The following is a 113069-nucleotide window of genomic DNA, read 5'->3' on the forward strand; positions in this document are numbered from 1 at the left end:
GGCTCGGCGTGCTGACCCGCACCTGTCCCCAACTGCGGCAACACCGCGGCCCAGATCCTGACCAAGCGGGTCACCAAGTTCAGCCTGTTCTTCATCCCGCTCTTCCCGGTCCGGACCCGGTACGAGACGCAGTGCACGTTCTGCGGCGCCGCCTACGGTGTCTCCAGGAGCGAGGCGGACCAGCTGGCGGTGCGCTGAGCCCGGCCGCCCGGACCGCTTCCCCGCCCTGGGCGCCCACGCCGGCGACCCGATCGTCGATGATGGGCGGACGTCACCGCGCGCCCGGGCCGGTCCGACCGTCGAAGGGCTCGCCCGGCACGCCCCCCTCGCTTCAGGAGACCGTGTGAAGATCACCTGGGACGGTGCCCTCGCCTGGCGGATGAACAGGCAGATGCTGGAGAGCCCCGAGACCGACGACCCCGTGGCGATCGTGAGCCGCCTGTGCGGCGTACAGGCGCAGGTCGCCTCCTCCGCCAGGACCGCCGTGGGGGTCCGGCAGCGCGAGCCCCGGCGCGGAAGCGTCGACGAGGCGCTGGCGGACAGGCGGCTGGTGAAGACCTGGGCGATGCGCGGGACGCTGCACCTGCTGCCCGTCGAGGAGGCCACCGCCTACCTGAGCCTGCTGGCGGCGACCCGGAGCTGGGAGAAGGCGTCCTGGCAGCGCACCTTCGTCACCAGGGACCGGCTGGAGGCCATCGGCGAGGCGGCCCGTCACGCCCTGGACGGCCACGTGCTCACCCGCGAGGAGCTGACCGCGCAGGTGATCGGCAAGACCGGTGACGAGAGCATCGCCGAGCACCTGCGATCGGGCTGGGGCGCCGTGCTGAAGCCGCTGGCCTTCCAGGGGGTGCTCTGCCACGGGCCGTCCGACGGCGCCACGGTCACCTTCACCCGGCCCGACACCTACCTGCCCGCGTGGCGCGGCCCGATGGACCCCGCCGAGGCCGCCGGGATCGCGATCCCGGCCTACCTGGCCGCCTACGGGCCCGCGCCGATCGAGGGCTTCGACCAGTGGCTCTACCGCGGCACCCTGAGGAAGGCCGACCTGCGCGCCTGGGTCGCCGCGCTGGGAGACCGCATCACCACGGTCGAGATCGAGGGCCGGACCGCCTACGTGCGGGCCGAGGACCTCGACGACCTGGGTGCGGCCACGCCCACGGACACGGTCCGCCTGCTGCCGGCCTTCGACCAGTACGTGCTGGGCCCCGGAACCAGGGAGACCACGGTCGTGCCCTCGTCCCGGCGCGGCGAGGTCAGCAAGGCGGCCGGGTGGATCTCGCCGGTGGTGGTGAGCCGGGGCCGGGTCTGCGGCACCTGGGCCGCCGAGGAGGACGTCCTGTCGGTCACGGTGTGGAAGGAGTGCGACGTGCCCCGCAACGGGCTGGAGGCCGAGCGCGACCGTCTCGGCGTCGTCCTGGGACGCGACCTCACGCTGAGCGTCCGGACCGGCTGACGCCCGGTGCCCGGCCCGCCGTTCGGCAGCGGGCCGGGCATCGAGGACCGGGGATGGAGCGGGCCGGGCTCAGCCGGTGCGGCGGATCCGGATGCCGTGGGCGTCGGCGCGCTGGACACCGGAGGAGTCGAGGTTGGAGATCGGGATCAGGCCCTCGACCTTGCCCTGCTTGCCGTTGCCGTTCAGCTTGATGATGAGCATGCCCGGGTTCGTCCCGTGCGAGGAGTGCGGGTCGCCGGAGAGCGGGTTCGGCCCCCGCGTCGAGGCGAAGGCCCACTTCTCGTCGGGCGAGACCGCGAAGAGGTCGACCGTCGGGTCCGCGCTGAACGGGGAGGTCAGGTCGACGGTGCCGACGTGGGCGCCGCTCGTGCCGTTGAAGACCTCGGCGACGTTGGCGTCACGGTCGCCGACCCAGACGTGGCGCTCTTCGCCCGCGACCAGCACGCCGTGGGCGTCGCGCTCGGGCGAGTCGTCGTCGAAGAGCCGCTGGACGGCCGGGGTGTTCGGCGAGGCGATCGACGAGTAGCCGCTCATCGGCAGCCGGAAGACGCTGAACTGGTCGAGGTTGCCGTGCACGCCGCCACCGCCGTTCCCGAAGACGGTTCCCGCCGCCTCGATGAAGCCGCAGCCGTTGGCCGGGACCTGGGTCACGTCGTACTCCCCCACGATCGACATCGGCGTGGTGCGCCAGTCGACCACCAGCAGCCCGCCGCCGCGGAGGCTGACGAAGACCGGGCCGTTGTCGGAGGCGATGAACGGGCAGATCGGCGCGTTGTCCGGGCGGATGGCCGGGGCCTGGCAGGGCAGGCCGTTCGGCGTGGTGCACCCGGCCATGTCCAGCGTGGCGGCCGGTTGCGTCGTGAAGACGCCGGAGGCGTAGTCGGTGGTGATGCGCTCCAGCTTCTTGCCGTTCTGGTTGGCGACGATCAGGTACCTGTCGTCCTCGGTGGGCCAGACGGCGTGGGCCTGCCGGGCCCCGCCCGCCCCGGGTTCGGTGCGCAGGCAGGCCAGCGGGGCGCGGGTGGCGGCGTTGAAGACGACCACGTGGCCGCTGGCGACGAAGGCGAGCGCGGCGTGGGTGTCGGCCTTGTTGAAAACGATCATGTGGGGGCGTACCGGGACGCTGCCGGTGCTCGCCAGGCAGAGGGCGGAGGTCGCGCCGCCGAGGTCGATCACGTGCGCGGGCCGGGCTGCCGACAGCCGCGTGGTGACGTCCGGCGCCGGAGTACACGTGCACGGCGCCGCCGTGGGCCAGCCCCGGGCTGTTGGACTGGTCGACGAGCCAGATCTCGTACGCATCCTTGGCGACCGTGCCGGTCGTGCCGGTCGTGCCGGTCGCGCCGGTCGTGCCGGTCGCGCCGGTCGCCGCCTGTGACCCCGCGGCTCCCAGGACGAGCGACATAAGCACCGCGACGACCGCGGCTCCCCACTTTCTCATGCACCCTCCACGAGCGCTCCGGCCGGGCTTCCCCCGCATCACTGTCGAACAGATGTTTCCCACTTTTATCGCTTCGTCAGTAAAAATCACGAAATTACGGACTTATGAAACAAAGGAGTATGGAGCGTTCTACGGGCCGGGAGAACGGGGAGGGTGCGAAAGATGGCGTCGTCCGGTGAGAGCCGACGACGAGGGGCGACGGAACATGTCGTACACGTATCACCGAGCTCATTTCCCGCCCTGCGGGACCGGCCGTCCTCGACCGGCCGAGGGCAGGACGGGACGGCACGGGGAGTGAAACGTTCAGGACCACCGGCCTCGCGCCGATCGGACGGCGACGCCGGGCGGCCTCGGCCCCCACTCCGTATTCTCGCTGGTGGAAGGGCCGATGTCCTTCGCGGGAGGATGCGCTGCCGGTGGGTCACCGCATCCGCGCGGAGGCGAGACGCCAGAAACCTTTCAGTCGCGTCCTTGACAACTTTCGGCCCCTTTCCCACACTTGGTTGCCGGGCGGGACCCACCACCGTCGCACGATTGTTAACGCAAACATACCGTGATCGCTCATCTCGGGCCGACGACGGTCGTCGCGGCGATCACGTCCGGGACGGTGACGGCGAGAAGGAGATCCCGTCGTCGGGCCGAGCACGCAGCGGGACGAACAGCCGTAGCAACCATTGAGCCGCCTCGGTCGGACCGGCCCCACCTGCCGGCAGCGTCCGGACGGCACGATCTCGGGAGGGTCCGTGACACGGATCGTCATGGCAATCGCTCTTCTCGGCGCATCACTGGCGGCCGTGAACGGGCAGGGCGCGGCAGGGCAGGTCGCGGCCCGCGCCGGTCATCACCGTTTCGGACGGTGTGCGCTACCAGGAGATGGACGGCTTCGGCGTCTCCACGGCGTTCCGCCGGGGTGAACTGCTGCGCAACCTGTCGACGGCGCAGCAGAACGACGTCTTCCGCCTGTGGTTCGACCGCGAGACCGGCGCGGGGCTCAGCATCCTGCGCCTGGGCATCGGCGCCTCGCCGACCGGCAGCCCGTACGACAAGATGGTCTCCATCCAGCCGCAGAACCCGGGTGGGCCCGACGCGCCGCCGAGGTACGTGTGGGACGGCGACGACGGCGCCCAGGTGTGGACGGCCAAGGTCGCCCAGTCGTACGGCATCAAGCGTTTCTACGCCAACGCCTGGAGCGCCCCCGGCTACATGAAGGACAACGGGAGCGAGAACAACGGCGGCACCCTCAAGCCCGAGTGGCGCGCGGCCTACGCCCGGTACCTGGCGCAGTACACGAAGTTCTACGCGCAGGAAGGCATCAAGATCACGGACTTGGGGTTCACCAACGAGCCCGACTACACGTCGACCTACGAGTCCATGCGCTTCACCCCGGCCCAGGCCGCCGCCTTCGTCAAGGTCCTCGGCCCGATCGCGACCGACGTCAAGCTCGCGTGCTGCGACGCCTTCGGCTGGGACCAGGCCAAGGCGTACACCAACGCCATCGAGGCGGACCCCGAGGCCCGCCGCTGGGTGTCCACCTACACGGGTCACACCTACGCCAGCCAGATAACGAGCCCGCAACCCGGGAACAAGCGCACCTGGATGTCGGAGTGGGGCCCCGACGGGAGCACCTGGAACGAGAGCTGGTACGACGGGAGCAGCCAGGACGGCTTCACCGTGGCCCAGGCCATCCACCAGGCCCTCACCGTCGGCAACGTCAGCGGTTACCTCTTCTGGCTGGGGGGCTCCTCGGGAGCCACCCGGGCGCTGATCCAGATCGACCCGGCGGCGCGGACGTACCGCGTGTCCAAGCGGCTGTGGGCGATGGCGGCGTACAGCCGGTTCATCCGGCCGGGCGCGGTCCGGCTCGGCACGTCGACGGGCAACTCGTCGCTGAAGGTGTCGGCGTTCCTCAACTCCGACGGATCGAAGGTCGTGGAGGTGCTGAACACCGGCACCTCGGCCGTCACCTGGGACGGCCTGCAGGGCGGCACCACCGCGTACGTCACCGACAACTCCAACTCGCTCACGCGCGCGCCACGGTCACGGGCGGTGCCGTCACCCTCAGGCCGCGCTCGCTCACGACCGTCGTGATCGACGCGCCGACCCCCCACTCCCACGCCGACGCGCCTACTCCCACGCCGACCCCGACGCCGACCCCGACTCCCACCCCCACGCCGACGCCGACGCCGACGCCGACGCCGACGCCCGTCCCCGGTGGATGCGCGGCGACGATCCAGACGACGAACGCCTGGGGCGGTGGCTTCCAGTCCAGCGTCACCGTGCGTGCCGGCGCCGGTGCGATCAACGGCTGGGCGGTGGGCTGGACCTGGCCCGGCTCACAGTCCATCACCCAGCTGTGGGGAGGCGTGCGGTCCGGCTCGGGAGCGAACGCCACCGTCCGGAACGAGACCTGGAACGGCCAGCCTCGCCGCCGGGGCCACCCACCACGTTCGGATTCACCGCCAACGGAACCGCTGTCACACCGGTACTGACATGCGAGGCCTCCTGACCTGACGACGGCGCCCCGCTCCCCCGCGCAAGGGGAGCGGGGCGCCGTCGTGTGCGGTGAAAACCGAGTCGCGGCCCTGCCGCCGATCACCCGGGAAAACGATCAGGTCCGCCGGGGTTGGACATCCCGCGCATGCCATGAAAGCCGTCAAAGAGATCTCGAAATGTTTCGGTACGTCGGCCAAGATTTGATCATGAAAAGGAAGCTTTCATCGGTCGATCCCGGACTCGATCGGCAGAGCGAGCTCAATGAACAGGCACAACGCTCCCTCGATGAATTCTTTTCAAGATCATATTACCGATACATTTCTGAAAGTTGTTGACAGTTCGACGGGCCAAATCCACACTCTCACCATCGACAGCCCCTGACCGCCATTGGTCAGGGGCACCCACCACGCGGGCCTGGCCCTCCGGTCGCCGACCGCCCGACGACCGGCCGGCCTGCCGCGGTGCACCACTTCCCACGCACGGTGGACCTCACCGGCCCCACCGTGGCCACCACCGGCCCCGCCGGTCGTATCACGCCGTCTGCCCCAGCGCTCACGAGGAGGAAGCACGACATGAACACTGCCCCCGCCCCCCGGAGGGGCCGCGGACGTGGCGGCACCAGGCTGCTCGTCGGCCGTGTCTGCGCCGTGGCGCTGGCCATGGCCCTGGCGGTGCTGCCCGGTCCCGCCCACGCGGCCGTCACCACCAACCAGACCGGCACCAACAACGGTTACTTCTTCTCGTTCTGGACCGACAGCCAGGGAACCGTCTCCATGGAGCTGGGATCCGGCGGCAACTACAGCACCTCGTGGAGGAACACCGGGAACTTCGTCGCCGGTAAGGGCTGGAGGACCGGCGGACGCAGGACCGTGGACTACTCGGGCAGCTTCAACCCGTCCGGCAACGCCTATCTCACCCTCTACGGGTGGACGAGGAATCCGCTCGTGGAGTACTACATCGTCGACAACTGGGGCACCTACCGGCCCACCGGGACGTACAAGGGCACGGTCACCAGCGACGGCGGTACGTACGACATCTACCAGACGACGCGGGTCAACGCCCCCTCCATCGACGGCGTCAGGACCTTCAACCAGTACTGGAGCGTCAGGCAGTCGAAGAAGACCGGCGGGACCATAACCTCCGGCAACCACTTCGACGCCTGGGCCCGCAACGGCATGAGCCTGGGCAACCACGACTACATGATCCTCGCGACGGAGGGTTACCAGAGCAGCGGGAACTCCAACATAACGGTCGGCGGCTCCTCCGGTGGCGGTGGAGGCGGTGGTGGAGGCGGCGGGGGCGGCGGTTGCACCGCGTCGCTCTCCGCGGGAGAGCAGTGGAGTGACCGCTACAACCTCAACGTCTCGGTCAGCGGTTCGAGCAACTGGACCGTCACGATGAACGTCCCCTCCCCCGCGAAGGTCCTCTCCACCTGGAACGTCAGCGCGAGTTATCCCAGTGCCCAGGTGCTGACCGCCACGCCCAACGGCAGCGGCAACAACTGGGGCGTGACGATCCAGCGCAACGGCAACTCGACCTGGCCGACGGTCTCCTGCAGCGCGAGCTGACCCCGGCACATCCGGAACACCGCGCCGGCGGCGTGGCGGTCCCCACCGCCGCGCCGTCGGGCCGCCGCGCGCCGTCGGGCCGCCGGGCCGGTGCGGCGCCTCAGACCGACGCGGCGCGCACGGTCAGCACGTCCGGCAGGTGGCCGGCCACCGGGAACCAGCTCTCCCCGTCGTCCCAGGAGCCGTACACCTCGCCGTCGCGGGTGCCGAAGAACACCCCTCCGGCCGAGGCGCACATGGCGTCGCGCAGCACGGCGGCGTGGACCGGCCCGGTGGGCAGCCCCCGGTCCAGGGCCCGCCACGATCCGCCCGCGTCGTCGCTGCGGAAGACCCGGCAGCGGTGGCCCACGGGCGTGCGGTCATCGTCGCCGTGGAGCGGGAAGACGTAGAGCGTGTCGGGCCGATCGGGGTGCACGACCAGCGGGAAGCCGAAGTCGGAGGGAAGGCCGCCCCCGATGGACGTCCAGGAGTCGCCGAAGTCGTCACTGCGGTAGACGCCGCCGTGGTGCTGGAGGAAGAGCCGCTCGGGCCGGGAGGGGTGCATGTCCACCTTGTGCACGCACTGCCCGAACTCCGGGTACTGCGCGCCCTCGGGAAGGAACGGGGCGCGGATCCCCCGGTTGGCCGCCTCCCAGGAGACGCCTCCGTCGCCGGTGCGGTAGACGCCGGCCGCGGAGACCGCGACCACCAGGGTCTTGGCGTCACCGGGGTGGGACAGCACGGTGTGCAGGCAGAGCCCGCCCAGACCGGGTTGCCACCGTGACCGGTGCGGGTGGTTCCACAATCCCTCCACCAGCTTGAACGTGGCGCCGCCGTCCTCGGAGCGGAACAGCGCCCCCGGCTCGGCGCCGGCCCAGACCACCTCCGGCTCCGACGGGGAGGGCTGGAGCTGCCAGACACGGGTGAGCGTCGCCGCGGTGGCCTCGGGAAAGGCGATCGGGACGGCGGAACCCTCCTGCCAGCTCTCGCCGAGGTCGTCGGAGCGCAGCACGGACGGGCCGAAGTGGCCGTACTCGATCCCGGCGAGGATGCGGGGCACCGGGCCGCGGGTGTCGATCGCGACCGAGGGGACCCCGACGGTGGAGAACCGGACCGGATCGACCTCGAACGGGCCGCCGCCGGAGGAACGGGCCAGGAACAGGCCCTTGCGAGTGCCGATCGCGAGAAGCACGCCGCGCATGCCCGTCTCCCTCCGTCTTCGCCTGCCCTGATGTCCTGCCCGCGGGGTGACGTCGGCCGCCTTCGCCGGCACGCGCACCCCGGATTCGAACCTATGTTCCACCGGTACGCCCGTCAAGGAAGATCACGGCGTGTCGCGCCGCAGGTGACCGGCCCGCCGGGCCCGCCGGATCCGGGATCCGGGATCCGGGACGGGATCCGGGGCGGGGACGGCCGCTATATTGGCGCGCATGAACGCGCTGGTCAGGAGTCCCCTGGGGCGGAGCGGCCCGGCCGTGACGCCGGTCGGCCTGGGGCTGGCCGCGCTCGGCCGTCCCGCCTACATCACGCTCGGCCGCGCCGAGGACCTCGGCGCCGACCGCGACGTCCCCGCGATGCGGGCGCGCACCTGGGCCGTGCTCGACGCCGCGTGGGCCGCGGGTGTGCGCTACCTCGACACGGCGCGCTCGTACGGGCGCGCGGAGGAGTTCCTCGCGGGCTGGCTGCGGGAGCGCGGGATCGCCCCGGACGCGGTCGCGGTCGGCTCCAAGTGGGGGTACGCCTACGTCGGCGGCTGGCGCATGGACGCCGAGCGGCACGAGGTGAAGGAGCTCACCGCCGACCGGTTCACCGTCCAGCTGGAGCAGACCCGCGTCCTGCTCGGTGACCACCTGTCGCTCTACCAGATCCATTCGGCGACGCTGGAGAGCGGCGTTCTCGACGACGAGGACGTGCTCGGCCGGCTGCGCGCGCTGCGGGCCGAGGGGGTGGCGGTCGGCCTGTCGACGAGCGGGCCGCGCCAGGCCGAGACGATCGACCGCGCGGTCGGCATCGGGCTCTTCGACACCGTGCAGTCGACGTGGAACCTGCTGGAGCGCTCGGCCGGTGAGGCGCTCGCGCGGGCGCACCGGGCGGGTCTGGGCGTCATCGTCAAGGAGGGGGTGGCGAACGGGCGGCTGACCGCCCGCGCCGCACCGGCCGCGCTCACGGCCGCCGCGCGCGAGCGGGGCGTCACCCCGGACGCGCTCGCGCTGGCGGCCGTCCTGGCCCGCCCGTGGGCCGGGACGGTGCTGAGCGGCGCGGTCTCGGCCGGGCAGCTGCGCGACAACCTGGCCGCGGTCGGCGTCGTCTGGGACGCCGGGCTCGACGAGCGGCTGGCCGGGCTGGCCGAGGAGCCCGGGAGCTACTGGGCCACCCGGGGCACGCTGCCCTGGAGCTGAGCCTTCGTCACCGTCAGCGGGGCGCGCAGAGCGAGGTGCGGTCGAGGCCGGCGGTCAGCTCGGGCAGGGAGCCGAAGACCTGGTCCGCCCCGGCCTCGCGCAGGTCCTCGACCGGGAACCCGCCGGTCAGCAGGCCGATGCCGGGGACACCCGCCTTGCGGGCGGAGACGAAGTCCCAGGACGAGTCGCCCACCATGACCCCGGAGGTCCCGTTGACCTTGTCCAGCGCCACCTTCAGCAGGTCGGGCGCGGGCTTGGTGGCCTCGACGTCCTCGGAGGTGGTCCAGGCCGCGCAGTGCGAGCGGCCGTCCACGAGGTCGAGGAAGCGCTCGACGTGCTGGGGCTTGCCGGACGAGGCCAGCACGACGGTGAACCCGCGCCTGCCCAGCTCGTCCAGGAACGCGGTGGCGCCCTCCAGCGGCCTGATCTCGTCGAGGAAGACGTCGAACTCCTCCACCCAGGCGTCCCGCAGGGCGTCGCCGTGCCGCCGCTCGACCTCGTCCCCGGCGACCGCCGCCACCAGCTGGTCCCCGCCCATGCCGATGTGCCGGTGGATGCGCCATAACGGCGGCCACACGTCGTAACGGCCGAACGCCCGGGACCAGGCCAGCGCGTGCTGATAGTTGGTGTCGACCAGGGTGCCGTCGACGTCGACGATCGCGGTGTCAGCCATGGGCAGGCTGTGCCCCGCCCGTACGGCGCTATTCCGGAGATCGTCCATGGAATCGGAAAAAGCTCTCCCGGACCGGACGCGCGACTCCGCGCGGTCCGCAGGTCGGCGAGGAGAGGCGGCGGCCGTGGCGTTCCGTGACGGGAGACATCACCTATGAAGTTTCGGTCATCTCCACCTTTACGGATATATCGACTCATATATACAGAATGAGCAATAAACACAATTTGCCACGTTCATCAGGCGTGTGATAGTTACCATCTTCCCTATTCCGCGCGAACACCTCACGAATGGACTCCACCCTCATGAGTACCGCTCGCGAATCCGACCGGCGAACCGTGGAGCTCGACACCGAGCATCCGCATTCGGCGCGCATCTGGAATTACTGGCTGGGCGGAAAGGACAACTACCCCGCCGACCGGGAGGCCGGGGACATGGTGGAGGGTCTCATTCCCGGCATCGTGGATTCGGCCCGCGCCGACCGGGCGTTCCTCGGCCGCTGCGTCCGCCACCTCGTCACCGAGGCCGGGATCCGCCAGTTCCTCGACATCGGCACCGGCCTGCCCACCGCCGAGAACACCCACCAGGTGGCCCAGCGGATCGCCCCGGAGTCCCGGATCGTCTACGTCGACAACGACCCGCTGGTCCTCGCCCACGCCCGCGCCCTGCTCACCGGTTCGCCCGAGGGCGCCACCGACTACATCGACGCCGACCTCCGCCGGCCGGGGCACATCCTGCGCGAGGCCGCCTCCACCCTCGACCTCGGCGAGCCGGTGGCCCTGATGCTGCTGGGCATCCTGCACCACATCGTCGACGACGACGAGGCGAGGGAGGTCGTACGGGAGCTGGTCGAGGCCGTCCCCTCCGGCAGCCACCTGGTGATCGCGCACGCCACCGCCGAGGTGCACGGCGACGCCATGCACGAGGCCATGCGGCGGTTCATGGAGCGGGGCGGGACGCCGATCGTGGCCCGCTCGCGCGACCACGTCGCCACGTTCTTCGACGGCCTGGAGCTGCTGGAGCCCGGGGTGGTCTCCTGCTCGCGCTGGCGCCCGGAGCACGATCTCCCGGGCGAGCCCGCTGAGGTCTCCCAGTTCTGCGGCGTGGCCCGCAAGCCCTGAGGGGGAGCGCCGGGCCCGGTGTGACGGGTGAGTTTCGGGTCATGACATGCGGGCATGTGGGACATGCCGATATGAACGCGGCATCAACACATCCTCAAGGCGCGGCCGTCTCGGCGCCGGGTCGCGTGAGCGATCCGTCCGCGGGCCGCGTCTCCCAGGGAGCGGAGGAGCCACGAACCCCACCCAGGATCCCGCCGCACCGGCTCCCGGTGCCGCGCTGCTCGTCGTCATGGGCGTGACCGGCTCGGGCAAGACCACCGTGGGCGCAGCTCTCGGCCAGCGCCTGCGGCTGCCCTTCGCCGACGCCGACGACTTCCACAGCGAGGCCAACGTCGCCAAGATGTCGGCCGGCATCCCGCTGGACGACGACGACCGGCTGCCGTGGCTGCGCGCCATCGGCGACTGGCTCGCCGACCACGTCGCCACCGGTGGCGTGGCCAGCTGCTCGGCCCTCAAGCGAAGCTACCGCGACCTGCTGCGGCAGGCCGCGCCGTCGGTCACCTTCGTCCACCTGCACGGCGACATCGACGCCGTACGGCGCAGGGTGGCCGGTCGTCCCGGGCACTTCATGCCCACCTCGCTGGTCGACTCGCAGTTCAGGACGCTGGAGCCCCTGGAGCCCGACGAGCGCGGGATGGTCCTCGACTTCTCGCTGCCCGTCGACGACCTCGTGGAGGCCTACCTCGACGCCGCGAACGTGACCGGCCGCGACCCGTCGTCCGCCGATCCGGCCGGACCCCGGAACACCGGCGAGCCCGGGAGCGCGCGATGACCACCGTGCTGGCCGTACTGGCCGCTCCTCCCCCCGCCCCGGCCGGCAGGCTCATCCCGGCGGCGCTCATCGGCATCGCGCTGATCGTGCTGCTGATCACGTACTTCAAGCTGCACCCCTTCCTGAGCCTGACCATCGGCTCGCTGGCCGTGGGAGCCGTGGCGGGCCTGTCGATGGCCGACACCATCTCCGCCTTCACCGACGGGTTCGGCAGCACGGCCGCCGGGGTCGGCACCCTCATCGCGCTGGGAGCGATGTTCGGCAAGCTGCTCGCCGACTCCGGCGGGGCCGACGAGATCGTGGACACGATCGTCGGCCGCTCCAGCCCTCGTTCGCTGCCCTGGGCGATGGCCGCGGTGGGCGCCCTGATCGGGTTGCCGATGTTCTTCGAGATCGGCCTCGTGCTGCTGATGCCGGTCATCTTCCTGGTCTCGCGCCGCTCCGGCGTCTCGCTGATCCGGGTGGGCATCCCCGCGCTCGCCGGCCTGTCGGTGATGCACGGCCTGGTCCCACCCCACCCCGGGCCGCTGGTCGCCATCGACGCCCTCAAGGCCGACCTGGGCATCACGCTGGGGCTGGGCGTGCTCATCGCCATCCCGACCGTCGCCATCGCCGGGCCGCTGTTCTCCAAGTACGCGGCCCGCTGGGTGGACGTCCCGGCGCCGGAGCTCTACGAGACCCGGCCCGCGGCCGAGGACACCCGCAGGCCCTCGTTCGGCGTCACCCTCGCCACGGTGCTGCTGCCCGTGGTGCTGATGATGGGCAAGGCGCTCGCCGCCATCCTCCTCCCCGAGGGGAACGCGATCCGCTCCGTCCTCGACTTCCTCGGCACGCCGCTGATCGCGCTGCTCATCGCCGTCATCGTGGCGATGTTCACCCTCGGTCTCGGCGCGGGCATGGACCGGAAGGCGGTCGCGAAGTCCCTGGAGCAGTCGTTGCCCCCGATCGCGGGCATCCTGCTGATCGTGGCCGCGGGCGGCGGTTTCAAGCAGACCCTGATCGACACCGGGATCGGCGGCCTCATCGCCACCTGGGTGCAGAACAGCGGCCTGTCGGTGCTGCTGCTGGCCTGGTTCGTCGCCGTGCTCATCCGGCTGGCCACGGGGTCGGCGACCGTCGCGACCGTCACGGCCTCCGGCATCCTGGCGCCGCTGGTCGCCAACCTCAGCGTCGGCGAGACCTCGCTGCTCGTGCTCGCCATCGGCGCCGGCTCGCTGTTCTTCTCGCACGTCAACGACGCGGGCTTCTGGCTGGTCAAGGAGTACTTCGGGCTCACCGTGGGGCAGAACATCAAGACCTGGTCGGTGATGGAGACGATCATCTCGGTGACCGGCCTGGTGTTCGTCCTGCTGCTCAGCCTGTTCCTATGACGCGCGCTCCCCGGCCTCCGGGCCGGGGAGCCGTACCGTGAGAAGGGGCACCTCGTGGCCCGGCGTCGCGCGGTGCGCCGGCAGGATCATCCGTCACCGCGCTTCGCGGAGCCGGAGGATGTACGTCGCGGTGAGCGCGACGGCACGGTCCTCGTCACGGGACAGCTCGGCGAGGGCCCGCGACGCCGTGGCCCCCGGGACGTCCGCGAGCGCCTGGGTCAGCCGTCGGCGCGCGGGCGGTTCCACACCCCCGTGGGCGAGGCGGTCGACGAGCCCGGTGGCGATCCGGTCCGCCAGCGCGGGACGGCTCGCCAGCGCCCCCAGGGCGTCGGCCGCGTCCACGTCGTTCGTCCCCTCGACGACGGTGTCGACGAGCACCGGGATCGCGTCGGCCACCCCCCGTGCCCCCAGCGCCAGGGCCGCGTACCTGCGCACCACGGGGTCGGGGCTCGCGAGGGCCTCGCGCAGCAGCGCGGTCGCCCGGTCGTCCGGGATCTCGGCGATGGCCCGGACGGCGCGCTCGCGCACCTCGGCCGAGGGTGAGCCGAGTCCCCTCGCCAGCAGCGCCGGGCCGTCGTCGCCCGACCGCGCCAGAGCCCAGCGAAGGGCCCCGGCGACGTTCGGGTCCGTCTCGCTCAGCGCCGCCTCGACCAGTGCCTCCACCGGCACCGCGGCCTCCTCGACCGAGGACAGGGCCGCGCGCTGCCGCCTGCCCGCGCTGGCCGACCCCAGCTCCTGCAGGAGCGCGACGATCTGCAGGACGTCCTCCCAGCCGGCCGGTTCCGCGGCGTCGATCCGGCGCAGCCGCGTGAGCAGCTCCGTCTCGGCCGCGATGCGCTCGCGCGTCCGGCGGATGAGGTCGTCGACGAGATCCGCGGGCGTGAAGGCGGGATCGTCGAGCGCGCGCCCGACGTCGCGCAGCGACAGCCCCAGGGAGCGCAGGCTCTCGATGTGGAAGATCCGCCGGATGTCCTCCTCGGAGTACTCGCGGTAGCCGGCGCCGGTACGACCCGTCGGCCGCACCAGGCCGAGCGTGTCGTAGTGCCTGAGCATGCGGGCACTGACCCCGGACCGCCGCGCCACGTCACCGATCAGCACTGGCCGTCACTCCTTCCGGCCGGTGTCGCCGAGGGCGACGACGCGCTTGGCCTCCTCGATCGCGAACGCGAACCCGGCCTCCGGGTCGCGCAGCAGCCGTTCCGTGGCGATCGCGTGCGCGCGTACGCGAGGGTCGGGATCCTCCGCGGCGGCGCGCAGGGTCGGCACGATCATCTCACCGAGCGCGACCAGTGCCCGGCCGAGGCTCAGCTGCGTGTCGCGTCCGCCGCGTCCGAGCTGTGCCGCCAGCGCCGCGGCCAGCTCGTGCTCCTCGCCCTCGGGCACGAGCACGACCGCCGCCCGCCACGCGCTCCGCGCCACCTCGTCGTCGGCGTCGGACAGGAGCTCCCGGGTGATCGCCGGCCACGCCCGCCGGTCCCCGATCTTGGACAGCGTGTGCAGCGCCTGGCTCCGTGCCTGCGCGCGCTCCGAGCGGAGCTCCCCGAGAAGACGCGGGAGCGTCAGGGAGGCCGGGTGCCGGGTGAGCGCCCAGGTCAGCATGTCGCGCACGTGGAACTCGGGTTCGACCGCGCACCGTTCGACGAGCGGGCCGACGAACCGCGGGTCGGGGGTCGTGCCGATCGCCATCGCCGCCCGCAGCCGCACCGACGCGCGGCCGTCCTCCAGCGCCCGGATCATGTCCGTGTCCTGTTCCTGCATGGTCATCGGGACCACCTCCTCGACCACAGTGAAGACCTTGTCACCGTGTCAGGGTCAAGCGTGTCCTCTGGTCCCCTGGCCTTCGGTCCCCGGAGCGGCCGGACCGGGCCGGTCAGCCCGGACGGTCAGCCCGGACGGTTGGCCGAGACCGTGTCGCGCAGGCCGCGCACCGCGGAGTCGACCCGCTCCAGGCTCTTCTCCTCGCAGAACGCCGGATCGGCGGGTTCCCGCCCGGCGCGGACGTCCCTGGCGAGGTCGTCCAGGCGACCGGCCAGAGCCTGGACCGCGGTGTCCGGGGGCGGCGGCGCGCCGCGCTCGGTCCGCGCGACCGTGGCGACGGTCGCGTTCGCCACCTGCTCCAGGGCGGTCATCGCGGGCATCCAGGTGGTGACGCGCCGGCTGACCACGGCCGGCTCGGTCATCGCCCGCTGGAACACCGTCCGCAGGTCGGCCAGGGCGTCGTACACCCCCCGGCGGAGCAGCGCCCTGCCGGTGTGCCCGGGGTCGAACGCGTGCCGGAGGTAGTTCGCGGTGGCCGAGACGGCGTCGGCGAACCGCGGCCCGACCGGCGCCTCCCAGCTGGTCGGCCACGGCAGGTAGCCCAGCAGCAGGACGATCAGGCATCCGGCCAGCGTGTCGACCAGCCGGATGACGCCCAGCCCGGGCCCCCCGCGGGTCAGCAGGTCCACCAGGAGCAGCACCAGCGGCGCCTGGAAGGCCGAGAGCAGACCCCAGTTGCGCTGCACGCCGTACGGCAGCAGCGCCGCGCACACCGCGACGGGCACCAGGAGCGGCATCCCGTACGGGACCACGACGAGCATCAGGGTGCCGATCAGCGTGCCCGCGACGGTCCCGAGCGCGCGCTGCACGGCGCGGGCGAACACCGAGCCGAAGTCGGGCTTGAGCACCAGCGCGACGGTCAGCATCATCCAGTAGGACCGCTCGAACCAGCCGAACCTGCCGATCGCGGCGGCGACGCCCATGCAGAGCCCGAGCCTGACCGTGTAGACGCGGACGAGGTGGCCGTACCACATGTCCTTCAGGGCGGCCCGGAGCCGGGCCCGGCGGCCGATCCTCTCGTACGGCAGCTGCTCGGCCGCCACGTCGCCGCCGGAGGCCAGGGCCACGGCGCCCTCCACCGCGGAGCACAGGGCGCGCACGGCGGGCGAGTCGCACTCGTGGCGCAGCGTCCGCGGCGCGGGCCCGCCGGTGAGCGAGGCGGTGACCTCCTCGACGTCCGCGACGAGCTCCGCGGGCGGTTCGCGTCCCTCGTGGGAGAGCGACAGCAGCGCGTTGCGGATCAGCGAGGCCTGGTTCAGCAGGGCGACCAGCCGGGTGCGTCCCGCGTCCAGGCCCGCCGCCGGGGAGCGTGCCGCCAGGACGGTGTCGTACCCGCTCTTGAGGGCGGCGTCGAACGCGGTCAGCGCGCCGGTTCCGGTGTCGTCGGCGGAGCGCGTGCGGGCGGCGAGGAGGGTGCCCAGGGCCCGGTAGACCGTGACCACCGCGGCCTCCTCGGGCGCGCGGGGATGGAACGGCCACTCCGCGGCCCCCAGGGCGATCACCCATCCCACTCCCAGCAGGAACGCCAGCGCGTTCAGCAGGGGCGATCCCGGCAGCGCTATGCCGATGGAGAGCACGGTCATGACCAGCAGCTGCAGCCCGGCCGCCGATCCGGTGGCGCCGCTCGTGCTGATCAGCGCGGACACCACGGAGACGGCCACCACGACGAGCACCGCCCACCAGCCGTGGTCGCGGATCGCGGCGCCGACGAGGTACCCGACCGCTCCGGCGGTACCGGCCGCCGCCATCCGGATGACCCTGACCCGGTACGGCCCCCCGCGGTCGGCCATGCCGGCGTTCATCGCGCCGATGGCCGGCAGCAGACCGGCCACGACGTGCCCGGTGGCGAACCCCGCGGCGAGAGGGGTGGTCACCGCCACCGCCATGCGCAGCATCGGCCACCATTCGAGGGCCGCGGGCGCCGGCCGTACCGTCTCCACCAGCCAGCCGGGGGCGGCGTCGGTCAGCCGGTCGGCGGCCCGCCGGAGGAACGGGAGCGACGGGAACGACGGGGACACCGTTCGCCGTGCTCAGTACGCGGGCACGCCGGGCGTGTCCGGTGCCGGGATGGTCTCCTGATCGTTCACGGAGCGTCCGTACCCGCGGGGTCGCCCGGACTATCCCCGGGTTCACCGACGAACGCTTGACCTCGGCGCCTTCCCCTCGGCCGGGCCCGTCCGCGGGCCACCGGCCAGGAGGGCGGCCGCTCATCCGGGCACCGGTCGGGGGCGTCAAGGGTGTCGGGGACATCAGGGACGTCGGGGACCTCGGGAGCGTCAGGGGACGATGGCGTCGACGTACCCCCCGTCGACCCGGAGCGCGCCGCCGGTGGTGGCCGAGGCCTGCGGGGAGCTGAGGTAGACGACCATGGCGGCGATCTCCTCCGGTTCGATCAGCCGTTGCAGCAGCGACTGGGGGCGGTGTCCCCGCATGAAGGCGCGCTGGGCCTCCTCCCAGGGCAGGTCACGTTCGACGAGCTCGTACACGAAGTCCTCCACCCCCTCGGTGTGCGTGGGACCGGCGATGACGGAGTTGACCGTGACGCCGCTGCCCGCGGCCTTCTTGGCGAAGCCGCGCGAGACCGCCAGGAGCGCGGTCTTGGACATCCCGTAGTGGATCATCTCCAGGGGCGTGACGATCGCGGAGTCGCTGGCGATGTACTGGACGCGGCCCCAGGAGCGCGCCGTCATCCCCGGCAGGTAGGCGCGGGTGAGGCGGATCGCCGCCAGGACGTTCACCTCGAAGAAGCGCCGCCACTCGTCGTCGGTGATCTCCAGGGCGTCCTGTGTCCCGAAGACGCCGAGATTGTTGATCAGGATGTCGACCTCCGGTACGAGGCCGACGGCCCGGTCCGCACCCGCCTGGGTGGCGAGATCGGCGGCGACCGGGACGACCCGCGCGCCGGGGACCTTCAGGCGCAGCGCGCCGACGGCGGCCTCCACCGTCTGGGGGGTACGGCCGTTCACGGCCACCGTCGCGCCCGCCCGGGCCAGGCCGGTGGCGATGGCCGCCCCGATCCCCTGGGTGGATCCGGTGACCAGCGCCGTCTTGCCGGTGAGATCGATGTGCATGCGTCACGTCCTTGATGCCCGTCGTGGAACCGCCCCCGCGTGCGCCGCCCGGCCGGACGGCGGGACGGGGCGCCGCTCCACCGTGTCGCCCGGCAGGGTCCCTGGCGCGTCGCCCCGCCCACCGGGGCGTCTCCGTCCCCGCGCCGGGCGGCGTGAACGCGGGATCGTGGTCATTGTGCGGGAGCGGACGCGGGGGACGGCGTTCTCCCCGCCGGGTGACGGTGTCCTGACGGGGAGTTGGGGAACTCTTGGACGGGCGCGCGGGCACCCGGCGGGCGGAGCGACCTGACCGGGTCCCGCCGGTCGCGGTTCTGTCGGTCCCGGCCCGTAGTCTGCCGGTCCCGTACGACAGGAAGGTGGGGATCGTGGATCCTGACAACCCGGTGATCAAGCTCTGCGCCGAGGGCATGGAGGCCGAGGCCGACGGCCGCCCCGAGGACGCGCTGCGGTTGTTCGAGCAGGCGTGGCTGGAGCGGGCCGACGACTTCGACGCCTGCGTGGCGGCCCACTACGTCGCGCGCCACCAGGAGTCCGCCGAGGAGACCCTGCGCTGGAACGAGATCTCGCTCAAGCACGCCGACGCGGTGGCGGACGAGCGGGTGCTCCCGTTCTATCCCTCGCTCCACGTCAACATGGGAGCCGCCCACGAGCTGCTGGGCGATCCCGACGAGGCCCGCCGTCACTTCCGGCTGGCCTCGGACCGGGTCCACGACCTTCCCGAGGGTGCGTACGGTGACATGCTCCGTCAGGCGATCACCGACGGTCTGAGCCGCCTGAACTGACGCCTGGCCTGGGCCGCCTGGCCTGGGCCGCCTTGCCCGGGCCGTCCGGTCAGGCCTCTCCGCCGTCCCAGGCAAAGGCGCTCATCTGGGGGTCGAGGGGCGCGTCGACGAGCCGGTTGGCGAACGTGGAGATGGTGTAGGCCCCCACCCCGAGAACGACCTCGAGCGCGTTCCGCGCGGTGTGGCCGGCGTCGAGGAAGGCCCGCATCTCCTTCTCGTCCACGGCACCCTGGCGGTCCATGACCGCCAGGGTGAAGAGCCGTACCGCCTCCAGCCGCGTGTCGGCCAGGGGCGTCCGGGACCGTAGCGCCTCGACGACCTCCGGCGGGGCGTCCAGCCCGGCCAGCGTGGCGGTGTGGAGCGCCACGCAGACATGGCAACGGTTCCGGGTGGCGACCGTCAGGATGACGATCTCTCGTTCGAGCGGGCCGAGGGTGGACTGCTCGAACGACGCCGAGGCCGCCAGGAACCCCTTGAGCAGCTGCGGGGACCCGGCCATCAGGGCCACCGCCGAGGGAAGGTGACCGAACTTCCGCGTCACGCCCTCGACGGTGGGGCGGATCTCGGGCGGCGCGCTCTCGGCGGTGTGGGCGACGAAGACGTCGGAGGGCATGGGGACCTTCTCTCTGCGGGGCTCGCCGGGCGCCGGAGCCGGGGTCGGCGTCCGCACGCGCCAGAAACAGTCAACGTGGTTGTCCATACCGTAAACATGGTTGACCATTTTGGCAAGGCCGGGGCCGCGCACCACAACGGCCGTGAAGGGTTCCACCGGGCACCGCCGATTACCCTCGAAGGTGTCACCGATCGCGACAGGAGGCCCGACCGTGACGGACCGCAAACCGCCCGGGGTCAGCTTCGAGACGTGGATCGACCGGCAGATCCGCGAGGCCACCGAACGCGGGGAGTTCGACAACCTGCCGGGGGCCGGCAAGCCCCTCCCCGACGCGGGCAGACAGCCCGACGAGATGTGGTGGGTCAAGCAGAAGATGAGAGCGGAGAACCTGTCGTTCCCGCTTCCCGGGACGCTCGCGCTGCGCAAGGACGCCGAGGAGGCGCGGGCGGCCGCGGCGGACGCGCGGACGGAGGCCGAGGCGCGCCGGATCATCGAGGAGATCAACGGCCGGATCCGCGAGAGCCACGGCAGGACCCTGTCGGGCCCGCCGCTCCTCCAGCCGCTCTTCGACGTGGACGAGGTCGTCGCCGACTGGCGGGCCCGCCATCCCGTCGTGGAGAGACCGGCCCCCGAACCCCCTCCCCGGCGACGCTCCCTCCTGCGCCGGTTCATGCGCGGCTGACTCACCGGTTCGTGCGCGGCCGGCTCGCCCGTTCGTGCACGGCCGACTCACCGGCTCATACGCGGCCGGCTCGTGCGCGGCCGACTCCCCCGTCGGCTCATGCGCGGCCGGTCGGTCACGCGACCGGAATCCGGGCCCGGGGCACGCGACCGGCCGGGTGCCGGGAGGCGTCTCATCCATGGAATCGATCCCGGAAACCCCTGGACCGTCCCTTCCTCCAGCACCCCGCACCGACGGCTTCCGGAAATAACACCTGTTAAGAACATATTTCCTGCTTGACCGGAAAGACGGTCGTACAGCAACCTGGTGCAATCGATTCCGTAAAATCTGCAGATTGCTCCTCGCACCGACCCCCGGGAACCCCATGGACCGCGACGACGTCACCTGGCACGGCTACTGGCCAGCCGCCCCCACCCCCTTCACCGCCGACGGCGCGCTGGACGAGGGGGCCTGGCGGGCGCTGCTCCGGCTGTACGCCGCCCAGGGGGTGCACGGCGTCCTGGTCAACGGGAGCACCGGCGAGTGGTTCAGCCAGACGCCGGCCGAGCGCCGCCGCGTCACCGAGATCGCGGTACAAGAGGTCGCCGGCCGTTTTCCGGTGGTCGTCGGCGTCACCGCCTACACGCCCGGCGAGGTGATCGACCTCGCCCGGCACGCCGCCGAGACCGGCGCCGACGGCCTGCTCGCCACACCGCCTCCGTACGTGCATCCCGGCCCCGAGGAGATCGTGGCCTTCTACGACCGGGTCAGCTCGGCCACGGACCTGCCGTTCATGGTCTACAACTGGCCGCGCGGCGTCGCCGTCGACATCTCCGCCCATCCGGGGCTGACCGGACGGCTGGCCGACCTCGGCAACGTGGTCGCGATCAAGGACAGCACCGGCGACTGGATGAGGATGCTCGGCACGGTCGAGGCGGTCTGCGACCGTGTCCGGGTGTTCGGCAGCTTCCTGCACCGGCGCGGCCTCGCCGTCCTGCTGGAACTCGGCGGTGACGGCAACATCGACGGCGGCGGCGTCGGGGCGCCGTTCGCGGTCCCCTGCTACGAGGCGGTGGCGGCCGGCGACCGCGAGTCCGCCCGCGCCTGGGCCGACCGGTACGCGGTCCTGTCCGGCCGTCTCGTCGCTCCCGACTACAGCGGCGTGTACGGCTCCCCCATCGCCCAGCTCAAGGCCGCGATGTCCCTGCTCGGCCAGCCCGGGGGGCACGTGCGCCCGCCCCTGCTGCCGATCTCCGACCCGGGGACGCTCCGCGCGATCAGAACCGTACTGGAGGAGTCCGGCCTGGTCGCGGCACTGGAGGAGTCCGGTCCGGCCGCGCGGGAGTCCGGTCCGGCCGCGCGGAAGCCTGGTCCGGTCGCCGCGGTGGCGGCGACGCCCGGTGCCGGCGCGGCCCGCGAGGAGACCCCCGCGTGACGGGCTCGGCGGGCCGGGCAGGCTCGGCGGACCGGACGGGCCTGGCACCCGGACCAGGCTCGGCACGCGGAGCGAGTCCGGAGCGGGGAAAGGGCTCGGCGGACGGGACGGGGCCGGTGACCGCCAGGAGGGCGGCGATCGTGGTCGACGGGCGGGTGATCAGCGCCGTCGAGGGCGTCACCCTGGCCGCCGCCCTCGTGGGCGAGCGCCACTGGACGCTGGGCCGCAACCCGGTCGACGGCGCGCTCCGTGGGCCGTTCTGCGGGATGGGCGTGTGCTTCGAGTGCGAGGTGACCGTGGACGGCCGGGCCGGGGTCCGCGCCTGCCTCACCAGGATCCACCCGGGCATGCGGGTCGACACGGCCGCCCCCGCGGAGGGTTCCGATGGCGGCTGACGTCGACGGCGGGGTCGTGCGGCGGGACGTGGTGATCGTCGGGGGCGGCCCGGCCGGTCTGACCGCGGCGGCCCGGCTGGCCGCGTCCGGGCTGACCGTGACGATCCTGGACGAGCAACCCGAGCTGGGCGGCCAGTACTACCGGCGTCCCGCACCCGAGGTCGCGCGGGTGTGGGGAGACCACCGCCCCGAGGGCGGGCGGCTGATCGGCCGGGTGCGCGCGGCGGGCGTCGAGTGCCGCACCGGCCACCTGGTGTGGGGGGTGGCCGACGACGGGCGCACGCTGCTGGCGTCCGACGCGGCGGGCCGGGCGGTGCGGCTGCGCGGCCGGTACGTGATCCTGGCGACCGGGGCCTACGAGCGGGTGTTCCCCTTTCCCGGCTGGCGGCTTCCCGGCGTGACCACTCCCGGTTTCGCCCAGCATCTGGCCGCCGACCACACCTCGGTCGGCGACCGGGTGGTGCTGGCCGGTTCGGGTCCCTTCCTGCTGCCGGTCGCCTGCTCGCTGCTCGCCCTCGGGGTGACGGTCGCGGGGATCGCCGAGGTCGGCGCGCCGTACCGTCCGGGTCCGCGCGCGTCCGGCGCGCTGCTGCACCCGGCCCGGCTGCGCGAGCTCGCCGGGTACGCGGCGCGGCTCGCCCGCGCCCGGGTGCCGCTCTGGCAGAGGACCGTGGTGCTGCGCGCGGACGGCCGGGAGCGTGTCTCGTCGGTGACGCTGGCCTCGGCCACGACACCGGGACGCCCGATCCGCACCGTCGAGGTGGACGCGCTCTGCGTCGGGTACGGCTTCCGGCCGCAGACCGACCTCGCCCGCATGCTGGGCTGCGCGACCGGCACCGACGCCGTGACCGGGGAGGTGTCGCCGCTCACCGGCCCGGCCGGGCGTTCCTCGCGCGACGAGGTCTACGTCGTGGGCGAGGCCGCGAGCGTCGGCGGGGTGCACGCGGCCGTCGCCCGGGGCATGACCGCCGCCCACGACATCCTGGCCCGGGAACACGACACCCCGACCCGGGAACACGACACCCTGACCCGGGAACACGGCACCCTGACCCGGGAAGACGGCACGCCGACCCGGGAGCACGGCACCCTGGCCCGGGAGCACGGCGACACCCGCGGACACGACGACGCCGGAGGCCGCGGTGGCCCGAGCGCCCCGGCCCTCGGGAAGGGACGGGAGCCGGTTCCCGCCTCCGAGATCCGGCGGTGGGCCAGGGCACGGCGGCGGGCGGAACACTTCGCGGCCCTCACCGGCTCGATCTACCCGGGTCCCGCCCTGCTCCTGGACACGCTGGCCGCCTCCGTACCCGACGAGACCCCGGTCTGCCGGTGCGAGGCGATCACCGCGGGAGAGATCCGCGAGACCGCGGCCGCGCGTGCCGGGGGCGACCTGAACGCCACCAAGGCGTGGACCCGCGCCGGGATGGGTCCCTGCCAGGGCCGCGAGTGCGGCTTCGCGGTCTCCGCGCTGGTCAGGGCCACCCGGCCCGGGGAGACCGCGGACCGGCCGGTGGAGGCGTTCCCCTCCCGGACACCGGTCCGGCCCGTACCGGTGGCGACACTGCTGGAGATCGCGGAGAGCCGCGCCGGCAACGGCGCCACCGCCGACACTGACGGCAGCGGTGCCGGTTCCGGTATCGGCAGGGGCCTTCACGGCGGCGACGTCACCGGCACAGGCACCCGCGGCGACGTCATCGGAGACGACGAGGACACCGGCAAAGGCAGCGACAGGGACAGCGACGACGGGACGACGACGTGAGGACGTCGGACGTGGTGATCGTCGGCGCCGGGGTGCTGGGCGCCGCCACGGCGAGCCGGCTGGCACGCGACGGGCATCGGGTGACGGTGCTGGAACGCGGGGCCCCCGGCCGCGAGGGGTCGGGCACCACCGCGGGCAACCTGCACATGCAGGCCGTGCACACCCGCCGCCCGGGGCAGGCCGTACCGCTGGACAGCGCGCGGTTCCTGCCGTTGCAGCGGGCCGCCAGCGACCTGTGGGAGACCGTCGAGGACGAGCTGGAGACCTCCGTCGAGCTGCGCCGCAGCGGCGGGTTCACCATCGCCGAGACCGAGGCCCAGGTACGGGAACTGCACGACAAGCACGGCTGGGAGACCGCGGCCGGGATCGCGACCGAGGTCATGGACGGCGACGCGGCCCGTTCGGCGCTGCCGTCGCTGGGCCCGACCGTCGCCGCGGCCACCTGGTGCGGCCTCGACGGGTACGCCAACCCGTTGAAGGTCACCCCCGCCTACCTGGCCGACGCGGCGCGGCACGGGGCCCGGCTGGTGCCGTTCGCGCCGGTCACCGCGGTCACCCGGAGCGGCGGGACCTGGCGGGTCGAGGCGGGCGGGGAGGTCGTCCAGGCCCCGGTGGTCGTCGACGTCGCCGGTCCCTGGCTGGGCGGGATCGCGGCGATGGCCGGGATCGGGCTGCGGATGACACCGGTGGCGATCCAGATGCACGCCACCGTGCGCTCGGCCCCCGTCCTGCCGCACCTGGTCCAGCACATCGGCGAGGGCCTGTCGGTCAAGCAGGTCACCGCGGGCAACCTGCTGGTCGGCGGCGGCTGGCCGGCCAGGACCATGGACCTGGACGGCCGCAGCGAGGCGGGCGTGGACGGTCTGGTCGGCAACATGGCGCTCGCCGTGCGGATCCTGCCGTTCGTCAGGGACCTGCGGCTGCTGCGCATGTGGGCGGGACCGCTGGCGGCCACCCCCGACGAGATGCCGGTGATCGGCGAGGTGCCGGGCGCGCCGGGCTTCCTGGTGGCGGGCGGCACGTACTCCTTCACCTTCGCCCCCCTGTGGGGCGAGACGCTGCGCCACCTGGTCGCGGGGACGCCACCGCCGGTGAACGTCGCCGACCTGGGCCCGGACCGGCTGATGCGAGACCCGCTCGACCCGCTCGCCGCGAGCCCTCGCGGCGGCCGGAGCACCCGATGAAGGAGGACCAGGTGGAGAGTCTGCGCATGTTCGTCAACGGTCAGGCGATGTCGGGCGGCAGCCTGAACGACGCGCTGGCCGGGGCGAGGTTCCTCGGCCCGGCCGAGACCGCCCCCCGCTACCGGTTCTACTCGGTACGCGACGAGTTCCCCGGCCTGTCGCCCGTCCCCGACGGCGGGCACGCGGTGCCCGGCGAGCTGTACGAGGTGACCTACGAGATCCTGCGCGAGCGCCTGCTGCCGGGGGAACCGCCCGAGCTGGAGCTGGGGGTGATCGAACTGTCGGACGGGAGCGGGTCGCTCTGCATGCGGATGCGCGCCGAGGCGATCTCCGCGCCGGGAGTGACCGACATCAGCGAGGCCGGCGGCTGGCGGGCCCACCTCGGGCGGAGCTCCCGGTGAGGGCCTCGCTGGTGGTGCGCGGCGGCACCGTGGTGGAGGCCGGGTGGTCGGCGCGGGCGGACGTGTTCGTGGCGGGCGGCGTCGTCGTCGCCCTGGCCGAGCCGGGCACGCCCGCCCCCTCCGGCACCGTCGAGATCGACGCGGGCGGCGCGCTGGTGATGCCCGGCGGCGTCGACCCGCACTGCCACGTCGGCTTCACCTCCGGCGACTTCACCTCGCTGGACGACTACGCGCGGTGCACCACGGCGGCGGTGTTCGGCGGCACCACCACGATCGTGGACTTCGCGATCCCGCGCCCCGGCCAGAGGCCCGCCGACGTGGCATACGCCCAGCGGGCCAAGGCGTCGCAGGGACTGTGCGACAGCGCCCTGCACGCCTGCGTGGTGGAGTGGGACGCGACCGTGCCCGACCAGCTCGCCGCGCTGGTCGCCGACGGCATGCCGACGGTGAAGATGTTCACCACCTACCGCGGCGAGACCATGGCGAACGAGGACACGATCCTGCGGACCATGACGGTGCTGCGCGACCTGGGCGGCCTGGTGGTGATCCACTGCGAGGCCGACCACATCATCGGGGACGCCCAGGAGCGCTGCGCGGCCTCCGGCCGGATCGGCGCCGAGCACATGGCGGCGACCCGGCCGGAACTGGCCGAGACGGCGTCGGTGGCCGAGGTGCTGGCCATCGCCGAGTCGCTGCGCGCCCCGGTCTACTTCGTCCACCAGTCGACCGCGGAGGCGGTGGAGCTGGTGGCCGCCGCCAGGCGCCGCGGGGTGGCCGCCTTCACCGAGTCGGTCGCCCACCACCTGGTGCTGGACGACGGCCTGTACGGCGGGCCGGTTCCGGAGCGGTTCGTCTGCTGCCCTCCGCTGCGTCCCCGCGGCGCGGTCGACGCGCTGGCCCGCCACCTGTTCACCGGGGAGATCACCACGATCGGCAGCGACCACTGCTGCTACGACGTGGCGCAGAAGGAGTCGCGCCGCTCCGACGTGCGGGTCATGCCGAACGGGCTGCCCGGGGTGGAGACCAGGCTCCCGGTGATCTTCTCGGAGTTCGTCGCGGGACGCGGGCTGCCGGCCACCCGGTTCGTCGAGCTCACCGCGGCCAACCCCGCCCGGACGAACGGCCTCTATCCCCGCAAGGGCACGCTGATGCCGGGGGCGGACGCCGACATCGCGATCTGGGATCCCTCGGTGCGCTGGACGGTGACCTCCGGCGACCTGCACATGGCCACCGACTACACCCCGTACGAGGGCATGACGCTGACCGGGCGCCCGCGGACCGTGCTGGTGGGCGGGCGGGTGGTGGTGCACGACGGCATGCTCGCCGACGCGGCCCCGCGCGGGCGGCACATCGCGGCGGGACCGGTCACGCTGACCCCGTCCCTCCTCTGACCCTGCTGCGAGCCCGTCCCTGCTCTGAACCCGTTCTTGCTCCGAGCCCGTCGACGCCGCCGTTCCTCACCGGGGCGTCGCCCGGCCTTCGCCCTCCCCCACCGCCGTCCCGGCCGCGCCGCGGGCGGCGGTGACGAAGTCCGCGATGAGCCCGGCGTCCTTGACCCCGGGCGCGAGCTCCACCCCGCTCGACACGTCCACCCCCCACGGACGGGCGGCGGCGATCGCCCCGGCCACGTTCGACGGGTCCAGCCCTCCGGCCAGCATCCAGCGGCCCTGCGGGCGCCCGCGCACCGCCGACCAGTCCCACGGCTCCCCCGAACCGGGCCTGGGCGCGTCGACGATGAGCAGGTCCTCGTCGAAGGCGCCGCAGCGCAGGTCGGTGCCGGCCGCCCCGGCCCGGACCAGGGTGAGGCCCAGGTCCTTGAGCGCGGTGAAGTCCTCGTGCGGGTGGTCGCCGTGGAGCTGGATCCCGCGCACGCCCGCCTCCAGCGCGGCGGCGCGGACCTCCCCGGACGGCTCCCCGGCGAACACCGCCACGGTCAGCACGTGCTCCGGGACCGCCGAGGCCAGCTCCCGCGCCCGCGCGGGGGTGACCCGCCGCGAGCTCTTGGTGAGGACGAATCCGATGGCGTCGGCACCCGCCTCGACGGCGGCCGTCACATGTCCGGGCTCGCGGAGCCCGCAGATCTTCACGTACACCCTGTGTACGGTAGCCCGTCCCCCGTCCGCCCGCTCCCGCCGTCGTGACGGGCCGGGGTCGGCGCGGGAGGGGGTCACAGCGCGTTCAGGAACCTGGCGGCGAGCGGTGCCGCGACCTGTCCCCCGGCGCCGCCGTGCTCCACGAACACCGCGAAGGCCAGAAAGTCCCGGTACCCGATGAACCAGGCGTGGTCCTCGCCGCCCTCGACCTCGGCGGTGCCGGTCTTGCCCGCCGTACCCGCGGGCAGGCCTGCCTGGGCGGCCGTGCCGCGGGCGACCACGGCGTCCATCATCGTCCGCAGGCCCCCGGCCACGCCCTCGTCCAGCGGCACCGGCTGCGGCGAGTCCGCGGGAGGCCGCTCGGTCATGATGGCGGGCCTCCAGACACCGCTCGCCACCGCGGCGGCGGTCTCCGCCATGCAGAGCGGGCTGGCCTGTACGGAGTTCTGGCCGATGGCGTCGGACCCCAGCTCGTCGGGGGTCGTGTACGGCCGGATCCGGCAGGTGCTCAGTCCCGGCTTCTCCCGGAAGCCGAACCGGTCGGCGGCCTCCGCGCGCAACCGGTCGTCGCGCAGCCGCTCGTACGTCTGCTGGGCGAAGGTGGTGTTGCAGGACAGCGCGAAGGCCGTGCCGAGGGGGACGGTGCCGTGGTCGATCCCGTCGGAGTCGGTGAAGGGCCTGCCGTTCGGGAGGGTGTAGGAGGCCGGGCAGGCGACCGGTGAGTCCGGGCTCAGTCCGGAGCGCAGCAGCGCGGCGGCCGTCACCACCTTGAACGTCGATCCCGGGGGGTACAGGCCGTTGAAGGCCTTCCGGCCGCCCAGCGAGTCCGCCACCGCGCGCACCTGGCCCGTCCGGACGTCCACGGCCACGATCGCGGAGGGCCGCACGCTCCCGTCCAGGGCCCGGGCCGCGGCGGCCTGCACGGGCTGGGAGATCGTGGTCCTGGTCCCGGAGCGCTTCTCGGGCCGGGAGGACTGCAGCGTCCTGCCCGACGGCTCCTCCAGCAGCTTCACCTCGACGGCGATCCCGTCCAGGCCGGTGAAGTAGTCGCCCGCCCTGCTCTCCCGGGGGAACGGCCGTCCCTCGCGGGTGAGCGTGGCCGGGGTCCGGACCTCCCTCTCCTTCAGCCGCAGGCTCCCGCCGTCCCTGAGCGAGGGGTGCATCGTCTCCGGGGCCCAGAGCACCTTCCACGTCCCGTCGCGCAGCGCCAGACGCAGCACCGAGACGAAGGGCCACCGGCCCAGCCCGGTGACCTCCCGTACCCCGTTGAAGGACAGCTCGGCCGTCTCCGCCTCCTGCGCGCGCAGCTCACCCGCGGTGAGGGAGAGCGAGGTGACCCGCAGCTCGGTGTCGAACCGGCGGTGCCGGTCGGCGAAGTCGGCCGGGGGGTCGGCGACCAGGGCGGTCATGGCGGCCAGATCACCGGCCTGCCAGGCGGTGAGGTAGCCCCGCCCGGCCCACTCGGGTCCCTCCTGCGGGGCGGGCGTGACCGGGTTCGGCGTGAGCGGGGCCGGCGTGAGCGGGGTCGACGGGGGTGGGGCCGGCGAGAGCGGGGCAGCCGCCGCGGAGGACGGTGCCCCCTCGGCCTCCTCCGCCTCTCCGTTCTCCTCGGCGTCCCCGGCCGCGTCTTCGGCGGCCCCGGCCGCGTCGGCGGGCAGGGGACGGGGCGACGGGGAGGCCACGCCCCTGCCGGGAGCCGCCACCACCGCGTACGCACCGAAGATGACGATCATGACCGCTGACACGATCAGCGCGAGGAGCCGTCGATCCCGCATACCGTTTACTCCCCTGGGTTTCCACGGTTGCTCACCAGAGAAAAGATCGTAAAGGCGGGCGTCATGGCGAACCAGGCTTTTCCGGACATCGGTACCGGAGCGTAGCTTCGGCGTGCCCGGCCGTCCCCCGGCCTAGGACGGTCAGGGACGATGGGGGACGGCTGGGGACGCGACCCTCAGCGGAGGCCGTCGAAGAGGTCGTCCTCCTGGTCGGCCGCCCCGGGAACGTGGTTGATCACGCGGATGAACGCCTCGGTCCCCAGGACCTGCTGCTGCGCCTCGGGGGGCATGCGCAGCATGAAGATGCTGTCCCCCTGGCTCGCGTGCGCCTCCAGGGCCTTGCGCTTGCGCTCCACGTACGGCGCCACGTCGATCATCGCGGTGATCTGCTCCCGCGGGACCCCGAAGTCGTCGGGAAGCTCGAGCTCCTCGGACGGGACCCCGGCCGCGCGGAGGAGCTCGAACAGCTCGGCGATCCCCTCGCGGGGCACCGCGGTGTAGTACAGCTTGGCGGGGATCTTGCAGGCCTCGGTCGCGGCCATGGCGATCCGGTGCGCCTGGATGTGGTCGGGGTGGCCGTAGCCGCCGTTCTCGTCGTAGGTGACCACGACCTGCGGGCGGTAGTGCTTCATCAGCTCGGCCAGCCGCGCGGCGGCCCGCTCCACCGGGACGTTGGCGAAGGCGTCCTCGGCCTTGTTCCCGTCCCAGCCGTCCATGCCCGAGTCGCGGTAGCCGAGCAGTTCCACGTGCTCGATCCCCAGGTGGGCCACGGACGCGCGGAGCTCCTCCAGGCGCAGCGCGCTCACCGCCGCCTCGTCATGGCCCGGCTCGCCGGGCTTGACCCCGCCGGGGGCGTCCCCCTGCTCCCCGTTCGTGCAGGTGACCAGGACGGTGCGGACGCCCTCCTCGGCGTACCGGGCGAAGATCCCGCCCGTCCCGAGGACCTCGTCGTCAGGATGGGCGTGCACCGCCATCAAGGTCAACTTCTCGCTCATGATCTCCACCCGTTCGTTCGAGAAAGCGCTGCGGATCGGCCCACTCTACGGCGGCCCTCCGACAACCCCGGGCGGCAGGTGGAGCACCTGAACGACGACGGCCGGTCACACCCCGGCCGGGAGGCGCCGTTCCCGGTGAGGACGGGCCGGATCGGTGGCCGATGCCGGATGCGGCGACGACGCCCACCCGGGCGCCGCGCCGGCCGGGCACGGCCCGGGAAACCCCACCCGGCCGTCGGCGGCTCACCGTCAGTCGTCGATCGCCTGGTAGAGCGTGGTCCAGAAGTCGTGGATGACGTGAGCCGAATTCGGGACGGACATCCCGACCTGGGTGAGCAGGATCCCGGTGAGCCGGTTCTCCGGGTCGGCGTAGGTCGAGGTGCCGCTTCCGCCGTCCCAGCCGAACTGGCCGACGGGCGCGTAGTCACCGCGGTGGGTGCGCACCGCCATCCCGAAGCCCCAGCCGCCGTGCTGGCCCTGGCCGAACGACAGATGGACGTTGTTGACGGCCATGGCGTGCCGGGCGGCCTGCTGCTCGGCTGTGAGGCGGTTGGTGGTCATCAGCCGGACGGCGGGCCGGGACAGGATCCGTTCGCTCCCGTGCATCCCCTGGTTCAGCAGCATCCGGAAGTAGGCGTGGTAGTCGTCGGCGGTGGAGACCAGCCCGCCGCCGCTGCCCTGGAACGCCGGAGGGCTGCTCCAGCGTCCGCCCTCGGCCTCGTCCCACACGTGGAACTCGCCGCTCTGCGGGTCCGGGGCGTACAGGACCGGCAGCCGGTCGATCTTGTCGGCGGGCACGTGGAAGGCGGTGTCCTTCATGCCCAGCGGGTCGAGGACGCGTTCGCGCAGGAACGTCTCGAACGACCGGCCGGCGACCCTGGCCACCAGCACGCTGAGCACGTCGTGGCTGATCTGGTACTGCCAGTGCTCCCCGGGCTGGCGCATCAGCGGCAGTGTGCCCAGGCGGCGCATCCACTCGTCCGGCCCGGGCATCGGCTCCGGGAGATCGGGCGTGAGCCCCTGCTCGAAGATCGCTCCCATGATCGGGGCGCCCAGCGCCGTCATGTCCATGCCGAGCCCGAACGTGGAGGTCAGCAGGTCCCGTACGGTGATCGGCCGCCGCGCCGGCACGGTGTCGTCCAGCGGGCCGTCGATCCGCTTCAGCACCCGCCGGTCGGCCAGCTCGGGCAGCCACGGATCCACCGGGTCGTCCAGCCGCAGCCTGCACTCGTCCAGCAGGACCATCGCCGCCGCCATCGCGACCGGCTTGGACGTCGAGGCCATCCGGAAGATCGTGTCCCGGCGCATCGGCGCGCCACCGTCGTGGCGCATCGTCCCGATCGCTTCGACGTGCGTATGGTCGCCCCGGCCGACCAGGGCGACGAGCCCGGGGACCCTCCCGGAGTCGACGTGCCGCGTCAGCACCTCGCGCAGCCTGCGCAGCCCCGCTTCGGAGAAGCCGCCGTTGCCCTGTCCCATCATGAATCTCCTTGCGTACAGCGTTCGGTCCGCCGGGCCCGCCCCAGGCCTGGCGCTCGTGGCTTGGACGAGCGGCGCACGGGGTCGGGTCGAACTCGGTCACGAGATCCCCGGGCGGCGCCACCGGCGTCCACCGTCGTTCGGGAATCCCTGAACGTCTATGACGCTACATTGCGTTTATAAATTCGTCAACATAGAAGGGAGGGCATGACTTCCGCTTTATCTGGGGAATCGATCCGTCTTTGCAATGAGTGTGGAGCTGAATGCAATGATCAAGCCGGGCTTGCATTGCAATGAGGTGCGCGTGAATGCATACTGTGCAGCGAGCACGCGGGCACAGAAGCCCCGAGCGTGCCGACAGACAGGAGACGAGCGCCGATGCCCGGAGGCAGACTCACCGACGAGGACCGACGGCACATCACCGCGGGACTGGCCGAGGGACTCGGATACGCGGAGATCGGCCGGCGCCTGGGACGCCCCGCCTCGACCGTCATGCGGGAGGTCACCCGCAACGGCGGACCCGACGGCTACAGCGCGGACCGGGCGCAGGAGGCCACACGGCGTCGCGCGCGCCGTCACGGGCAGGCCCGGCCTCCGGCGCCGCCGATCCCCGACAGCGGCCACGGGCGGGACCCCCAGGCGGTCCAGGACTTTGCGGAGTCCTTCACCGCCCTCCTCGTCCAGCAGGGGCTGCCCCGGATGGAGGCCAGGGTGCTGGCCTGCCTGTACACCGCCGACTCCGGTGCCCTCACCGCCGCCGACCTGGTCCAGCGGCTTCGCGTCAGCCCGGCGTCGGTCTCGCACGCCGTCGCCTACCTCGAACGGCAGGGCATGCTCCGCCGGGAACGGGATCCCGGCGTACGGCGCGAACGCTATGTCGCCGACGATGAGATCTGGCTCCGGTCCCTCCTCGCGGCCCTGCAGATGAACGAGGCCCTTGCGGCCGTATCACGGCGCGGAGCCGAGATTCTCGGGGCCGCGACCCCGGCGGGCGCCCGCTTCGCGTCCTCCGCCGAGCTCCTTCTCCTCGTGAGCGAGGCCTTCCGGCAGGTCATCGAGCAGTGGCGGCGGAGCCCGGCCGCGCGGAGCGTCCGGCAGCCGGGTGGCGGAGACGGCGACGACTCCTCGGAGCCGTCCCGGTGTGAGGACACCCGCCGTCCCGAAGCCTGAGATCAAGAGCGCCGGCGCGTCCGTCACACCGGGCCGCGCCGCGCGAGACCGCTGTTCGTCAGCCTCCGGCACGGACCTGCCGGCCGGGGCCCGACAGGTGACGCGCGGTGGCACCGCCCTGCCGGCCGGTGGCGCCGACGACCGGGGCCGCGCTCACGACGTCATCACCGGGGTGGTCTGAGCCAGTGCGATCCGCCAGGTGCCGTCCTCTTTGACCAGCACGAACGTCAGTGCTCCGGTACGGCCGTCGTTGACGTGCTTGATCAGGCCCGCGATCGCCACGTCCGGTCGCAGGAAGGTGACGTCGAGCAGCTCGTTCCTGGTCAGCACGTCCTTCAGCGGGGTGCGCAGCGCCGTGGCCATGGCCTCCCTGACCCGGTCGCGGCCACGCAGCCGGATCCCGACGAAGTTGACCAAGGACACCTCCTCGGTCAGCAGCCCGGTGAAACCGGCCACGTCGCTCTGCAGCTCTTCGGCGTCGCGGACGACGTGCTCGATCGCCTCGATGTCGGGGTTCATGTCGCATCTCCTCAACTAACGGAGCGATTCGCTCCGCTTTGAAGGTATATCGGAGCGAATCGCTCCGCAACTGTTAGACTCCGTGGCGATGACCACACGCAAAGACCTCACGGAACGCAACGACCGCGCACTGCTCCAGGCCGCCCGCGACGTGCTCGCCGAAGACGGCGCGCACGCCTCCGTCGCCGCCATCGCGACCCGGGCGGGCGTCGGCATCGGCAGCCTCTACCGCCGTTACAAGACCAAGGAAGAGCTGTTCCAGCAGCTCAGCCTCCTCTCCCTCGACCACTGGAACGAAGCGGCCGAGCAGGGCCTGGCCGACTCCGACCCGTGGGCGGGGCTGGCGGTCTTCATCCGCGGCTGCGTCGAGTTCGGGCAGGGCTCGCTGGCGCCCGTGGCCGGCACCATCGAGGTGACCCGGGAGATGAGCGCCAAGGCCCGCCGCGGCGACGAACTGCTCGACGAGCTGGTGCGGCGAGCGCACCGGGCCGGCGTCCTGCGCGGGGAGGTGACCTCGGTCGACATCTCCCTGCTCATCGAGCAGCTCGGTCGTTCCCCGCTGGTCGATCAGCTGCGCAAGCAGGGCAGGGACGACCTGCTGCCCGCCGCCGCCGAGGCTCGTCGACGTCTGATCGCGATAGCGCTCGACGGGTTGCGACCGGGACATGACCCGCTGCCCGGTTCACCTCCGGGCGGGGAACTCTTCACCGACCGCTGGTCGCAGCAGTAGAGGCCGTACGGGGCGACCGGTGCGCTACCGGCGGGCGATGGGACGCGGGGCGCGAGCCGCTCGGGGGACGGCTCGCGCCCGTCACGCCTCACCGATTGTGCAGGGTGAACGTCACGATGGTCCGGTCGTCGCGCACCCTGTCCACGTCGTTCTGCACGCGGACCTGCTTGGTGACGCCCTGGCCCGGCCAGATCAAGGATCTGGACATGGTCCCCACGCCCTTCAGCGCGTTGGTCTCCGCGCTGTCACCCTCGAAGAACCTGACGCTGATGTTGTCCAGCGTCAGCACGTGGCCGGAGCGCTGGAGCCGGTAGTGGATCTCGGTCCGGATCTCCCCGCCGCACTTCCCGAAGTAAAAGTGGTTCACCGGCGGTCCGCCGATGCGTCCGGTGTTGGTGATCGGGATTCTGTGGGTGCACCGCTCGTTCCTGCCGAACCGCTCGTAGTCCATCATGTCGAACACGACGGTGCCGGTCGCGTGCCAGTTCTGCTGCGAGGTCGCCCGGGCGGTCGTCGCCGTGGCGCTCTGAGCGAGAATGCCCAGGGACAGGACCCCGGTGGTGGCGCTGATTCCGAGGAAGCGGATGGTACGGTTCACCGGGTCTCCTTCGGTGAGGACGACGCCGTCCGTGGTGAACCGGTGGGCCCGGCCGCGGACGACGTGTCGTCGGGTTCTGTCCACAGTGGTAACCCGGTCCGCCTGCAGCGCGCTTTCAGTCTTCTTGTCCACCGCACGTGTGCCGGAGGCGAGGCCCACGGCCGACGCCGACCGGTGCCCGGGTCAGCCGCAGGAGTCTCCCCGATCGGTCCGCGGGTCGCCCGTGGGCCGTCGTGACGGCCGCCCGCGCGGTGGGTCAGCCGCCCAGGCAGTACACCTGGACGTAGCGCTGCGAGCCGTCCGGGCCGGTCACCACGTAGAGGTCGTAGCCGATGCCGAGCGGCGGCTGGACGTGCCGGACGAACTGCGCGCCCTCCGGGGCACGCTCCGGGCAGCGCGGCCCGGAGGGCAGGCTGACGACGGCCTCCTGGGCGGACGTACGCGCCGTGGTGGCGTGCGCGGGAGCGCTCGCGAGCATCGCGCCGATCGAGAGCAGGGCGACAACGACATACCGCATGAACCGACTCCTCGGGTGAGATGAGAGCGGACGCCCCCGGGATCAACGCACCGGGGGCGGATGCCGACGACTATAGGCAGTTCCCCGCCCGTCCCCGAGGGGTCGGCCCCAAGCTGCCGGACGGCGTGCCGACCGGCAGCAAGCTGCCGGTGGCGTGCCTGGCGGTGCCGCCCACGACCGCCTGATATCGCTCGATATCACCAAATATCGTGAGACGTCGTGTCCGGCCTCTCGCCCGGAGTCAGCCCGCGTGCCGGGTGCCGCCGTCCTCCAGCAGGACGGGAGCGCCGCTCGCGGCGGACAGGTTGGCCGAGACCCCGACCATCACGCTGGCGACACCGGCGCGGTGCCCGGCCTGGCGGCCCAGGGGGTCCTCTCCGGCGCCGCGGAAGATGTCGTTCAGCATCAGGGCGTCGCCGCCGCCGTGGCCGCCCGCGCCCGAGGAGATGGCGATCTCCTCCGGCTCGTTCCAGTGCCGGTGCAGGACGAGCCGCTCGGAGGCGCCGGGGGCGCGGGACTTGTCGGCGGCGGTCGGGTCGATCGCGGCCTGCGGCGGGGTCCAGGCGCGTTCGACGACCTCCAGCTCCAGCCGTCCCCCGGTGCCGTTGACGGCCACCCGGTAGCCCTCGAAGGGGCCGTGGGCGTTGAGGGAGTAGGTGAGCATCGCCCCGCGGGAGTAGCCGACGAGGACGGCCATGTTGTCCTCGATGGTCACGCCCTCGCCGAACACGTCCTGGTCGCGGTGGTAGCCGTCCTCGTGCTCGGCGTCCAGGTACAGGCGCTTGAGCCGGGGGTCGGCGGAGATGTCGAGCAGGTAGGGGTCGGTGCCGAGCCCCGGCGCGCCGGCGGCGCGTTCCGGGCGGTCGCCCAGGCCGCGGGCGCGGGCGTTGTCGGCCCCGTAGAACCGCAGCGCCGAGCGGGCGTAGACCGAGGTGGCGGTGTCGGCCAGCCACCAGTTGGCCAGATCGAAGTGGTGGGTGGACTTGTGCACCAGCAGGCCGCCGGAGCTGGCCTTGTCGCGGTGCCAGCGGCGGAAGTAGTCGGCGCCGTGGATGGTGTCCAGGACCCACTCGAAGTGCACGGAGGTGACGTCACCGATCGCCCCGTCGGCGATCAGCCGGCGGACGGCGCTGTTGCGCGGGGAGTAGCGGTAGTTGAAGGTGACGACGAGCCGGCCGGTGCTCCGCTCGGCGGCCTCGACGATGGCCGCGCAGTCCTCGGCGGTGGTGCACAGCGGCTTCTCCACGATGACGTTCTTGCCCGCCTCCAGCGCGGCGACGACGTAGCGGGCGTGGGTGGCGTCGACGGTGGCGACCACGACCGCGTCGGCGAGTTCGAGCATCTTGTCGAACTCGTGCGGCGCGAAGGACGGGACGTCGTGGCCGATGCGGTCGAGGTAGTAGCCGATCCGGGTCCGGTTGACGTCGCAGAGGGCGACGATCTCGCCGGTGTCGCTCCACTCCCCGAGCAGCGCGTCGATGTACAGCTGTACCCGGTGGCCGAGTCCGACGAAGGCGTATCGCATCAGAACCCCATGAAGAGAATGGTGGAGACGACCGTGCCGTACGGCTCGGTGTGAGCCGTACGGCACGTCAGGCGGGAATCATCGTCACTTGGTGAGGGTGGCGTTGGCCTCGGTGATGAAGGCCTTCGCGGCGTCGTCCGCGGTGGCCTTGCCGAAGAGGACGGAGTCGGTGGCGCGCTTGAGGATGTCCTCCATCTCCATGGCGCCCTTCGGCGGAACGGTGATCGGGCTCAGCTCGCTCTTGATCGAGTCGATGAAGGTGAGGACCTTCTGGTCGGCCGGGGTCAGCTTGTCCTTGATGGCGGTGACGACCTTGGCGTTGGTCGGCATGCCGCGGTCGCTGAGCAGGATGCCGCCCGCCTCGGGGTCGTTGACGAGGAAGTCGACGAACTTCTGGGCGGCGTCGGCCTTCTCGGTCTTGGCGGAGATCGTGTAGTACATCGCGGGCTGGAGGAACATGCCGGCGGTGGTCGCACCCTCGGACTTCGGCATCCGCAGCAGGTCGAGGTCCTGGCCGGCGCCCTTGCTCAGCGCGGTGAGCTGGTTGCTCCACCAGCTGCCGAACGCACTGGCGTTCGTGGCGAGCAGGGCCTGGTCGACCTTGGTGCCGGTCTCCAGCATCTGGGCGGCGTCAGGGCCGGCCTTGGTGGAGATGATCTTCTGAAGGAGGGTCCACCAGTCCTTGATGGTCTGCTCCGACAGGCCGATCTTGCCGTCCTTGTAGAACTGCTCCCCGCGCTGGGCGGCGTACAGCTGCAGGAAGGCGGGGTTCTCGTTGTACTCGGTCCCCCAGACCTTGCCGTCCCCCTTCTCGGTGATCTTCTGGGAGAGCGCGATGTAGTCGTCCCAGGTCCAGCTCGTGTCGTCCGGGACCTTCTCGCCGGCCTTCTCCACCGTCGCCTTGTTGACGATCATCGGGAAGGTGTTGACGCCGGTGGGGATGGCGAACTGCTTGCCCTCGACCTGGCCGGCCTTGAGCACGTCCTGGTCGAGGTCGGTGGTGTTGACCTTGCCGTTGAGGTCGGCGAGGGTGCCCCGGCCGGCGTACTCGGCCAGGCCGCGGATCTCGATGGACATGACGTCGGGGGCGTCGCCGGCCGCGGACTTGGTGGCCAGCTTCTCGTAGTAGCTGTCCCAGTCGGAGAAGTCACCTTCGATGTCGATCGTCGGGTTCTTCTTCTCGAACGCGGCGATGGCCGACTCCGTCAGCTTCTGCCGGGCGTCGCTGCCCCAGTACGAGAAGACGACCTTCGTCTTCCCGCCGGATTCGCCGGCCTCACCGCCGCCGCCGCTGCCGCAGGCGGTGGCCGATATCGCGAGCAGGGTGATGGCGGTGGCCGCCTTGATGATCTTCATGAGACGCCTCGAAGGATAGAGGTGGGGAGGATGGGGGGTGGATATGAGGTGATCGTCGGGACTACTTGAGACCGGTGGTCGCCATGCCCCGGACGAGATACTTCTGGCCCGCGAGGAAGAAGCCGAAGATCGGGCCGAGGGAGATGATCGACATCGCGAACAGCGGCCCCCAGGAGGACTCACCGCTGGAGTCCATGAACTGGCGGAGCGCGACGGGCACGGTGAGGTTGTCGGAGTTGGTCAGGTAGAGGTTCTGGGTGAAGAAGTCGTTCCAGGTCCAGATGAAGGTGAAGATCGCGGTGGTCGCCAGCGCCGGCACGCACAGCGGCATGATCACCCGGATGAACGTGCGCCAGTGGCCCGCGCCGTCGATCGCCGCCGCCTCGTCCAGCTCCCTGGGCAGGGTCCGGATGAACTGGACCATCAGGAAGATGAAGAACGCGTCGGTGGCGAGGAACTTCGGCGCGATGATCGGCCAGATCGTGTTGATCCAGTCGAACTTGGCGAACATGATGTACTGCGGGACGACCGTGACGTGGTGCGGCAGCATGATCGAGCCGAGCATGATCGCGAACCACACCTTCTTCAGCGGGAACTCCAGCCGGGCGAAGGCGTATGCCGCGAGCGAGCAGGCGAGCAGGTTGCCGACGACCGCCAGGACCGTGATGACGGCCGAGTTCCACAGGTAGTAGCCGAAGGTGTGCTTGAGCGCGGCCCAGCCCTCGGTGTAGTTGGCACCCGTCACCTCGGTCGGCACCAGCCCGGGCTCCCGGAAGATCAGCTCTTCCGGCTTGATCGAGCTGGAGATCATCCACAGCAGCGGGTAGAGCATGAACAGCCCGAAGGCGATCAGCAGTACGTGCCTGACCAGGCGCGGGGCGGGCCGGAACAGGACCGGCACGCGCTTACTTGTCGTCGCCATAGAAGACCCAGAATCGAGACATGAGGAAGTTGACACCGGTCAGGACCGCGATGATGAGCAGCAGCACCCAGGCCATGCCGGCCGCGTAGCCCATCTCGTAGTTCTTGAAGCCCTTGATGTAGAGGTAGAGCGTGTAGAAGAGGGTCGAGTCGACCGGCCCGCCGTTGCCGCCGCTGACGATGAACGACTGGGTGAAGGACTGGAAGGACTTGATCACCTCCAGCACCAGGTTGAAGAAGATGATCGGGGTGAGCAGCGGCAGGGTGATCGAGCGGAACTTCCGCCACCTGCCGGCGCCGTCGACCGAGGCCGCCTCGTAGAGGTTCTGCGGGATCTGGCGGAGCCCGGCCAGGAAGATGACCATCGGGGCCCCGAACGTCCACACGTGCAGGATGATCAGCGTCCACAGCGCGGTGTCCGGGCTCGTCACCCAACCCTGGCCCTCGTAGCCGAACAGGCCCAGGAACGAGTTCACGATGCCGTCGGTGCCGAAGATCTTCCGCCACAGGATCGAGATCGCCACGCTGCCTCCCAGCAGCGACGGCAGGTAGAAGACCGAGCGGTAGAACGGCAGGCCGCGCAGCCCCCGGTCCAGCACGAGCGCCAGTCCCAGCGCGAAGGCGAGCTGCAGCGGGACGGACACCACGACGTAGGTGGTCGTCACCTGCAGCGAGGTCATGAACCGCTCGTCCTGGGTGAACATCTTCACGTAGTTGTCCCAGCCGACCCACTTCGCCTCGGTCAGGAGGCTGTAGTCGGTGAAGGACAGGTAGAGCGAGGCGATCATCGGTCCGAGCGTGATCGCGAACAGGCCGATGAACCAAGGGGCCAGGAACAGATAGGCCGCCCGCGCCTGCGATCGGCTGCGGGAGCTCTTGATGCGCCGGTGGTCGGGAGGATCCACCTTTTCGGGGGGCGTGACCGGCACTTCGGTCGTCCCCGCCGTTGCGGGACTCAGCGTCATCACTGGCCCTTCGGGGAGTCGGTGAATTGGTAGCGCTTTTCCTATAGCTTTACCAGCCGGGACGTCAACCCTTTGCAGTGAGCTGGCTCACGAGTCGCAGCGCAGGCTTTTCACGTTTTCCCAGTTCAAGCCACCTTCCGGCGGCCGGAGGACGAGCGGAAAAATCTCGTTCCAATACCAGTTAATACAACCGATTGCAGTAACGGACGGTGATCGTTCCCCCGTGCTCCGGGCGGGAATCGCCTGGTGGCCGCCCCCGGAGGAACCCCCGCACCGGCCTCGCCGGCCCGTCGGTTGCGGCCGCGTTTGCGTAACCCTTATAACTGGTTACATGGCATTGACGTGGAAACTGGTCATCGACAGCACGGACGCGCCCGCCTTGGCGGACTTCTGGGCCGCGGCCCTGGAGTACGAGGTGGAGGATCCCGGCGCGCTCATCGAGCGGCTGCTGGCCGCCGGTCACCTCGGCGAGGAGGCGGTCATCGAGCACCGCGGGCGCAGGATCTTCCGCGGCTACGCCGCGATCCGCCACCCCGAGGACCCGTTCGACGAGGTCAGCGGGATCGGCCACGGCCGGCGGCTGCTCTTCCAGGACGTGCCCGAGAAGAAGTCCGGCAAGAACCGCCTGCACATCGACGTCCACTCCGGGCCCGGCGGTCTCGACAAGCTGGTGACCCGGCTGGAGGAGCTGGGGGCGACCCGCGTGCGCGAGATCGACAAGGGCCCCGCCGGGCACTGGTGGCTCATGCGGGACCCCGAGGGCAACGAGTTCTGCGCGACGTAGGCCCGGCCGCCTCCCGTCGCGGACGGGCGGCCCCCGGCCTACCGCGGACGGGCGGCTTTCCGGCGCCGGGGCGCGGACCACCGTCCCGGCTCCCCGCGGACGGGCGGCCCCCCGATGCCGGGGCGCGAGCGACGGTCTCCGGTGCCGGTGGCCTCCCGGCGGGACCGTCGCTCAGGCGGTCCCCTTCGGGGGCGCGGTGGAGTCACGGACCACCAGGTGGGTCTCCAGGACGGTCGCGGCGCTCATCGACTGGATGAGGAGGTCGACCGCCATCCGGCCTGCGGCGCCGGCGGGCATCGCGACCGTGGTGAGCTTGGGGCGGTACAGCCGGCCGGTGGCGCTGTCGTCGAAGCCGATCACGCTGACGTCGCCCGGCACGTCGACCCCGAGCGCCTCCAGTCCCTCGATGATGCCGATGGCGAGCAGGTCGTTGTAGGCGAGCACGCCGGTCACGCCCGCCTCGGCGACCCTGGCCGCCGCGGCGATGCCGCCCTCCTCGGTGGGAGGGTTGGGGCCGATGACGACCGCGTCGAGCCCGGGGATCTCCGCGACGGCCCTGCGGATCTCGCCGCTGGTCCACGAACCGGCCGGGCCCGTCACCAGGGCGACGCGCCGGTGGCCGAGCCCGGCCAGGTGCTCCATGGCCACGCGGGCACCGTGGGCGACGTCCATCACGACCGTGGTCAGCCCGCGGATGAGCCGGTTGACCAGCACGAACGAGACGCTCTCGGAGAGCTTCTCCAGCGCCTTGTTGGACAGGCGCGGGCCGCACAGCACGATGCCGTCGACCTGTTTGGAGAAGGCCAGGATGAGCTCCTCCTCCTCCGAGGGGTTCTCGTCGGTGTCGGCCACGAACAGGTGGTAGTCCTGGCGGCGGGCGGCCGCCTGGGCGGCCTTGATCAGCGACGAGAAGAACGGGTTGGCCAGATCGGGAACGATCAGCCCGATGTTGTTGGTCCGGCCCGTCTTGAGCGAGCGGGCCGCCCGGTTGGGCCGGTAGTCGAGCTCCTCGGCCACCGCCAGCACCCGGGTCCGGGTCTCGGCGTTGACCAGATGGGGAGCCGAGAAGGTCCGGGAGACCGTCGACACATGAACGCCTGACGCGTGGGCGACGTCCCGGATGGTCACTGACATGCCGCACACCCTAACGCAACCGTTTGCAGGTGGGTCAATCATTCTGAGACCGGTTGCCGGTGCTTAGGCCCGCTCACTTGACGTATTGTCTCGCCTGGCGCGATTGTTTACTGCAACTGATTGCAGTCTTCAGAAGGAGCCCACACGGTGAGCAGAGTGCTCGTCACCGGTAGCGCGGGCCGGCTCGGCCGCAGCGTGGTCACCTCGCTCGCGGCGGCCGGACACGAGGTGATCGGCGTGGACAGCGCGCCGGGGACCCCGCGCGAGGCCGCCTCGACCCTTCCTGCGGACCTCACCGACCTGGGTGAGGCCCACTCGGTGATCGCGCGGTTCCGGCCCGGGGCGGTGGTCCACCTGGCGGCCATCGCGGTGCCGTTCAGCCGTTCCGAGGCCACCACGTTCCGCGTCAACACCCAGCTCGCCTTCAACGTCTGCGCGGCCTCGGTCGCCCTGGGGGTGGAGAGGCTCGTCGTGGCCAGCAGCCCCACGGTGATCGGGTACGGCGCGCCGGGCGGCTGGACCCCGGACTACCTGCCGCTGGACGAGGACCATCCGGTGCGGCCCTGGCACGCCTACAACCTGTCGAAGGTCGTGGCCGAGCAGACCGTGCAGACGTTCGCGCGGGCCGGTGACACCACCCGGATGGCCGCGTTCCGGCCCTGCTTCGTCGTCGCGCCCGAGGAGTGGGATGGCGCACCCACCCAGTCCGGGCACACGATCACCGAGCGGCTGGACCGGCCCGAGATCGGCGGGGTCTCCCTGTTCAACTACCTCGACGCCCGTGACGCCGGTGACTTCATCGACACGCTGCTGACCAGGCTCCCGCTGCTGGAGACCAACGGGGAGATCTTCTTCGCGGGCGCGGCCGACGCCCTGGCGCGCGAGCCGCTGGCCGAGCTGCTGCCGACCGTCATGCCGGAGACGAAGGCGTTCGCCGCCCCCCTGACCGGAACCTCCCCGGCGTTCTCCTCCGCCAAGGCCGAGCGGCTGCTCGGCTGGACCGCCAAGCGCAGCTGGCGCACCGAACTCTCCTGAAAGAAACTCTGATCATGAATCTCGATGGTGTCCTGTTCTTCCCGGTGACCCCCTTCGGCCCGGACGGCGAGCTCGCGTCCGGGGTGCTGGCCGACCACGTCCGGCAGGGGCTGGAGCACGGGCCCGGCGGGGTGTTCGCCGCCTGCGGGACCGGCGAGTTCACCGCGCTGTCGGAGGCCGAGCACGCCGAGGTCGTCCGGGTCGCGGTGAAGACGACGGCCGGGGCCGTGCCGGTGCTCGCCGGAGCCGGCGGGCCGATCGGCGCGGCGCTCGCCCAGGCGCGGGCCGCCCGCGAGGCGGGCGCCGACGGGCTGCTGCTCATGCCGCCCTACCTCGTCCAGGGCCCCGGTTTCCCCGAGTACGTGCGGGCCGTCGCCGCCGAGCTCCCGGTGATCATCTACCAGCGCGGGCCGATCGCGCTCGAACCGGAGGCCGCGGTCGAGCTGGCCGCGATCCCCGGCGTCATCGGTCTCAAGGACGGCCTGGGCGACATCGACCGGATGCAGCGGATCGTGCTGGCCGTCCGGGAGAGCCGCCCGGACTTCCTGTTCTTCAACGGGCTGCCGACCGCCGAGCTGACCCAGCCCGCCTACCGGGCCCTCGGCGTCGGCCTGTACTCCAGCGCGGTGTTCTGCTTCGCGCCCGAGATCGCCACGGCGTACCTGAACGGCGACGAGCGGCTGATCGCCGAGTTCTACGCGCCGCTGGTGCGGCTGCGCTCCAAGGTGCCGGGGTACGCGGTGTCGCTGGTCAAGGCCGGGGTGCGGTTGCGCGGGCTGGACGTGGGCGGGGTACGGCCTCCGCTGGTGGCGGTGACGCCCGAGCACGAGGCCGAGCTGCAGGCGCTGATCACCTCGGGACTCGCCCTGGTGGCTTCGTGATCAAGGATTTGGCGGTCACGCTGCGGTCGGTGCCCCTGGCCCGGCCCTGGGGCGCGGACGTGCCCTTCAACCACGTGCTGCTCGTCACGGTCACGCTGGAGGACGGGCGGAGCGGCACCGGGATCTCCTGGACGCCGCAGATCGGGGCGCGGGCGGTCAAGGCGCTGCTGGAGCACGACGTCCGCGACGCGGTGATCGGCCTGCCGGCGCATCCGGAGCTGGTGTGGGACCGGCTGTCGGCCCACCTGGGCGAGGCGGGACGGTCCGGGATCGTGCCGATCGCCCTGGCCGGGGTGGATCTGGCGCTGTGGGACCTGCGCTGCGGCGAGCGCCCGCTGGTCGAGGTGCTCGGCGCGCGGCGCGAGAGCGTCCCCGTCTACGGCAGCGGCATCAACCGCCACTACACGCTGGACGAGCTGCGCGCGCAGGCCGGGCGGTGGGTCGACGCCGGCTACACCGCCGTCAAGATCAAGGTCGGGCGTCCGTCGCTGGCCGAGGACGTCGAGCGGGTGGCGGCGGTCCGCGAGGTGATCGGGCCGGACCGGGTGCTGATGATCGACGCCAACCAGCGGTGGGACCTGCACCGGGCCCGCGTCGCGCTGCGCGCCCTGGAGCGGTACGACCTGTTCTGGATCGAGGAGCCGCTTCCCGCCGACGACCTGGCAGCCCAGGTGGAGCTGCGGCGCAGTGTCGGCGTCCCGGTCGCGGTCGGCGAGAACGTCGCCACCGTCCACGGGTTCCGCGACCTGCTGACGGCGGGCGCCTGCGACGTCGTCCAGCCGAACCTGGTACGGGTCGGCGGGATCACCCCGTTCCTGCGGATCGCCGAGCTGGCCCGCGCCTTCGGCGTCCCGGTCTACCCGCACCTGCTCACCGAGCTGTCCGGCCAGCTCGCCCTGACGCTGCACCATCCCGCGATGGTGGAGAGGGTCGAGGACGCCGCGCTGGCCGATCTCGGCCTGCTCGCCTCCCCGCTCCCGGTGGAGATCACCGGGCCGGAGCTGCGGGCGACCGGGGCGCCGACGAGGTGGGCGCCGTGAAGCCGGTGCGCGTGGTGGTCGCCGGGATCCACGGTCACGGGCGCAACCACGTGGAGAACGTGCGGCGCCTGGCCGCGACCGGGCGGGCCGAGCTCGCCGGGGTCTGCGACACCCGCCCGGCGCCCGGCCTGGACGTGCCGTGGTCGGCGGACCTGCCGTCGCTGATCACCGAGACCGGCGCGGAGGTGGCGGTGATCGCGACGCCGATCCACACCCACGCGCCGCTGGCCGTCGCGGCCCTGCGGGCCGGGGCGCACGTGCTGCTGGAGAAGCCCCCCACCCCCTCGGTCGAGGAGTTCGAGCAGATCTCCGTGGCCGTGGCCGAGACCGGGCTGGCCTGCCAGGTCGGCTTCCAGTCGCTCGGCTCGGCGGCCGTCGGTGCGGCGGCCGGGCTGCTGGGGGAACCGATCCGCGCCATCGGCGTCGCCGGGGCCTGGACGCGGCCGTTCTCCTACTACACGCGCGCGCCCTGGGCGGGGCGGCGCCGGCTGGACGGCGTGGACGTCATGGACGGCGCGCTGACCAACCCGTTCGCGCACGCGGTGGCCACCGCGCTGGCCGTCGCCGGGGCCGACGCGGTCTCCTCGGTCGAGGGGATCGAGCTGGAGCTGTACCGGGCCAACGCGATCTCCTCCGACGACACCTCCAGCGCCCGGCTCCGCCTCGCCGACGGCACCGTCATCGCGATCACCGTGAGCCTGTGCGCCGGACGCCGGACCGAGCCCTACCTCCACCTGCACGGCGACACCCGCTCGGCGCTGCTCTTCTACACCCTCGACGAGGTCGAGGTGGACGGCGTGCGCACCGGTTTCGACCGGGCCGACCTGCTGGCCAACCTCCTGGCGCACGTCAGGGAGGGCGAGGAGCTGCTGGTGCCGCTGGAGCGGACCGGCGGTTTCACCCGGCTGCTCGACGAGATCCGCCGCGCCCCCGACCCGCTGCGCGTCGAGGGTTCCCGCACCGAACCGTCCCGGCTGGTGCTCCCCGGCGTCGAGGGCCTGGCGGTGCGCGCGGCGGCGGAGCTGAAGACCCTGTCGGAACTCGGCTTCCCCGGCGTCCTCGGTGCCCGGACGACCGCGCCGGCCACTCCCACGGAACCGGTGGCAGAGGCGGCGGAACCGGCGGCGGGACCGGCCGTGCCGATCGTGGCGGCGGAACCGGTGATCTGGCCCGAGTCGCTGCTGCGCGCCGGTCCGCGGGAGGTCGCGACCTACGTCCGGCGCGGGGACCTGCGGCCGACGGACGCGCCACGGCCGCATCTGCACCCGGTCCGCACCCTCGGCGGGACGGTCGTGACCGAGACCCAGCCCGCCGACCACGTGCACCACTTCGGGGCGAGCGTGGCGATCTCCGATGTCAACGGGGTCAACTTCTGGGGCGGCTCCACCTACGTGCCCGGCACCGGGCCGGTGGTCCTGCCCAACCACGGGCGGCAGCGGCGGCGCCTCCTGCGTCCCGTGGACGGGGGCTTCGCCGAGCTGCTGGACTGGGTCGGGCCGGACGGCACCGTCCTGGCCGCCGAGGAGCGGACCCTGGTGGCCCGTACCGTGCCCGGCGCCTGGGCGCTGGACGTCGCCTTCACGCTGCACAACCGGACCGGCGAGCCGCTGTCGATCCAGAGCTCGGCCTGCAAGGGCAGGACCGGAGCCGGTTACGGCGGGTTCTTCTGGCGGGCGCCCAAGGACTCCCCCGGGCTGGACGCCTTCACCGCCGACGCCTCCGGCGAGCGGGCCGTGCACGGCAGCCTCTCGCCCTGGCTGGCGCTGACCTCCGACGACTGGAGCCTGCTGTTCGTGCAGACCATCGGGCTCGACCCGTGGTTCGTGCGGGTGGCCGAGTACCCGGGCGTCGGACCGGCCCTGGCCTGGGAGGAACCGCTCGGCGTCCCCGACCGGCTGGACCGGGCGATCACCGTCGTGGTCGCCGACGGGCGGCTCACCGCCGAGCGGGCCCACGAGCTGGCCGGTGCCGTGCCGCCCCCCGCCCCACGGGACCTACAGGACTCACAGGACCCGCGGGGATCCGTGGCGTGAACGCGGGCGGCAGGGCCGGGCTCCGGGTCCCTCCTCCCCGGGCGGTACGGGCCGGACGGTGACGCCCGGCCCGCCCGGCCCGCCCGGCCCGCCCGGCGGGGTCAGCGGCCGGCGTCCCAGGTGACGGGGCGTGGCCGCTCGCACCTTCCGGCGACGTTCAGCGCCTGCCCCGAGCCCGCCGAGGCGAGCAGCGACTCCATGACGTCCAGGACGTGGTAGGCCAGCCGGCCGCTCGTGCGGGGCTCGACCCCGGGCGGGGTCAGCACGAAGTCGGCCAGGCCGTCGCCCCGGCCCGCGGGTTCGTACCCGGCGCTCACCGGGAGGGTCCGCCACCGGTCGTCCTCGTCGCCGAGGTTCTGGATCAGGACGTCCCCGTCGAAGTAGTTGGGGTCGGGGAGCACCAGCGACCCCCGGTCGCCGTGGACCTCCAGTTCGGGGCATCGGGTGGAGACGACGTCGAAGCTCATCACCAGGGTCGACAGCGCGCCCGAGTCGTGCACGAGCACGCCCGTGACGTGCGTGTCCACGTTCACCGGGACGGTCTCGCCCCGCCGGGGACCGGTGCCGATCGTGCGCTCGGCGCGCGGGCGACCGGCCGCCCCGATGACCGTCGTCACCGGCCCGAGCAGGGTGACCAGCGAGGTGATGTAGTAGGGGCCCATGTCCATCAGGGGTCCCCCGCCCGGGGCGTAGTAGAAGTCGGGGTGATGGTGCCAGCGTTCGTGCCCGGGGGTGACCATGATCGCCGTCGCCGCGACCGGGCGGCCGATCAGCCCGTCGTCGATCGCCTTGCGCGCGGTCTGCGTCCCCGTGCCCAGGACGGTGTCGGGCGCGCACCCCACCCGCACCCCCGCGGCGTCGGCCGCGGCCAGCAGCTCGCGCGCCTCGGCGGTCGTGACGGTCAGCGGTTTCTCGCAGTAGACGTCCTTGCCGGCGGCGACGGCCTTGTGGGCCACCTCGGCGTGGGCGGCGGGAATGGTGAGGTTCAGCACGACGTGCACCTCGGGGTCGGCGACCAGCTCGTCCACGGACAGCGCCCGCGCGCCCGGGTGGGAGCGCACCGTCTCCCGGGCCCGCGCGGGGTCCAGGTCGGCCGCCGCCGCCAGCCTGAGACCGGGCAGGCGCTCGATCGTCTCCAGGTACTGGCCCGCGATGGTGCCGCACCCGACGAGGCCGACGTTCACCGGCTCGCCCACAGCATCCCCCTCTCCACCAGGGTGCGCACGCTCGGGTGCTCCAGGACGTCCAGGCTGTGACCGGGGGTGGTGACGAAGATCCTGCCCTCGCCCCACTGCCGGGTCCACACGGCCGGGGAGGTGACCTCGCGGTGCCAGGGGTCCCAGGGACGCACCTTCTGGGTCGTGGTCGCCAGCACGTCGTTGTAGTCGTCCGACAGCACCCAGTACTGCTCGGTGACGAGGTCGAAGTCCTCGATGCCCTGGACGATCGGGTGGTCGGCGGCCTCGGGCCGGATGTTCACCGTGTACGGCACGAAGTCGTGGTCCGTGGCACCCTCGACCCGCTCGGCCGGATCCTTGCCGGGGTGGCAGGCGAACTGGCCGCCGATGAGGTGAAGGTAGTCGGAGGAGTTCCGGAAGGAGTCGGCGATGCCGCCGTGCCAGCCGGCCATGCCGGTCCCGGCGCGGATCGCCACCTGCAGGCCGTCCAGCTGATCGGGCTCGATCGTCCCCATCGTGTAGCACTGCACGATCAGGTCCACCCCGGCCATGTAGCCGGCGTCCGCGTACCGTGCCGGGGAGTCGGCCACGTGCACGTCGAACCCGTTCCGTTCCAGGAAGGGGATGAACAGGTCGGTGGCCGCCACCGGCACGTGCCCTTCCCAGCCGCCCCGCACCACCAGGGCGACGCGGCCGTGGTTTTCCACCATGATGCCCCTTTCGTGTGAGATATCGGCATGATCGTGTCATCGCGACGGCCGGTGGGCAATGGAGGGGACCGGCCGAAGCGGGCCGGACGCCGCCCGGCGACGCCGGGCACGGTGGCGACCGGGACGGCACCACCACCGGGCACGGGCACGTACGATCCGGAAAGACCTGGTCACCAGCAGATGGGCCCCGCGATGCCGCAGTCCGACGTCCGCACCGTCGACTACCACACCGGTGGTGAACCCTTCCGCATCGTCGCCGACCCGCCGGTCGCCATCACCGGCGCGTCGGTGGCCGACCGCAGGGTCTTCGCCGTCTCGGATCCGGCCGTCGACGGGCTGCGCCGGATGCTGTGCTTCGAGCCGCGCGGGCACGCCGACATGTACGGGGGGTTCATCACCCCGCCCGACGACGACGGCGCGCTGTTCGGCGTGCTGTTCTGGCACAAGGACGGGTTCTCCACCGCGTGCGGGCACGGCACGATCGCGCTCGGGACGTGGGCCGTGGAGTCGGGACTGGTCGAGGCCGACCCCTCCGGCCTCACGGACGTGGTGATCGACGTGCCGTCCGGCCGGGTGACGGCACGGGTGCACACCGCGGACGGCCGGGTCAGGGGCGCCGACTTCGTCAGCGTGCCCAGCTACCCGATCGCGTACGACGTCGCCGTGCCGACCACGCGGGGCGAGGTCCGGGCGGACATCGCCTACGGCGGGGCCATCTACGCGCACGTGGCGGCCTCGTCGGTCGGGCTGGAGGTGGAGCCGCGCTCCCTCGACCGGCTCATCGCCCTCGGCCGTGAGATCAAGTGGGCGCTCGACGACGGCCCGCACGCCCGCCACCCCGCCGACGACCGGCTCAGCGGCGTCTACGGCACGATCTTCTACGACGACCTGGGCGAGGACGCCGAGGGGAACCTGCACCAGCGCAACGTCACGATCTTCGCGGACGGGGAGGCCGACCGCTCCCCGTGCGGGTCGGGCACGGCCTCCCGCGTCGCCGTGCTGAGCGCCACCGGCCGCCTGCGCGACGACCGCCGCCTCGTGCACGACTCCATCGTGGGATCGCGCTTCCACGCCCGGGTCCTGCGGCACGTGACGGCCGACGGGAGGGCGGCGGTCGTCCCCGTCGTCTCCGGCAGCGCCCACAGGACCGGCGAGCACCTGTTCACGGCCGACCCCGCCGACGAGCTCTTCCCCGGGTTCGTCCTGCGATGACCGAGCACGTCCCGCTGATCACCGGGGACCACCTGCGGCGGCTGCTCGGCCCCCGCCAGGCCGTCCGGGTCGTCACCGACGCGCTGCGCGGCGGCCTCGACCCGGCCGCCGACCCCGCGCGTACCGTCGTGCCCACCGCCCACGGGCACCTGCTGCTGATGCCCGCCGAGAGCGGCGCCCGCACGGGGGTGAAGGTCGTGACCGTGGCACCGGACAACCCGGCACACGGCCGGCCCCGCATCCAGGGCTTCTACCTCCTCTTCGACGCCCGGACCCTGTCCCCGGTGGCCCTGATCGACGGCATCGCGCTGACCACGCTGCGCACGCCCGCGGTGTCGGTCGCCGCGGTCCTGCCCCTGCTGCGCCGTGCGCGCGACCCGCTGCGCGTCGCCGTCTTCGGCGCGGGCCCGCAGGGACGCGGGCATGTCGACACCCTCCTCGACACCCTCTCGGGACACCGCCGGCTCGCCGAGGTGACCTATCTCGTACGCGATCCGCGGCGCGCCGGGGTGCCCGGCCACGGCGCGGTGCCGGTCACGGTCGCCGCCTCCGGTGGCGAGCGGGCCACGCGGGCCGTCTCCCGCGCGGACGTCGTCGTCTGCGCCACGACCGCGCGCGAACCGCTCTTCGACTCGGCCCTGCTCCACGACCGGGCCGTCGTCATCGCCGTCGGCTCGCACGAACCCGGCGCCCGCGAGGTCGACGGCGCGCTGACGGGCCGGGCGCACGTCGTGGTCGACGACGTCGCGACCGCGCTGCGCGAGGCCGGCGACGTCGTCCAGGCGATCGGGGAGGGCAACCTCGACGCCGCGCGCCTCATCCCGATGCGCCGGATCGTGACCGATCCCGCGTCGGTGGACCTCGACCGGCCGGTGCTGTTCAAGTCCACCGGGATGTCCTGGCAGGACCTGGTCGTCGCGACGGCGGCCCACGAACGCCTCGGCGGCTGACCACGGGCGCCTCGGCGGCCGGCCGCGAGCGCATCGTCGGCCGGTCGGGGGCGTCTCGGCGGCCGACCGGGGTCGACGAAAACCGGAAGGACCGCCTCTCCCCCGGCGTACCGGCTTCCGGTACGCCGGGTCACGAGGGCGTCAGGACCGGTCCGGGGCGTGAGTGATCGCCCGCGCGAGGGGTAGGGCCATGCCAGGCTTGCAGGGACGTCCGGGAAGAGGTATCCGATCATGAGCCAGGCGCGGCCGTCGGCCGGACCGGAGACGTCGAGGGAGCGTGGCCGGTCGCTGGTGTCGGCGGCGCTGATCGGGGTGGCGGTGATGGCCGCGGTCGACGAGATCGTCTTCCACCAGCTGCTGGGGTGGCACCACTTCTTCGACCGCTCCACCCCGGCGATCGGGCTGCTGTCGGACGGGCTGCTGCACACCGCCGAGCTGCTGGCGCTGGTGGCGGGGTTCGTGATGTGGGCGGACCTGCGCCGCCGCCGGGCCCTGTCGGCGGCGCACGCACGGGCCGGGCTGCTGATCGGGGCGGGCGGCTTCCAGCTGTTCGACGGCCTGATCGACCACAAGGTGCTGCGGGTGCACCAGATCCGCTACGACGTACCGGACCTGCTGCCCTACGACCTCGTCTGGAACGGCGCCGCGCTGGTGCTGCTGGGTGCCGGGCTGGTCCTGGCCCTCCGTGCCCGCCGCGCCGACCCGCACCCGCGACCGGCCACCGGCCCCGGCACGGGTTCCGGTTCGGGTACGGGTTCCGGTTCGGGTGCGGGGCCGGAGGCAGGGTCGGAGGCGGGGGGCCGGTGACGGCGGTGCAGACGGCACTGGCGGCGCTACCCGCGCTACCCGCGCTACCCGCGCTGCCGGTGCTGCCGGTGCTGCCGGTGCTGCCGCTGCCGGAGTCGCCGAGGCACCACCACACCGGGGGGCCGGGGGTGGCGTGGTCGCCCTTGCTCGCGGCCTCGGTGGCCTCGCTGGCCTCGGTGGCCGTGGTCTACGCGCTGGCCGCGCATCGGCTGCGCCGCCGCGGGCATCCGTGGCCGTGGACGTGGCAGGCGTGTTTCGTCGCGGGCACCGCGCTGCTGGCGGCCGCCTTCGTCGTGCCGATGCCGGCGGGCCCGTTCACCGCGCACATGGGCCGGCACCTGCTGGCCGGGATGCTCGCCCCCGTGCTGCTGGTCCTCGGCCGCCCGCTGAGGCTGGCGCTGCGCGGGCTGCGTCCGGGCCGGGCACGACGCGCCGTGCTGGCCGTGGCGCACTCCCGCCCGATCGGACTGCTGGTCTCCCCCGCGACGGCGGTGGTACTGGACATGGGCGGGTTGTGGCTGCTGTACCGCACGCCGCTGCTGGCGGCCACCGGCCACCACGAGTGGCTGCACGTCGCCGTGCACGTGCACGTGGTGGCGGCCGGGACGCTGTTCGCCTTCGCCGTCTGCCGGCTGGACCCGGTGCGCCGGGGCTGGAGCGTGCCCTGGCGCGCGGGCGCGCTGCTGGCCGGTGGCACCGCGCACGCCGTGCTGGCCAAGACCCTGTACGCCGTACCGCCGCCCGGCACCGCCTTCGCCGCCGCCGACCTGCGGGCCGGGGCCCAGCTGATGTACTACGGCGGCGACGCGGTCGAACTGCTCCTGGCCGCCGTCGTCGCCGCCCAGTGGTACGCCGCCACCGGCCGCGCCCAGCGCCACGCCAGCCGCCGTGCCCTCCGCCGCGCGACGGCCGCGGGTCCCGCACCGGTGGCCTGACGTCCTCCGGGGCGGGAGCCCGTCACCGGCCGCCTTCGCGAGAGGACGCCGACGCGCCCGATGCCGCTCGTACCGGGATCAGTCACCGTCCGCGACGGCCGGGGGTCGTGGTGCCCATTCCCTCGCGTGAGCCGTGAGACGGATGATCGCCGGCAGCGGGAAGAGCATGAGGTAGAGGTTCGGTATCCACCAGGCGAGGGAGAAGTCCCCGCGCAGGGTCCAGAACGCGATCGCCATCAGCCCGGAGGCCGTCGTCAGCACGAGGGAGACCAGCATCAGCGGCGGACCGCTCGGCGAGCCGCGGCGCAAAAGGCAGAGGCTGGTCAGACCGGTGACACTGGCCGGCAGGTCGATCCAGAGGAAGGACCAGTTCCAGTCGGCCATCAACGGGTCGGCGTAGTCGGCGAACGCCCACTCCGGCGGGATCAGGCCGATGCCGGTGACGGTGAAGTAGACCACGAAGCCGAGGTCGGTCACCAGCATCAACGCCTTAGTGACGCGCAGCACGGTCGATCGCCTCCATGAGGTAGCGGCGGGTCCCCTCGTGCAGTTCCGGCCCGGGTTCGCTCAGCCCGAGCAGCCTGACGGCCCACCAGCCGTCGACCGCCAGCCGTACGGCCGTCGCGGCGGCCGGGTCGACGCCGTCCTCGGTGAGCCGGACCTGCCAGGCCGCGAACCGCTCGCGGAGCGGTTCCAGACCGGCCGGATGGACCAGCACGCCCGCCAGAAGTGCCGCGGTGACGCGGTCGGCGGGAGCGGCGGTGGTGTGGCGTTCGGGGATCGTGGCCCGGACGTAGGCGCGCAGGAAGTCACCCGGCGCGTCGCCCGCCTGGGCCAGCGCGTCGTCGAAGGCCTTCGTCAGCCGCTCGACCATGGCGGCGACCAACGCCTGCTTGGTTGGGAAATGGTAGAAGAGGCCCCCCTTGGAGACGCCTGCCCGCTGGGCGACGGCCTCAAGGGTGAGCGACTCGGCCCCTTCGGAGAGCAGAACCTCGGCGGCGGCATCGAGCAGCCGTTCCTTCGAACTCGGTCGTGGCATGACAGAAACTATACCGGTCGACCGGTACACTTTCATCCGCGGAAGGAGGCGCGGTCCCGTCGCCCGGGCGGCGTCTCGCCACCGCTCCTCAAGCGGTCGCGCGGGCGCGCCTCAGGCCGCGGGCTCTCCCGGTGCGCCGTCGGCTCCCGCCGCCCGCCGGTCGGGTTCCGACGCCGCGTTGATCACGTCGTCGAGCACGTCACGGGAGCCCGCCAGTTGCGTCATCATCCGGTCGATGCGGTCCCGTTCGGCGGCGAGCTCGGCGACCAGCCGGGGGGTGGCGCGCTCGGACGGGCCGCCGTCCGCGTCCCGCATGCACGGCAGCAGTCGCGCGATCTTCCTGCTGTGCAGGCCCGCGGCGAACAGTTCCTGGATGCGGATGACCCGGTCGACCGCCTGCTCGGGATAGTCGCGGTGACCGCCGGGCGTGCGGCCGGCCACCAGCAGCCCCTGCTGCTCGTAGTAGCGCAGCGACCGTTCGCTCACCCCGGTACGCCCCGCGAGCTCACCGATCCGCATCTCCACCCCCGCACGTCCCGGACTTGAAACTGACACCGATGTTAACTTCTACCGTGTCGGCATGACGAAGCCGACGGAGAACGAGCTCTTCACCTACAGCCCCATCACCGAACGCCCGCCGATCGAATGGCCCGGAGGCGCCAGGGTCGCCGTCTACATCGGGCTCAACATCGAGCACTTCCTCATCGATCGCCCCTCCACCAGCATCTGGCCCGGCACGGCGGACCTGGTCCCCGACGCGCTCAACCACGGCTGGCGCGACTACGGGCCCCGGGTCGGCATCTGGCGCACGATCGAGAGCCTGGACCGGCACGGCGTCCGGGCGAGCGCGCTGCTGAACTCCGCGGCCGCCGAGCACTACCCCCAGATCATCAAGGCGGGCCTGGAACGGGACTGGGCCTGGCTCGCGCACGGGCGGACCAACTCGATCCTCCAGGCCGGCATGACCCGCGACGAGGAGCGCCGCTTCCTCGCCGACGTCGTCGACACCATCACCGACGCCACCGGACGGCGTCCGCGCGGCTGGATGGGACCCGGACTGACCGAGACGTTCAACACCCCGGAGCTGCTCGCCGAGCTCGGCCTGAGCTACGTGCTGGACTGGACCAACGACGACCAGCCGTACGCGTTGAACGTGCCCGGGATGCTCAGCGTGCCCTACTCGGTCGAACTCAACGACCTCCTGCTGTTCGGCAAGGGCACCACCGGGCCGGAGTTCGTACGGATCGTCAAGGACCAGTACGAGCAGTTGCACGCCGACTCCGAGCACGGCGGCCGGGTGATGGCGCTGGCCCTGCACCCGTTCGTGATCGGCCAGGCGTTCCGGGCCAGGTACCTGGACGAGGCGCTGGAGTACCTCGCGACGCGGCCCGGCGTCTGGCTGACCACCAGCGACGAGATCGCCGAGCACTACCTGCGCACCGCCGGGGAGCGCGGGTAGGCCGGGTCGTCGCGGGCTCGGCGGGGGTCAGGCCCAGCAGAACACCTGGATGTGGCGCTTCGAGCCGTCCGCCTCGGTCACCACGTACAGGTCGTAGGGGATGCCGCGGGTCCGGACGTGCTCCACGAACTCCGCGCCCTCCGGCGCCTGGTCCGGGCAGTGCGGCCCCTCGGGCGAGCCGACGACGGCCTCCTGGGCGGACGTACGCGCCGGGGCCGCGTGAGCGGGAACGCTCACGAGCATCGCGCCGATCGAGAGCAGGGCGACAACGACATACCGCATGGACGACTCCTCGGACGGGACCAGGGTGGGCACCCCCGGGACCGACGCACCGGGGGCGGATGCCGACGACTATAGGCAGTTCCCCGCCCGTCCCCGAGGGGTCGGCCCCAAGCTGCCGGACGGTGTGCCGATCGGCAACAAGCTGCCGGTCGGCACGCCGTCGCTGGGACGACCGGTCCCTCGCCGGTTCCCCGCGAGTCCCGCGCCGTCCTGCGCCGTCCCGCGCCGTCCTTCACCGTCCCGCGCCGGTCCTGGCTGTCCCCCACCGTCTCTCACCGTCCCGAGCCGTCTTTCACCGTCCCGCGCCGGTCCGTGCCGTCCCGTCCTGTCCGGCCGGGCCGGTCCGGTCGCGGACGGCGGTGCCCGTCCCGTCCTGCGCGACCGGCTCGGCCCGATCGCGGACGGCGACGACCGGGATCACCGCGGTCTTCGCGGCCCGGACGCGGCGGGCGCGCTGCTCCCGCCGGAACCTCTCGGTCAGCGCCTCGCTGACGACGGCGGAGACCGAGGGGGCACGGCCCGCCTCGACGAGCTCCTCGGCGTAGGCGCCCAGCCACGCCTCCACGGTGACCGTGATCAGTGCCTTTCCCCGGTCGACCGCCTGCGCGGGCCCGTCCTGTGGCCGCGACCCGTTCGACACCGGCGACCCGTCCGATCCCGGCGTTCCTCTCGACCGCGCCGACCGCGCCGATCGCACCGGAAGGGCGCGGACGATCCGGCCCCGAAGGGCGACCGCCTCGACGGCGGCCGGAAGGCCGCGCGCGGGGTCGGTGTCGCGCATCGCCCTGCCCCACCACACGCTCAGGACGCCGTCCAGCTCCGGCCCCCGCCGGGCGTCCAGCAGCTCGGCGAAGAACTGCGCCCGCCGGCCGGCGCGCAGCGCGGCGGAGATCGCACCGATCGTCCGCGGCACCCTGGGCTCCCTGGCCTCGTACCTACCGAGGGGCGGGGTCGTCACCGGCTCGCCTCCGGAGGAGACCGCGGGCCCGGCCCCGGTCGTCGGCGGTCACCGGCCCGGCCGACGACCCGGCCTGCAGCCCGGTCACCGGCCCGATCGTCGGCTGGGTCACCGGCTCGATCGTCGGCTCGATTGTCGGCTGGGTCACCGGCTCGATCGTCGGTCCGGGCACCGGCTCGGGCACCGGCGGGGTCGGCCGCGCGGCCATCGGGGCGCACGGTCGCGCCCCCGGGTTCCTCGTCCCGTACGGGCGACGCCCCGGCCGGGCAGGCTCGTGGGAGGCCGGTGGCCGTTCCGCGGAGCCCGTCCGGCGGACGCGGGTGGTCACGCGTTCCGGGACGCGGGTGGTCACGCATTCCGGGACGCGGCGAGATCGTAAGTGAGGCGAGCGGGTCACGTGGACACGATGAACCGGCCGGACCCGGACACGAGACCGAACGGATCAAGATCTACGAACGCGATACCCGGAGGTCACCCGCCCCGGGCACCACGGTCGCCGGGACACCCTCGCCCGTTCCGCCCGGCCGGCCGCCGGCACGGAATACGACCGATTCCCTTTGGATAATTAATCGTATTTACGACTTATGCAGAATGACACCTTATATCAAGAATAACGATGAGCGTGATAGGAAAACCCGGGAAAGCGTAGAGAATGAACAAAGAAGCCCTCGTTCAGTCTTACACCAAAGCCGGGGAGATAAGCGCTTAAATCCCTTGTTCAATATGACTCGCCTTATATCGTGACTCTCAGTTACGACCGTGAGCGATCCGTGCTCACGGTCCGACCGAAGGAGGAAACATGTACGGCAAGCGACAGTCGCTGCTGCTCGGTCCCGCACTTCTCGCCGCCCTCGCCCTGACCCCGGCCCCGGTCTCACAGGCCTCGGCCGCGCCGGCTCCCGTGCAGGCGGCGAGCGCCCCGCAGAGCACGACGGCGCACGACCCCATGGACTACTGGCGGGGCTACCGGGACGGTTACCGTGCCGCCGGGCAGGACTGCTCGAGAAGGAGCTCGAGAAGGTCCTTCGGGCCGCCGAGCGACTACGACCGGGGCTGGCTGAACGGCTACGACGCCGGCTACGCCCGGTTCTGCTACGGCCGGGACCAGTACCCGGACCGCTACCCGACCCGGTACCCGAGTCGCTACCCGGGCGGATACCCGAGCGGGTACTCCAGCGGTTACTCGACCGGCTTCTGACGCCGGCCGGGGTCTCCCGTCCGCGACCGCCGGTCACGACGGCGGTCGCACCGGCGGTCGCGCTGACGGTCGCGCCGGAAGGCTTCGCGCGTGCCGGATCGGCGGTTCGGTCCGGCGGTTCAGTCCGGCGGCGGGTAGAGGTCGAACCCGTACAGGCCCTGGTCGCCACCGGCGGCCACGCCGGAGCCGTCGGGGAACCAGGCGAGGCAGTTCAGGCCCGCGTCCACCCGGGCCGCCGCGGGACAGGGGTCGCCGTAGCGGTCCCACATCCGGATGACACCGTCGTCGGAGCAGGTGGCGAGCAGGTTGCTGTCCGGGGAGACGGCCACGGCGCGGATCCTTCCCGTACCGGACGCCAGCGTCGCGCGTTCCCCGCCCCCGGCCGACCAGACGCGCGCGGTGCCGTCGTCGAAGCAGGCCGCCAGCCAGGTGCCGTCGGGGGCGATCGTCACCTCGCGCGCCGGACCGGGGCATCCCCTCAGCGGGGCCCGCGCCGCGCCGTCGGCGCCCCACAGGCCCGCGGTGCCGTTGGCCGAGAGGATGGCGAACCATCTGCCGTTCGGCGCCATGGTGATCTCGTCCATGGTCTCCACCCGGCTCTTCAGGGTCGCGTACCTGCGTCCGTCCGGTGTCCAGAGCTGGATCCGGCCGTAGACGGACAGGGTGGCCAGCCAGGCGCCGTCCGGGGAGATCAGGGCGTGCGCGGTGGCCCTGACGCCGGCGACCAGCACGGCCCGCTGCCCGCCGTCGGCCCACCACACGCGCGCGGTGCCGTCCTCGGAGCAGGTGACCAGCCAGGTGCCGTCGGGGGCGATCACCACCTCGCGCACCGGCCCGGTGTGACCGTTCAGCACCGCTCTCCGGCTGCCGCCGGCGCCCCACAGCCGTACGGTCCGGTCGGACGACCAGGTGGCCAGCCAGGTGCTGTCGGGGGCGACGGCCACCCCCCGCAGGCGGCCCGAGTGGCCGGTCGGGACGGCCCGCCGCCGCCCACCGGCCCCGTGTATCCGGACGACCTGGTCACCGGACCAGACGGCCAGCCACGTCGTGTCCGGCGCGACCGCGGCGTACCGGCCGTCCTCGACGGGGACGGTGAGGGCCGCCCGCTCCATCCTGTCCTCGTTCCAGAGTTTCACCGACCCGTCACCGGAGTGCGTGGCGATCCAGTTCCCCTGGGGGGAGATCGTCACCCGGCGGATCAGCCCGGCCCTTCCCCTGCGGTCCTGCGATCCCGGGTTCTGCCGTCCCGGCACCCTCGATCCCCGCTCCTGCGACCCGGGCCCCTCCGACCGCCAGACGCGGATCGTCCCGTCGTCGGAGCAGATGGCCAGCCGCCCGCTGTCAGGTGTGATCACCACCTGACGCACCGTCCCGGCATGCCCCGCCAGAGCGGCCCGCTCGGCGCCGTCGGACTCCCACAGCCGTACGCTCCGCTCCCCCGACACCGTCACCAGCCACCCGCCGTCCGGCGCGATCACCACCTGACGCACCGTCCCGTCATGCCCGGTCAGGACCGCCCGCGGCCTGCCGTCCGACTCCCACAGCCGTACGCTCCGCTCCCCCGACACCGTCACCAGCCACCCGCCGTCCGGCGCGATCACCACCTGACGCACCGTCCCGTCATGCCCGGTCAGGACCGCCCGCGGCCTGCCGTCCGACTCCCACAACCGTACGGTCCCGGTGGCGGACCAGGTGGCCAGCCAGGAGCCGTCGGGGGAGATCCGCATTCCGGGCACCGTTCCGGCGTGGCCCGTCAGGACGGCCCGCTCGGCGCCGTCGGCCCCCCAGAGCCGTACGGTGCCGTCCCTGGAGAGGGTCGCCAGCCAGGAGCCGTCCGGGGAGGCCGCCATCCCGGTGACCTTGCGCACCGGCCTGACGCGGCCGGTCACCGTCTCCTCGTCCCCGCTCCCGGCGCTCCCGGCGCTCCCGGTGTTGCGGGTGCTCCCGCCTTTCCCGCCGCGCATCAGCAGGGCCTGGCGCAGGGGGCGCGGCCTGGCACGCACCCTGACCGGGCTGCGCAGGACCGCGCGCCTCGTACCCGCGGGAGTCCACAGGCCGACCTCTCCCGACGCGGACAGGGCCGCCAGCCAGGAACCGTCGGGCGAGGCCACCATCCCGGTGAACCGGCCGAACCCGTTCCTCAGCGTGGCGCGCCCGGTCCCGTCCGGGTTCCACAGACGGATCCGCCCGCTCGCCGAGAGGGTCGCCAGCCAGGAACCGTCCGGGGAGGCCGCCATCCCGGCGATCCTGCGGACACCGGTCTGCAGTACGGCCCGCTCCGTGCCCCCGATCTCCCAGATCTGCACCCTCCCGCGCCCGGAACGGGTCACCAGCCAGGAGCCGTCCGCGGCCGTGGCGACCTCGCGGACCGGACCGCGGTGGGTCGCCAGCCGGGTACGGGTGGTGCCGTCGGCCTTCCAGACCTGCACGCCCCCGTCGCGGACGTGGACCACGAACCGCGACCCGTCCGGGGTGATCGACACGTCGTCCGGCCGTCCCGGCGCGGAGGCGAGGGTCTGCAACAGCCAGGTGGCGCCGTCGTCCGGGAACGGCCAGCGGGGCCTGAGGAAACGGACGTCGTTCTGCCTGCTGTAGCGCTCGACCGAGGCCCGCATCGGCGGGAACGCGTACAGGCGGGCCAGCAGGTTCGCCGTGGAGACGGCCTCGGACTCGAAGGGGACGAGCAGGTGCGCGCTCCGCGCGATGAGCCCGCGGACCCCGGCGACGGAGCGGGAGGCCGACAGCGCCAGGTCAGACTCGGCCGCGGCGATCCCCGAACCGCGGATCCGGGCGACGAGCCAGCGCACGTCGTGCAGGAGCGCCTCCAGCTCCTGGGTCCTTCTCCCCTCGCCGAGATGGGGCAGCAGGTTGTTCCAGAGGTAGGCCGCGTCCGGGGGCAGCCTCCACCACTCGGCCTCCGCCTCCGGGTCGTCACCGGGGATCAGGGTCCGGGCCTCGTCGAGGAAGGCCCGCTGGGCGGCCGCCAGGCGGTCCCTTCCCAGCCCGTCCTCCGACCGTACGCAGGAGCGGACGACGTCGTGCAGCGTGACCGACGCCATCGATGTCACCGACGCCATCGATGTCACCGACGCCGTCGATGTCACCGGCGACACCTGCGACACCTGCGGCGACGGCGAGGACGACGGTGACACGGCCGGGTCCGCGGGGCGCCCGCCGATGAGGGACAGCTCCCGCAGCCTCGCGCAGAGGGCCTGGGACCGCTCGGGGGTGAGCCCGCCGGTGCGGCGCCACAGAAGCCCGACGAGGTCGGCCGGTACGTCGGCGTCCTCGGGGAAGACGCCGAGCTCCAGGAAGCGGGCACGGTCGGCCGCGCCGAGGGCGTCGAGCCCGTACTCGACGGCCGCGCGCACCGCGGCCTCCCGCTGGCGGGGGACGGTGACGTCCAGGTCCGCGGGCCCGATCCGGCCGAGCCGCTCGACCGCCCGCCTGGCGGCGACCTCGATGTTCGTCCCGGCCCGGTGCTCGTCGCGCAGGCGCGCGTTGACCAGTGCCATCAGCAGCGGCCAGCGTCCGGTCATGGCCATCAGGACGTTGACCACGCCGGGACTCATCGGCGGCAGCCCCCGGCTCAGCAGCCGTACGGCCACCCGCGGCGCCATCTCGTCGACGATCATCGCGATCCCGTCGGGCGGCAGGGCCCGGGGCAGGCGGGTGGTCACCAGCACCCGCGACCTGGAGGCCGCCGCCAGGAAGGGCCTGAGCTGCTGGGGGCTCCACACGTCGTCGACCACCAGCAGCGCGCGTCCGCGCTCCGCCAGGGCCTCGGCCATCCGGTGACCGGCCTGCTCGGGGCCGCGGGGCTCCGGCCGGACGCCGGTCGCGGCCTCGGTGACGTCGTCGGCGAGCCGCGCGACGTCCGCGCCGGTACGCTCGCGGCCCACGGTCACCCAGAAGACGCCGCCGGTGAACCGTCCCGTCGTCTCGTCGTCGTGACAGACCTCCACCGCCAGGGACGTCTTGCCGAACCCGCCCGTACCGGCCAGCCCCGTGGTCAGGCCGATGGTTCCCGAGGTCCGCATGGTCAGGGCGGAGACCACGTCGCCCAGCTCGGTCCTGCGGACCCATCCCGGCTGCCTGTCCGGCACCCGGAAGAGCCTGCCGCGGGCCCGGGTGCCCCTCAGCCTCGGGGTCACCCAGGTCAGCAGGGCGACGGAGGAGGCGGTCAGCCCGGAGAGGGCGACCCAGGCGATCCTGTGCTCACCGACCACGTCGGGCAGATGTTCGGTGACCATTCCGGCCGGCATTCCGACCAGTATTCCGGAGACAATCAGAAGTGCCGTGACCATATCGGCTGTTTTCTTTATGCGACGAGCCATGGATCACCTCGACACTGCCGACTCCTGCCCCGACGGGTATCGGGAACCCCGGTCGCACGATATCTGTTCCCCTCCTTCTTTGAGCTGAATCGCCGAGGTCCTTACCATTGTCGCCCGCGCATAATGCGACGTCCCGTGCTTTGATCGGCTATGTCCGATGTCATCTGCCGGCCATTCCGATTCCCATTCCGGGAGTGTCGCGTACCGGAACGGGACACGACGGGCCTCGCGCGGGTCCCGGGCGCGCAAGGTCACGGCGGGAGGTCACGCGCGAGGGCCCCGCCACGACGGACGTCGTGGCGGGGCCCGTTCGGGTCGCGCACCGGCCGGTGGTCCGGCCCCGGGTCAGCGCCGTCGTCAGCGCTGCAGGTCCACGCAGGAGTAGAAGGCGTTGGCGGTGTCGGCGATGTTCCAGACCGCGAGCACCTTCAGGCGGCCGGTCCTGCCGCCCAGGTTCACGTTGTGCGAGACCGTCGCGCCCGGCTGCCTGCCTCCGTCGTTGAAGACCGCGATCCGGGTGTTGCCGACGTAGTACTCCCACGTGCTGGTGGCATGGCGGGCGGTGAGCACCCAGTTGAAGGTGACCGAGTTGCCCACGCTCGTGGCCGGCCAGCCCTTGCTCTCGTCGCTGAGCTGGGAGAACCGGCCGACGCCACCGTGGCAGCTCCGCAGGCCCTTGGGTCCCTCCACGCTCTGCGGCTCGTAGATGATGTCCCCGCAGTTGGCCACGCGGCCCTGCGCGCACATGGCCTGCCGGCTCGGCGGGGACGAGATGTAACCGTGCGCGTTCGCCGGTGAGGCGATGACCACGGTGGAGGCGATGGCGATGATCGCTGTCGCGAGGAAGGTGAGCGTTCTCCGCATGTCCTGCTCCTTCGCTGGGGGGTGCCTCCAATATAAAAGAAAGTTTCCTAACGGTAAACGATCCGGTCAGGAAAGGTCGAGGGATCTGTCAGGACGCTGTCCCGGCGAACACGGGGCTCACGGGCCGCCGGGAACGGGCCGTCCGGCTCCGGTCACGCCGGTCCGGCCCTTCCGCGCACCACCCGGGGCCGTGCGTCCCGCACGCGCCCCGTACCGCACGCGTCCCGTCCCGCATGCGCTCCGTCCCGGCCCGTGGCTCAGGGGCGCCGCGGCTCGGTGAGGACGTAGAGCAGCGCGGCCACGCAGGTCCCGCTCACCAGGTCGCCCTTGCCGATCAGCCCGCGGACGTCGGCCAGGGGGACCCACTCGACGCGCTCGGCCTCCCAGGGGTCGGTCGGGGCTCCGATGTGAACGGCGTGGTCGGCACGGAAGATGTGGTGGACCGAGTCGGAGATGCCGTTGCTCGGCTGGACGCTCAGCAGGGGACGCAGCGGTCCGGGCCGCCAGCCCGTCTCCTCCTCGACCTCCCGCGCGGCGGCCGCCATCGGCTCCTCACCGGCGTCGACCTTGCCGATGGGGATCTCCCAGCCCCACGAGTCGGTGATGAAGCGATGCCTCCAGATCATCAGCACCCGCTGCCGGTCGTCGGTGACGACGGCGCCGGCCCCTGCCGCGATACGGATCAAGCGGTGGTCCAGGTGGCTGCCGTCGGGAAGCTCCACGTCCGCCATCCGGAGGTCGAGCCACTGGTCGGTGTAGAGGGATTCTTCGGAGTTGACCTGCCAGCGCATGCGGCGTACTCCCAGCGTGGTTGCCTGATCTCGGCACCACGCTACAGCCGGGCGGTCCGCGGGCCGTGGGCCGCGGGAACGGGGCCGCCACCTCTCCCTGGGACGGCGCGGAGAGCGGGCCGGGTGACGGCGCCGTCCGCGTGGCGCCTCATCGTTGAGGCCGTGACCGGGGGCGGCTGAATTAAGGTGGTGCCGTCCGTCCGCGTGAGCGACCGGCGACACGGACCGATCTCCCCCCTCCCGCATGAGAGCCGAGGTCGAGGAGAGCACATGTCCCGCAGCCGTACCGTCACCACGGGATACGTACTGGCGATCGTCACGCTGATCGCGACGGCCGTACCGGCCGCCGCCCCGCCCCGGGCGACGGATGCCCCGCCCCCTGCGCCTTCCCCGGGCGCGTCGCCCTCGGTCCCGCCCGGGAAGTCACCGCCGACCATGTTCGAGGCGCTCCAGCGCGACCTGCGGCTGAGCGCGGAACAGGTGCGGACCCGGCTGTCCAACGAGGTCCGGCTGGCACCGGTGGAGGAGCGGTTGCGCAAGAGCCTCGGTGACCGTTTCGGCGGTTCCTGGTTCATCGGGGTCACCGCCCGGAAACTGGTGGTGGCCACCACCAACGCCGCCGACATCCCCCTGATCATCGCCGCGGGCGCCCAGGCCGAGGTCGTCGCCACACCGCTGACACGGTTGCAGGCGGTGAAGCGGAGACTCGACCAGACCCTGCCGGCCCGCTCGGCCGGGGGCCGGGTGCGCTATGTCGACGTGCGGAGCAACAAGGTGGTCGTCCTGTCCGGGCGTGCCGCCATGACCGAGAACGTCATCAAGGGCATCGGGGTGGACACGGCCGAGGTGAGGGTGGTGGCCTCGGCGGAGACCCCCCGCCCCCTGTACGACCTGCGGGGCGGCGACGCCTACCATCTCGTGCCCAAGGGGCGGTGCTCGGTCGGTTTCTCCGTGGCCAAGGGCACCGAGAAGGGGTTCGTCACCTCCGGCCACTGCGGCAGGAAGGGCGACCGCACCACCGGCTTCAACCGGACCTCCCAGGGCGTCTTCAAGGAGTCGACCTTCCCGGTCGGCGACTACGCCTGGGTGGCGGTGAACGACGACTGGACTCCCAAGGGGGTGGTGGGAGACGGCACCGTCGGATCCGGCGGTCCCCCGCCCGCCACACCCGTCGCGGACACTCCCCCCACCCCGCCCGCGGCACTTCCCGCACCCACCGCACTTCCCACGCCCACCGCACTCTCCGGGCACGCCGCCGAGGCCGACAGCGCGATCCGTGCCGTGACCGACGCGACGACCGGCGCCATCACCGCACTGAACGGCACCCGCGCCGTGATCGAGGGGGCCTCGGTCTGCCGGTCCGGTTCCACCACCGGATGGCACTGCGGCACCATCCAGCAGCGTGACGCCAGCGCCGTGTACCCGAGCGGCAAGATCTTCGGGCTGGTCCGCACCAACGTCTGCGCGGAGCGCGGCGACTCCGGCGGCCCGTTCGTCTCGATCGACCAGGCCCAGGGCGTCACCTCCGGCGGTGCGGGTGACTGTGAGGTCGGAGGCGTCACCTACTTCCAGCCGGTGGAGAAGATCCTCACGTCCTACGGCCTGTCCCTGCTGACCGTCTCCGCCACCGGGGTGGCCCGGTAGACGGCCCGGCGCCGAACGCCGGACGGACGGACGCCTGACGAGACACCGGGCGGGACGCCGGACGAGGCACCGGCCAGGCGCTCCACGACGACACCGGCCGGGTGTCCCGCGATGCCCCGGCGACGGCCCGCCGATCTCTGAGAGCGCTCTCTGATTTTTCACCTTACGGTGTTGACCCGGACTTTACCTTCGCGTAACAGTGATTATCAAACGGTCTGCACGCTGCAGCGAACGTTCGGCCGTCCCCCTCATTGGCCTTGTGAGAGGTTCCGGATGAGTCACCCCCCAGCAAGAAAGCGCTCTCTCAGGTGGATCTCGGTGATCCTCGCCGCCCTGGTGCCGACGGTGCTCGCCATCGCCGCCCACGCCTCCGTCCCGCCACCGCCCTCGGGGTGGTCGCTGGTCTGGAGCGACGACTTCAACGGCGGCGCCGGGTCGCCGCCCTCCTCCGCCAACTGGATCGTCGACCTCGGTCACGCCTACCCCGGCGGTCCCGCCAACTGGGGCACCGGTGAGATCCAGCGCTACACCGACAATCCCGCCAACCTGAGCCTCGACGGCGGCGGGAACCTGCGGATCACGCCGCTGAAGAACGGCAACGAGTGGACGTCGGCCCGCATCGAGACCCGCCGTTCGGACTTCAAGCCGGCCGACGGGCGCATCCTGCGCATCGAGGGCCGCATCCAGATGCCCAACGTCACCGGTGACGCCGCGCTGGGCTACTGGCCCGCCTTCTGGGCGCTGGGCGCGCCGTACCGGGGCAGCTACTGGAACTGGCCGGGCATCGGCGAGTTCGACATCATGGAGAACGTCAACGGCATCAACTCCGTCTGGGGCGTGCTGCACTGCGGCGTGAACCCCGGCGGGCCCTGCAACGAGACCACCGGCCTGGGCGCCAGCAGGCCGTGCCCCGGCTCCACCTGCCAGTCGGCGTTCCACACCTACCGCTTCGAGTGGGACCGCAGCGTCAGCCCGAACCAGTTGCGCTGGTACGTCGACGGCCAGCAGTTCCACAGCGTCAGCCAGGCACAGTTCGACGCCACCACCTGGAACACCATGACCGGCCACCAGGGGTACTTCCTGCTGCTCAACGTGGCCATGGGCGGGGCCTTCCCCAACGCCCTGGCCGGGCAGACGCCGACCGCCGCCACGGTCCCCGGCCGCCCGATGCTCGTCGACTACGTGGCCGTCTGGCAGAGCGGCTCCGGCCCCGGCCCGAGCCCGACGCCCACTCCCCCTCCGGGCGGGGTGGACGCCCGCTCGACCATCCAGGCCGAGCGGTACCAGGCGCAGTCGGGCACGTCGGTGGAGACCACGACCGACACCGGCGGCGGGCAGAACGTCGCGCAGATCGGCAACGGCGACTGGCTGCGCTTCGACGGCGTGAACTTCGGCTCCGCGGCCGCCACGCAGTTCAAGGCCCGGGTCGCGTCCGGTGCGGCGGCCGGGGTCAGCGGGCTGGTGCAGGTGCGCCTGGGCAGCCCGACGGCCCCGCCGATCGGTGACTTCGCGCTCGGCAACACGGGAGGCTGGCAGAGCTGGCGTACGGTCCCGGCCAACATCTCCGGGGTGACCGGGACCCACACGGTCTACATCACCTTCAGCAGCGGGCAACCGGCCGACTTCGTGAACCTCAACTGGTTCTCCTTCGGCACCTGAGCCCTCCGGACCCCTGCGGCCCGTGGCCCGCGGCCCCGGCTCTCGTCCGGGCCGCGGGCCTTTCGGCCGGGACGTGCCGGTCGCGCGGGACGTCAGTCGTCGACCCAGCCGTGGGACCGGGCGAACGCGAGGAAACGCTGCCTGACCTGGCCGATCTGCGCACCCGTCAGCGTGGGCGCGTGCTCGATGAGCAGCTCGGTGACCGCTCCGTTGAACGACTTCGCCGACAGCACGTCGCACACGCCCTCGTCGTCACCGGCCTGCCCGGAGGCACCCGTGACGGGCGACGCCTGCGCCGTCGCCCCCGGGATCGGCGCCACCGTGACCGGCCGCCGGACCGGGGGCGGGTCCAGCAGGCTGACGGTCGACACCTTCAGCCCGCGCTCGCCCTCCATGACCTCGTACTCGACCCGGAGACCGGGCTGGACCACATGCCTGTTCTCACCGAAGTCGTTGGCGTGGAAGAACACGTCCTCGCCACCACCCAGCGCGGCGATGAAACCGTATCCGCGCACCTCGTCGAAACGGAGAATCGTACCGACTGCCACCACAACACCGCCTGCACAGAGAATCACGACGCTCTACCCTGCCTCGCCGGAACCGCCCGGACGAGGGCCCGGCACACCCGTCGCGCCGGACCGTCCGATGGTAGCCCGCGGACCCGCCCGGCGCGCCGGTCACGCGGGGATCACGCGAGGATCCCGCGGGGTTCAGACGCGGCGCAGCCGCCGGATCGGTGGCGTCAGCAGCAGGGCCGCGCAGACCGCGAAACTGACGCCGGTGGAGACGAGCAGCAGGTCCAGGGGGTCGACGAGTGCGGAGACCGGCCCCACCAGCGCCTGCCCGACGGCGACCCCGGCCACCGACCCGGCCACCTCGTAGGCGGTGACCCGGTTGAGGACGTCGGGGGTGACCTGCGTCTGGACGCTCGTCGACCACATCACCGACCAGAACGCCCAGGACATCCCGCCCACCAGGTGGCCCGCCATGAGCAGCGGCAACGGCAGCTCCAGCGTCACCGACAGCGGGATGAACGCGAACCCGGCCATGGCCGCCCCGCCCGCGGCGAGCGGCCGCGAGGGCCGGAACCGGATCGCGATCAGCCCGCCGACGACCGTGCCCGCGCCGAGACCGGCCATCACCCAGCCGTAGGCGGCCTCGCCGAGACGGTCGCCGATCAGGCTCGAGCTCAGCGGGATGTAGGGGCCGAAGACCAGGATGCCGAAGAACACCCAGATGAGGATCACCGACCACATCCAGCTCCGGGAGCGGAACTCCGTCCAGCCCCGGCGCAGGTCGCGCAGGACCGTCGAGCGCTCCGCGGCCCCGGCGGCCGGTGCGAGCCGGATGAAGACCAGGCACAGGCCGCTGAGCAGGAAGGTCCCCGCGTCCACGGCGTACACGGCGCCCGCGCCGGTCAGCGCCATCAGCAGGCCGGCGAGGACGGGCCCGCCGAGCTGGGTGGCCGCGTCGGCGATCTTCAGGGTGCCGTTGGCGCGCTGCGGGTCCCTGGCGACGAGGGGGACCATGCCGTTGACGCCGGGCTGGAACATCGCGGCGGCCACCCCGGACAGGAACGAGGCGGACATCAGCAGCCACAGCGGCGGGACGCCGGTGAAGAAGGCGACGGCCACCGCGGTCTGGGTGAAGATCCGGACGACGTCCGCGCCGACCATCATGGTCCGGGCGCCCACCCGGTCGGCGAACACCCCGCCGAACAACACGAAGATCACGAACGGGGCGGTCCAGACGGCCAGCACGTAGCCGACGCCGGCCACCCCGTAGATCGCGCCGACGGCCAGCGCCGTCGCGACGGGCATCATCGCGTCACCGAGCAGCGACACCACGCGGGCACCGAAATACAGCGTGAAGTCCCTGGTCCAGAGCCTGTCCGGCACGGCGAGGGACGGTTCGCGACCGACGAGCGCGGTCATGTCCTGAGCTCCATGAGCTCCCATCCTGGACATCCCGGAAGCCGACCACAGGCGTCCACAATGACATCATTAGGTACATTCGTGCCATGAGACACCGCGTCGTCACCCTGGTCGGCCCGGTCCAGGAGATGTACCCGGTGACCAGCGCCTCCGCCGTCTTCGGCTACCACGGCCCGGACATCCCCGAGCACTACACGTTCTCGCTCTGCGCCGAGCGTCCGGGGCCCGTACGGACGACCATGGGCGTCGACGTGATCGTCGAGCGCGGGCTGGAGGCCCTGGCCGAGGCCGACACCCTGCTCGTCTCCGGCTGGTGCGCGGGCCCGGAGGTCTCCCCCGAGCTCGGCGCGGCCGTCCTGGCGGCCCATGCCCGCGGCATGCGGATCATGGCCATCTGCTCGGGCGTATACGTCCCGGCGAGCCTCGGCCTCCTGGACGGCCGCGCCGCCGCCACCCACTGGGAGCTGGCCGACGAGCTCGCCGTCCGCTACCCCCGGATCCGGCCGGACGCGTCCGTGCTGTACGTGGACCACGGTGACGTGGCGACGGCCGGCGCCTCGGCCACGACCGTCGACCTGTGCCTGAACCAGGTGCGGCGCGACCACGGCGCGGCCCTGGCGATGCGGATCGGCCGGCAGCTGTCGGCCGCGCCGCACCGGGAGGGCGGCCAGCGCCAGTACCCCGGGCTGCCGACCACCGGCCCGGTCCCCGACTCGCTCGCCCCGCTGCTCGACTGGATCACCGCCAACCTGGACCGGCCGCTGACGGTCGAGGACATGGCGGCCCGCTCCGGTCTCTCCCGCCGCACCCTCAGCCGTCACTTCACCGACCAGCTCGGCGTCTCCCCGGGACGCTGGCTGCTCGACCGCCGCATCGCCAGCACCCGCGCCCTGCTGGAGGAGACCGACCTGCCCGTCGAGACGATCGCCCAGCGCGTCGGGCTGTCCTCGGCGGTGAACCTGCGCCGCCGCTTCCACAACGCGCTGAACACCACGCCCGCCGCCTACCGGCGCTCGTTCCGCTGACGCGGACGCTCCCGGCCGGATCCGGCCAGGAGCGGTCAGGGTGCGGCGGTGACGGACTCCATCCGGGGGGCGGCCAGGCGCACGTAGTCGTCGGTGGCCAGCGCGATCGAGCGGTCCAGCCGGGCGGCGTTGAAGAACAACTCCGGCGACGCGAGCAGCGCCGGGTCGGCGACGAGCTCCAGCCGGGGGTCGTAGGAGAACGGCAGCACGGTGCCGCTCACACTGCCGGCCAGCTCCTCGGCCCTGTCCCTGGCCGCGAAGGCCACGTAGGTCCCGCCCAGCAGGACCTTGATCGCCTGAAGGTCCAGGCGGGCGTCGCCGGGCACCACGGCCAGCACGTGCCGGGTCTGCCTCTTACCGACCTTGACCATGACGATCAGGCATTTCGCGGCCTGCGCGACGTCGTGCCCGCGCAGAGCGCTGACCAGGTCGGTACGTCCTTCTGGCGGATGGTCGATCAGCCGGTAGCGCGCGCCACCGGCCTCCAGGTCCGCGATCAGGCGTTCGTAGGGATCGAGGCCCGCCGCCACGGCCGGCGCGGCACCGCCCCGCACATCACCAGTCACCGCTCAACAACTCCTTGGCCTCCGCGATACGGTCCTCGTCACGCCGGTAGAACACCCACTGCTTGATCTTCGTGCCGCGGATCAGCCCCGCCCGGCCCAGCACCTTCAGGTGCTCACCACAGGTCGGCTGGCTCACTCCCAGCTTCTCGGCGATGAACAGCGAGCAGACCCCGTCACGGACCAGATCGCCGTCGCGTTGCGGCGGGAAGTGCCGCTCGGGGTCGCGCAGCCACTCCAGGATCAGCAGCCGCCTGTCGCTGGCCAGCGCCTTGACCAGATCCACGTCGATCACTACGGCATTATGGCAATTAGCTAATCGCCTGTCGAATCGGCCGGCTCCCGCGCCCGAAGGCCGTGCCGCGTCCCGGTCGCCGGCGCGCAGGGGATCCACGCCCTGTCCTGCGGGGGAGCGCCGGACGGCGGTACGGAGGGCAGGGGCGTCGCATCGATCCCGGGAACATACGATTTCCTCCGAGGAGAACCAGGAAAGGCGGATCGATGCTCCGGTCAACGACGTACCAGGACGTGCGGGGTGCCGCCGCCCGCATCGCGCCGTACGCCCATCGCACCCCGGTGCTGCGCTCGCGGCGGATCAACGAGGAGCTCGGCGCCGACGTCGTGTTCAAGTGCGAGAACTTCCAGCGCATGGGCGCCTTCAAGTTCCGCGGGGCGTTCAACGCCCTGTCCCGGTTCACCCCGGACCAGCGCCGCGCGGGCGTGGTGACCTACTCCTCGGGCAACCACGCCCAGGCGATCGCCCTGTCGGCCCGGCTGCTGGACATCCCGGCCACGATCATCATGCCGCACGACGCGCCGGCCTCGAAGGTGCAGGCCACCAAGGGCTACGGCGGGCAGGTCGTCGTCTACGACCGCTACACCGAGGACCGCGAGGAGATCGGCCGCGCGCTGGCCGCCGAGCGCGGTCTCACCCTGATCCCGCCGTACGACCACCCGGACGTGATCGCCGGTCAGGGCACCGCCGCCGCGGAGCTCTTCGAGGAGGTCGGTGACCTCGACGCGCTCTTCGTCCCGCTGGGCGGGGGCGGGCTGCTGGCGGGCACCGCGCTATCGACGCGCGCGCTCTCACCCGGCTGCGCACTGTACGGCGTCGAGCCCGAGGCGGGCGACGACGGCCGGAGGTCGCTGATCCAGGGCTCCATCGTGCACATAGACACCCCGAGGACCATCGCGGACGGTGCGCAGACCCAGCACCTCGGCGCCCACCCGTTCGAGATCATCCGTCGTGAGGTCAACGACGTCCTCACCGTCACCGACGCCGAGCTGGTCGGGAGCATGCGGGTCTTCGGGACCGTCATGAAGATCATCGTCGAGCCCACCGGGTGCCTGGGGTTCGCGGCCGTCAGAAGAAGCGCGGAGGGGCTGCGCGGGCGGCGGGTGGGAGTGATCGTCAGTGGCGGCAACGTCGACCTCGACCGCTACGCGGCACTGCTGACCTCCTGAGACCGGCGCGCCGGAGCACGTGAGCGGCGCGGCACGGGGCGGTGACCCCCGTCCGCGCCGCCGCACGGCCGTCACGGCCTTCGGGCGATCTCGCGGGATCGCCGCGCGGCCCGTGCGGGACTCACGCGACGTCCTCGCGAGGAACTTCTCCCCCGAGGCCCCTTTCCGGGCTCCCCGAACCGCCGAGGTGTGTTCACGGTGCCGGACGTGCCCGGTGGTCTTCGAGCCGGTACGGCGGCCGCCTCAGCGGCGGTCGTCGTGCCGGGCCCAGCTCCCGGCCTTCGCCAGCCCGCGGGCCACCATGTAGCCGATGGTCAGGAAGGTGATGTACCGGATGGCCTGCTCGGCCCCGAAGGGGTCGCCGAGGCCACGGCGGACGTCGTCGCCGACGACCAGGGCCGTGATGACGACCGCGACCACCGCGGCGATGTAGACCATGAACTCGGTCGTCTTGAAGGCCGGTCGCGTCTCCGTCGTGTGGTCCTCGTGACGTGCCACGTTCGGACGGCCGGTCGACTGGCTCGGGACTGTCTGAGGGTTGCTCATGTGTCTCGTCTCCCCTGCTCTCTGGAAGGTGCTGGGGTCTGAATTAATGCATTATGTGCATTACCCCGGGGGGTCTCACCGAAACCACGACACCCTTCCTGAGCTGGGACGATGCCGCGGGAAGCCGTCCCGGGCCACCTTCTGGAGATCGTCGTCCCGCGCTCCCGCGGGCGTTCCCGGCGAGGGCGCCCGCTCATCCGCCGGTCGTGTCTCCGGCCCCCCGGAGCGCCTCGATCACACGAGCCGGAGCCCGGCCTCACTTGAGCGGGTCGTGCCCCCAGTTCATCAGGGAGCGCCGCCAGGGGGTCTCGGCGACGTCTCCCCCGGGGCGCTGGGCCAGGTGGCGGTGGACGTACCCGACGACCTTCCGCATGTGGGCGTAGTCGTCGTCGTCCAGGTCGCTCCGGCGCTTGCGCAGGATCTCGATGATCCGGCGGCCGGAACGGTGGCCCGTCGACTCGCCGCCGCCGGAGCTGTCACCGACCGCCTTGGACTCGTCGGTGCCGAGCCAGCCCTCCAGCTCGGCGGCCGTCATGTTGACCGCCTGGTCGAAATCCGCGGCGATCCGGTCCCTGCCCTCAGTCTTCATGATCCTTCTTCCGCAGCGCCGACGGCTTGTGCACGGCGGTCCTGCCGCTCTTGTCGCTGCGGACGAGGTACTGGGGATCGTCGGCGGAGGCGTCGACGGTGCGCCCGGCCTTCTCGGTCCGTCGCGTGATCTTCTCTTCCACCCGGCCCGAGGTGGTGACCCCATGGCTCTGCCAGGTGACGGCGTCGCCCACCTGCGGTTCTTCGGGCCCGCGTTCGTCGCTCATGAACGCCGCGTACCCGGCCGGGACCAGCGCCCACCTCCACGAACCCTCAAAAAGGACAAAAACCGCACCTGAGGGATCACGGCGCCGGCGGGGCCACCCGTGCCGTGGGACGGCGGCACGGGGCCGGCGGGACCGCCGGACACCAGGGCCGCCGGACACGAGGGCCGCCGGTGTGCGGCGGCCGGCAGGGGGCCGGCCCGCGCTCACCCGCGCGAGCGGGGAGGCCCCGGTCACCGGACGTATAGGGTGAGGCCCGCGATGAGGCACGAACCGACGCTGCACCAGACGATCACCGAGCACACCGGGCACATGGCCGAGATCCCCGCCGGGAACGTCTTCCTGCGCGACGAGGGCACCAGGGCGACCTGGAAGGTCGAGCTCGGCGCCTTCCGGCTGGCGTCCCGTCCCGTGACCCGTGAGTTGTACCGCGCCGTCGCGGGCGAGGCCCCGGCGAGCCCGGCGGGGCCGCGGACGCCGGTGACCGAGGTGTCCTGGAAGGACGCCGTCCTGTTCTGCAACCTGCTCTCACGGGCCACCGGTCTCGACCCGTGCTACACGACGGGTGACGACCCCGACGGGCGGGACGTGGTCCGCGACGAGGCGGCCGGCGGGTACCGTCTCCCGACCGAGGCCGAGTGGGAGTACGCCTGCCGGGCCGGGAGCTCCGGCGTCCGCTACGGAGAGCTGGACGAGATCGCCTGGTACCGGGGCAACTCCGGCGACCGGCTGCACGACGTCGCGACCAGGGCGCCCAACGCGTGGGGCCTGTACGACATGATCGGCAACGTGTGGGAGTGGTGCTGGGACCTCTACGATCCCGGCGTCTACGGCCCTTACCGGGTCTTCCGCGGCGGGAGCGCGTACGACCCGCCCCGGGGATGCCGGGCCTCCTGCCGCCGCAAGAGCCACCCGACCCTGCGCATCGACGACCTCGGGTTCCGCCTCGCCCGATCGTCGTGAGCGTCCGGGCCCGCCCGGTGACCGTGAGCGTTCCGGCAGCGACGCCTCCCCGGTCACCGGGACGCGGCGCGCCGCTCCCGCTTCCGGTTCCGGTTCAGCGGGACGCGGCGTGCCGTGCGGCGCGGTAGCCGAAGACGACGGCCGGGGCGATCGTCGACCCGGGGCCGGGATAGGTGCGGCCCATGACCGAGGCGGTGGTGTTGCCCGCGGCGTACAGGCCCGGGATCTCCGAGCCGTCCTCGCGCAGGACGCGGGCGTGCTCGTCGGTGAGCAGGCCGCCCTTGGTTCCCAGGTCGCCCGGGTGGACGCGGACGGCGCGGAAGGGCCCCTTCTCCAGCGGGCCGAGGTTGGGGTTGGGCCTGACCCGCGGGTCACCGTAGTAGTTGTCGTAGACGGTACGTCCGCGACCGAAGTCCTCGTCGACGCCCGAGCGGGCGAAACCGTTGAACCGCCCGACGGTCGCGTCCAGCCGCTCCGGATCGAGGCCGATCTCCGTGGCCAGGGCGTGCAGGGAGGGGGCCTCGACGAGGAGGCCCGCCCGTACCCACTCCTTCCGGTGGCCGAGGAGAGCGGTGTTCAGGTAGCGGCGCGCGTGCCTGACGTCGCTGATCAGCCACATCGGCCCGGGCACGCCGTGTTCGAGCATGGCGTGGCCGACGTCGATGTAGGAGGCCGACTCGTTGGTGAAGCGTTCGCCGTTCGCGTCCACGATGAGGGAGAAGGGGAAGGAGCGTTCCGAGACCAGGAAGCTGCTCTTGCCGTCGGGCCCGACCAGGGAGGCGCCCCACCAGGCGTCGTCCATCAGCGCCAGCGTGCCGCCCGCGCGGACGCCCACCTCGATGGCGGTGCCCAGGTCGCCTTCGGGGGCGGAGGAGTACCCGGGGACGCCGTGGTACTTCCGGCGCCACTCGGTGTTGTTCGCGAAGCCTCCACCGGCCAGGACGACGCCGCGCCGGGCACGGATCCTGCGCCGCCGCCCGTCCCGCTCGACCACCGCGCCCACCACGGCGCCGTCCTCCACGACGAGGTCGACGATCGGCGCCGACAGCCAGACGGGGGTCTGCCGGCCGCGGACGATGTGCATGAGCGAGGAGGCGAGCGCGCCGCCGATGCCGACCGGCCGCCTGCCACCGGCGTACGCGCCGAGCGAGCGGAGGACGAAGCGCGCGCCGCGGACGAAGCCGGAGGGGGTGGACCAGGCACGGGACAGCAGCCACACGTCGTCGGTCATCAGCGGGAGCGGGATGCCGCTCTCCTTGGCGCGTGAGACGGCGTACCACTCGCCGAGCAGCCGGGTGTCGAACGACGCGGCCTCGATCGAGCGTCCCACCTTGCCGCCCGGCCGGTCCGGGTAGTAGTCGGGGTAGTCGGGGGACCTGCGCCACCTGACGCCCTTGCGGCCGAGGAAGGCCGTGACCTCGGGGACGGTCCGCACGAAGGCCGTCCTGCGCTCGGGGGAGGAGGCCGGTCCGGCGTCTGCGATGACGTCGTCCATGTACCGCAGGGCCTCCTCGGCGGAGTCCCGGACGCCGTCGCGGAGCATGAGCGGGTTGGCGGGCATCCAGAGCCCGCCCCCGGAGACGGCGGTGGTGCCGCCCCACAGTGGGGTGCTCTCCACCACCAGGACGTCCAGACCGCTGTCGGCCGCCGCGACGGCCGCGGACAGACCGGCCGCGCCAGAGCCCGCCACGAGCACGTCGACGAGGTTGTCCCACTGATCGATATCGGTCATCGCGGTTTCCTCCGGTCTGCCGGGGGCGGCTCGGAAGGTGATCCTCCACCCAACCGGACAAAGCTGTCCGGTTGTCGTAGTCTGGGCGAAGGACGCAGGTCACGTCAACAGCGACGCCGGAACCCGGGCACGGCTCGCCCTCGGCGTCGCCGTGCCGGGCAGCGTCGGCACGCTCCTGCAGCGTGAGCACTCCTTCACCACCGGAGTGACCACCGTCGCCTGGATCGGAGCCGCGCTCCTGACGCGCCGGCCGTCCTGACGGTGATCACCCTGAGCCGCCGGACCCGGTGACCGCTCCGGTGACCGCCGGTCGTCACCCGGTCCGCCGTACGCGGGATCGGCCGTCAGTGCCGTACGGTGACGACGATCTTGCCGAACCGGGTGTTCGACTCCAGGTGGCGGTGGGCCTCGACGATGTCGGCCAGGTCGAACGTGCGGTCGACGACGGGGGCCAGTGTCCCGGAGCGCAGGCCCGCCCCGATGAAGGCCCTGGCGCGCGCCAGGCGTTCGGGGTCGGCGGTGACGAGGTCCACGGTGAAGCCGTGCACGGTCAGCGGCCAGTTCAGGGGCAGGGGGGCCGGTCGCGGGTCCAGCCAGCCGTACACGATCAGCAGCCCGTCCGGCGCCACCGCGAGCGCGGTCTCGCTCAGGCCCGGACCGGCGACCGCGTCGAGGACGATGCGCGCGCCCCGGCCACCGGTGAGCTCCCGAACCCGGCCGGGGATGTCGCCGCCCTCCCCCTCGACGAGCACGTGGGCCGCCCCCGCCTCCAGCAGCCGGGCGGCCTTGTCCGCGCTCCGGGTGACCGCGACGGGCACGGCTCCCAGCTGCCCTGCGACCTGGATCGCCGCCAGCCCGACCCCGCTGGACGCGGCGTTGATCATCACCGCGTCGCCCGCCCTGAGCCGTCCCACCTCGACCAGGGCGCCGTAGGCGGTCAGGTACGTGGTCCACACGGCCGCGCCGGTGACCGCGTCGATCGTGCCGGGACGGTGCAGGAGCCGGCGCGCCGCGACGTTCACCCGCTCGGCGTACACGCCGTGCCGCGACATCTCCTCGTCGCTGACGACGCACACCGCGTCGCCCGGCGCGAACCCCGTCGTGCCCGGCCCGACCTCCTCGACCGTCCCCGCCGCCTCGAAACCGATCCGGGAGCCGGGCAGCGTGGGTGCGTAGTAGTAACCGCCGGAACGGAACATCGCCTCGGCCCGGTTGATCCCGATGGCCTCGATCCGGACCCTGACCTCACCCGGCCCGGGCCCGGGGAGCTCGACCTCCTCGATCCTCAGCACGTCAGGGCCGCCGAGCTCGTCGAAGCGCACGGTGCGCGCGTATGTCGTCATGCCACGACGCTACGAGACCTTCCGGAGACGCTCCATGCCGCAGAATCTGTCCTTCTTGTCCGTTCGTCTTCTCCGATGGACGAAGGGCTAGGCTCCCGTCATGGACGTGCTGAGCGACGCGATCATGGCCATGCGCACCGGTGTGCCGCACTCCTCGCGCACCTGCCTGCCCGCCCCGTGGGGCCTGCGCTTCGCCCCCTCCGGAGGGGCGGGCTTCCACGTCGTGCTGCAGGGGTCCTGCTGGCTGCTGATGCCGGAGCGGGAGGCGATCCGGCTCAACGTCGGCGACGTGGTGTTCCTGGCCCACGGCCGCGGCCACGTCATCGCCGACGACCCGGCGACACCGCCGGTGGACGTCGTCCAGGACGAGAGCGGGGAGTGGGTGCTGACCGAGGAGGCGCCGCCGGGCCCGGGACCGGCTTCCGTGCTGCTGTGCGGCGCCTACCGGCTGAGCCGTGCGCGGGCGCACCCGCTGCTGTCGGGACTGCCCGACCTGGTGCACCTGCCGGCCAGGGTCGGCGCGCACCCGGCGCTGCGCGCCACCGTCGACCTGCTGGGCGCCGAACTCGACCGTCCCGGTCCCGGCTCCGGAGCGCTGGTGCCCGCGCTGCTCGACGCGATGCTGCTCTACATCCTGCGGGCCTGGCTGCACGAGCACGCCGGACAGGCCGTCACCGGCTGGGCGGCGGCGCTGGCCGACCCGGCGATCGCCGGCGCGCTGCACGCCCTGCACCGCGACCCCGCCCACGCGTGGACCGTGCAGGCGCTCGGCGCCCGCGCCGGGCTGTCGCGGGCGGCCTTCGCCAGGCGGTTCGCGGCCGTCGTGGGGCAGCCGCCGCTGGCGTACCTGACGTGGTGGCGGATGACCGTGGCCGGAAGGCTCCTGGCCACGGGCGAGGCGCCGCTGCGGGTGGTCGCGGAGAGCAGCGGGTACTCCTCGGAGTTCGCCTTCGCCAGGGCGTTCAAGCGGGAGTTCGGCATGCCACCCGGACGGTACCGGCGCACGCGGTCACGGCCGTGACCCGCCTTGGCCTCGGCGTTCGCCTTGACCTTCCGAACGAGCCGTGCCCGGGCAGGGCACGCCGTCCCGGCACGCGGCGACCGGCGGTCTCGTCGACGACGGTCCGTGCTCCGGCGCCGTCCCGGTCATGAGGGATCCCGGTCCTCGCCGACGCGGCGCAGGTGGTCCTCGAAGGTGGGGCGCCGGTCCGCCGAACGCGACCACACGGTCAGGGCGACCAGCCGGAAGGGGAGCGACACGAGCCTGAGGACCCGGCGGCCCAGGCGGCCGACCAGCCCGAAGAGCTCCCCGAGCGCCTCCCGGGGGCGGCCCAGGGCCACGACGGCCATGACGAGGGCCGTGCCACCGCGACCGATCCCCCCGAAGTCGCCGGGGTCGTCGGCGTCGCCGGGGTCGCCGGGGTCGCCGGGGTCGCCGGGGTCGTCCCGTTCCCTCTTCCCCCTCCTCACGGCGCGGGACCGAGCGCCGAGGGGGGGAACGTGCTGCCGTGCGTCACGGGTCCTCCCAGGCCGGCCTCGGTGAACGAGGATCGATCGCGCCGTGACCGTAAGCCTACGCCGGAGGACGCACGACGGGCCGCGGTCGGGGCCGCGGTCGGGGCCGCGGTCGGGGCCGCGGTCGGGGCCGCGGCCCGGTGCCCTTCGGGTCCCTGCGCCGGTCGTCGTCACGATCACCGGGCCGGTGGTTTCCCGTACGATCGAGGTCACGATGGACGACTTGCTGACGATCGGCGAACTGGCGCACCGCACCGGTGTCGCCACCTCCGCACTGCGTTACTGGGAGAGCCTCGGGCTGCTCACGGCACCGGTCCGGGTCTCGGGTCAACGGCGTTATCCGCCGTCGGCCGTCGAGCTGGTGGGGACGATCCTGCTCCTGCGGGAGGCCGGCTTCACGCTGCGCGAGCTCAAGACGCTCCTCGCGTCCCGCTCATCGGCCGACGACGGCCGGCGGGAGCTGCACCGGCGCAAGCTCGCCGAGCTGGACGAGCGGATCGCACGGGCCCAGGCGGCGCGTACCGCCGTCGCCCACGCCCTGGCCTGCCCGCACGAGGACATCTTCGACTGCCCCAACCGCGCGAGAGTGGTCGCGGCGCGCCTGGCCGGATCACCGCTCCACGAGGCCCACTCCCACTGACCCCGGCGCCCGGGTCCCGCCTTCGGGAAGGACGGCCCCGGGCCGCGTTCACCGGTCCCCGGCGACCAGCCTTCTGGCCTGGGCCGGGTCGTCGGCGTCCAGGGCGATCCTGGCGTGCTCGCGGCACCGCGCCAGGGAGTGGGCGGCGAGGCTCTCCCGCACCGCGGGCACGGCGGACGCGGACATCGACAGGCTGGTGACGCCCAGCCCGGCCAGGACGGTCGCCAGCAGCGGGTCCGCGGCCGCCTCCCCGCACACCCCCACGGGTCTGCCCGCCTCCCGCCCGGCCGCCGCGCAGTCCGCGACCAGCCGCAGCAGTGCCGCCTGCCAGGGGTCGAGCAGGTCGGCGAGCTCGCCGTGCTGCCGGTCGGCGGCGAAGGCGTACTGGCTCAGGTCGTTGGTGCCGACGCTCAGGAAGTCCAGCTCGTCCAGCAGGCGCCCGGCGCGCAGCGCGGCGGCGGGGACCTCCACCATCGCCCCGACCCGCGCGATCCCCCGGTCGCGGGCCCGGCCGGCGAAGTCGGCCGCCTCCCCCACCGTCGTCACCATGGGCGCCATCACCCACGGCTCGACCCCGGTCGTCCGGGCGGCCTCGGCGATGGCGTCGAGCTGGGCGTCGAGCACCTCGGGCCTGACCCGCGACACCCGCAGCCCCCGTACGCCCAGGGCCGGGTTGGTCTCCTCGGCCAGGCCCAGGAACGGCAGCGGTTTGTCCGTGCCCGCGTCCAGGGTGCGGATCACCACGTGACCGCCCGGCGCGGTCCGGAGGACCGCCGCGTACGCGGCCACCTGCTCCTCGTGTCCCGGAGCCTCGCGCCGGTCCAGGAAGAGGAACTCGGTGCGGAACAGTCCCACCCCCTCGGCGTCCACCTGCCCGGCTCCCCGCGCCGCGGAGGCGTGGCCCGCGCCGGGTGATCCGAGGTCGGCGGCCGAGCCGATGTTGAGCAGGAGCGCGACCGGATGGCCGTCGGCGGTCCGGCCGGGGCCGCTGCTCGCGGACGGGCGGCGCCGGGCGTCCTCGGCCCGGCGCTGGATCCCGTCCGCGGCCTCCTCTCCGATCCCGGTCTCCACCTCGCCGCGCAGGCCGTCGACCGACACCCACGTCCCGTCGGGGATCTCGCCCGCGTCCCGGCAGGCCACCACGGCGGGCAGGCCCCGGGCACGGGCCAGGATGGCGGTGTGGCTGGTCGGGCCTCCACCGGAGGTGACGAGCGCCAGGACGGAGGCGGGATCGAGGTTCACCGTGTCGGCCGGGGAGAGGTCCTCGGCGAGCAGGACGAACGGGTGGCCGGGGTCGGGCAGGCCGGGGACGGGCAGGCCCAGCACCGTCGCGACGGCCCGGTTGCGGATGTCGTCGAGGTCGGCGGCGCGCTCGGCGAAGTGACCGCCCGCCGCCAGCAGCTCGCCCCGGTGGTGGGCGCAGGCCTCGTCGATGGCGTGCGCCGCGTCCGCCCCCGACCCGACGGCCGTCTCGACGGACGCGTGCAGGCCGGGGTCGTCGGCGATGAAGGACTGCGCCTCCAGGATCGCCTTCGCCTCGGCACCGGAGGCCTTCTCCGCGCGTGCCGCCAGCTCGGCGGCCGTGGCCCGCAGCGCCCCCAGGGCCCGTTCGAGCTCGGCCCCGGGGTCGGCGACAGGGACGCGGCCCGGCAGCGCGGGCGGACCGGCCATCCGGCACGTCCGCCCGGCCGCCCGCCCGGGGCTCACCCCCAGGCCGGTCAGCGTCTCAGTCATGGACGTTCCCACCGGCGTTCCCACCGGCGTTCCCGCCCGCGCTCTCCTCGGCGTCGAGGTCGCGGGCGAGCACCTCGGCCAGCGCGTCGAGCGCCTCGTCGGCGCCCGGCCCCTCCGCGTCGAGTGTGACCGCGGTGCCGTGCGTCGCTCCCAGCGCCAGCACGCCGAGCATGCTGTTGGCCGGTACGGGCTTGCCGTCCCCGACGCGGATCCGCACGGGCGTCCCCTGCCTGGCCGCGGCCTGCACGAAGATCTTCGCGGGCCGGGCGTGCAGACCCGAGCTCGACGCGATGACCACTGTCCTCTCCGGCATCTCCGGTTCTCCTTCTGCGCGTTCTGGAAGCGGTACGGGCGGGTGCGCCGCTCAGGGCTCGACGGTCAGGCTCGGCGGCCGGGTCCCGGTGGTCGCCGTCCGGCGGTCACGGCCCGATGGTCACGGCTCGATGGTCACGGCTCGATGGTCACCTTGATGGCCTCGCCCCTGCCGACGACGGCGATCCCCTCCAGGACCTCCTCCAGCGGCAGCCGGTGCGTGATCAGGTCGGTGACCGGCACCGAGCCGTCGGCGATCAGCCCCAGGGCCCGCGCGTTGTGCGCGGGGCTGGACCCGTTGGCGCCGACGATCGTCAGCTCCCGGTAGTGGACCAGGTTGGAGTCGCAGCGGATGATCGGGTCGTCCTTGGGCAGGCCGCCGAAGAAGCTGATCCGCCCCTGCCGGGCCGCCATCCGCAGCGCCTGCTCCTGCGCGGCGCCCGAGGCCGCGGCCGTGATGACGACGTCGGCCCCCCTGCCCTCGGTCAGCTTGAGCACCTGCTCCACCACGTCCTCGCCGTGCACGGCCGCGTCCGGGTGGACCAGACCGGCGGCCATCTCCAGCCGCCCGGCGTTGATGTCGACGAGGACGACGCGCGCGGCGCCCCGCGAGCGCGCCAGCCGTACGTGCAGGCAGCCGATCGGGCCCGAGCCCATGACCACCACGTCGTCGCCCTCGCCCACCCGGGCCAGTTCCTGGCCGTTGAGCACGCAGGCCAGCGGCTCGGCCACGGACGCCTCGGCGAAACCGACCCCGTCCGGGATGCGGTTGACGCCGTCGACCGCGAGGACCTTCGCCGGGACGGCCATGTACTCGGCGAAACCGCCGTCGTAGTGGTAGCCCATCGACTCCTGGTTCGGGCAGACGGTCATCCGGCCCCGGCGGCACTCGCGGCACTCACCGCACGGGATGGCGGCGATCACCTGCACCCGGTCCCCCGGGGCCCACGGGCCGGTGCCCTCGACCACCTCACCGGCGATCTCGTGCCCCATCACCCTGGGCGGCCGGATGTGGTGGTGACCGTGCCGGTAGATCTTCGCGTCGGTGCCGCAGGTCGAGCAGTTGCGCACGCGTATCGTGATCTCACCGGGCCCGGCGACCGGCTCCGGCGCCTCCTCGACGCGGATGTCACCGGGGGTGTGGAAACGGGCGACCTTCACAGTGCTTCGTCCTCTTCACTCGGTTGCAGCAGCCGGACCACCTCGGCGACCTCCGTCGCCTCGCGCAGGGCCCGCGCGCGGTCGGGGTCCATCAGGATCCGGGCGAGCTCGGCGAGCAGCCGTACGTGACCGTCGCCCCTGGCGGCGATGCCGACGCAGACCGTCACCCGCTCGCCGTCCCAGTCCACCCCGCCGGGAAAGCGCAGGACGCTGACGGCGTCGTGCCGGACGGCGTCCTTGGCCGCCGCGGTGCCGTGCGGGATGGCGACCCCCTCGCCGACGTAGGTGGAGATCGAGCGCTCTCGTTCGAGCATGGTGTCGATGTAGGAGCCGTCCACCGCGCCGACCGCGAGCAGTGCCCGACCGCACTGGCGGATCGCGTCCTGGCGGCCGGTGGCCGACGCCGTCAGGTGGATGGCGCGCGGGTCCAGCGGCAGCGGCGCCGTCTCAGGCATCGACGGTGCCTCCGCTCTTGATCGCGGCGACCAGCCTGGTCACCGCCGGGTCCCCGATGAAGACCTGGAAGGGGATCAGCACGGTGTCCGGGACGGTGGCCCTGGCGCGGTTCGCCAGGCCCGCGTGGCAGACCACCACGTCGGCGTCGGCGGGGATCGCGTTGACCGGGGCGTGCTCCACCCGCACGTTCTGGTCCTTGAGCTGCTTGCGGAGCTGGGTGGCGAGCATGACGCTGCTGCCCATGCCCGCGTCGCAGGCTACGACGATCTTGTGGATGTCCTTGCTCTCGATGCTGGCCATCGGTCAGGCCTCCTTGACGACGGGTGTGGTTCCGGGTTCTGCGCGGGTCTGTCCGGGGCTCTCTGCGGGGCTCTCCTCGACCTCGTTCCTCTCACCACGGCCGAAGCCGAGGAGCGCCGACGCCACGGCGAAGGAGACGAGGGTCGCGGCCAGGACGCCGGCGAGGACGCCGACCCACCCGCCCCTGGGCGTCACCGCGAGGTAGGCGAAGATGCTGCCGGGCGCCGGCGTGGCCACCAGCCCGGACCCGGTCAGAATGAAGATCATGACGCCGGTGGCGCCGCCCGCGATGACCGCGAGGATCAGGCGGGGCTTCATGAGCACGTACGGGAAGTAGATCTCGTGGATGCCGCCGAAGAACTGGATGATGATCGCGGCGGGGGTGCTGGGGCGGAGCTGGCGGGGGCCGAAGAACAGGTAGGCCAGGAGCAGGCCGAGCCCGGGGCCGGGGTTGGACTCCAGCATGAACAGGATCGACTTGCCCTGCTCGGCCGCCTGCGCCACGCCCAGCGGCCCGAGCACGCCGTGGTTGATGGCGTTGTTGAGGAACAGGACCTTGGCGGGTTCGATCAGTATCGAGGCCAGTGGCAGCAGGTTGTGGCCGATCAGCCAGGCGACCGCGGTGCTCGCGGCGCCGGTGATCTCGGTGACCACCGGGCCGATGGCCTTGAGGCCCAGCAGGGCCATGGCGCCGCCGATGATGCCGGCGGTGAAGTTGTCCACCAGCATCTCGAACCCGGCCCTGGTCCGCTCGACGGTGAAGCCGTCGACCAGCTTGAGGACGAAGGCCGCCAGCGGGCCCATGACCATCGCGCCGAGGAACATCGGCATCTCGGCCCCGACGACCACGCCCATGGTCGCGACGGCGCCCACCACGGCGCCGCGCTGGCCGTGCACCATCCGGCCGCCGGTGTAGCCGATCAGGATGGGCAGCAGCGACTTGATGATCGGGTCGACCAGGGCGGCGAACTCCTTGTTGGGCAGCCAGCCGGTGGGGATGAACAGTGCGGTGATCAGGCCCCAGGCGATGAACGCGCCGATGTTCGGCATGATCATTCCGGCCAGGTACCCGCCGAACCGCTGGATGGTCGCCTTCATCCCCGTCCCTGTGACGGTCGGGGTGTAGTCGGTGCTCATGTGCTGCTCCTTCCGGGGTGGCCGGGGCTGAGCCGGCCTGGGAGGTGGTACCGCGCCGCCGTCAGCCCCCGGACCGCAGCGGCAGGGCGGGGTCGGCTCTGGTGACGCGGACCTCGTCGCGTCGTATGTGGTGCGGTGACGGCATCCGGCTCCCCGGCAGCCCGACCGCGGCGGTCGCCCAGGCCAGCGCCTCGACCAGGGCGGCCTCGCCCCGGGCCCCGGCGGCCAGGAACCCGGCGAGCATGGCGTCGCCGGCCCCCACGGTGCTGCGCGGCTCGGCGACCGGGCACTCGCCGTACCAGACCTGGTCGTCCTGCAGGAGGATCGCGCCGTCGGCGCCGAGGCTGGCCAGGACGGTGCCCGCCCCGCGCGCCCGCAGGTTCCGGGCGGCGGCGACGGCGTCGCCCACGGAGGCGATCACCATCCCGGTGGCCTCTCCCAGCTCCTCCCGGTTCGGCTTGACCAGCGCCGGTGCCCCGGCGAGCGCCGAGACGAGCGCGGGGCCGCTGGTGTCGACCGCGACGTTGATGCCCGCGCCGGCGAAGCGGTGGCACAGGCGCGCGTAGACGTCGCTGGGCACCTGGGGCGGGAGGCTGCCGGAGGCGACCACCCAGTCCGCGGAGCTGGCCGCGCCGAGCACGGCCTCGGCGATGGTGTCGAGCTCGGCCGGGGACAGGGCGGTACCCGGCTCGTTGATCTTGGTGACCGTGCCGTCGGGTTCGGCCAGGGAGACGTTGGAGCGGGTGGACCCGGCGACCGGCACGGTGATCATGTCGATGCCCTCGATGGAGAGCAGGCTCACCAGCCTCCGCCCCTCGTCGCCGCCGAACGGGACGACCGCGCAGGAACGGATCCGGTTGGCCAGCAGCGCCCGCGAGACGTTGACGCCCTTGCCGCCCGGGTCCAGGTGGGCGGCTGCGGCGCGGATGACGGCCCCGCGGGTCAGCGAGCCGATCTCGATCGTACGGTCCAGGCTGGGGTTGAGGGTGAGGGTGACGATCATGCCCGGACCACCTCCGCCCCCGCCGCGGCCAGCTCGGCCGCGACCCCGGTGTCCAGGCCCGTGTCGCTGATCACCACGTCGATCTCCTGGATCGCGGCGAAGCGCGCCAGATAGGTGTTGGCGAACTTGGTGTGGTCGGCGAGCAGCACGCAGCGCTGCGCGGCGCGGATCATCGCCCGCTTGATGGCGGCCTCGGCCGGATCGGGCGTGGTCAGGCCCTTGGCCACCGAGCACCCGTTGGCCGCCATGAAGGCCACGTCCACGTGCAGGTCGGCCAGGGGCCGCAGCGCCCAGTCGTCGACGGTGGCCAGGGTCCGGCCGCGCACCCGCCCGCCCAGCATGATCACTGTCAGGTTGGCGCGGGTGGCCAGCACCGTGGCCAGCGGGGGGGAGTTCACGATCACGGTCAGCTCCCGGTCGATCGGCAGCGCCTGGACCAGCCTGCCGGTCGTCGACCCGGCGTCGATGATGATCGCGCCGTCCTCGGGGAGCTCGGCCAGGGCGGCCTTGGCGATGCGCTCCTTCTCGCCGGTCATCACCTCGTCGCGGGCGGCCAGCTCGGGCTCGAACCCCAGCCGCTCGACCGGTATCGCACCGCCGTGCACGCGCCGCAGCACCCCGGAGCGCTCCAGCGCGGTCAGGTCGCGGCGGATGGTCTCGGTGGTGACGGCGAACTCCTCCGCCAGCGTCACCACGTCCACCCGGCCGACCGTCCGCGCCCGGCGCAGGATCTCCTGCTGCCGTTCCTCGGCGTACATGCTGTTGATTCACCGCCGTTTCCGTGTTGTTTCAGCTTTATCTACACCCGTATGTGTTGGAAGGTCAATGGGTTGATATCGCCGCAAAGCCGGTATAGAACCAAAAAACCCCAGGTCGTTACCCGGGGTGGGAAGAGTGTGGGGGACGTGGACGCGCGGCAGACCCGGATTTTGGAACGCGTTGGAAATCCGCCGCCCGCCGGGACCTCCGGGCGGGCCGGTACGGCGCGTGATCGCGCGCCGCCCGGCCGCGGCCCGGCCGGTCAGTCCTCCTCGGGGCCGAACGGGTCCCAGTCGGTGGCATAGCGCAGCAGCGAGGCCGCGAGGTCTCCGTGCCGGCCGGCCCACACGTCGTCGAAGACGAACCACTGCTGGTGGCCGAAGTGACCGTCCAGGTGGATCGACATCTGGGCCAGGTGCGCGCCGCACTCCAGCAGCGTCCTGGAGGGGTCGCGGCCGCCGCCGAGGTCGCCGCCGGACGCGCTCTCCTCCAGCCGGCCGAGCGCGAACGCGTGGGCCGGGGCGTGCTCGCCGAGCAGCTCGGGCGGAAGCTCCCCGTCGTACGACGGCCAATGGTTGCACCGGCGCAGCGCCGGGCCGAGGTCGTCGTCCCCGGGCGCCACCAGCGCCCGCAGGACGAGCAGCTCGTGCGGCCACTCCGTGAGGTCCTCGGCCGTGGCGCGCAGGTGCGCCGCCAGCGCGGGCAGCCTGACGCCCGGGAAGGAGAACGGGGGCTGCCAGCAGATGCTCTCGCTGTCGTAGAAGGTCAGCAGGACCGCGTGGGTGGCGACCGCGTCCGGCCCGTGCGGGGCGTCCGCGTCCGGTCCCGCGTCCGGATCGCGGGTGGTGCCCGCGCCCGTTCCGCCGCCCTCGCGGGTGTCGTCGGGCAGCGGCCAGCCGTCGTGCAGCAGGTAGGCCACCCGCTCCGGGTGCCGGGCGGCGAGGGTGTCGTCGAAGAAGAAGTAGGGCAGTTCCACCTCGTCGTCGTCGGTGTGGACCCGCACGCTGTGCTCGTCGACCAGCAGGTCGCCCTCGTGGTACAGGTGCTCGGGCAGCATGTCGGCGAGGTCGCGCCAGGAACGCGGGGCGGGGAGGCGGTGCTCGCGGGCGTCCTCGAAGATCGTGGAGAGGCCGTAGACGTCCCCTCCCAGCTCGGCGGCGACCCAGGCGCGGGCGTCCCCTGCGGGGTCGTCCACGACGGTGCGCCAGCCCCGGCGGAACCAGTCGAGCACCGTGGCGTCGGGGAGACGGCGGACGCGCTTGCCGAGCGGGCCCTCGTAGTGGGTGCGGTAGACGAAGTGAGTCACGGGGCACCACCATGCCGGACACCACCGACAGGACGCCGGCGGGGTGGACCTGCGGGGAGACACGGACGGTCGCCGTACACGGTCCGCACGGCCCGCATGGTCCGGGCCCGCATGATCTGCACGGTCCGGACCCGCGCGGTCCGCACGGTCCGCGCGCCGCCGGACATCGCACCGTGACTCCCGCCGGGGCCCGCCGGGTCCCGTGAGGAACCACCGAGGGCGGCGGGTCCGCCGGTCAGAAGAGGGTCAGCGGCTCGTCCGGCAGCGGCTCGGGCAGCGGCTCGGGCAGCGGCTCGGGCAGCGGCTCCAGCTCCGGCAGGCGGGCCCGTACCTCGTCGTGGAAACGGCGGGCGAGCGTGAGGGCGTCGGCGTTGCCGGGAGTGTGGACGAACATCGTCGGTGAGCGGCCCTCACGCAGCCATCCGGCGACCGTGCCGACCCAGCCCTGCCAGCCCTCGACCGTGCTCTCCGTGTCGTCCCGGCCGAGGTAGCGGACGATCGGCCGGTCGGTGAGCGCGCGGGAGCGGCGGGGCATGCGCGGTTTCCTCGTCCACGCCTCCCGCTCGGCGTCGCTCGCCGGAGGGTTCCGGAACAGCACGGTGGTGTCGAACGGGACCCACTCGGCCCCGGCCCCGGAGAGCACCCTCTCCAGCAGCCCCTCGGCCCTGGCATCCTCGAAGAACGCGGGATGGCGTACCTCGACGGCGTACCGGTACGAGCCGGGAAGCCCGCGGAGGAAGGCCGCGAGGACGCCGAGATCGGCCGGGCCGAAGGAGCCCGGAAGCTGCACCCACAGGGCGTGGGCCCGCGGCCCGAGCGGCTCGATCGCCTCCAGGAACGACCGGAGCTCCTCCTCGGCCCCGGTGAGACGGCGCCCGTGCGTGATCGTCTTGGGCAGCTTGGCCACGAGCCGGAAGTCCGGATCGGTCTGCCGCGCCCACGACTCCACCGTGCTCCTGGACGGGGTCGCGTAGAAGGTCGTGTTGCCCTCCACCGCGTTGCACCAGGTCGCGTAGGCGCGCAGGCGCTCCTCCGGGGGAAGCGGATGGGGCAGGAGGCGCCCCTGCCAGGGTTTGTGCGTCCACATCGCGCACCCCACATGAAGCCGCATGCGCTCGACGCTATCGGACGCCGGAGGGAGCCGCCGCCAGGCCGTCCGACGAACGGGCCCGGCGAACGTCGGCCCATGACCGAGGTCCGGGCTCCGGGGGTCGGAGATCGGCGGACCGGTACGGTACGCCGGGAGGAGGCCGCCCGTCCGGCAGGGGGTTCGACGGGCACCGGCCCGCGCGGTGCGTGGTTTGCTTGCCTCATGGACGAGCCGCACATCACCCGCTATCTGGAGAGAATCGGCGCGGCCCGGCCCGCGGAGCAGGACGCCCAGGGCCTGCGTACCCTGCAGCTCGCGCACCTGAGGGCGGTGCCGTTCGAGAACCTGAGCATCCATCTCGGCGAGCCGGTCCCGCTGGAGTCCGGCGCGCTGTTCAACAAGATCGTCGATCGTCGTCGTGGTGGCTTCTGTTATGAGCTGAACGGGTTGCTCGCCGAGTTGCTGACCGCGCTCGGCTACCGAGTGACACTGCTGGCCGCCAGGGTCTTCAACGGCCGCACGCCGGGTCCGCTGTTCGATCATCTGGCGCTCCGCGTCGATCTCGACGAGCCGTGGCTCGTCGACGTCGGTTTCGGTGATTTCGCCGACGAGCCGCTGCGGCTCGACGAGCGCGCCGAGCAGGAGGACGGCGGCGGGACGTTCCGGATCGCTCCCGCGCCCGGGGCCGCCGGTGAGCACGGTGACCTCGACGTCACGCACCGGGGCGAGCAGGGCTACCGGCTGACCGCGCGGCCGTACGAGCTGGTGGACTTCGTGCCGACCTGCTGGTGGCAGACGACCTCTCCGGAGTCGCACTTCACCCGGTCACCGGTCTGCACGATCCGTACCGCCGAGGGCCGGACCACGATCAGTGGCCGCAGGCTGATCCGCACCGCGCACGGCGAGCGCACCGAACGCGTCCTCGAGGAGGGCGAGCTCCTTCCCGCCTACCTGGACCGCTTCGGGATCACGCTCGACCGGGTCCCGTCCGCCGGGGCATGATCTCCGAGGAGCGCCGGCCCCGAAGGTCCCCGGTCAGGTCGCCGGGCCGGAACCGGGCCGTGACGAGGATGCGAGCGAGCGGGCGTCGCCGGCACGTACCCTCGCCGACCGTCCGTGACGGCCGTCACGACCACCGCACGGTCTCCAGGCCGCCCAGCTCCCCCAGCCCGGACCGGCCCTCCCACGCCAGGATCGTGATCATCTCTCCGGCCTCGGCCAGGGAGACGAACCGTCCCCGCGAGCACCGCGCGGCCACGTCCGGGGACTCCACCCACAGCCGCGGCCCCTCCTGCCAGGCGAACTGGACGATCACCCCCGAGCGGGCCGCGAAGACGGCGAAGTTCTCGGTGCGGGGTGGCAGCCGTACCAGCAGGTCGCGGCACTCCTCGAGGGTCATCGGCACCGGCACCTCGCCGTCACGGCTGCCGTAGCGGTGGAAGGTGACCTCCAGGTCCACGGTCTCCTCGGCCTCCACGGCCATGGGGTCGGCGGGGTCGGCGGGGTCGGCGGCCGGCCGCTCCCCCGCCGGAAGCTCCGGAGACGCCGGGAACGCCGGAGGCGCAACCAGGGCCGCCAGAGCTCGTGACGCCCGTTCCCGGGGAACGTCGACGTCCGTCACCGTGCCGTCGGCAGTACGCAGGACCCCGCGGAGCCGGTCCCAGTCCCGGTGCAGCGTCAGCTCGTTCCCGTGATCGGCCGACAGCAGCAGCCGTACCCCCGTCGGCAGCCACGGCAGCTCGAAGCGGGCCAGCGGCAGGAGCGCGACCTCGGCCGGTTCGCCGGTGGCCGGGTACGGCCCGCCGGACCACGCGTCCAGCGGCCGCACCCTCACGCGCGCGTCAGCGGACGAGGACCCGCCGAGGTGCGCGGCCAGGCGGCCCCGGCGACGGCGCCGCCAGACGATCGGGAGGCGGATCCGCTTCTCCGCGTCGCCGCTCCAGTCGGCCTCGAAACCGTGACGGCGCAGGACGGCGACGGCGTCGTGCCCGACCGCCGTGGTGCCGGCCGCGCCGGTGCCGCCGGTGCCGCCGAAGGCCAGGAACAGGTCGCCTCCCTGTGCGGCGTGCTCGGCGTCCTGCCGGTGGTAGAACACGTAGCCGCGGGCGCCCTCCTGGGCGCGTACCTCCGCCCCGATCTCCGCCACCCCGCACGTCTGGCAGCAGGCGTGGTCCTCCCTGGCCACGATCCCGGCCAGGTCGAGGTCACGGAACGCGGCGGCCAGCCGGTCGCAGTCGGTGACGGCGGGCCAGGTCCGCTGCTCCCGCAGGTGGCGGGCGAGCTCCTCGTCGGCGAACCGGCCGGCGAGCTCGGCGACGGCGAGCGGGTCCTCGTCCTTCTCCCGGCTGTCCACGGCCCCGGCGACCATCCCCCGGTGGTCGAGGGTGCCGAGCGCGACGGCCATCCGGATCCGCTCGGCGAGGTAGGCCCGCGCGTTCTCATCGATCATCCGCCGATTATCGTCGACGGACGAACCGGTCCTCACCGGGACGACATCGCCGCCGGAGGCCCCGGTGATCGCGTACGGGCACGACCCCGGCGTGCCGGCGAACTGGATGAACGGGAGAATCGGTGGAACCGTCCTATGACGCGGTGCTGTGCGACTTCGACGGCGTGATCCGTCACCACGACACCGGTGCGCTGAACGACCTCGAACGTGCCTGCGGCCTGACCGAGGGCACCACGCTGGGGATCGCGCTGGCACCCGGGCTGCTGGATCCCGTGAGCCGGGGGAAGATCACGGTCGGCGAGTGGACGGCCTCGATCGTCGCCGAGCTGGAGCGCCTGCTCGGCGACGGCGAGCGGGCCGCGGCGCTGGGACGGGCGTTCACCGAGACCGGCGCCCACCTCGACGAGGAGGTCCTCGGCCTGCTGCGCCGGGTCCAGGCGCGGGTGCCGGTGGTGCTGGTGACCAACGCGACGGTCCAGCTGGAGGACGACCTGCGGGCACTGGGCCTGGCGTACGCCTTCGACGAGGTCGTCAGCAGCGCCCGGGTCGGGGCGGTCAAGCCCGAGCGGCGGATCTACGAGATCGCGGCGGAGCGGGCGGGCACGACGGCGGCGCGGTGCCTGTTCGTGGACGACCGCCGGGAGAACGTCGAGGCCGCCCGCGCGCTGGGCATGACCGGCGTGCTCTATCGCGAGGTCGCGGACCTGCGCGGGGCGCTGGCCCCGCTGCTGGACGGGGAACACAGGGAAGGTGGGGAACGCGGGGATCACGGGGATCACGGTCTCGCGGCGGACGGGCACCGCGCCGGTCCGTCGCCGATCGGGACCTGAGACCCTTCCGACCGACATATGTTCGGTGGAAAAGGTGGCGTTCGGTCACATTGCCCGGTGGAACGCACCTGCCAGGATGCCATGCATGAAACTCACCGCGCGTGGCATCCGGCAGAACCTGCTGGTCCGCGGGCCGATCGACGGCCCGCCCGTGTTGCTCGTCCACGGCAACTGCTCCTCGGGGGCGTTCTGGGAGCCTCTGGTACGGCTGCTGCCCGAGCACTGGCGCATCGTCGCCCCGGACCTGCGCGGTTACGGCGAGACCGAGACGGCCCCCGTCGATGCCACCCGGGGGCTGCGCGACTTCTCCGACGACCTGCTCGCGCTGCTGGACGCCGAGGAGGTCTTCCCCGCGGGCACGCGCCCGGTGGTGGCCGGGCACTCGATGGGCTGCGGTGTGGCGATGCACCTGCTGATCGACGCCCCCGAGCGGGTCTCCGCGCTGGTACTGGAGGCGCCGCTGTCCCCGTACGGCCTGGGTGTGGGCGGTGCGGGCGCGGCGAACCCCGACTTCGTGGCGCGCCTGGCGGCCGGTGACCGTACCGCCGACGCCCCGGCCAGCCCCCGGACGATCCTGCGGACCTGCTACGTGGCCGACCCGGCGAGCCTCGGCGCGGACGAGGAGATGCTGCTGGACACCGTGCTGTCCACCGCGACCGGCGAGGGCAACTACCCCGGTGACGCGGTCGCCTCCGAGGAGTGGCCCGGCGCCGCACCCGGTGAGCGCGGCGTGCTCAACGCCATGGCCCCGCGCTGGTTCAACGTCGCCGACGACCTGGTCGCGGTCCCGGCCAAGCCCCCGGTGACCTGGGTACGCGGCGACGGCGACGTGATCGTCTCGGACGCGTCGCTGTTCGACCTGGCCAACCTCGGCAGCCTCGGCCTGGTGCCCGGCTGGCCGGGTGAGGAGCGCTGCCCGCCGCAGCCGATGATCGCCCAGACCAGAGAGGTGCTGGAGCGGTACGCCGAGGCCGGAGGCTCCTACGAGGAGATCGTCTACACCGGGGTGGGGCACAGCCCGCACATCGAACGCGCCTCCGACTTCGCCGGCGTGCTGCGCCGCGTCGTGGAGGGCGCCGGCAGCGGCGCCGCGAGCGGCACGGCGGGACGGTAGCCGGTGCCGGACCACGGACAGGAGCCGGGCCACCGGCGAGAGGACGTCCCCGTCCGGGGCGGTCATCTCCGGGTCGGCGTGTGGGGGGAGCGGGGACCCCTGGTCGTGGCCGCCCACGGCATCACCTCCTCGCACCTGGCCTGGACGTTGATCGGCCCGGATCTGGGACGCGACCACCGCTTCGTCGCGGTGGACCTGCGCGGCCGGGGAGGCAGCAGGGACCTGCCCGCGCCGTACGGCATGGCGGCGCACGCCGAGGACCTGGCCCGGGTGATCGGCCACTACGGGGGCGGGCCCGCCGTGCTGGCCGGGCACTCGATGGGCGGCTTCGTGGTGGCCGAGGTCGCCCGTCGCCATCCGGGACTGGTCGAGCGGCTGGTCCTGGTGGACGGCGGCGCGCCCCTGCCCCTGCCTCCCGGCGCGGGCGACGTGCCCGAGGCGATCGAGCGCACCACGGGACCGGTGCTGGCACGCCTGCGGCGGACCTTCGCGAGCCGCGCCGAGTACCGTGACCTGTGGCGCGCGCACCCGGCGTTCGCCGACTGGACCGAGGCGTGCGCGGCCTACGCCGACTACGACCTGGTCGAGGTGACGGACGCCTCCCCACCCGGCCGTGACGCGGCGGGCACGGGAGGGCGGTTCGTGGCGGCGTGCCGGATCGAGGCCGCGCTCGCCGACGCCCCCGAGGTGTACGCGCTGCCCGGCGTGCTCCCCCGGCCCCTTCCGGTGCCCGCGGTGTTCCTGCGCGCGGCCCGGGGCATGCTCGACGAACCCGGCGCCCCCCTGTACTCCCCGGGCAGGGCCGCCGAGTGGCTGCCCGGCACCGCCGAGACGACGGTGGAGGGCGTCAACCACTACACGATCACGCTCGGTCCCGCCGGTGCCGCGGCGGTCGCCGACGCCGTCCGGCGGACCCGCGTGCCCACGCCCTGACCTCCCCGATTCAAGCGGCCGTCAAGTCCCGGCCCCTACGCTCCCCGCATGATCACGCCTGCCTGCACCAGGTCGACGCGACCGTGCGCGACCTCGACCTCGACCTGCGGCTGCAGGTGCTCCTCGACGGCCACGCCGGGCAGCACCTCATCGGCGACCTGCGCGAGTCCCTGCTGCCCCTGGGCTCCGGCCCGGACGGGCAGGCGTTCCTCGCCCGCCTGCACCACCTCACCGCGGCCGCCCGCACCCGGCCGTGACGGAGGGCCTCGACGAGGCGTCGGCCTCCGAGGACGACCGCAAGCGGGTGGAGGCCGTCCACGCCCTCTGGCGGATCACCGGGGACGAGCGTGACGTGGTCCGGGTGCTGACCCGGGTCGTCGAGCCGCTCGCCGAGGGCAGGGCCCTGCCGGTCATGCGGACCGCGACCCGCTACCTCGCCGAGATCGGGCCGCCCGCCGTCGCGGCGATCCCGATCCTGCGGGCGGCACTGGCCCTCGACCGGCGGCTCACCGACCACGGCGGCTGGCGCGCCTTCGACGAGGACCGGCGCCAGTACGACCTCGCGCGAGACGCCCTCCGGGGCCCCGCCGGCCACGCGGCTGAGAACCGCCGTGCCGGGCGGGACCTCTCATACCGTCGACTCGCCGGGGCCCCGCCCGTTCCCGGGTTCACCGCCCAGGTCGGCGGCTCGACGGGGGACGGGCCCGCCCGAGTCCCGGACAGGCCCGCCCCGCGGCCCGAGACCCCTCACGGGGTCACGAATCCCTGTACGGCCGCATCCCGGCGGCGGTCAACACGCGGACAGGCCCGCCTGGAAGCCGTCGTTGTAGCCGTGCACGTATGCGGCGTCCTGAAGATCGGGGGCGATGGAGAACCCCTGCCCCTGCTGTTGCGTGCTCTTCCGGCATTGGGCGAACCCGTCCGCGTATCCGTCGCTCCAGCCTCTCGAACACAGCTCCCTGAGCTCGCCGTTGAACGCGCGGGTGCACACGGGCGGCGCGACCTTCGAGGTCGCCGCCACATGGCCGTCACCGGCACGTACGGACGCCGGGACGACAGAGGCCTGTGACATATCGACCATCCCGAACATGAGGGCGGCGATCAGCGGACCGGCGATGATCAGACGTTCTCTCTGCACCTTCATTTCCTTCCTGATGAGGCCAACTCGGCAACCGCAACCCCATCCGAGGAAATGACGTCCAGGGATGGCTCAGGAGAGCCGATCCCCGTTAAGGCGAACCTTGGGAGTTCCTGCTTCCTCGCCCTCTCGGAGGAGGGCGTCTCGCTGCGGCCCTTTTCGATTACCGTCGCCGTCCGCCGGTGATGCCCTCCGGCATCGCATGCCGGCGCGGGACGACGCGCTACCCCCCACCATGGGGTTCGGCTTTTCGGCGCGTCCAGGCGCTTGACCCTAATCTGATCTGGTTTTCACCAGTGCACGCAGGTTTTTCAAGGCCTTCACCGAACGCGAAAGCGCATTCTCGTTTACGCTGGGCCACGAAAGAACTGCGAGGCGGCCTTACCATAGATTTTCAGTACATAATGGCTTTTTTGTCGATCGATTTCCCCGCAGGAGTGCAGCGCCACCGGGAACGGCCGAACTCCGGGCCGGCGCGGCCTCCGTCATGCGCCACCGAACGTCACCGCACCGGCAGCCCGGTGACCGCGCGGCCGATGATCAGGCGCTGGATCTCGCTCGTCCCCTCGAAAATGGTGTAGATCTTGGCGTCGCGGTGGAAGCGTTCGACCGGGTGCTCGCGGGTGTAGCCGGCGCCGCCGAGGATCTGGATGGCGCGGTCGGTGACCCAGACCGCGGTCTCGCCCGCGACCAGCTTGGACATCGACCCCTCGGCCTGGCCGAAGGCGCGGCCGTTGCGGGCCATCCAGGCGGCGCGCCAGGTCATCAGGCGGGCGATGGCCACCCGGGTGGCCATGTCGGCCAGCATGAAGGCGATGGCCTGGTTCTCGCCGATCTTGCGGCCGAACTGCTCACGCTCGCGGGCGTAGTCGCGGGCGTACTCGTACGCGGCGCGGGCGATGCCGACGGCCATGGCCGCCACCGAGGGGCGGGTGGTCTCGAAGGTGCGCAGCGCGCCCTGCTCCCCGGCCCGCCCACCGGCGCGGACGCGGGCGAGCCTGGCCTCCAGTTTCTCCTCGCCGCCGAGCAGGCACGAGGACGGCAGGCGGACGTCGTCCAGGACCACCTCTGCGGTGTGCGAGGCGCGGATGCCGTGCTTCTTGAACTTCTGCCCCATCGACAGGCCGGGGGTGCCGGGCGGCACGACGAAGGACGCCTGGCCGCGGGTGCCCAGCGCCGGGTCGACGGAGGCGACGATGACGTGGACGTCGGCGATGCCGCCGTTGGTGGCCCAGGTCTTCACGCCGTTCAGGACCCAGTCGCCGCCCGAGCGGACGGCCCGGGTGCGGATGGCGCCGATGTCGGAGCCGGCGTCGGGCTCGGAGGCGCAGAACGCCCCGAGCTTGACGTCACCGGGGGTGCCGAACATCTGCGGGAGCCACTCCCCCAGCTGCTCGGGGGTGCCGCCGGCCGACAGGGCGGCGGCGGCCAGGCCGGTTCCGGTGATGGACAGGCCGATGCCCGCGTCCCCCCAGAAGAGCTCCTCGAAGGCGACGGCCAGGCCGAGCCCGCTCGGCTCGAACCACTGCTGGGCGAAGAAGTCGAGGGAGTAGAGCCCGATCCGCGCGGCCTCCTCGATGACGGGCCAGGGGGTCTCCTCGCGCTCGTCCCACTCGGCACCGGCCGGGCGGACGACCGAACGGGCGAAGTCGTGCACCCAGTCGCGCACCTCGCGCACGTCGTCGCTCAGCTCCGGGCAGAAGCCGCTCTCGCTCATCGTCCGTTCCTCCTCGGCGTGCGTTACCACCGGTAACACCGGTACTTTACCGACGCTCAAGGTGTCCCGTGTGCCTGGAAGCGGATATGTTGTCCGGTTTTTCGAGTGGTCCGCCAGCGCCGAACGGGGACGGTCCCCCGCAGGGGCGGACGGTCCTCCGCAGGGGTGAGCGGGCCGACGGAACGGGCGGACCGACAGGACAGGCGGGACGAGCGGGTCAGCGGGACGGCCGGTAGCCGGGGACCGTGATCATGGGCGGGCGCTCGGCGACCGCCACGTCCCGGACGTTCACCTGGTGGCCGTTCGCGCTCCGGCGGAACTGGACCAGGCCGGTCGAGAGCCGGTGCAGGGAGATCATCATGTTCTGTCGTTCCAGGCGCGACCAGGAGGTCTGCAGGATCTGGGCGGCCATCCCGCCGAGCGCCTCGGTCGACTGGTGGGAGTGCACCCGGCGGCCCAGATCGACCTGGGCCAGGGCGTCCAGCCCGGCCAGGTCCAGCAGGTCGATCAGCAGGGCGAGCTCCACCCCGTACCCGGTGACGAACGGCACCGCCTCCAGCACCGACCTGCGCCCGGCGTACTCCCCCGCCAGCGGTTGCACGAACCCGGCCAGCAGCGGCCAGTGCAGGTTGATCAGCGGGCGCGCGACCAGCTCGGTGACCCGGCCGCCCCCGCCCTGCACGTTCTGCAGGGGCCGGTCGTAGCAGCCCTTGACGTAGACGACCGAGGGGTCGGTGAGCAGCGGGCCGAGCAGGCCGGTCACGAAGGACGTGCGGAACTCCAGCAGGTCGGCGTCGACGAAGACCAGCAGGTCCCCGGAGGTGGCGGCGAGGGACTTCCACAGGGCCTCGCCCTTGCCGTCCAGCGGCTTGAGGTCGGGCAGGATCTCGTCCTGGGCGATCACCCTGGCCCCGGCCCGCGCGGCCCGTCCTGCGGTGTCGTCGACGGAACGGGAGTCGATGACCACCAGCTCGTCGACGAGCGGGGCGGCCTCCATGAGGTCGTGCCGGATCGCGGCGACGATCCCTCCGACCGTCTCCTCCTCGTCCCGGGCGGGCAGAACGACGCTGACGGTCGTCTCGCCCTTGGCCTCCAGCAGCTCCGGGAGCGACCGATCACCCGAGGATGAGGTGCGCCCGCGTAGCCATGCCTCGACCTCAGGCAGCACGACCGATCCTTCCCATCACCTCGACTCCTAGGGGTATCACCCTATGTGGCTCGATTCGGCGGAGGTACCGGGCTCCCACCCCCGCCGTACAGGTGGGAAGATCGGTCAGTCCGGAACGAGGGGGGACGGCATGAACCCGGTGGTCGTGATGCGGGCGGCGCGTACCGTCCGTGACGAGCTCGACAGCCTGATGGGCGGTGCCGCCGGCGGGCTCCGCGAGCGGCTGGATCCGCTGCTGGCCGAGGCGGGGAGCAGGCCTCCCGAGCGGCTGGCCGACGCGGTCATCCTGCTGGTCGCCGAGTACGGCCCGGCCTGGGACCGGTTCACCGCGCTGCTGAGCCTGGACCGGAGCCTCACCGCCGAGCAGGTGATCCCCCTGCTCTCCCGCCCGGCCGGAACCGGGTCCGGTACGGGTTTCGCGCCGCCGTCCTGGGGTGCGGCGGAGACCGGGTCGCCCGCGGCTGGGGGCACAAACCCCTCCGGTGCCGTCCCGCGCGGATCGGACGCGCTCGACGCGCCCTCGACCGCCTCCTACACCCCGGACTGGCTGCTCCCCGGCTCCGGCGACACCGGTCCCGGCGGCACGGGTTCTGGAGGTACGGGTACGGGAGGCGGTGGCGCGGGCTCGGGGACGGGGTCCGGTGGTGGGAACGGCGCGGGTGCCGGGACGGGCTCCGGCGGGTACGGGCTCCCGGAGCAGGGCGAGGCCGCCGGGGGGAACCGGGCCGGGCACGGCGGCGGGGACGGCATGCCGTCCACCGGTGCGATGAGCTTCGACTGGATGCGTCCCGGCCCGGTGGACCGCCCGATGGACCCCCCGTTCCCGCAGACGGCCCCGCCCGCGGAGGTCTCCTCGCCCTGGACGTCGCCGTCCCTTCCCGGTCAGGCACCGTACGCGCCGCCACCCCAGGAAGGGGCCTCGTTCCCGATGTCCCCGGGGGGCCGGGAGCCGCAGGGGCCGCAGGGGCCGCAGGGGCCCGGAGTACCGCCGTCACCGGTCCCGGGCGCGCCCTTCGACATGCCCGCGCCGTCCGGCCCGCACGACCCGTCCGGTGCGCACCGGCCGTACGACCCGTACGGCCCGCACGATCTGCACCGTCCGCACGACCCGTACGGTCCGCACCCGTCGCCCGTGCCCTTCGAGGCGCCCGTGCCGTCCGGCGACCCGCACGATCCGCACGCGTCGTCCGCGTCCCCCGTGCCGTTCGCCTCGTCCGCCCAAGGACCCGCCCAAGGACCGCAGCAAGGACCCGCGCAAGGACTCCCGCAGGGACCACATCAGGGACCGCAGCACGGACCCCCGCAAGGACCGCGGCAAGGGCCGGCCGGGGACAAGAGCCCCTCGGTGCTGGACCGGCTGGCCGGGGCGTTCCGCAGGCGGCGCAAGGAGGCGCCCGCCGGATCGCCGGGACCGGCGTGGGAGGCGGTCCCGCTGATCGAGGCGCCCGCCGAGGCGGTGGCCGGCTGGGGCGTCGAGGTGTCGGTCGGCGTCGCCCCCGGCCAGGGGACGGCCGGTGAGGTGGCACCGGGTGAGCCCGTGGAGCTGGAGGTCCAGATCGTCGCCGAGGGGTTCGACGCGCCCGGCGGATGGCGGGTGCGGCTGCGCGCCGACAAGGCGTCACCGTACCCGCGGGCGACGGTCGGCCTGGTCGCGCCGGCCCAGGAGGAACCCGAGGTCGCCCGGCAGATCCAGGCCGTCTACTCGGTGGGCGGCCAGGTGGCCGGGTTCGGCGTGCGCGCGGTCACGATCCACGACTCGCCCGGCAGGCTCGGCGGCCAGGAGGCTCCCGGGCCGGTCGCGGGCACCCGGATCCGCCCGGCCCTGCTGGGAGAGCCCTCGGACGTCACGGCGGTCATCGTGCACGGCGACGAGCCCGGCAGGCTCTGGTGGACCTACCGGTCGCCGCACTTCATCACCCCCGACCGGGCCGAGCCCTGCGACCTCGGCGTGCGGGCCTCGGAGTTCGGCCGGCGGCTGACCGGGCGGGGACACCTCTCGGAGGAGACGGGCAGGGAGGTCGGCTCGCGCGTGCCGTGGGGGTTCTGGGAACTGCTGGACGCGGTGGCCGCCCGGGTGGCGCCGCGGCGCCCCAGCGTGCTGATCCTCTCCCAGGAACCGCACGTGCCCTGGGAACTGGCCGTGCTGGACCGCCCCTACGACCCGTCGGTCCCGCCCTTTCTCGGTTGCCAGACGGTGACCGGACGCTGGCCGCTCGGCGGCAGGCGTCCCGAACCGGTTCCGGCCACGGGCGCCCGCGCCGACCGCGTCGCGGTGGTGGGCGCCGAGAGCGCGACGCACCCGCTGGTCACCGAGTACGGCGCCACGCCGGTCTCGCCCGCGCTGGGGGACGTCCTGGGGGTGCTCGACCAGGGCGCCGACATCGTCCACTTCGCGGCCGGAGGCTCCGCGCCGGAGGTGCTGGGACGCGACCTGCCCGGCGCGCCGTTCGTCTTCCTGGAGGAGCCGGGGGACGCGCAGTCCTTCCTGCTCGCGGGGGCCTGCGCCGTCGTGGCCCCGCTCTGGCCGGCCGGTGGTGACGGCGTGGCGCGGGAGTTCTACCGGCGCTGCTTCGCCGGTGAGCCCGTCGCCGAGGTGCTGCGGTCGATGCGCGGCCGGTCGCCCGACGACGCGGGCGCCTACCGGTTCCACGGCCACCCGGCGCTGAGGCTGCACCGGACGGCCCCGCCCGCGGGCTGAGGGCGGACGGGTGCCCGCGTCCGGTGTCCTCGGCGTGGAGAACCCGCGCGGCGCCCGGACGAGGCGGATACCGGCGTCACCCGGAGCGCCGGGTACCACCGGAAGCGCCGGGTACCACCGGAAGCGGGCAAAAGAACGTTTGCTGGAGACGCGATCCCGCCGGCCCCTGACCCGACGGGCGCCGGGGTAGGGGATCGACCAGCGACGACATGCGAGGACAGCGATATGCGAGCAGCATTCATGTACGGGGCGGGAGACGTACGGATCGACACGGTCCCGGACCCGGAGATCCAGCGGCCGACGGACGCGCTGGTACGGGTGGTGACGTCCTGTATCTGCGGGTCGGACCTGCACCCCTACCACTCGATGCCCGCCGGCGAGGTGAGCCCGATGGGCCACGAGTTCATCGGCGTGGTCGAGGAGACCGGCCCGGAGGTCTCCACGGTGCGGCGGGGCGATCTGGTGATCGCGCCGTTCGCGTGGTCGGACGGCACGTGCGAGTTCTGCCGCGAGGGCCTGCAGACCTCCTGCCTGCACGGCGGGTTCTGGGCGCGGGACGGGGTCGGTGGCGGCCAGGCCGAGGCCGTGCGGGTGCCGCTGGCGGACGGGACGCTGGTCAAGGCGCCGGTCGGCGAGGACTCCGAGCTCCTGCCGCACCTGCTGACGTTGTCGGACGTGTACGGGACGGGCCACCACGCCGCCAGGCAGGCGCGCGTCGGCCCGGGCGACACGGTCGTGGTGATCGGTGACGGCGCGGTCGGCCTGCTGGCGGTGCTGGCGGCGAAGCGGCTGGGCGCGGAGCGGATCGTGCTGATGGGACGGCACAGGGCCCGGACCGACCTGGGCCGGGAGTTCGGCGCCACCGACGTGGTCGCCGAGCGCGGACAGGAGGGGATCGCGAAGGTCCGGGAGCTGACCGGCGGACACGGAGCGCCCAAGGTGCTGGAGGCGGTCGGCCACATGCCCGCCTACACCCAAGCCGTCGGCGTGGTCCGGCCCGGCGGGATCGTCTCCCGGGTCGGTGCCCCGCAGTACGAGGAGGCTCCCGTCGGGTTCGGCAGCCTGTTCGGCCCGAACGTCACGCTGACCGGTGGCCCGGCCCCGGTGCGCGCCTACATCGAGGAGCTGATGCCCGCCGTGCTGGACGGCTCGGTCCTGCCGGGCAAGGTCTTCGACCGCACCATCGGCTTGGACGAGGTGCCCGACGGCTACCGCGCCATGGACGACCGCGAGGCACTCAAGGTCCTCATCCGCCCGTAGCACCGTCCTTCATCCGGGGAGAAGTGCCGGCCCCTCCTGCTCAGCCCGCGGCGTGGCGCTCCAGGAAGGTGTACACGTCGGCCTCGTCGACACCGGGAAAGGAGCCCGGCGGCAGCGCGGCCAGGACGTGGGAGTTGCCGCGGGCCGAGGGCCAGGCGTACCCCTCCCAGCGCTGGGCCAGCTCGGCGGGCGGGCGGCGGCAGCAGTCGCCGCTGGGGCAGTCCGACCTGGTCCGGTTGGTGGTCTCGCGCCCGCGGAACCAGCGCGACTCCCGGTACGGCACGCCGAGGGTGATGGCGAAGTCGCGCTCGCGCGACGGGTCCACGTGGGCGATGCAGAAGTAGGTGCCGGTGGGCGAGTCGGAGTACTGGTAGTGCACGGAGAAGCGGTCGGGCAGCGCGAAGACCTGGCGCCCGGACCAGTGCAGGCACATGCGCTGTCCCTCGATCGCACCCTGCTCGTCGGCGGGGAAGACGATGCCGTCGTTCTCGTACGCCTTGTAGATGATCCCGCCCGCGTTGTTGCGGACGAAGTGGCAGGTCAGGTCGAGAAAGTGGGTGGCCAGGTTGGTGAAGCGGTGCGCGGCCATCTCGTAGGAGACGGCGAAGACGTCACGCAGGTCCTCCACGCTCAGCGCGCGGTCCTTCTTGGCCTCGCGCAGGTACGGCACGGCGGCGGCCTCGGGCACCAGGACGGCGGCGGCGAAGTAGTTGGCCTCGGTCCGCTGGCGCAGGAAGTCGGCGAAGTCGCGCGGCTTGTGGTGCCCCAGGGAGAGGTGGCCGAGGGTCTGCAGCAGGATCGTGCGCGGGGTGTGCATGCCGACCTGCTCGTGCTTGACGTAGATGCGCCGGTTGCGCAGGTCGGAGATGGAGCGCACGGTACGCGGCAGGTCCTGAACCGTCTGCACGGTGTAGCCGAAGTGGCCGACCAGCGCCTGGACGGTGCTCTGCGAGAGCGCTCCGGAACGGTAGCCGACCGCGGCCAGCGCCTCGGCCGCGGCCTGCTCGATCTCGGCGAAGTAGTTGCCCTGCTCGCGCTGCTTGCGGCGGAGCTCGGCGTTGGCGGCGCGCGCCTCCTCGGGGGTGGCGGTCCCCCTGGCCTGGCGTGAGCGCAGCTCCTCGTACAGGCCCAGGATGTGTTCGAGCACGTCGTTGGGGACGCGCGCGGAGAGCTTGAGCCGGGCCAGGCCGAGCCCGGCGTACAGAGGGTCGCGCTGCGCCTCCTCCAGGGCCATCTCCAGCTGGGCCCGCCGGTTGGGGGCCTGCCTGCGCAGCAGCTCCTCGACCGGCACGTTGAGCGCGGCGGCCAGCGACTTCAGCAGCGAGAGCTTGGGCTCGCGCTTGCCGTTCTCCAGCAGCGAGAGCTGGCTGGGTGCGCGGTTCACCCGTTCGCCCAGGTCGGCGAGGGTGAGACCGCGCTGCTTGCGCAGGTGCCTCAACCGCTGACCGAAGGCGATGAGATCGAGCTCCTGCGTCAAGGACAGCGGTTCTTCACCCACCAAAGATGCCATGTCCCGATGCTAAACGAAATTTCCCCGGAAATTTCCCACCTTCGCACCTGCCGTCCGGTGCCCCCTCAGGATTGGTCTAGTCCATAGCGAAAACTCCGAGTTTCTTCTCAGTCGAATACCGACTGGTATTGATGCTAAGAGAAAAATATCGATTTTTTCGGACATATCCACCTTGTTCACGCGTTCGAACGGAGCACACACTCGGAGTAAGGCACCCAGGGGACGAAAAGGAGTTCACCGATGAATGATCGCCTCAAGGGAGCCGCAGACGAGCTGCGGCGCGAGTGGGAGAACGACCCTCGCTGGAAGGGCACCGAGCGCACCTACACGGCCGAGGACGTGATCCGGCTACGGGGTTCGGTCCAGGAGGAGCACACCCTGGCCCGGCTCGGCGCCGAGCGGCTGTGGCACCTGCTGAACACCGAGGACTACGTGCACGCGCTGGGAGCGCTGACCGGCAACCAGGCCGTGCAGCAGGTCAAGGCCGGGCTCAAGGCCATCTACCTGTCCGGCTGGCAGGTCGCCGCCGACGCCAACCTGGGCGGGCAGACCTACCCCGACCAGAGCCTGTACCCGGCCAACTCGGTCCCGGCCGTGGTGCGCCGTATCAACAACGCGCTGCTGCGCGCCGACCAGATCACCTGGTCGGAGGGGGACGCGGACGCGCCGCACTGGCTCGCGCCGATCGTGGCCGACGCCGAGGCGGGCTTCGGCGGCGTGCTGAACGCCTTCGAGCTGATGAAGGGGATGATCGTCGCCGGTGCTGCCGGGGTGCACTGGGAGGACCAGCTCGCCTCCGAGAAGAAGTGCGGCCACCTGGGGGGCAAGGTGCTCGTCCCCACCTCCCAGCACGTCAAGACCCTCAGCGCCGCGCGGCTCGCCGCGGACGTGCTGGGCGTGCCGACCCTGGTCATCGCGCGGACCGACGCTCAGGCCGCGACGCTGCTGACCACCGACGTCGACCCCCGCGACCGGGCCTTCACCACCGGCGACCGTACCGCCGAGGGCTTCTACCGGGTGCGCAACGGCGTGGACGCCTGCATCGCCCGCGGGCTGGCCTACGCACCCCACGCCGACCTGCTGTGGATGGAGACCTCGACCCCGGACCTGGACGTGGCCCGCGCGTTCGCCGAGGCCGTCAAGGCGGAGTACCCCGACCAGATGCTCTCCTACAACTGCTCGCCCTCGTTCAACTGGAAGAAGCACCTGGACGACTCCACCATCGCCAAGTTCCAGCGCGAGCTCGGCCACATGGGGTACAAGTTCCAGTTCATCACGCTGGCGGGTTTCCACTCGCTGAACCACTCGATGTTCACCCTCGCCCGCGGCTACGCCGAGGACGGCATGACCTCCTACGTCGAGCTGCAGGAGGCCGAGTTCGCCTCCGAGGCGCGCGGCTACACCGCCACCCGCCACCAGCGCGAGGTCGGCACCGGATACTTCGACCTGGTCAGTACGGCCATCGCGCCGGATTCCTCCACCACGGCCCTGAAGGGGTCGACGGAGGAGGAGCAGTTCGCAGAGGCTCACTGACTCTCGGACAGGGCTCGCCAGGACGGATTCCAGGGCATGGGACGGTTCCCCGGGTGAGCCTGACGACCAGGTCGTCGAAAGGCCCCGTCGCGCGGACGTCCCCCCGGTCCGTGTGGCGGGGCTCGGCCGTTCCCGGGCCGTCCGGCCGTTCGCGGCCCGCGTGCCCGGTGTGTTCCCGGGCCGCCACGTCGTTCGCGACCTGAATGCCCGGTGTGTTCCGGATCGTCGGGCCGTTCGCGGCCCGCGTGCCCGGTGGTCTTCGGGCCGTCCGCCCGCGGCTCCGCTCCCGGCCTGGTGGCGGGAGCGGGGCCGCGGGCACGGCGGACGGCATCTCAGCGGCTGACGGCCTCGATGAGCTTACGACGCTGCTGGGCGCCGAGGCCGCCCAGACGACGCGCCTCGTCCACGTCGGCCTGCGCCATCAGCTGCGCGGCCTTGACCGTGCCGACGCCGGGCAGGGCGCGCAGCGCCTGCGACACCTTGATGCGCTTGGCGATGTCGTCCTCGCGGCCGAGAAGCTGCTCCAGGCTGAGCGAGCCGGCTTTGACCTCGGCGAGCAGCTTGGCGCGGGCCGTTCGGGTCTCGGCGGCCTTGACCAGGGCGGCCTGACGCTGTTCGGGGGTGAGCTTGGGCAAAGCCATGGTGTTATCTCCCTGATGATGGTAATTCCAGCGTCCTGTTACCCATGGCGACTGGATTAATCATCAACCGGCCCTCGGGATAGATCTCTGGCCTCGCACTGTGCATCACGATATGCCCGTTTGGTTACCCCGCCCTTACCCCCGGCTCCGTAGCCTCGAGCTCATGGGTATCTGGCGAAGCCCCCAGGGCATCGAGGTCGAGGCCATCGTCGCCTCCGGCGGTCCCTGCCTGCTCGTCACCCGCCGGATCGACGGGCGGCGGGTTCTGGTGGCGTACTGCATGAACATCCGCGAGGTGGGAGAGCTCGTCGACCTGGCCGAACTGGTCCCCGCGTAGGCCATCGGCGCACGCGCGCGATCGCACGCCGACGATCAAGTTTGCGTCACGGCCGGGTCTTGTCCGGTGCGCGTGTCAACTTCCGTGACAGCCGGGGCGTCCGTGTATCAGGGAGGCTCGATGGATGTCCTGATCGGCCTCGTCGACGAGGAGCTCCGCCTGGAGCTCATCCTCGTCGAGGCACTGCACACCGAAGCGGAACGACTGGCCGCCCAGTCCGAACGCTGAGCCGGGGCGGGCGCCCGTCACCTGATCGAGGCCGGCGGACGCCCGCCCTCGCCCCTGTACCGGGCGGGGGCCCGATGGCGTTAACTGTCCCCTATGAACAAGCGCGAGCTGATCGAGAAGGCCGCCGCCGAGGCCGGGCTGACCCGGCGGCAGACGGCCGCGGCTCTCGATGCGATCCTGGAGACGATCCAGATGGCCGTGGCGGCCGAGGAGAAGGTGGCGATCCCGGGTTTCGGGGCCTTCGAGATCGTGCACAAGCCCGCCCGCACCGGGCGTAACCCGCAGACCGGCGAGCCGCTGGAGATCGCGGAGACCTGGACGGCGAAGTTCAAGCCCAGCCCCGGGTTCATGGGCCTGATCCGCCAGCGCAAGAAGGACTGACCCGCGGACGGCGCATGGGCCGACAACAGCGGCGGCCCCCGGGGAAGTATCCATTCCCCGGGGGCCTGGAGTGCCGCCATATCGCGGCACCGGCGCGTTTAAGGGCGCGGGTCATTCATGATGATGTCGCACTCTGCCATTAAGTTATGGACGCATGGAGAGCATCCAGCGGGACTCGAACCCGCACTCGACCATCTTCGCCCGCCCCCGGTCGATCCGGCGCCCGGCGGCGAATACTGAATCTGGAGCGAGAGCCTGAGCTTGAGCGGCGCCTCTACCGGTTGGGCCATCCCGGCGCGATGGTGCCGGGAGAGGGAATCGAACCCCCACTGAACCGCGTGTCAGTCTGACGTTTCAGTTTCAGTTTTTCGCGCTCTCACGCGTCCCCGCGCTCAAACGGGGAGTTCTCGGAGTCTACCCGAGCAGGTAGCCCAGCACCTTCTCACCGACGCGCTGATAGGTGATCTCGGTGCCGTTGGCCTCCTCACGGGCGAACTTCACGGCGTTCTGCAGCCTGCCGATCCGCTCCAGGAGCTCGTTGACCCGCTTCTGCGGTACGGCCCCGGAGAAGGTGACCTTCGTCCAGAAGCCCACCACGACGTCCTCGTGGTAGACCTCGACCTGGGCCGGGTGCTTGTCGGTGGCCTCGGCCTTGACGTGGTTGCGGGGCACCTTCTTGGTACGGGTCGTCTTGACCGGCTCGGTCCGCCAGCAGTCGGTGGACTGGTCCGGCGTCCAGGTCTCGGCCGCGTCCAGGACGGGCAGCTTGGCGACGAACGTCTGCAGGTCGACCAGCTGCTTCTCCAGGAAGAGCAGGTAGGTGACGGGCACGTCCTCCAGGAGGGTGGAGCCGTCGACCTTCACGTCGGCCCGCGCCGAGCAGTTGGCCCAGTCCTTGGTGGCCGTGACGTCGAACAGCCGGACCAGCGCGGAGCCGACCTGCTTGAGCAGGTCCTCCCCCTGCACCTGCACCCGGGTCGACTCCGGGGGCAGCCGTTCGCCCTCGTCGTCGATGGGCTGGTAGGTCCGCGAGATGCCCGACAGCAGGGCGTTCTTCTGGATCGTGTGGTACGCGTCGGTCACCTTGCGCTGGGTGTCGGACTTGACGCCCTTCTCCACGGCGAGGATCTGGTTCAGCTTGGTCGCCATGCGTGCCACCGTACCGGGAAGATCACCGGTAATCACACTGCTTTTGTGGCTTTGATGTGAATCGGCGCGATCACGACGCGTACGATCCGGCAGCGTGAGGCCGGGTGACGGCCCGGCTCCTCGGCCCCGGCGACCCGGCCCCGTCGGCGCGGGCGTCAGCCCCGGCGGCGCGGACCCTCGGCCCCGCAGGCGTGGGCGTCAGCCCCCGGTGGGGTCGGCGGCACGGACGGCGCGGGCGGACCAGCGGCCGTCGAGGTGGTCGACGCGCAGCGCGCGGCCGAAGCACTCCGACAGGTTCTCCGCGGTCAGCACCTCCTCCACCGGGCCGGTCGCCTGGACGCGGGTGTCGCGCAGCAGCAGGGCGTGGGTGGTGGTGGCCGGGACCTCCTCCAGGTGGTGCGTGACGGTGACCGTGGTCAGCGCGGGGCGGGTCGCCGCCAGGTCCTCCACGGCGGTGATCAGATCCTCGCGGGCGGGCAGGTCGAGCCCGGCGAACGGCTCGTCCAGCAGCAGGATCACCGGGTTGGCCATCAACGCCCTGGCGACGCGGACGCGGGCCCGCTCCCCCTGGGAGCAGACGCGGAAGAGCCGGTCGGCCAGGTCCTTGCAGCCCATGTCGGCCAGCAGCCGGTGGGCGCGCTCGTGCTCGGCGGGACCGTAACGGTCCCACAGCGGGACGCTGCTCCCGGTGTGACCGGTCAGCACGACGGTGTGCGCGGTGGCGCCCTCCTCCTCCAGCAGCTCCTCGTCGACGAGCCGCTGACTGGCCGCGACGAGGCCGAGGTGGCGGCGCAGCTCCCGCATGTCGACCCGGCCCAGCCGCTGGCCCAGCACGGTGACGGTCCCCTCGGTGGGATGCCGCACGGCCGCGGCCAGCGAGAGCAGGGTGGTCTTGCCCGCCCCGTTGGGACCCAGCACCACCCAGTGCTCCCCGTACGCGACCCGCCAGCCGATGTCGTTCAGCAGGGTCCGGCCGACCACCCGGACACCGACGCCGGCCAGTTCCACCGCGCCCGGCATGGGCTCGCCCATCGGTACCCCCTCCGCCTCGGTTCGCGGCGCTCACTTTAACCGATGTGGCGCACCTGTCCGCTCATCGCCGGATCAGGCGTTCAGCCGATCTGCAGCGAGGGGCCGGAGCTGGGGACGGGGGTGATGGTCGTCCCCGACGGCGCGGGGGCGGTGGGCGTCGGGGACGGGCTCTCCCCGTCACCGGTCTGCGGGATCTGGGTGAACGAGGGCCGGGGGCCGTTCGAGGCCGTCGGGCAGCCGCCTGCCCCGCCCCTGCGCCTGGCGGTGGCGTCCGCGCAGTCCGGTGGCGGGTCCCCGTCGCCGCGCGGGCCACCGGGGTCGCGCGGACGCTCCGGCGCGCGTTCTCCGCCGTCGCCACCGCGGTCGCCGTCGTCGCCCTCCACGTCGGGCGGCGGGACGGTCCTGGTCGCGGTGACCTGCACCGTGGAGGGGGTGACCGGGGAGGGGGTGCGCACCCTGCCGACCGGCGGCCGGGCACGGTCGCGGAAGACCGAGGCGGAGGGCGTCTCCGCGGGCAGGACCACCGGCACCCGTTCGGGGACCCCGAAGTCGCCGAAGGAACCCGTCCCGCCACCGCCACCGGCCGCCAGCGCCACGGTCACCGCCGCCATGGAGATCGTGGCCAGCGCCGCGAACCCGGCCTGCGGGAGGTACGCGCCCCGGCTCGGCGCGGCCCGCCGGGGGCGCCGGGCGATCCCCGCCGGGACCGAGGGCTCGTCATGGAGCGACGACACCGGCGACACCGGCGACACCGACGGCACCGCCGAGGACACGCGCGACGCCGACGACGCCGACGGCGGCACCGGCGAGAACCGCGAGGCCGCCGACGGCGCGGACGGATCGGACGGATCGGACGGATCGGCGGGCGCCGGAGGCATGGCCGTGAGCCGTCGCCTGCCCGCTCCGGGAGTGTGCGGCACCGGCGTCCAGATCTCCGCCAGCACCTCGGCGACCGCCTCGCGCAGGTCCCACGGGTCGCCCACCCCGCCCGCGGCGAGCAGCGCGCCGAGCAGGTCGGCGGCCCCGGGACGGTCGGCCGGGTCCTTGGTCAGGGACGCCTCCACGGCCGGGCGCAGCAGCGCGGGGACCGAGGCCGTCCTGGGGGGCTCGACCAGGATGCGACGGGTCAGCACGTCCGTCTCCCCGGCACCGAAGGGATGATGGCCGGTGGCCGCGTAGGCGATCAGGCAGCCCCAGGCGAAGACGTCGGAGGCGGGCAGCGCGAGCCCCCCGGTGAGCCGTTCCGGCGCGACCCAGCCGGGGCTTCCCATGACCTGCCCGGCCTGGGTGTGCGCGCCGAGGACGTCGACGTCCCTGGCGATACCGAAGTCGATCACCCGGGGGCCGGTGTGCGACAGCAGCACGTTGGCCGGTTTCAGGTCGCGGTGGACCAGTCCGGCCTCGTGCACCGCCACCAGCGCGCCCGCCACCCCCAGGGCGACGCCGTAGGCCAGGTCGGGGGTGAGCGGGCCGTGCGTGGAGACCACCTGCGAGAGCGCGGGCCCGGGCACGTACTCCGAGACCAGGTAGGGGCGGTCCCGGTCGGTGCCGTCCTCGACCACCGCCGCGGTGCAGAAGGGCACCACCCGCCGGGAGAATCTCACTTCCTCGGCGAACCGGGCGCGGAGCGTGGCATCGTTGAGATGCACCGGGTGCGGCGTCTTGAGCGCCACCACCCCGCCCTGCGGGTGTTCGGCCAGGTAGACGACGCCCATGCCGCCCGCTCCCAGGCGGCCGAGCAGAAGGTAGCGGCCGATGATGACCGGGTCCCCGACGGTCAGCGGCCGCACACCGGGCGGCATGCCGTTCACGGGACCTGTTCCCCCACGTGCCATCCTCGTTGAGCCTCTCGTGCGCGGGCCACTGCAAGCACACTGTGGCGGGATCACGGTGCCGTTCGCTCCCGACCGGCCGGAAGGGATATGAGAGGTAAGGCGAATGATCCCTCGGGGTAAGGCACCCCCGGGGCGGAGGATGCCCCCTGGGACGGGACGGAACCCCGTGACCGGCGGGAAGAGGGCACCGGGGCCCGGCCGGGAACCCGGGCGAGGGCTCCCCGTGAGGGCTCCGGGGGGAGGGCCTCAGGCGGCGGAGTCGCGCCGGACGGGGGACGCCGGGGCGGAGGACTCGCGGACGGAGGGCTCGGGAAGGACGGGCTCGCGAGCGGAGGACTCACGCCCCACGGGCTCACGGCCGACGGGCTCACGGGCGGAGGACCCGCCAAGGACGGGCTCACGGCCGACGGAGGACGCGCGGGCGGAGGACTCGCGGACCGCCGACAGGTTCTGGGCGGCCACGACGAACCGGGCGATGTGCGGGTAGACCTCGCGGGCCTCGGGGACGACGTCGGCCAGGATCGCGAAGACGTGCGGCATGCGCGACCACTCCTCGTACGTGACCGGCACCCCGGCCGCGCGGGCCCGCTCGACCACCCGGCGGCCCTCGTCCCGCAGGACCTCGGTGGAGCCGGTGACGACCATCAACGGGGGCAGGCCGGTGTAGTCGCCGAGCACCGGGGAGAGCAGGGGGTCCCGGGGGTCGAGGCCGGAGGTCCAGCGGCGGGCGAGCCAGGCGACCCGGCCGGCCGAGATCATCGGGTCCAGCAGGCGGTTGACCGTACGGGGGTCACCGGTGAGGTCGGCCCACGGCGACAGGCACACGGCGGCGGCCGGCAGCGGCAACCCACGGTCGCGGAGCGCCAGGAGCGTGGCCAGGGTGAGGTGGCCGCCCGCGGAGTCCCCGGCGAAGACCACGTCGCAGGGCCGGCGGCCGTGCTCCAGCAGGCACAGGTAGGCGGCGGTCGCGTCCTGGAGCGCCTCGGCGGGCCGGTGCACCGGGCCCTGGCGGTAGTCGACGGCCAGTACCGGGCGCCGAGTCGCGGCCGACAGCCGCCAGGTGATCGGCCGGTGGGTCGCCGGGGAGCAGGAGAAGTAGCCGCCGCCGTGGAAGTAGAGCAGGACCCTGTCCTCGTCGAGGTCCTCCCCGGCCCGTACCCACTCCCCCGGGCAGGAGCCCGCCGCGGCGGGCGTCACCCGGACGCCGGCGGGCAGCCGGAGCGGGATCCTGCCCGCCAGCGAGACGATCCTGGAGGCCGCGACGAACCCCAGGTCGGTCCTGAGCAGCAGGCCGGACATGGGCTTGAAGGTGCCGCGCATCATCGCGGTGAGGGCCGCAGCCTGCCAGCTGAAGGGGTAGGCCGGGTTGACGTCCACATCGATCTCGTCGCGCATGGGACCTCCTTGAGGAGATATTCCCCGTCACGCCCTTTTCTACCGGCGAGTAGGTATGCCGGGACGGTGACCGTCGCGTACCGCGCACCCACCCTGACCTGCCGTTCTTGAAAACCCGTTGCCCGCCGTACGGGCACTCAGGAAGATAGGAGGGTTGCCCTCATCCCCTTCGGGAGGCAGTCTTCCTGCTCTACATGCGCATCGCCGGGTACGGTTTCCGCCGCCATTCCGCCTACCGCGCCGCGGCCGTCGCCGGAGCCTTCACCAACACGGTCTTCGGCATCCTCCGCGCCTACGTCCTCATCGCCCTCTGGGAGGCCCGGCCCGGTCTCGCCGGGTACGACGTCCTCGACGCCGTCACCTTCTGCTTCCTCAGCCAGGCGTTCATCGGTCCCATGCAGGTGTTCGGGGGCGGCCTGGAGCTGTCCGAACGCGTGCGCAACGGTGACGTCGCCCTCGACCTGGTCCGCCCCGCGTCCCTGCAGCTGTGGAGCCTCGCCGACGACCTCGGCCGGGCCGCCTACCTGTTGCTGCTGCGCAGCCTGCCCCCGACGATCGTCGGCGCCGCGCTGTTCGGGTTCGTCGTCCCGGCCGACCCGGTGACCTGGCTGTCCTTCGCGGCCGGGTTCCTGCTGGCGGTGATCGTCAGCTTCGCCCTGCGCTACCTGATCGCGCTGTCGTCCTGCTGGGTGCTCGACGACCGGGGCGTGCAGTCGCTCTCGCTGGTGCTGACGCTCTTCTTCAGCGGCATGATCCTGCCGTTGAACCTCTTCCCCGGCTGGCTCGGTACCCTCGCCTCGGTCCTTCCCTGGTCGGCCATGGTGCAGGTCCCCGCCGACCTCTACCTGGGCAAACGGGACGTCCTCGGGGCGCTGGGATTCCAGGCCGCCTGGGCGGTGGCCCTGATGGCCCTGGGAGCCCTGGTCACCGCCGCGGCCCGCAGGAAGGTGGTGATCCAGGGTGGCTGACCACGA

The 113069-nt window shown here is 72.6% G+C and carries 111 protein-coding genes; 50 read left to right on the top strand and 61 right to left on the bottom strand.

All coding sequences use genetic code 11. The annotated features are described in order from the left end of the window. The first annotated feature begins 84 nt into the window (after positions 1-84). On the top strand, positions 85-198 hold the full coding sequence (locus tag ABD832_RS42430) for a hypothetical protein (RefSeq protein WP_425582724.1): 114 nt from the start codon (positions 85-87) through the stop codon (positions 196-198). A gap of 145 nt (positions 199-343) precedes the next feature. After that, entirely contained in the window at positions 344-1453 is a 1110-nt protein-coding gene (locus ABD832_RS36680; protein WP_344905479.1) for a winged helix DNA-binding domain-containing protein, read from the top strand. 69 nt (positions 1454-1522) lie between these two features. On the opposite strand, the gene ABD832_RS36685 is transcribed toward ABD832_RS36680, so the two are convergent. Beyond that, complete coding sequence (locus ABD832_RS36685) at positions 1523-2629, bottom strand: hypothetical protein (protein WP_344905482.1); 1107 nt, start codon at positions 2627-2629, stop codon at positions 1523-1525. Positions 2630-3749: 1120 nt separating this feature from the next. Between ABD832_RS36685 and ABD832_RS36690 the strand changes: the two genes are divergently transcribed. Next, positions 3750-4979, top strand: coding sequence for a glycoside hydrolase family 30 protein (locus ABD832_RS36690; RefSeq protein WP_344905485.1), 1230 nt, complete (start codon positions 3750-3752; stop codon positions 4977-4979). Here ABD832_RS36690 and ABD832_RS36695 read toward each other — a convergent pair. Continuing rightward, positions 4912-5235, bottom strand: a complete 324-nt coding sequence (locus tag ABD832_RS36695) for a hypothetical protein (protein ID WP_344905488.1) — start codon at positions 5233-5235, stop codon at positions 4912-4914. The genes ABD832_RS36690 and ABD832_RS36695 overlap by 68 nt on opposite strands. On the opposite strand from ABD832_RS36695, the gene ABD832_RS42435 reads away from it, so the two are divergent. Beyond that, positions 5168-5380, top strand: a complete 213-nt coding sequence (locus ABD832_RS42435) for a cellulose binding domain-containing protein (protein ID WP_425582725.1) — start codon at positions 5168-5170, stop codon at positions 5378-5380. The genes ABD832_RS36695 and ABD832_RS42435 overlap by 68 nt on opposite strands. A gap of 576 nt (positions 5381-5956) precedes the next feature. Beyond that, positions 5957-6952, top strand: a complete 996-nt coding sequence (locus ABD832_RS36700) for a glycoside hydrolase family 11 protein (RefSeq protein ID WP_344905491.1) — start codon at positions 5957-5959, stop codon at positions 6950-6952. Positions 6953-7052: 100 nt separating this feature from the next. Here the strand turns inward: ABD832_RS36700 and ABD832_RS36705 are convergent, their stop codons facing one another. Continuing rightward, positions 7053-8132, bottom strand: coding sequence for a WD40/YVTN/BNR-like repeat-containing protein (locus tag ABD832_RS36705; RefSeq protein WP_344905494.1), 1080 nt, complete (start codon positions 8130-8132; stop codon positions 7053-7055). 229 nt (positions 8133-8361) lie between these two features. Between ABD832_RS36705 and ABD832_RS36710 the strand changes: the two genes are divergently transcribed. Continuing rightward, a complete protein-coding gene (locus ABD832_RS36710) occupies positions 8362-9330 on the top strand; it encodes an aldo/keto reductase (RefSeq protein ID WP_344905497.1) in 969 nt (322 codons plus the stop codon). A gap of 13 nt (positions 9331-9343) precedes the next feature. Here the strand turns inward: ABD832_RS36710 and ABD832_RS36715 are convergent, their stop codons facing one another. Continuing rightward, positions 9344-10003 carry an HAD family hydrolase gene (locus tag ABD832_RS36715; RefSeq protein WP_344905500.1) on the bottom strand — a complete coding sequence of 220 codons (660 nt, stop codon included), beginning with the start codon at positions 10001-10003 and terminating at the stop codon, positions 9344-9346. Between the two features lie 302 nt (positions 10004-10305). Here ABD832_RS36715 and ABD832_RS36720 point away from each other — a divergent pair, with 302 nt between their 5' ends. The 3 genes from ABD832_RS36720 (at position 10306) to ABD832_RS36730 (ending at position 13263) form a co-directional block, all read left to right on the top strand. Beyond that, on the top strand, positions 10306-11121 hold the full coding sequence (locus tag ABD832_RS36720; protein WP_344905503.1) for an SAM-dependent methyltransferase: 816 nt from the start codon (positions 10306-10308) through the stop codon (positions 11119-11121). A gap of 229 nt (positions 11122-11350) precedes the next feature. Beyond that, positions 11351-11893, top strand: coding sequence for a gluconokinase (locus ABD832_RS36725; protein WP_344905506.1), 543 nt, complete (start codon positions 11351-11353; stop codon positions 11891-11893). Continuing rightward, the gene (locus ABD832_RS36730; protein ID WP_344905509.1) at positions 11890-13263 is read left to right on the top strand and encodes a GntP family permease; all 1374 of its coding nucleotides are present in this window, start codon (positions 11890-11892) and stop codon (positions 13261-13263) included. Before ABD832_RS36725 ends, ABD832_RS36730 begins: the two co-directional genes overlap by 4 nt. A 93-nt stretch (positions 13264-13356) precedes the next feature. Here the strand turns inward: ABD832_RS36730 and ABD832_RS36735 are convergent, their stop codons facing one another. The 4 genes from ABD832_RS36735 to ABD832_RS36750 all read right to left on the bottom strand — a co-directional run bounded on the left by ABD832_RS36735 (position 13357) and on the right by ABD832_RS36750 (position 18152). Beyond that, entirely contained in the window at positions 13357-14361 is a 1005-nt protein-coding gene (locus tag ABD832_RS36735) for a HEAT repeat domain-containing protein (RefSeq protein ID WP_344905512.1), read from the bottom strand. Positions 14362-14367: 6 nt separating this feature from the next. Next, positions 14368-15027 carry a HEAT repeat domain-containing protein gene (locus ABD832_RS36740; RefSeq protein WP_344905515.1) on the bottom strand — a complete coding sequence of 220 codons (660 nt, stop codon included), beginning with the start codon at positions 15025-15027 and terminating at the stop codon, positions 14368-14370. A gap of 119 nt (positions 15028-15146) precedes the next feature. Continuing rightward, positions 15147-17099, bottom strand: a complete 1953-nt coding sequence (locus ABD832_RS36745) for an FUSC family protein (RefSeq protein ID WP_344905518.1) — start codon at positions 17097-17099, stop codon at positions 15147-15149. Between the two features lie 258 nt (positions 17100-17357). Next, positions 17358-18152, bottom strand: coding sequence for an SDR family NAD(P)-dependent oxidoreductase (locus ABD832_RS36750; protein ID WP_344905521.1), 795 nt, complete (start codon positions 18150-18152; stop codon positions 17358-17360). A gap of 365 nt (positions 18153-18517) precedes the next feature. On the opposite strand from ABD832_RS36750, the gene ABD832_RS36755 reads away from it, so the two are divergent. Further along, the gene (locus ABD832_RS36755) at positions 18518-18934 is read left to right on the top strand and encodes a hypothetical protein (protein ID WP_344905524.1); all 417 of its coding nucleotides are present in this window, start codon (positions 18518-18520) and stop codon (positions 18932-18934) included. Between the two features lie 49 nt (positions 18935-18983). Here the strand turns inward: ABD832_RS36755 and ABD832_RS36760 are convergent, their stop codons facing one another. After that, positions 18984-19634: a carboxymuconolactone decarboxylase family protein gene (locus tag ABD832_RS36760; RefSeq protein ID WP_344905527.1), complete on the bottom strand. Its 651-nt coding sequence runs from the start codon at positions 19632-19634 to the stop codon at positions 18984-18986. 124 nt (positions 19635-19758) lie between these two features. Here ABD832_RS36760 and ABD832_RS36765 point away from each other — a divergent pair, with 124 nt between their 5' ends. The 7 genes from ABD832_RS36765 to hydA all read left to right on the top strand — a co-directional run bounded on the left by ABD832_RS36765 (position 19759) and on the right by hydA (position 26770). Further along, entirely contained in the window at positions 19759-20229 is a 471-nt protein-coding gene (locus ABD832_RS36765) for a DnaJ family domain-containing protein (RefSeq protein WP_344905531.1), read from the top strand. A 334-nt stretch (positions 20230-20563) separates the two neighbouring features. Further along, positions 20564-21643: a dihydrodipicolinate synthase family protein gene (locus ABD832_RS36770; protein ID WP_344905534.1), complete on the top strand. Its 1080-nt coding sequence runs from the start codon at positions 20564-20566 to the stop codon at positions 21641-21643. 116 nt (positions 21644-21759) lie between these two features. Further along, the gene (locus ABD832_RS36775) at positions 21760-22038 is read left to right on the top strand and encodes a (2Fe-2S)-binding protein (protein ID WP_344905537.1); all 279 of its coding nucleotides are present in this window, start codon (positions 21760-21762) and stop codon (positions 22036-22038) included. Next, positions 22028-23794, top strand: coding sequence for an FAD-dependent oxidoreductase (locus ABD832_RS36780; protein WP_344905541.1), 1767 nt, complete (start codon positions 22028-22030; stop codon positions 23792-23794). The genes ABD832_RS36775 and ABD832_RS36780 overlap by 11 nt, the downstream gene beginning before the upstream one ends. Then, positions 23791-24978 (top strand): NAD(P)/FAD-dependent oxidoreductase, encoded by a 1188-nt coding sequence (locus tag ABD832_RS36785; protein ID WP_344905544.1) that lies wholly within the window; start codon positions 23791-23793, stop codon positions 24976-24978. Before ABD832_RS36780 ends, ABD832_RS36785 begins: the two co-directional genes overlap by 4 nt. Before the next feature lie 11 nt (positions 24979-24989). Then, a complete protein-coding gene (locus ABD832_RS36790) occupies positions 24990-25379 on the top strand; it encodes an allophanate hydrolase-related protein (protein ID WP_344905547.1) in 390 nt (129 codons plus the stop codon). After that, the gene (gene hydA / locus ABD832_RS36795) at positions 25376-26770 is read left to right on the top strand and encodes a dihydropyrimidinase (protein WP_344905550.1); all 1395 of its coding nucleotides are present in this window, start codon (positions 25376-25378) and stop codon (positions 26768-26770) included. The genes ABD832_RS36790 and hydA overlap by 4 nt, the downstream gene beginning before the upstream one ends. Positions 26771-26836: 66 nt before the next feature. Here the strand turns inward: hydA and ABD832_RS36800 are convergent, their stop codons facing one another. The 4 genes from ABD832_RS36800 to ABD832_RS36815 all read right to left on the bottom strand — a co-directional run bounded on the left by ABD832_RS36800 (position 26837) and on the right by ABD832_RS36815 (position 31721). Next, entirely contained in the window at positions 26837-27472 is a 636-nt protein-coding gene (locus tag ABD832_RS36800; protein WP_344905553.1) for a phosphoribosylanthranilate isomerase, read from the bottom strand. Positions 27473-27546: 74 nt separating this feature from the next. Then, a complete protein-coding gene (locus tag ABD832_RS36805; protein ID WP_344905557.1) occupies positions 27547-29247 on the bottom strand; it encodes a penicillin-binding transpeptidase domain-containing protein in 1701 nt (566 codons plus the stop codon). A gap of 176 nt (positions 29248-29423) precedes the next feature. Further along, on the bottom strand, positions 29424-30242 hold the full coding sequence (locus tag ABD832_RS36810; RefSeq protein WP_344905560.1) for a PIG-L family deacetylase: 819 nt from the start codon (positions 30240-30242) through the stop codon (positions 29424-29426). 249 nt (positions 30243-30491) lie between these two features. After that, complete coding sequence (locus ABD832_RS36815) at positions 30492-31721, bottom strand: serine hydrolase domain-containing protein (protein ID WP_344905819.1); 1230 nt, start codon at positions 31719-31721, stop codon at positions 30492-30494. A gap of 378 nt (positions 31722-32099) precedes the next feature. Here ABD832_RS36815 and ABD832_RS36820 point away from each other — a divergent pair, with 378 nt between their 5' ends. After that, positions 32100-32891 carry a GbsR/MarR family transcriptional regulator gene (locus ABD832_RS36820; protein WP_344905563.1) on the top strand — a complete coding sequence of 264 codons (792 nt, stop codon included), beginning with the start codon at positions 32100-32102 and terminating at the stop codon, positions 32889-32891. A 153-nt stretch (positions 32892-33044) separates the two neighbouring features. Here ABD832_RS36820 and ABD832_RS36825 read toward each other — a convergent pair whose 3' ends face one another. Beyond that, positions 33045-33410, bottom strand: coding sequence for an SgcJ/EcaC family oxidoreductase (locus tag ABD832_RS36825; RefSeq protein WP_344905566.1), 366 nt, complete (start codon positions 33408-33410; stop codon positions 33045-33047). 88 nt (positions 33411-33498) lie between these two features. Here ABD832_RS36825 and ABD832_RS36830 point away from each other — a divergent pair, with 88 nt between their 5' ends. Beyond that, positions 33499-34140, top strand: a complete 642-nt coding sequence (locus tag ABD832_RS36830) for a TetR/AcrR family transcriptional regulator (RefSeq protein WP_344905569.1) — start codon at positions 33499-33501, stop codon at positions 34138-34140. A gap of 88 nt (positions 34141-34228) precedes the next feature. Here the strand turns inward: ABD832_RS36830 and ABD832_RS36835 are convergent, their stop codons facing one another. Then, positions 34229-34738 carry a hypothetical protein gene (locus ABD832_RS36835; protein ID WP_344905572.1) on the bottom strand — a complete coding sequence of 170 codons (510 nt, stop codon included), beginning with the start codon at positions 34736-34738 and terminating at the stop codon, positions 34229-34231. A gap of 256 nt (positions 34739-34994) precedes the next feature. Next, positions 34995-35255, bottom strand: a complete 261-nt coding sequence (locus ABD832_RS36840; RefSeq protein ID WP_344905575.1) for a hypothetical protein — start codon at positions 35253-35255, stop codon at positions 34995-34997. Between the two features lie 20 nt (positions 35256-35275). On the opposite strand from ABD832_RS36840, the gene ABD832_RS36845 reads away from it, so the two are divergent. Beyond that, positions 35276-35440 (top strand): hypothetical protein, encoded by a 165-nt coding sequence (locus tag ABD832_RS36845; RefSeq protein WP_344905578.1) that lies wholly within the window; start codon positions 35276-35278, stop codon positions 35438-35440. A gap of 56 nt (positions 35441-35496) precedes the next feature. Here ABD832_RS36845 and ABD832_RS36850 read toward each other — a convergent pair whose 3' ends face one another. The 4 genes from ABD832_RS36850 to ABD832_RS36865 all read right to left on the bottom strand — a co-directional run bounded on the left by ABD832_RS36850 (position 35497) and on the right by ABD832_RS36865 (position 40022). Beyond that, complete coding sequence (locus ABD832_RS36850) at positions 35497-36780, bottom strand: Gfo/Idh/MocA family protein (RefSeq protein ID WP_344905581.1); 1284 nt, start codon at positions 36778-36780, stop codon at positions 35497-35499. A gap of 84 nt (positions 36781-36864) precedes the next feature. Then, positions 36865-38136 carry an ABC transporter substrate-binding protein gene (locus ABD832_RS36855; RefSeq protein WP_344905584.1) on the bottom strand — a complete coding sequence of 424 codons (1272 nt, stop codon included), beginning with the start codon at positions 38134-38136 and terminating at the stop codon, positions 36865-36867. Positions 38137-38197: 61 nt separating this feature from the next. After that, complete coding sequence (locus ABD832_RS36860; protein WP_344905588.1) at positions 38198-39058, bottom strand: carbohydrate ABC transporter permease; 861 nt, start codon at positions 39056-39058, stop codon at positions 38198-38200. After that, positions 39042-40022 (bottom strand): carbohydrate ABC transporter permease, encoded by a 981-nt coding sequence (locus ABD832_RS36865; RefSeq protein WP_344905592.1) that lies wholly within the window; start codon positions 40020-40022, stop codon positions 39042-39044. The genes ABD832_RS36860 and ABD832_RS36865 overlap by 17 nt, the downstream gene beginning before the upstream one ends. Positions 40023-40353: 331 nt before the next feature. Here ABD832_RS36865 and ABD832_RS36870 point away from each other — a divergent pair, with 331 nt between their 5' ends. Then, positions 40354-40806, top strand: coding sequence for a VOC family protein (locus tag ABD832_RS36870; protein ID WP_344905595.1), 453 nt, complete (start codon positions 40354-40356; stop codon positions 40804-40806). Between the two features lie 171 nt (positions 40807-40977). Here ABD832_RS36870 and ABD832_RS36875 read toward each other — a convergent pair whose 3' ends face one another. Beyond that, positions 40978-41940: a LacI family DNA-binding transcriptional regulator gene (locus tag ABD832_RS36875; RefSeq protein WP_344905598.1), complete on the bottom strand. Its 963-nt coding sequence runs from the start codon at positions 41938-41940 to the stop codon at positions 40978-40980. Between the two features lie 147 nt (positions 41941-42087). On the opposite strand from ABD832_RS36875, the gene ABD832_RS36880 reads away from it, so the two are divergent. From ABD832_RS36880 to ABD832_RS36895, 4 genes are read left to right on the top strand one after another with little or no spacing between them, the layout of a single operon-like run. Next, positions 42088-42975 carry an NAD-dependent epimerase/dehydratase family protein gene (locus tag ABD832_RS36880; RefSeq protein WP_344905602.1) on the top strand — a complete coding sequence of 296 codons (888 nt, stop codon included), beginning with the start codon at positions 42088-42090 and terminating at the stop codon, positions 42973-42975. A 14-nt stretch (positions 42976-42989) separates the two neighbouring features. Further along, positions 42990-43856 (top strand): 5-dehydro-4-deoxyglucarate dehydratase, encoded by an 867-nt coding sequence (locus ABD832_RS36885; protein ID WP_344905605.1) that lies wholly within the window; start codon positions 42990-42992, stop codon positions 43854-43856. Further along, positions 43853-44896: a mandelate racemase/muconate lactonizing enzyme family protein gene (locus ABD832_RS36890; RefSeq protein ID WP_344905608.1), complete on the top strand. Its 1044-nt coding sequence runs from the start codon at positions 43853-43855 to the stop codon at positions 44894-44896. Before ABD832_RS36885 ends, ABD832_RS36890 begins: the two co-directional genes overlap by 4 nt. Next, a complete protein-coding gene (locus tag ABD832_RS36895; RefSeq protein ID WP_344905611.1) occupies positions 44893-46929 on the top strand; it encodes a DUF6807 family protein in 2037 nt (678 codons plus the stop codon). The genes ABD832_RS36890 and ABD832_RS36895 overlap by 4 nt, the downstream gene beginning before the upstream one ends. 101 nt (positions 46930-47030) lie before the next feature. On the opposite strand, the gene ABD832_RS36900 is transcribed toward ABD832_RS36895, so the two are convergent. Further along, a complete protein-coding gene (locus ABD832_RS36900) occupies positions 47031-48125 on the bottom strand; it encodes a Gfo/Idh/MocA family protein (protein WP_344905614.1) in 1095 nt (364 codons plus the stop codon). Next, the gene (locus ABD832_RS36905) at positions 48110-48817 is read right to left on the bottom strand and encodes a ThuA domain-containing protein (RefSeq protein ID WP_344905617.1); all 708 of its coding nucleotides are present in this window, start codon (positions 48815-48817) and stop codon (positions 48110-48112) included. The genes ABD832_RS36900 and ABD832_RS36905 overlap by 16 nt, the downstream gene beginning before the upstream one ends. Before the next feature lie 192 nt (positions 48818-49009). Here ABD832_RS36905 and ABD832_RS36910 point away from each other — a divergent pair, with 192 nt between their 5' ends. From ABD832_RS36910 to ABD832_RS36925, 4 genes are all read left to right on the top strand, one after another. Next, the gene (locus ABD832_RS36910; protein ID WP_344905620.1) at positions 49010-50029 is read left to right on the top strand and encodes a proline racemase family protein; all 1020 of its coding nucleotides are present in this window, start codon (positions 49010-49012) and stop codon (positions 50027-50029) included. Further along, a complete protein-coding gene (locus ABD832_RS36915; protein ID WP_344905623.1) occupies positions 50026-50979 on the top strand; it encodes an ornithine cyclodeaminase family protein in 954 nt (317 codons plus the stop codon). Before ABD832_RS36910 ends, ABD832_RS36915 begins: the two co-directional genes overlap by 4 nt. A 231-nt stretch (positions 50980-51210) precedes the next feature. After that, a complete protein-coding gene (locus ABD832_RS36920; RefSeq protein WP_344905626.1) occupies positions 51211-51786 on the top strand; it encodes a DUF2243 domain-containing protein in 576 nt (191 codons plus the stop codon). After that, positions 51783-52721 carry a cytochrome c oxidase assembly protein gene (locus ABD832_RS36925; RefSeq protein ID WP_344905629.1) on the top strand — a complete coding sequence of 313 codons (939 nt, stop codon included), beginning with the start codon at positions 51783-51785 and terminating at the stop codon, positions 52719-52721. The genes ABD832_RS36920 and ABD832_RS36925 overlap by 4 nt, the downstream gene beginning before the upstream one ends. 78 nt (positions 52722-52799) lie before the next feature. On the opposite strand, the gene ABD832_RS36930 is transcribed toward ABD832_RS36925, so the two are convergent. From ABD832_RS36930 to ABD832_RS36940, 3 genes are all read right to left on the bottom strand, one after another. Further along, positions 52800-53228 (bottom strand): DUF5360 family protein, encoded by a 429-nt coding sequence (locus ABD832_RS36930; RefSeq protein WP_344905632.1) that lies wholly within the window; start codon positions 53226-53228, stop codon positions 52800-52802. Next, positions 53212-53760: a TetR/AcrR family transcriptional regulator gene (locus ABD832_RS36935; RefSeq protein WP_344905635.1), complete on the bottom strand. Its 549-nt coding sequence runs from the start codon at positions 53758-53760 to the stop codon at positions 53212-53214. The genes ABD832_RS36930 and ABD832_RS36935 overlap by 17 nt, the downstream gene beginning before the upstream one ends. 111 nt (positions 53761-53871) lie before the next feature. Continuing rightward, positions 53872-54279, bottom strand: a complete 408-nt coding sequence (locus ABD832_RS36940; protein WP_344905639.1) for a MerR family transcriptional regulator — start codon at positions 54277-54279, stop codon at positions 53872-53874. 61 nt (positions 54280-54340) lie between these two features. Here ABD832_RS36940 and ABD832_RS36945 point away from each other — a divergent pair, with 61 nt between their 5' ends. Beyond that, on the top strand, positions 54341-55219 hold the full coding sequence (locus tag ABD832_RS36945; RefSeq protein WP_344905644.1) for a polysaccharide deacetylase family protein: 879 nt from the start codon (positions 54341-54343) through the stop codon (positions 55217-55219). 27 nt (positions 55220-55246) lie between these two features. On the opposite strand, the gene ABD832_RS36950 is transcribed toward ABD832_RS36945, so the two are convergent. From ABD832_RS36950 to ABD832_RS36960, 3 genes are all read right to left on the bottom strand, one after another. Continuing rightward, positions 55247-55501 carry a hypothetical protein gene (locus ABD832_RS36950; RefSeq protein WP_344905647.1) on the bottom strand — a complete coding sequence of 85 codons (255 nt, stop codon included), beginning with the start codon at positions 55499-55501 and terminating at the stop codon, positions 55247-55249. Between the two features lie 292 nt (positions 55502-55793). Continuing rightward, positions 55794-56459, bottom strand: a complete 666-nt coding sequence (locus ABD832_RS36955) for a hypothetical protein (protein ID WP_344905650.1) — start codon at positions 56457-56459, stop codon at positions 55794-55796. After that, positions 56437-56607, bottom strand: coding sequence for a hypothetical protein (locus ABD832_RS36960; RefSeq protein ID WP_344905654.1), 171 nt, complete (start codon positions 56605-56607; stop codon positions 56437-56439). Before ABD832_RS36960 ends, ABD832_RS36955 begins: the two co-directional genes overlap by 23 nt. Before the next feature lie 651 nt (positions 56608-57258). On the opposite strand from ABD832_RS36960, the gene ABD832_RS36965 reads away from it, so the two are divergent. Then, a complete protein-coding gene (locus ABD832_RS36965; RefSeq protein WP_344905657.1) occupies positions 57259-57657 on the top strand; it encodes a hypothetical protein in 399 nt (132 codons plus the stop codon). 119 nt (positions 57658-57776) lie between these two features. Here the strand turns inward: ABD832_RS36965 and ABD832_RS36970 are convergent, their stop codons facing one another. The 3 genes from ABD832_RS36970 to ABD832_RS36980 all read right to left on the bottom strand — a co-directional run bounded on the left by ABD832_RS36970 (position 57777) and on the right by ABD832_RS36980 (position 63649). Beyond that, positions 57777-61922, bottom strand: a complete 4146-nt coding sequence (locus ABD832_RS36970; protein ID WP_344905661.1) for an NB-ARC domain-containing protein — start codon at positions 61920-61922, stop codon at positions 57777-57779. Between the two features lie 429 nt (positions 61923-62351). Then, complete coding sequence (locus ABD832_RS36975) at positions 62352-62858, bottom strand: lytic polysaccharide monooxygenase auxiliary activity family 9 protein (protein ID WP_344905664.1); 507 nt, start codon at positions 62856-62858, stop codon at positions 62352-62354. Between the two features lie 257 nt (positions 62859-63115). Beyond that, positions 63116-63649 (bottom strand): NUDIX hydrolase, encoded by a 534-nt coding sequence (locus ABD832_RS36980; protein ID WP_344905666.1) that lies wholly within the window; start codon positions 63647-63649, stop codon positions 63116-63118. Positions 63650-63919: 270 nt separating this feature from the next. Here ABD832_RS36980 and ABD832_RS36985 point away from each other — a divergent pair, with 270 nt between their 5' ends. Then, positions 63920-65293: a S1 family peptidase gene (locus tag ABD832_RS36985; protein ID WP_344905669.1), complete on the top strand. Its 1374-nt coding sequence runs from the start codon at positions 63920-63922 to the stop codon at positions 65291-65293. A 318-nt stretch (positions 65294-65611) separates the two neighbouring features. Beyond that, on the top strand, positions 65612-66952 hold the full coding sequence (locus ABD832_RS36990) for a glycoside hydrolase family 16 protein (RefSeq protein WP_344905671.1): 1341 nt from the start codon (positions 65612-65614) through the stop codon (positions 66950-66952). 92 nt (positions 66953-67044) lie between these two features. Here the strand turns inward: ABD832_RS36990 and ABD832_RS36995 are convergent, their stop codons facing one another. Beyond that, positions 67045-67500, bottom strand: a complete 456-nt coding sequence (locus tag ABD832_RS36995) for a cold shock domain-containing protein (RefSeq protein ID WP_344905674.1) — start codon at positions 67498-67500, stop codon at positions 67045-67047. Positions 67501-67662: 162 nt separating this feature from the next. Further along, entirely contained in the window at positions 67663-68886 is a 1224-nt protein-coding gene (locus ABD832_RS37000) for an MFS transporter (RefSeq protein ID WP_344905677.1), read from the bottom strand. Positions 68887-68972: 86 nt separating this feature from the next. Here ABD832_RS37000 and ABD832_RS37005 point away from each other — a divergent pair, with 86 nt between their 5' ends. Then, the gene (locus tag ABD832_RS37005) at positions 68973-69911 is read left to right on the top strand and encodes a GlxA family transcriptional regulator (protein ID WP_344905680.1); all 939 of its coding nucleotides are present in this window, start codon (positions 68973-68975) and stop codon (positions 69909-69911) included. 35 nt (positions 69912-69946) lie between these two features. Here ABD832_RS37005 and ABD832_RS37010 read toward each other — a convergent pair whose 3' ends face one another. Beyond that, positions 69947-70477, bottom strand: coding sequence for a YbaK/EbsC family protein (locus ABD832_RS37010; protein ID WP_344905684.1), 531 nt, complete (start codon positions 70475-70477; stop codon positions 69947-69949). Beyond that, positions 70467-70769: an ArsR/SmtB family transcription factor gene (locus ABD832_RS37015; RefSeq protein ID WP_344905686.1), complete on the bottom strand. Its 303-nt coding sequence runs from the start codon at positions 70767-70769 to the stop codon at positions 70467-70469. Before ABD832_RS37015 ends, ABD832_RS37010 begins: the two co-directional genes overlap by 11 nt. 206 nt (positions 70770-70975) lie before the next feature. Here ABD832_RS37015 and ABD832_RS37020 point away from each other — a divergent pair, with 206 nt between their 5' ends. After that, complete coding sequence (locus ABD832_RS37020; protein ID WP_344905693.1) at positions 70976-71938, top strand: threo-3-hydroxy-L-aspartate ammonia-lyase; 963 nt, start codon at positions 70976-70978, stop codon at positions 71936-71938. 243 nt (positions 71939-72181) lie between these two features. On the opposite strand, the gene ABD832_RS37025 is transcribed toward ABD832_RS37020, so the two are convergent. The 3 genes from ABD832_RS37025 to ABD832_RS37035 all read right to left on the bottom strand — a co-directional run bounded on the left by ABD832_RS37025 (position 72182) and on the right by ABD832_RS37035 (position 73299). After that, positions 72182-72436 (bottom strand): hypothetical protein, encoded by a 255-nt coding sequence (locus tag ABD832_RS37025; protein WP_344905696.1) that lies wholly within the window; start codon positions 72434-72436, stop codon positions 72182-72184. Positions 72437-72740: 304 nt separating this feature from the next. After that, the gene (locus ABD832_RS37030) at positions 72741-73073 is read right to left on the bottom strand and encodes a DUF3140 domain-containing protein (protein ID WP_344905700.1); all 333 of its coding nucleotides are present in this window, start codon (positions 73071-73073) and stop codon (positions 72741-72743) included. After that, positions 73063-73299 carry a hypervirulence associated TUDOR domain-containing protein gene (locus tag ABD832_RS37035; protein ID WP_344905703.1) on the bottom strand — a complete coding sequence of 79 codons (237 nt, stop codon included), beginning with the start codon at positions 73297-73299 and terminating at the stop codon, positions 73063-73065. Before ABD832_RS37035 ends, ABD832_RS37030 begins: the two co-directional genes overlap by 11 nt. 309 nt (positions 73300-73608) lie before the next feature. Here ABD832_RS37035 and ABD832_RS37040 point away from each other — a divergent pair, with 309 nt between their 5' ends. Next, a complete protein-coding gene (locus tag ABD832_RS37040) occupies positions 73609-74259 on the top strand; it encodes a formylglycine-generating enzyme family protein (protein WP_344905822.1) in 651 nt (216 codons plus the stop codon). A gap of 94 nt (positions 74260-74353) precedes the next feature. Here the strand turns inward: ABD832_RS37040 and ABD832_RS37045 are convergent, their stop codons facing one another. Together ABD832_RS37045 and ABD832_RS37050 are read right to left on the bottom strand one after the other, a co-directional pair. Continuing rightward, the gene (locus tag ABD832_RS37045; RefSeq protein WP_344905706.1) at positions 74354-75991 is read right to left on the bottom strand and encodes an FAD-dependent oxidoreductase; all 1638 of its coding nucleotides are present in this window, start codon (positions 75989-75991) and stop codon (positions 74354-74356) included. Positions 75992-76335: 344 nt separating this feature from the next. After that, positions 76336-77334, bottom strand: a complete 999-nt coding sequence (locus ABD832_RS37050; RefSeq protein WP_344905709.1) for a zinc-dependent alcohol dehydrogenase family protein — start codon at positions 77332-77334, stop codon at positions 76336-76338. Positions 77335-77434: 100 nt separating this feature from the next. On the opposite strand from ABD832_RS37050, the gene ABD832_RS37055 reads away from it, so the two are divergent. Beyond that, positions 77435-78355: an AraC family transcriptional regulator gene (locus ABD832_RS37055; protein WP_344905712.1), complete on the top strand. Its 921-nt coding sequence runs from the start codon at positions 77435-77437 to the stop codon at positions 78353-78355. A 125-nt stretch (positions 78356-78480) separates the two neighbouring features. Here the strand turns inward: ABD832_RS37055 and ABD832_RS37060 are convergent, their stop codons facing one another. Further along, a complete protein-coding gene (locus ABD832_RS37060; protein ID WP_344905715.1) occupies positions 78481-78804 on the bottom strand; it encodes a hypothetical protein in 324 nt (107 codons plus the stop codon). Between the two features lie 259 nt (positions 78805-79063). On the opposite strand from ABD832_RS37060, the gene ABD832_RS37065 reads away from it, so the two are divergent. After that, the gene (locus ABD832_RS37065) at positions 79064-79489 is read left to right on the top strand and encodes a MerR family transcriptional regulator (RefSeq protein ID WP_344905718.1); all 426 of its coding nucleotides are present in this window, start codon (positions 79064-79066) and stop codon (positions 79487-79489) included. Between the two features lie 48 nt (positions 79490-79537). Here the strand turns inward: ABD832_RS37065 and ptsP are convergent, their stop codons facing one another. The 10 genes from ptsP to ABD832_RS37115 form a co-directional block, all read right to left on the bottom strand. Continuing rightward, positions 79538-81223 carry a phosphoenolpyruvate--protein phosphotransferase gene (gene ptsP / locus ABD832_RS37070; protein WP_344905721.1) on the bottom strand — a complete coding sequence of 562 codons (1686 nt, stop codon included), beginning with the start codon at positions 81221-81223 and terminating at the stop codon, positions 79538-79540. After that, positions 81216-81536, bottom strand: a complete 321-nt coding sequence (locus ABD832_RS37075) for an HPr family phosphocarrier protein (protein ID WP_344905724.1) — start codon at positions 81534-81536, stop codon at positions 81216-81218. Before ABD832_RS37075 ends, ptsP begins: the two co-directional genes overlap by 8 nt. A gap of 134 nt (positions 81537-81670) precedes the next feature. Next, entirely contained in the window at positions 81671-82696 is a 1026-nt protein-coding gene (locus ABD832_RS37080; protein ID WP_344905727.1) for a zinc-dependent dehydrogenase, read from the bottom strand. Next, entirely contained in the window at positions 82693-83151 is a 459-nt protein-coding gene (locus ABD832_RS37085) for a PTS mannitol transporter subunit IIA (protein WP_344905730.1), read from the bottom strand. Before ABD832_RS37085 ends, ABD832_RS37080 begins: the two co-directional genes overlap by 4 nt. Continuing rightward, the gene (locus tag ABD832_RS37090; RefSeq protein WP_344905734.1) at positions 83144-83452 is read right to left on the bottom strand and encodes a PTS sugar transporter subunit IIBC family protein; all 309 of its coding nucleotides are present in this window, start codon (positions 83450-83452) and stop codon (positions 83144-83146) included. Before ABD832_RS37090 ends, ABD832_RS37085 begins: the two co-directional genes overlap by 8 nt. Before the next feature lie 3 nt (positions 83453-83455). Then, positions 83456-84589 carry a mannitol-specific PTS transporter subunit IIC gene (gene mtlA / locus ABD832_RS37095; RefSeq protein WP_344905739.1) on the bottom strand — a complete coding sequence of 378 codons (1134 nt, stop codon included), beginning with the start codon at positions 84587-84589 and terminating at the stop codon, positions 83456-83458. A gap of 61 nt (positions 84590-84650) precedes the next feature. Continuing rightward, positions 84651-85592 carry a 1-phosphofructokinase gene (pfkB, locus tag ABD832_RS37100; RefSeq protein WP_344905742.1) on the bottom strand — a complete coding sequence of 314 codons (942 nt, stop codon included), beginning with the start codon at positions 85590-85592 and terminating at the stop codon, positions 84651-84653. Next, a complete protein-coding gene (locus ABD832_RS37105; RefSeq protein WP_344905747.1) occupies positions 85589-86350 on the bottom strand; it encodes a DeoR/GlpR family DNA-binding transcription regulator in 762 nt (253 codons plus the stop codon). Before ABD832_RS37105 ends, pfkB begins: the two co-directional genes overlap by 4 nt. Before the next feature lie 263 nt (positions 86351-86613). Further along, the gene (locus ABD832_RS37110; protein ID WP_344905750.1) at positions 86614-87657 is read right to left on the bottom strand and encodes a hypothetical protein; all 1044 of its coding nucleotides are present in this window, start codon (positions 87655-87657) and stop codon (positions 86614-86616) included. Positions 87658-87892: 235 nt separating this feature from the next. Then, positions 87893-88768, bottom strand: a complete 876-nt coding sequence (locus ABD832_RS37115) for a DUF72 domain-containing protein (RefSeq protein ID WP_344905753.1) — start codon at positions 88766-88768, stop codon at positions 87893-87895. A 201-nt stretch (positions 88769-88969) separates the two neighbouring features. Between ABD832_RS37115 and ABD832_RS37120 the strand changes: the two genes are divergently transcribed. After that, positions 88970-89749 carry an arylamine N-acetyltransferase family protein gene (locus tag ABD832_RS37120; RefSeq protein ID WP_344905756.1) on the top strand — a complete coding sequence of 260 codons (780 nt, stop codon included), beginning with the start codon at positions 88970-88972 and terminating at the stop codon, positions 89747-89749. Positions 89750-89873: 124 nt separating this feature from the next. Here the strand turns inward: ABD832_RS37120 and ABD832_RS37125 are convergent, their stop codons facing one another. Then, on the bottom strand, positions 89874-91196 hold the full coding sequence (locus tag ABD832_RS37125) for a DUF6891 domain-containing protein (RefSeq protein ID WP_344905759.1): 1323 nt from the start codon (positions 91194-91196) through the stop codon (positions 89874-89876). A gap of 122 nt (positions 91197-91318) precedes the next feature. On the opposite strand from ABD832_RS37125, the gene ABD832_RS37130 reads away from it, so the two are divergent. From ABD832_RS37130 to ABD832_RS37150, 5 genes are all read left to right on the top strand, one after another. After that, positions 91319-92026, top strand: coding sequence for an HAD family hydrolase (locus ABD832_RS37130; RefSeq protein WP_344905762.1), 708 nt, complete (start codon positions 91319-91321; stop codon positions 92024-92026). 85 nt (positions 92027-92111) lie between these two features. Next, a complete protein-coding gene (locus ABD832_RS37135; protein WP_344905765.1) occupies positions 92112-93140 on the top strand; it encodes an alpha/beta hydrolase in 1029 nt (342 codons plus the stop codon). Positions 93141-93143: 3 nt separating this feature from the next. After that, positions 93144-94073 (top strand): alpha/beta hydrolase, encoded by a 930-nt coding sequence (locus ABD832_RS37140; RefSeq protein WP_344905768.1) that lies wholly within the window; start codon positions 93144-93146, stop codon positions 94071-94073. An 83-nt stretch (positions 94074-94156) separates the two neighbouring features. Then, complete coding sequence (locus ABD832_RS37145; RefSeq protein ID WP_344905771.1) at positions 94157-94330, top strand: hypothetical protein; 174 nt, start codon at positions 94157-94159, stop codon at positions 94328-94330. Further along, entirely contained in the window at positions 94327-95142 is an 816-nt protein-coding gene (locus ABD832_RS37150) for a hypothetical protein (protein ID WP_344905774.1), read from the top strand. Before ABD832_RS37145 ends, ABD832_RS37150 begins: the two co-directional genes overlap by 4 nt. A gap of 571 nt (positions 95143-95713) precedes the next feature. Here ABD832_RS37150 and ABD832_RS37155 read toward each other — a convergent pair. Together ABD832_RS37155 and ABD832_RS37160 are read right to left on the bottom strand one after the other, a co-directional pair. After that, entirely contained in the window at positions 95714-96928 is a 1215-nt protein-coding gene (locus tag ABD832_RS37155) for an acyl-CoA dehydrogenase family protein (protein ID WP_344905777.1), read from the bottom strand. A 217-nt stretch (positions 96929-97145) separates the two neighbouring features. Next, positions 97146-98096, bottom strand: coding sequence for a glucosyl-3-phosphoglycerate synthase (locus ABD832_RS37160; RefSeq protein WP_344905779.1), 951 nt, complete (start codon positions 98094-98096; stop codon positions 97146-97148). 130 nt (positions 98097-98226) lie between these two features. On the opposite strand from ABD832_RS37160, the gene ABD832_RS37165 reads away from it, so the two are divergent. After that, the gene (locus ABD832_RS37165) at positions 98227-100794 is read left to right on the top strand and encodes a hypothetical protein (protein ID WP_344905782.1); all 2568 of its coding nucleotides are present in this window, start codon (positions 98227-98229) and stop codon (positions 100792-100794) included. Between the two features lie 225 nt (positions 100795-101019). Next, positions 101020-102054: a zinc-dependent alcohol dehydrogenase family protein gene (locus ABD832_RS37170; RefSeq protein ID WP_344905787.1), complete on the top strand. Its 1035-nt coding sequence runs from the start codon at positions 101020-101022 to the stop codon at positions 102052-102054. A 40-nt stretch (positions 102055-102094) separates the two neighbouring features. On the opposite strand, the gene ABD832_RS37175 is transcribed toward ABD832_RS37170, so the two are convergent. Beyond that, positions 102095-103564: a helix-turn-helix domain-containing protein gene (locus ABD832_RS37175; protein ID WP_344905790.1), complete on the bottom strand. Its 1470-nt coding sequence runs from the start codon at positions 103562-103564 to the stop codon at positions 102095-102097. A 240-nt stretch (positions 103565-103804) separates the two neighbouring features. On the opposite strand from ABD832_RS37175, the gene aceA reads away from it, so the two are divergent. Then, on the top strand, positions 103805-105097 hold the full coding sequence (gene aceA, locus ABD832_RS37180) for an isocitrate lyase (protein ID WP_344905792.1): 1293 nt from the start codon (positions 103805-103807) through the stop codon (positions 105095-105097). 332 nt (positions 105098-105429) lie between these two features. On the opposite strand, the gene mihF is transcribed toward aceA, so the two are convergent. Next, complete coding sequence (gene mihF, locus ABD832_RS37185) at positions 105430-105738, bottom strand: integration host factor, actinobacterial type (protein WP_344905794.1); 309 nt, start codon at positions 105736-105738, stop codon at positions 105430-105432. 163 nt (positions 105739-105901) lie between these two features. Between mihF and ABD832_RS37190 the strand changes: the two genes are divergently transcribed. Together ABD832_RS37190 and ABD832_RS37195 are read left to right on the top strand one after the other, a co-directional pair. Continuing rightward, on the top strand, positions 105902-106075 hold the full coding sequence (locus ABD832_RS37190) for a hypothetical protein (RefSeq protein WP_344905798.1): 174 nt from the start codon (positions 105902-105904) through the stop codon (positions 106073-106075). 321 nt (positions 106076-106396) lie between these two features. Next, entirely contained in the window at positions 106397-106684 is a 288-nt protein-coding gene (locus tag ABD832_RS37195) for an HU family DNA-binding protein (RefSeq protein WP_344905801.1), read from the top strand. Positions 106685-107098: 414 nt separating this feature from the next. Here the strand turns inward: ABD832_RS37195 and ABD832_RS37200 are convergent, their stop codons facing one another. From ABD832_RS37200 to ABD832_RS37215, 4 genes are all read right to left on the bottom strand, one after another. Continuing rightward, the gene (locus ABD832_RS37200) at positions 107099-107833 is read right to left on the bottom strand and encodes a DUF7873 family protein (RefSeq protein WP_344905806.1); all 735 of its coding nucleotides are present in this window, start codon (positions 107831-107833) and stop codon (positions 107099-107101) included. 198 nt (positions 107834-108031) lie between these two features. Continuing rightward, positions 108032-108865: an ABC transporter ATP-binding protein gene (locus ABD832_RS37205; protein ID WP_344905813.1), complete on the bottom strand. Its 834-nt coding sequence runs from the start codon at positions 108863-108865 to the stop codon at positions 108032-108034. Positions 108866-108945: 80 nt separating this feature from the next. Beyond that, a complete protein-coding gene (locus tag ABD832_RS37210) occupies positions 108946-110667 on the bottom strand; it encodes a protein kinase domain-containing protein (RefSeq protein ID WP_344905824.1) in 1722 nt (573 codons plus the stop codon). Between the two features lie 279 nt (positions 110668-110946). Beyond that, entirely contained in the window at positions 110947-112095 is a 1149-nt protein-coding gene (locus ABD832_RS37215; protein WP_344905815.1) for an alpha/beta hydrolase, read from the bottom strand. A 194-nt stretch (positions 112096-112289) separates the two neighbouring features. Here ABD832_RS37215 and ABD832_RS37220 point away from each other — a divergent pair, with 194 nt between their 5' ends. Further along, on the top strand, positions 112290-113063 hold the full coding sequence (locus ABD832_RS37220; protein WP_344905817.1) for an ABC transporter permease: 774 nt from the start codon (positions 112290-112292) through the stop codon (positions 113061-113063). The last annotated feature ends 6 nt before the right edge of the window (positions 113064-113069 follow it).

The organism is Streptosporangium longisporum, from assembly GCF_039534895.1.
GTDB classification, from domain to species: domain Bacteria; phylum Actinomycetota; class Actinomycetes; order Streptosporangiales; family Streptosporangiaceae; genus Streptosporangium; species Streptosporangium longisporum.

Coding starts and splice junctions, on each gene's coding strand:
- ABD832_RS36695 (WP_344905488.1), bottom strand. CDS start 5,235: ATGGACTGTGAGCCGGGCCAGGTCCAGCCCACCGCCCAGCCGTTGATC.
- ABD832_RS36700 (WP_344905491.1), top strand. CDS start 5,957: ATGAACACTGCCCCCGCCCCCCGGAGGGGCCGCGGACGTGGCGGCACC.
- ABD832_RS36705 (WP_344905494.1), bottom strand. CDS start 8,132: ATGCGCGGCGTGCTTCTCGCGATCGGCACTCGCAAGGGCCTGTTCCTG.
- ABD832_RS36710 (WP_344905497.1), top strand. CDS start 8,362: ATGAACGCGCTGGTCAGGAGTCCCCTGGGGCGGAGCGGCCCGGCCGTG.
- ABD832_RS36715 (WP_344905500.1), bottom strand. CDS start 10,003: ATGGCTGACACCGCGATCGTCGACGTCGACGGCACCCTGGTCGACACC.
- ABD832_RS36720 (WP_344905503.1), top strand. CDS start 10,306: ATGAGTACCGCTCGCGAATCCGACCGGCGAACCGTGGAGCTCGACACC.
- ABD832_RS36725 (WP_344905506.1), top strand. CDS start 11,351: ATGGGCGTGACCGGCTCGGGCAAGACCACCGTGGGCGCAGCTCTCGGC.
- ABD832_RS36730 (WP_344905509.1), top strand. CDS start 11,890: ATGACCACCGTGCTGGCCGTACTGGCCGCTCCTCCCCCCGCCCCGGCC.
- ABD832_RS36740 (WP_344905515.1), bottom strand. CDS start 15,027: ATGACCATGCAGGAACAGGACACGGACATGATCCGGGCGCTGGAGGAC.
- ABD832_RS36750 (WP_344905521.1), bottom strand. CDS start 18,152: ATGCACATCGATCTCACCGGCAAGACGGCGCTGGTCACCGGATCCACC.
- ABD832_RS36760 (WP_344905527.1), bottom strand. CDS start 19,634: ATGGACAACCACGTTGACTGTTTCTGGCGCGTGCGGACGCCGACCCCG.
- ABD832_RS36780 (WP_344905541.1), top strand. CDS start 22,028: ATGGCGGCTGACGTCGACGGCGGGGTCGTGCGGCGGGACGTGGTGATC.
- ABD832_RS36805 (WP_344905557.1), bottom strand. CDS start 29,247: ATGCGGGATCGACGGCTCCTCGCGCTGATCGTGTCAGCGGTCATGATC.
- ABD832_RS36810 (WP_344905560.1), bottom strand. CDS start 30,242: ATGAGCGAGAAGTTGACCTTGATGGCGGTGCACGCCCATCCTGACGAC.
- ABD832_RS36815 (WP_344905819.1), bottom strand. CDS start 31,721: ATGGGACAGGGCAACGGCGGCTTCTCCGAAGCGGGGCTGCGCAGGCTG.
- ABD832_RS36820 (WP_344905563.1), top strand. CDS start 32,100: ATGCCCGGAGGCAGACTCACCGACGAGGACCGACGGCACATCACCGCG.
- ABD832_RS36825 (WP_344905566.1), bottom strand. CDS start 33,410: ATGAACCCCGACATCGAGGCGATCGAGCACGTCGTCCGCGACGCCGAA.
- ABD832_RS36830 (WP_344905569.1), top strand. CDS start 33,499: ATGACCACACGCAAAGACCTCACGGAACGCAACGACCGCGCACTGCTC.
- ABD832_RS36840 (WP_344905575.1), bottom strand. CDS start 35,255: ATGCGGTATGTCGTTGTCGCCCTGCTCTCGATCGGCGCGATGCTCGCG.
- ABD832_RS36845 (WP_344905578.1), top strand. CDS start 35,276: ATGAGAGCGGACGCCCCCGGGATCAACGCACCGGGGGCGGATGCCGAC.
- ABD832_RS36850 (WP_344905581.1), bottom strand. CDS start 36,780: ATGCGATACGCCTTCGTCGGACTCGGCCACCGGGTACAGCTGTACATC.
- ABD832_RS36855 (WP_344905584.1), bottom strand. CDS start 38,136: ATGAAGATCATCAAGGCGGCCACCGCCATCACCCTGCTCGCGATATCG.
- ABD832_RS36860 (WP_344905588.1), bottom strand. CDS start 39,058: ATGGCGACGACAAGTAAGCGCGTGCCGGTCCTGTTCCGGCCCGCCCCG.
- ABD832_RS36865 (WP_344905592.1), bottom strand. CDS start 40,022: ATGACGCTGAGTCCCGCAACGGCGGGGACGACCGAAGTGCCGGTCACG.
- ABD832_RS36870 (WP_344905595.1), top strand. CDS start 40,354: ATGGCATTGACGTGGAAACTGGTCATCGACAGCACGGACGCGCCCGCC.
- ABD832_RS36875 (WP_344905598.1), bottom strand. CDS start 41,940: ATGTCAGTGACCATCCGGGACGTCGCCCACGCGTCAGGCGTTCATGTG.
- ABD832_RS36885 (WP_344905605.1), top strand. CDS start 42,990: ATGAATCTCGATGGTGTCCTGTTCTTCCCGGTGACCCCCTTCGGCCCG.
- ABD832_RS36905 (WP_344905617.1), bottom strand. CDS start 48,817: ATGGTGGAAAACCACGGCCGCGTCGCCCTGGTGGTGCGGGGCGGCTGG.
- ABD832_RS36910 (WP_344905620.1), top strand. CDS start 49,010: ATGCCGCAGTCCGACGTCCGCACCGTCGACTACCACACCGGTGGTGAA.
- ABD832_RS36915 (WP_344905623.1), top strand. CDS start 50,026: ATGACCGAGCACGTCCCGCTGATCACCGGGGACCACCTGCGGCGGCTG.
- ABD832_RS36920 (WP_344905626.1), top strand. CDS start 51,211: ATGAGCCAGGCGCGGCCGTCGGCCGGACCGGAGACGTCGAGGGAGCGT.
- ABD832_RS36935 (WP_344905635.1), bottom strand. CDS start 53,760: ATGCCACGACCGAGTTCGAAGGAACGGCTGCTCGATGCCGCCGCCGAG.
- ABD832_RS36940 (WP_344905639.1), bottom strand. CDS start 54,279: ATGCGGATCGGTGAGCTCGCGGGGCGTACCGGGGTGAGCGAACGGTCG.
- ABD832_RS36945 (WP_344905644.1), top strand. CDS start 54,341: ATGACGAAGCCGACGGAGAACGAGCTCTTCACCTACAGCCCCATCACC.
- ABD832_RS36950 (WP_344905647.1), bottom strand. CDS start 55,501: ATGCGGTATGTCGTTGTCGCCCTGCTCTCGATCGGCGCGATGCTCGTG.
- ABD832_RS36965 (WP_344905657.1), top strand. CDS start 57,259: ATGTACGGCAAGCGACAGTCGCTGCTGCTCGGTCCCGCACTTCTCGCC.
- ABD832_RS36970 (WP_344905661.1), bottom strand. CDS start 61,922: ATGCCGGCCGGAATGGTCACCGAACATCTGCCCGACGTGGTCGGTGAG.
- ABD832_RS36975 (WP_344905664.1), bottom strand. CDS start 62,858: ATGCGGAGAACGCTCACCTTCCTCGCGACAGCGATCATCGCCATCGCC.
- ABD832_RS36980 (WP_344905666.1), bottom strand. CDS start 63,649: ATGCGCTGGCAGGTCAACTCCGAAGAATCCCTCTACACCGACCAGTGG.
- ABD832_RS36985 (WP_344905669.1), top strand. CDS start 63,920: ATGTCCCGCAGCCGTACCGTCACCACGGGATACGTACTGGCGATCGTC.
- ABD832_RS37000 (WP_344905677.1), bottom strand. CDS start 68,886: ATGACCGCGCTCGTCGGTCGCGAACCGTCCCTCGCCGTGCCGGACAGG.
- ABD832_RS37005 (WP_344905680.1), top strand. CDS start 68,973: ATGAGACACCGCGTCGTCACCCTGGTCGGCCCGGTCCAGGAGATGTAC.
- ABD832_RS37020 (WP_344905693.1), top strand. CDS start 70,976: ATGCTCCGGTCAACGACGTACCAGGACGTGCGGGGTGCCGCCGCCCGC.
- ABD832_RS37030 (WP_344905700.1), bottom strand. CDS start 73,073: ATGAAGACTGAGGGCAGGGACCGGATCGCCGCGGATTTCGACCAGGCG.
- ABD832_RS37035 (WP_344905703.1), bottom strand. CDS start 73,299: ATGAGCGACGAACGCGGGCCCGAAGAACCGCAGGTGGGCGACGCCGTC.
- ABD832_RS37040 (WP_344905822.1), top strand. CDS start 73,609: ATGGCCGAGATCCCCGCCGGGAACGTCTTCCTGCGCGACGAGGGCACC.
- ABD832_RS37045 (WP_344905706.1), bottom strand. CDS start 75,991: ATGACCGATATCGATCAGTGGGACAACCTCGTCGACGTGCTCGTGGCG.
- ABD832_RS37050 (WP_344905709.1), bottom strand. CDS start 77,334: ATGACGACATACGCGCGCACCGTGCGCTTCGACGAGCTCGGCGGCCCT.
- ABD832_RS37055 (WP_344905712.1), top strand. CDS start 77,435: ATGGACGTGCTGAGCGACGCGATCATGGCCATGCGCACCGGTGTGCCG.
- ABD832_RS37065 (WP_344905718.1), top strand. CDS start 79,064: ATGGACGACTTGCTGACGATCGGCGAACTGGCGCACCGCACCGGTGTC.
- ptsP (WP_344905721.1), bottom strand. CDS start 81,223: ATGACTGAGACGCTGACCGGCCTGGGGGTGAGCCCCGGGCGGGCGGCC.
- ABD832_RS37075 (WP_344905724.1), bottom strand. CDS start 81,536: ATGCCGGAGAGGACAGTGGTCATCGCGTCGAGCTCGGGTCTGCACGCC.
- ABD832_RS37085 (WP_344905730.1), bottom strand. CDS start 83,151: ATGCCTGAGACGGCGCCGCTGCCGCTGGACCCGCGCGCCATCCACCTG.
- ABD832_RS37090 (WP_344905734.1), bottom strand. CDS start 83,452: ATGGCCAGCATCGAGAGCAAGGACATCCACAAGATCGTCGTAGCCTGC.
- mtlA (WP_344905739.1), bottom strand. CDS start 84,589: ATGAGCACCGACTACACCCCGACCGTCACAGGGACGGGGATGAAGGCG.
- pfkB (WP_344905742.1), bottom strand. CDS start 85,592: ATGATCGTCACCCTCACCCTCAACCCCAGCCTGGACCGTACGATCGAG.
- ABD832_RS37105 (WP_344905747.1), bottom strand. CDS start 86,350: ATGTACGCCGAGGAACGGCAGCAGGAGATCCTGCGCCGGGCGCGGACG.
- ABD832_RS37115 (WP_344905753.1), bottom strand. CDS start 88,768: ATGCGGCTTCATGTGGGGTGCGCGATGTGGACGCACAAACCCTGGCAG.
- ABD832_RS37120 (WP_344905756.1), top strand. CDS start 88,970: ATGGACGAGCCGCACATCACCCGCTATCTGGAGAGAATCGGCGCGGCC.
- ABD832_RS37125 (WP_344905759.1), bottom strand. CDS start 91,196: ATGATCGATGAGAACGCGCGGGCCTACCTCGCCGAGCGGATCCGGATG.
- ABD832_RS37135 (WP_344905765.1), top strand. CDS start 92,112: ATGAAACTCACCGCGCGTGGCATCCGGCAGAACCTGCTGGTCCGCGGG.
- ABD832_RS37155 (WP_344905777.1), bottom strand. CDS start 96,928: ATGAGCGAGAGCGGCTTCTGCCCGGAGCTGAGCGACGACGTGCGCGAG.
- ABD832_RS37165 (WP_344905782.1), top strand. CDS start 98,227: ATGAACCCGGTGGTCGTGATGCGGGCGGCGCGTACCGTCCGTGACGAG.
- ABD832_RS37170 (WP_344905787.1), top strand. CDS start 101,020: ATGCGAGCAGCATTCATGTACGGGGCGGGAGACGTACGGATCGACACG.
- ABD832_RS37175 (WP_344905790.1), bottom strand. CDS start 103,564: ATGGCATCTTTGGTGGGTGAAGAACCGCTGTCCTTGACGCAGGAGCTC.
- aceA (WP_344905792.1), top strand. CDS start 103,805: ATGAATGATCGCCTCAAGGGAGCCGCAGACGAGCTGCGGCGCGAGTGG.
- mihF (WP_344905794.1), bottom strand. CDS start 105,738: ATGGCTTTGCCCAAGCTCACCCCCGAACAGCGTCAGGCCGCCCTGGTC.
- ABD832_RS37190 (WP_344905798.1), top strand. CDS start 105,902: ATGGGTATCTGGCGAAGCCCCCAGGGCATCGAGGTCGAGGCCATCGTC.
- ABD832_RS37195 (WP_344905801.1), top strand. CDS start 106,397: ATGAACAAGCGCGAGCTGATCGAGAAGGCCGCCGCCGAGGCCGGGCTG.
- ABD832_RS37200 (WP_344905806.1), bottom strand. CDS start 107,833: ATGGCGACCAAGCTGAACCAGATCCTCGCCGTGGAGAAGGGCGTCAAG.
- ABD832_RS37205 (WP_344905813.1), bottom strand. CDS start 108,865: ATGGGCGAGCCCATGCCGGGCGCGGTGGAACTGGCCGGCGTCGGTGTC.
- ABD832_RS37210 (WP_344905824.1), bottom strand. CDS start 110,667: ATGCCGCCCGGTGTGCGGCCGCTGACCGTCGGGGACCCGGTCATCATC.
- ABD832_RS37215 (WP_344905815.1), bottom strand. CDS start 112,095: ATGCGCGACGAGATCGATGTGGACGTCAACCCGGCCTACCCCTTCAGC.
- ABD832_RS37220 (WP_344905817.1), top strand. CDS start 112,290: ATGCGCATCGCCGGGTACGGTTTCCGCCGCCATTCCGCCTACCGCGCC.